The organism is Marinobacter alkaliphilus, from assembly GCF_055394375.1.
Genome location: NZ_AP043751.1, coordinates 2,277,196 through 2,392,538 on the forward strand (window position 1 = coordinate 2,277,196; position 115,343 = coordinate 2,392,538).

104 protein-coding genes and 1 pseudogene (2 of these 105 only partly in view) are annotated in these 115,343 nt (G+C 55.0%); 88 read left to right on the forward strand and 17 right to left on the reverse strand.

The genetic code is table 11. The features are described from left to right. The 5 genes from ACZ5Q2_RS10450 to ACZ5Q2_RS10470 all read left to right on the forward strand — a co-directional run. Positions 1 to 461: the end of a GGDEF domain-containing protein gene (locus tag ACZ5Q2_RS10450; RefSeq protein ID WP_432210157.1), read on the forward strand. The gene continues 811 nt to the left of window position 1, outside the view; the window shows 461 of its 1,272 coding nt (coding positions 812-1,272); the start codon falls outside the window, past its left edge; the stop codon is at positions 459 to 461. A gap of 240 nt (positions 462 to 701) precedes the next feature. Beyond that, the gene (locus tag ACZ5Q2_RS10455) at positions 702 to 3,824 is read left to right on the forward strand and encodes a hypothetical protein (RefSeq protein ID WP_432210156.1); all 3,123 of its coding nucleotides are present in this window, start codon (positions 702 to 704) and stop codon (positions 3,822 to 3,824) included. A 99-nt stretch (positions 3,825 to 3,923) separates the two neighbouring features. Continuing rightward, complete coding sequence (locus ACZ5Q2_RS10460) at positions 3,924 to 5,831, forward strand: DUF1302 domain-containing protein (protein WP_432210155.1); 1,908 nt, start codon at positions 3,924 to 3,926, stop codon at positions 5,829 to 5,831. A 26-nt stretch (positions 5,832 to 5,857) separates the two neighbouring features. After that, on the forward strand, positions 5,858 to 7,222 hold the full coding sequence (locus ACZ5Q2_RS10465) for a DUF1329 domain-containing protein (RefSeq protein ID WP_230714439.1): 1,365 nt from the start codon (positions 5,858 to 5,860) through the stop codon (positions 7,220 to 7,222). A 209-nt stretch (positions 7,223 to 7,431) separates the two neighbouring features. Then, positions 7,432 to 8,184 (forward strand): hypothetical protein, encoded by a 753-nt coding sequence (locus ACZ5Q2_RS10470; protein ID WP_432210154.1) that lies wholly within the window; start codon positions 7,432 to 7,434, stop codon positions 8,182 to 8,184. A gap of 62 nt (positions 8,185 to 8,246) precedes the next feature. On the opposite strand, the gene ACZ5Q2_RS10475 is transcribed toward ACZ5Q2_RS10470, so the two are convergent. Next, positions 8,247 to 9,803: a methyl-accepting chemotaxis protein gene (locus ACZ5Q2_RS10475; RefSeq protein WP_432210153.1), complete on the reverse strand. Its 1,557-nt coding sequence runs from the start codon at positions 9,801 to 9,803 to the stop codon at positions 8,247 to 8,249. 200 nt (positions 9,804 to 10,003) lie between these two features. Then, positions 10,004 to 10,627 (reverse strand): hypothetical protein, encoded by a 624-nt coding sequence (locus ACZ5Q2_RS10480; RefSeq protein WP_432210152.1) that lies wholly within the window; start codon positions 10,625 to 10,627, stop codon positions 10,004 to 10,006. Between the two features lie 221 nt (positions 10,628 to 10,848). Here ACZ5Q2_RS10480 and ACZ5Q2_RS10485 point away from each other — a divergent pair, with 221 nt between their 5' ends. The 16 genes from ACZ5Q2_RS10485 (at position 10,849) to ACZ5Q2_RS10560 (ending at position 26,202) form a co-directional block, all read left to right on the forward strand. Continuing rightward, the gene (locus ACZ5Q2_RS10485) at positions 10,849 to 12,216 is read left to right on the forward strand and encodes a hypothetical protein (protein WP_058089929.1); all 1,368 of its coding nucleotides are present in this window, start codon (positions 10,849 to 10,851) and stop codon (positions 12,214 to 12,216) included. 204 nt (positions 12,217 to 12,420) lie between these two features. After that, a complete protein-coding gene (locus ACZ5Q2_RS10490; RefSeq protein WP_058089930.1) occupies positions 12,421 to 12,642 on the forward strand; it encodes a hypothetical protein in 222 nt (73 codons plus the stop codon). A 47-nt stretch (positions 12,643 to 12,689) separates the two neighbouring features. Next, positions 12,690 to 13,130, forward strand: a complete 441-nt coding sequence (locus ACZ5Q2_RS10495) for a TadE/TadG family type IV pilus assembly protein (protein WP_058089931.1) — start codon at positions 12,690 to 12,692, stop codon at positions 13,128 to 13,130. 58 nt (positions 13,131 to 13,188) lie between these two features. After that, the gene (gene cpaB / locus ACZ5Q2_RS10500) at positions 13,189 to 14,085 is read left to right on the forward strand and encodes a Flp pilus assembly protein CpaB (RefSeq protein ID WP_432210151.1); all 897 of its coding nucleotides are present in this window, start codon (positions 13,189 to 13,191) and stop codon (positions 14,083 to 14,085) included. Further along, positions 14,075 to 15,271, forward strand: coding sequence for a type II and III secretion system protein family protein (locus tag ACZ5Q2_RS10505; protein ID WP_432210150.1), 1,197 nt, complete (start codon positions 14,075 to 14,077; stop codon positions 15,269 to 15,271). The genes cpaB and ACZ5Q2_RS10505 overlap by 11 nt, the downstream gene beginning before the upstream one ends. Positions 15,272 to 15,284: 13 nt before the next feature. Next, positions 15,285 to 16,460 carry a response regulator receiver-like protein gene (locus ACZ5Q2_RS10510; protein ID WP_432210149.1) on the forward strand — a complete coding sequence of 392 codons (1,176 nt, stop codon included), beginning with the start codon at positions 15,285 to 15,287 and terminating at the stop codon, positions 16,458 to 16,460. Between the two features lie 11 nt (positions 16,461 to 16,471). Beyond that, on the forward strand, positions 16,472 to 17,671 hold the full coding sequence (locus ACZ5Q2_RS10515) for a CpaF family protein (protein ID WP_432210148.1): 1,200 nt from the start codon (positions 16,472 to 16,474) through the stop codon (positions 17,669 to 17,671). Next, entirely contained in the window at positions 17,668 to 18,582 is a 915-nt protein-coding gene (locus ACZ5Q2_RS10520) for a type II secretion system F family protein (RefSeq protein ID WP_432210147.1), read from the forward strand. Before ACZ5Q2_RS10515 ends, ACZ5Q2_RS10520 begins: the two co-directional genes overlap by 4 nt. Beyond that, positions 18,575 to 19,447, forward strand: coding sequence for a type II secretion system F family protein (locus tag ACZ5Q2_RS10525; RefSeq protein ID WP_432210146.1), 873 nt, complete (start codon positions 18,575 to 18,577; stop codon positions 19,445 to 19,447). Before ACZ5Q2_RS10520 ends, ACZ5Q2_RS10525 begins: the two co-directional genes overlap by 8 nt. Before the next feature lie 71 nt (positions 19,448 to 19,518). Continuing rightward, positions 19,519 to 20,391 (forward strand): tetratricopeptide repeat protein, encoded by an 873-nt coding sequence (locus ACZ5Q2_RS10530; protein WP_432210145.1) that lies wholly within the window; start codon positions 19,519 to 19,521, stop codon positions 20,389 to 20,391. After that, entirely contained in the window at positions 20,384 to 22,249 is a 1,866-nt protein-coding gene (locus ACZ5Q2_RS10535; RefSeq protein WP_432210144.1) for a pilus assembly protein TadG-related protein, read from the forward strand. Before ACZ5Q2_RS10530 ends, ACZ5Q2_RS10535 begins: the two co-directional genes overlap by 8 nt. A 26-nt stretch (positions 22,250 to 22,275) precedes the next feature. After that, positions 22,276 to 24,687 carry a GAF domain-containing SpoIIE family protein phosphatase gene (locus ACZ5Q2_RS10540; protein ID WP_432210143.1) on the forward strand — a complete coding sequence of 804 codons (2,412 nt, stop codon included), beginning with the start codon at positions 22,276 to 22,278 and terminating at the stop codon, positions 24,685 to 24,687. Then, positions 24,629 to 25,054: an ATP-binding protein gene (locus ACZ5Q2_RS10545; protein WP_432210142.1), complete on the forward strand. Its 426-nt coding sequence runs from the start codon at positions 24,629 to 24,631 to the stop codon at positions 25,052 to 25,054. The genes ACZ5Q2_RS10540 and ACZ5Q2_RS10545 overlap by 59 nt, the downstream gene beginning before the upstream one ends. Next, a complete protein-coding gene (locus ACZ5Q2_RS10550; RefSeq protein WP_432210141.1) occupies positions 25,045 to 25,413 on the forward strand; it encodes an STAS domain-containing protein in 369 nt (122 codons plus the stop codon). The genes ACZ5Q2_RS10545 and ACZ5Q2_RS10550 overlap by 10 nt, the downstream gene beginning before the upstream one ends. Before the next feature lie 14 nt (positions 25,414 to 25,427). After that, complete coding sequence (locus tag ACZ5Q2_RS10555; RefSeq protein WP_432210140.1) at positions 25,428 to 25,826, forward strand: hypothetical protein; 399 nt, start codon at positions 25,428 to 25,430, stop codon at positions 25,824 to 25,826. Between the two features lie 91 nt (positions 25,827 to 25,917). Next, on the forward strand, positions 25,918 to 26,202 hold the full coding sequence (locus ACZ5Q2_RS10560) for a hypothetical protein (protein WP_152438606.1): 285 nt from the start codon (positions 25,918 to 25,920) through the stop codon (positions 26,200 to 26,202). A gap of 67 nt (positions 26,203 to 26,269) precedes the next feature. Here ACZ5Q2_RS10560 and ACZ5Q2_RS10565 read toward each other — a convergent pair whose 3' ends face one another. The 3 genes from ACZ5Q2_RS10565 to ACZ5Q2_RS10575 all read right to left on the reverse strand — a co-directional run bounded on the left by ACZ5Q2_RS10565 (position 26,270) and on the right by ACZ5Q2_RS10575 (position 29,390). Further along, positions 26,270 to 27,277: a putative solute-binding protein gene (locus ACZ5Q2_RS10565; RefSeq protein WP_432210139.1), complete on the reverse strand. Its 1,008-nt coding sequence runs from the start codon at positions 27,275 to 27,277 to the stop codon at positions 26,270 to 26,272. Between the two features lie 49 nt (positions 27,278 to 27,326). Continuing rightward, positions 27,327 to 28,412 carry a hypothetical protein gene (locus ACZ5Q2_RS10570; RefSeq protein WP_227513260.1) on the reverse strand — a complete coding sequence of 362 codons (1,086 nt, stop codon included), beginning with the start codon at positions 28,410 to 28,412 and terminating at the stop codon, positions 27,327 to 27,329. Positions 28,413 to 28,502: 90 nt separating this feature from the next. Continuing rightward, positions 28,503 to 29,390, reverse strand: coding sequence for an EAL domain-containing protein (locus ACZ5Q2_RS10575; RefSeq protein WP_230714474.1), 888 nt, complete (start codon positions 29,388 to 29,390; stop codon positions 28,503 to 28,505). A 477-nt stretch (positions 29,391 to 29,867) separates the two neighbouring features. On the opposite strand from ACZ5Q2_RS10575, the gene ACZ5Q2_RS10580 reads away from it, so the two are divergent. The 54 genes and pseudogenes from ACZ5Q2_RS10580 (at position 29,868) to ACZ5Q2_RS10845 (ending at position 86,148) form a co-directional block, all read left to right on the forward strand. After that, entirely contained in the window at positions 29,868 to 31,088 is a 1,221-nt protein-coding gene (locus tag ACZ5Q2_RS10580) for an AAA family ATPase (RefSeq protein WP_058089946.1), read from the forward strand. Further along, on the forward strand, positions 31,081 to 31,581 hold the full coding sequence (locus tag ACZ5Q2_RS10585; protein WP_197492722.1) for a hypothetical protein: 501 nt from the start codon (positions 31,081 to 31,083) through the stop codon (positions 31,579 to 31,581). Before ACZ5Q2_RS10580 ends, ACZ5Q2_RS10585 begins: the two co-directional genes overlap by 8 nt. A gap of 418 nt (positions 31,582 to 31,999) precedes the next feature. After that, positions 32,000 to 33,028, forward strand: a complete 1,029-nt coding sequence (locus tag ACZ5Q2_RS10590; protein ID WP_054645368.1) for an IS630 family transposase — start codon at positions 32,000 to 32,002, stop codon at positions 33,026 to 33,028. A 56-nt stretch (positions 33,029 to 33,084) separates the two neighbouring features. Continuing rightward, the gene (locus ACZ5Q2_RS10595; RefSeq protein WP_432210137.1) at positions 33,085 to 34,566 is read left to right on the forward strand and encodes a capsule assembly Wzi family protein; all 1,482 of its coding nucleotides are present in this window, start codon (positions 33,085 to 33,087) and stop codon (positions 34,564 to 34,566) included. A gap of 41 nt (positions 34,567 to 34,607) precedes the next feature. Beyond that, positions 34,608 to 37,121 (forward strand): SLBB domain-containing protein, encoded by a 2,514-nt coding sequence (locus ACZ5Q2_RS10600; protein ID WP_230714478.1) that lies wholly within the window; start codon positions 34,608 to 34,610, stop codon positions 37,119 to 37,121. Positions 37,122 to 37,360: 239 nt separating this feature from the next. After that, positions 37,361 to 38,299: a Wzz/FepE/Etk N-terminal domain-containing protein gene (locus ACZ5Q2_RS10605; RefSeq protein WP_432210136.1), complete on the forward strand. Its 939-nt coding sequence runs from the start codon at positions 37,361 to 37,363 to the stop codon at positions 38,297 to 38,299. Positions 38,300 to 38,366: 67 nt separating this feature from the next. Then, on the forward strand, positions 38,367 to 39,440 hold the full coding sequence (gene rfbB, locus ACZ5Q2_RS10610; protein ID WP_230714481.1) for a dTDP-glucose 4,6-dehydratase: 1,074 nt from the start codon (positions 38,367 to 38,369) through the stop codon (positions 39,438 to 39,440). A gap of 72 nt (positions 39,441 to 39,512) precedes the next feature. Beyond that, the gene (rfbD, locus tag ACZ5Q2_RS10615) at positions 39,513 to 40,361 is read left to right on the forward strand and encodes a dTDP-4-dehydrorhamnose reductase (protein ID WP_230714483.1); all 849 of its coding nucleotides are present in this window, start codon (positions 39,513 to 39,515) and stop codon (positions 40,359 to 40,361) included. Positions 40,362 to 40,408: 47 nt separating this feature from the next. After that, entirely contained in the window at positions 40,409 to 41,581 is a 1,173-nt protein-coding gene (locus tag ACZ5Q2_RS10620) for an AAA family ATPase (protein ID WP_230714485.1), read from the forward strand. Then, positions 41,575 to 42,186 carry a DUF4276 family protein gene (locus tag ACZ5Q2_RS10625; RefSeq protein ID WP_230714487.1) on the forward strand — a complete coding sequence of 204 codons (612 nt, stop codon included), beginning with the start codon at positions 41,575 to 41,577 and terminating at the stop codon, positions 42,184 to 42,186. The genes ACZ5Q2_RS10620 and ACZ5Q2_RS10625 overlap by 7 nt, the downstream gene beginning before the upstream one ends. 78 nt (positions 42,187 to 42,264) lie before the next feature. Further along, a complete protein-coding gene (gene rfbA, locus ACZ5Q2_RS10630) occupies positions 42,265 to 43,134 on the forward strand; it encodes a glucose-1-phosphate thymidylyltransferase RfbA (RefSeq protein WP_061331451.1) in 870 nt (289 codons plus the stop codon). A 9-nt stretch (positions 43,135 to 43,143) separates the two neighbouring features. Then, entirely contained in the window at positions 43,144 to 43,710 is a 567-nt protein-coding gene (gene rfbC / locus ACZ5Q2_RS10635) for a dTDP-4-dehydrorhamnose 3,5-epimerase (RefSeq protein ID WP_061331450.1), read from the forward strand. After that, entirely contained in the window at positions 43,707 to 44,114 is a 408-nt protein-coding gene (locus tag ACZ5Q2_RS10640) for a sugar 3,4-ketoisomerase (protein ID WP_061331449.1), read from the forward strand. The genes rfbC and ACZ5Q2_RS10640 overlap by 4 nt, the downstream gene beginning before the upstream one ends. Next, entirely contained in the window at positions 44,111 to 44,707 is a 597-nt protein-coding gene (locus ACZ5Q2_RS10645; RefSeq protein WP_432210135.1) for an acyltransferase, read from the forward strand. Before ACZ5Q2_RS10640 ends, ACZ5Q2_RS10645 begins: the two co-directional genes overlap by 4 nt. Positions 44,708 to 44,734: 27 nt before the next feature. Continuing rightward, positions 44,735 to 45,259: a GNAT family N-acetyltransferase gene (locus ACZ5Q2_RS10650; RefSeq protein WP_061331448.1), complete on the forward strand. Its 525-nt coding sequence runs from the start codon at positions 44,735 to 44,737 to the stop codon at positions 45,257 to 45,259. Continuing rightward, positions 45,256 to 46,355: pseudogene (locus tag ACZ5Q2_RS10655) on the forward strand (DegT/DnrJ/EryC1/StrS family aminotransferase). The gene ACZ5Q2_RS10650 and the pseudogene ACZ5Q2_RS10655 overlap by 4 nt, the downstream one beginning before the upstream one ends. After that, positions 46,355 to 47,866 carry an O-antigen translocase gene (locus tag ACZ5Q2_RS10660; RefSeq protein ID WP_061331446.1) on the forward strand — a complete coding sequence of 504 codons (1,512 nt, stop codon included), beginning with the start codon at positions 46,355 to 46,357 and terminating at the stop codon, positions 47,864 to 47,866. Before ACZ5Q2_RS10655 ends, ACZ5Q2_RS10660 begins: the two are co-directional and overlap by 1 nt. 2 nt (positions 47,867 to 47,868) lie before the next feature. Then, entirely contained in the window at positions 47,869 to 49,698 is a 1,830-nt protein-coding gene (locus ACZ5Q2_RS10665; RefSeq protein WP_061331445.1) for an ATP-dependent nuclease, read from the forward strand. A 36-nt stretch (positions 49,699 to 49,734) separates the two neighbouring features. Beyond that, a complete protein-coding gene (locus ACZ5Q2_RS10670) occupies positions 49,735 to 50,742 on the forward strand; it encodes a glycosyltransferase (RefSeq protein WP_061331444.1) in 1,008 nt (335 codons plus the stop codon). After that, positions 50,739 to 51,821 (forward strand): glycosyltransferase, encoded by a 1,083-nt coding sequence (locus tag ACZ5Q2_RS10675; RefSeq protein WP_061331443.1) that lies wholly within the window; start codon positions 50,739 to 50,741, stop codon positions 51,819 to 51,821. The genes ACZ5Q2_RS10670 and ACZ5Q2_RS10675 overlap by 4 nt, the downstream gene beginning before the upstream one ends. A 40-nt stretch (positions 51,822 to 51,861) precedes the next feature. Further along, a complete protein-coding gene (locus tag ACZ5Q2_RS10680) occupies positions 51,862 to 52,584 on the forward strand; it encodes a sulfotransferase family 2 domain-containing protein (protein WP_464597160.1) in 723 nt (240 codons plus the stop codon). Positions 52,585 to 52,603: 19 nt separating this feature from the next. Next, positions 52,604 to 53,800: a glycosyltransferase gene (locus ACZ5Q2_RS10685; RefSeq protein ID WP_197463890.1), complete on the forward strand. Its 1,197-nt coding sequence runs from the start codon at positions 52,604 to 52,606 to the stop codon at positions 53,798 to 53,800. Beyond that, positions 53,797 to 54,879, forward strand: coding sequence for a glycosyltransferase family 4 protein (locus ACZ5Q2_RS10690; RefSeq protein WP_061333704.1), 1,083 nt, complete (start codon positions 53,797 to 53,799; stop codon positions 54,877 to 54,879). Before ACZ5Q2_RS10685 ends, ACZ5Q2_RS10690 begins: the two co-directional genes overlap by 4 nt. Before the next feature lie 3 nt (positions 54,880 to 54,882). Next, the gene (gene asnB, locus ACZ5Q2_RS10695; protein WP_061333706.1) at positions 54,883 to 56,853 is read left to right on the forward strand and encodes an asparagine synthase (glutamine-hydrolyzing); all 1,971 of its coding nucleotides are present in this window, start codon (positions 54,883 to 54,885) and stop codon (positions 56,851 to 56,853) included. Between the two features lie 413 nt (positions 56,854 to 57,266). After that, positions 57,267 to 58,055, forward strand: a complete 789-nt coding sequence (locus tag ACZ5Q2_RS10700) for a hypothetical protein (protein ID WP_374786764.1) — start codon at positions 57,267 to 57,269, stop codon at positions 58,053 to 58,055. A gap of 9 nt (positions 58,056 to 58,064) precedes the next feature. Beyond that, the gene (locus tag ACZ5Q2_RS10705) at positions 58,065 to 59,177 is read left to right on the forward strand and encodes a glycosyltransferase family 4 protein (RefSeq protein ID WP_061333710.1); all 1,113 of its coding nucleotides are present in this window, start codon (positions 58,065 to 58,067) and stop codon (positions 59,175 to 59,177) included. Positions 59,178 to 59,522: 345 nt separating this feature from the next. After that, positions 59,523 to 60,599, forward strand: coding sequence for a UDP-N-acetylglucosamine--undecaprenyl-phosphate N-acetylglucosaminephosphotransferase (wecA, locus tag ACZ5Q2_RS10710; protein WP_061333712.1), 1,077 nt, complete (start codon positions 59,523 to 59,525; stop codon positions 60,597 to 60,599). Between the two features lie 255 nt (positions 60,600 to 60,854). Beyond that, positions 60,855 to 62,129, forward strand: coding sequence for a lipopolysaccharide biosynthesis protein (locus ACZ5Q2_RS10715; RefSeq protein ID WP_061333714.1), 1,275 nt, complete (start codon positions 60,855 to 60,857; stop codon positions 62,127 to 62,129). Positions 62,130 to 62,152: 23 nt separating this feature from the next. Beyond that, positions 62,153 to 63,151, forward strand: a complete 999-nt coding sequence (pseB, locus tag ACZ5Q2_RS10720) for a UDP-N-acetylglucosamine 4,6-dehydratase (inverting) (protein ID WP_061333716.1) — start codon at positions 62,153 to 62,155, stop codon at positions 63,149 to 63,151. A gap of 2 nt (positions 63,152 to 63,153) precedes the next feature. Next, the gene (pseC, locus tag ACZ5Q2_RS10725; protein WP_230714533.1) at positions 63,154 to 64,317 is read left to right on the forward strand and encodes a UDP-4-amino-4,6-dideoxy-N-acetyl-beta-L-altrosamine transaminase; all 1,164 of its coding nucleotides are present in this window, start codon (positions 63,154 to 63,156) and stop codon (positions 64,315 to 64,317) included. 2 nt (positions 64,318 to 64,319) lie between these two features. Further along, on the forward strand, positions 64,320 to 65,021 hold the full coding sequence (gene pseF, locus ACZ5Q2_RS10730; RefSeq protein WP_061333720.1) for a pseudaminic acid cytidylyltransferase: 702 nt from the start codon (positions 64,320 to 64,322) through the stop codon (positions 65,019 to 65,021). Beyond that, a complete protein-coding gene (gene pseG / locus ACZ5Q2_RS10735) occupies positions 65,021 to 66,676 on the forward strand; it encodes a UDP-2,4-diacetamido-2,4,6-trideoxy-beta-L-altropyranose hydrolase (protein ID WP_330165891.1) in 1,656 nt (551 codons plus the stop codon). The genes pseF and pseG overlap by 1 nt, the downstream gene beginning before the upstream one ends. Beyond that, on the forward strand, positions 66,673 to 67,731 hold the full coding sequence (pseI, locus tag ACZ5Q2_RS10740; RefSeq protein ID WP_432210133.1) for a pseudaminic acid synthase: 1,059 nt from the start codon (positions 66,673 to 66,675) through the stop codon (positions 67,729 to 67,731). Before pseG ends, pseI begins: the two co-directional genes overlap by 4 nt. 165 nt (positions 67,732 to 67,896) lie before the next feature. Next, positions 67,897 to 69,018, forward strand: coding sequence for a GDP-mannose 4,6-dehydratase (gene gmd, locus ACZ5Q2_RS10745; protein ID WP_432210132.1), 1,122 nt, complete (start codon positions 67,897 to 67,899; stop codon positions 69,016 to 69,018). 1 nt (position 69,019) lies between these two features. Beyond that, positions 69,020 to 69,979, forward strand: coding sequence for a GDP-L-fucose synthase (gene fcl / locus ACZ5Q2_RS10750; RefSeq protein ID WP_432210131.1), 960 nt, complete (start codon positions 69,020 to 69,022; stop codon positions 69,977 to 69,979). Further along, positions 69,966 to 70,736: a hypothetical protein gene (locus tag ACZ5Q2_RS10755; protein WP_432210130.1), complete on the forward strand. Its 771-nt coding sequence runs from the start codon at positions 69,966 to 69,968 to the stop codon at positions 70,734 to 70,736. Before fcl ends, ACZ5Q2_RS10755 begins: the two co-directional genes overlap by 14 nt. Next, positions 70,729 to 71,604: a hypothetical protein gene (locus ACZ5Q2_RS10760; protein WP_432210129.1), complete on the forward strand. Its 876-nt coding sequence runs from the start codon at positions 70,729 to 70,731 to the stop codon at positions 71,602 to 71,604. The genes ACZ5Q2_RS10755 and ACZ5Q2_RS10760 overlap by 8 nt, the downstream gene beginning before the upstream one ends. A gap of 1 nt (position 71,605) precedes the next feature. After that, positions 71,606 to 72,730 carry a hypothetical protein gene (locus tag ACZ5Q2_RS10765; RefSeq protein ID WP_464597161.1) on the forward strand — a complete coding sequence of 375 codons (1,125 nt, stop codon included), beginning with the start codon at positions 71,606 to 71,608 and terminating at the stop codon, positions 72,728 to 72,730. Positions 72,731 to 72,739: 9 nt separating this feature from the next. Beyond that, positions 72,740 to 73,501: a glycosyltransferase family 2 protein gene (locus ACZ5Q2_RS10770; RefSeq protein ID WP_432210126.1), complete on the forward strand. Its 762-nt coding sequence runs from the start codon at positions 72,740 to 72,742 to the stop codon at positions 73,499 to 73,501. Continuing rightward, positions 73,498 to 74,484, forward strand: coding sequence for a UDP-glucose 4-epimerase family protein (locus ACZ5Q2_RS10775; RefSeq protein WP_432210125.1), 987 nt, complete (start codon positions 73,498 to 73,500; stop codon positions 74,482 to 74,484). The genes ACZ5Q2_RS10770 and ACZ5Q2_RS10775 overlap by 4 nt, the downstream gene beginning before the upstream one ends. Then, positions 74,481 to 75,038: a sugar transferase gene (locus ACZ5Q2_RS10780; protein WP_432210124.1), complete on the forward strand. Its 558-nt coding sequence runs from the start codon at positions 74,481 to 74,483 to the stop codon at positions 75,036 to 75,038. The genes ACZ5Q2_RS10775 and ACZ5Q2_RS10780 overlap by 4 nt, the downstream gene beginning before the upstream one ends. Positions 75,039 to 75,041: 3 nt before the next feature. After that, entirely contained in the window at positions 75,042 to 76,994 is a 1,953-nt protein-coding gene (locus tag ACZ5Q2_RS10785; protein ID WP_432210123.1) for a polysaccharide biosynthesis protein, read from the forward strand. Between the two features lie 48 nt (positions 76,995 to 77,042). Continuing rightward, positions 77,043 to 78,623: an MBL fold metallo-hydrolase gene (locus tag ACZ5Q2_RS10790; RefSeq protein WP_432210122.1), complete on the forward strand. Its 1,581-nt coding sequence runs from the start codon at positions 77,043 to 77,045 to the stop codon at positions 78,621 to 78,623. A 27-nt stretch (positions 78,624 to 78,650) separates the two neighbouring features. Next, positions 78,651 to 78,908, forward strand: a complete 258-nt coding sequence (locus ACZ5Q2_RS10795; protein ID WP_082780652.1) for a DUF4258 domain-containing protein — start codon at positions 78,651 to 78,653, stop codon at positions 78,906 to 78,908. Positions 78,909 to 78,912: 4 nt separating this feature from the next. Then, positions 78,913 to 79,104 (forward strand): DUF2283 domain-containing protein, encoded by a 192-nt coding sequence (locus tag ACZ5Q2_RS10800; protein ID WP_061333745.1) that lies wholly within the window; start codon positions 78,913 to 78,915, stop codon positions 79,102 to 79,104. Between the two features lie 134 nt (positions 79,105 to 79,238). Next, positions 79,239 to 79,511: a helix-turn-helix domain-containing protein gene (locus ACZ5Q2_RS10805; RefSeq protein ID WP_227510301.1), complete on the forward strand. Its 273-nt coding sequence runs from the start codon at positions 79,239 to 79,241 to the stop codon at positions 79,509 to 79,511. Beyond that, complete coding sequence (locus ACZ5Q2_RS10810) at positions 79,508 to 80,791, forward strand: type II toxin-antitoxin system HipA family toxin (RefSeq protein WP_061333747.1); 1,284 nt, start codon at positions 79,508 to 79,510, stop codon at positions 80,789 to 80,791. Before ACZ5Q2_RS10805 ends, ACZ5Q2_RS10810 begins: the two co-directional genes overlap by 4 nt. 69 nt (positions 80,792 to 80,860) lie before the next feature. Next, the gene (gene tviB, locus ACZ5Q2_RS10815) at positions 80,861 to 82,123 is read left to right on the forward strand and encodes a Vi polysaccharide biosynthesis UDP-N-acetylglucosamine C-6 dehydrogenase TviB (RefSeq protein ID WP_230714538.1); all 1,263 of its coding nucleotides are present in this window, start codon (positions 80,861 to 80,863) and stop codon (positions 82,121 to 82,123) included. A gap of 62 nt (positions 82,124 to 82,185) precedes the next feature. Then, positions 82,186 to 82,410, forward strand: coding sequence for a hypothetical protein (locus ACZ5Q2_RS10820; RefSeq protein WP_230714540.1), 225 nt, complete (start codon positions 82,186 to 82,188; stop codon positions 82,408 to 82,410). Next, on the forward strand, positions 82,400 to 82,783 hold the full coding sequence (locus ACZ5Q2_RS10825) for a type II toxin-antitoxin system VapC family toxin (protein WP_230714542.1): 384 nt from the start codon (positions 82,400 to 82,402) through the stop codon (positions 82,781 to 82,783). The genes ACZ5Q2_RS10820 and ACZ5Q2_RS10825 overlap by 11 nt, the downstream gene beginning before the upstream one ends. 169 nt (positions 82,784 to 82,952) lie before the next feature. Beyond that, positions 82,953 to 83,321 carry a histone-like nucleoid-structuring protein, MvaT/MvaU family gene (locus tag ACZ5Q2_RS10830; protein WP_058089975.1) on the forward strand — a complete coding sequence of 123 codons (369 nt, stop codon included), beginning with the start codon at positions 82,953 to 82,955 and terminating at the stop codon, positions 83,319 to 83,321. Positions 83,322 to 83,439: 118 nt separating this feature from the next. Then, positions 83,440 to 83,697: a helix-turn-helix domain-containing protein gene (locus ACZ5Q2_RS10835; RefSeq protein ID WP_058089976.1), complete on the forward strand. Its 258-nt coding sequence runs from the start codon at positions 83,440 to 83,442 to the stop codon at positions 83,695 to 83,697. Then, entirely contained in the window at positions 83,694 to 84,917 is a 1,224-nt protein-coding gene (locus ACZ5Q2_RS10840) for a type II toxin-antitoxin system HipA family toxin (protein ID WP_058089977.1), read from the forward strand. Before ACZ5Q2_RS10835 ends, ACZ5Q2_RS10840 begins: the two co-directional genes overlap by 4 nt. Before the next feature lie 103 nt (positions 84,918 to 85,020). Continuing rightward, positions 85,021 to 86,148 (forward strand): Fic family protein, encoded by a 1,128-nt coding sequence (locus ACZ5Q2_RS10845; RefSeq protein WP_432210121.1) that lies wholly within the window; start codon positions 85,021 to 85,023, stop codon positions 86,146 to 86,148. A 165-nt stretch (positions 86,149 to 86,313) separates the two neighbouring features. Here ACZ5Q2_RS10845 and ACZ5Q2_RS10850 read toward each other — a convergent pair whose 3' ends face one another. Then, positions 86,314 to 87,270, reverse strand: coding sequence for a GGDEF domain-containing protein (locus ACZ5Q2_RS10850; protein WP_432210120.1), 957 nt, complete (start codon positions 87,268 to 87,270; stop codon positions 86,314 to 86,316). A 2-nt stretch (positions 87,271 to 87,272) separates the two neighbouring features. Further along, positions 87,273 to 88,301: a response regulator gene (locus tag ACZ5Q2_RS10855; protein ID WP_058089980.1), complete on the reverse strand. Its 1,029-nt coding sequence runs from the start codon at positions 88,299 to 88,301 to the stop codon at positions 87,273 to 87,275. Between the two features lie 370 nt (positions 88,302 to 88,671). Between ACZ5Q2_RS10855 and ACZ5Q2_RS10860 the strand changes: the two genes are divergently transcribed. Both ACZ5Q2_RS10860 and sbcB read left to right on the forward strand, forming a co-directional pair. Then, positions 88,672 to 89,565 carry a DUF6160 family protein gene (locus ACZ5Q2_RS10860; protein ID WP_058089981.1) on the forward strand — a complete coding sequence of 298 codons (894 nt, stop codon included), beginning with the start codon at positions 88,672 to 88,674 and terminating at the stop codon, positions 89,563 to 89,565. Positions 89,566 to 89,611: 46 nt separating this feature from the next. Then, on the forward strand, positions 89,612 to 91,060 hold the full coding sequence (gene sbcB, locus ACZ5Q2_RS10865; RefSeq protein ID WP_230714550.1) for an exodeoxyribonuclease I: 1,449 nt from the start codon (positions 89,612 to 89,614) through the stop codon (positions 91,058 to 91,060). 62 nt (positions 91,061 to 91,122) lie between these two features. Here sbcB and ACZ5Q2_RS10870 read toward each other — a convergent pair whose 3' ends face one another. Then, complete coding sequence (locus ACZ5Q2_RS10870) at positions 91,123 to 93,126, reverse strand: tetratricopeptide repeat protein (protein ID WP_230714552.1); 2,004 nt, start codon at positions 93,124 to 93,126, stop codon at positions 91,123 to 91,125. 208 nt (positions 93,127 to 93,334) lie between these two features. Between ACZ5Q2_RS10870 and ACZ5Q2_RS10875 the strand changes: the two genes are divergently transcribed. Next, positions 93,335 to 94,735, forward strand: coding sequence for a plasmid pRiA4b ORF-3 family protein (locus ACZ5Q2_RS10875; protein ID WP_230714555.1), 1,401 nt, complete (start codon positions 93,335 to 93,337; stop codon positions 94,733 to 94,735). Between the two features lie 59 nt (positions 94,736 to 94,794). Here the strand turns inward: ACZ5Q2_RS10875 and ACZ5Q2_RS10880 are convergent, their stop codons facing one another. From ACZ5Q2_RS10880 to ACZ5Q2_RS10905, 6 genes are all read right to left on the reverse strand, one after another. Continuing rightward, positions 94,795 to 95,181 (reverse strand): type II toxin-antitoxin system VapC family toxin, encoded by a 387-nt coding sequence (locus tag ACZ5Q2_RS10880; protein WP_230714557.1) that lies wholly within the window; start codon positions 95,179 to 95,181, stop codon positions 94,795 to 94,797. A gap of 1 nt (position 95,182) precedes the next feature. Beyond that, positions 95,183 to 95,422, reverse strand: coding sequence for a type II toxin-antitoxin system Phd/YefM family antitoxin (locus ACZ5Q2_RS10885; protein WP_230714559.1), 240 nt, complete (start codon positions 95,420 to 95,422; stop codon positions 95,183 to 95,185). A 433-nt stretch (positions 95,423 to 95,855) separates the two neighbouring features. Continuing rightward, positions 95,856 to 96,611 (reverse strand): IS21-like element ISSpu5 family helper ATPase IstB, encoded by a 756-nt coding sequence (gene istB, locus ACZ5Q2_RS10890; protein ID WP_432209940.1) that lies wholly within the window; start codon positions 96,609 to 96,611, stop codon positions 95,856 to 95,858. Between the two features lie 12 nt (positions 96,612 to 96,623). Further along, a complete protein-coding gene (istA, locus tag ACZ5Q2_RS10895; RefSeq protein WP_230716000.1) occupies positions 96,624 to 98,165 on the reverse strand; it encodes an IS21 family transposase in 1,542 nt (513 codons plus the stop codon). Positions 98,166 to 98,551: 386 nt separating this feature from the next. Further along, positions 98,552 to 100,612, reverse strand: coding sequence for a motility associated factor glycosyltransferase family protein (locus ACZ5Q2_RS10900; protein ID WP_230715367.1), 2,061 nt, complete (start codon positions 100,610 to 100,612; stop codon positions 98,552 to 98,554). Positions 100,613 to 100,731: 119 nt separating this feature from the next. Then, the gene (locus ACZ5Q2_RS10905) at positions 100,732 to 102,210 is read right to left on the reverse strand and encodes a flagellin N-terminal helical domain-containing protein (RefSeq protein WP_230715369.1); all 1,479 of its coding nucleotides are present in this window, start codon (positions 102,208 to 102,210) and stop codon (positions 100,732 to 100,734) included. A gap of 370 nt (positions 102,211 to 102,580) precedes the next feature. Between ACZ5Q2_RS10905 and ACZ5Q2_RS10910 the strand changes: the two genes are divergently transcribed. From ACZ5Q2_RS10910 to ACZ5Q2_RS10950, 9 genes are all read left to right on the forward strand, one after another. Then, positions 102,581 to 104,053: a flagellin N-terminal helical domain-containing protein gene (locus ACZ5Q2_RS10910; RefSeq protein WP_374828606.1), complete on the forward strand. Its 1,473-nt coding sequence runs from the start codon at positions 102,581 to 102,583 to the stop codon at positions 104,051 to 104,053. A 71-nt stretch (positions 104,054 to 104,124) separates the two neighbouring features. After that, on the forward strand, positions 104,125 to 104,559 hold the full coding sequence (locus ACZ5Q2_RS10915) for a flagellar protein FlaG (protein ID WP_106695127.1): 435 nt from the start codon (positions 104,125 to 104,127) through the stop codon (positions 104,557 to 104,559). 193 nt (positions 104,560 to 104,752) lie between these two features. Beyond that, positions 104,753 to 106,711, forward strand: coding sequence for a flagellar filament capping protein FliD (gene fliD, locus ACZ5Q2_RS10920; RefSeq protein WP_230715373.1), 1,959 nt, complete (start codon positions 104,753 to 104,755; stop codon positions 106,709 to 106,711). A gap of 66 nt (positions 106,712 to 106,777) precedes the next feature. Further along, positions 106,778 to 107,176: a flagellar export chaperone FliS gene (fliS, locus tag ACZ5Q2_RS10925; protein ID WP_061333623.1), complete on the forward strand. Its 399-nt coding sequence runs from the start codon at positions 106,778 to 106,780 to the stop codon at positions 107,174 to 107,176. A 19-nt stretch (positions 107,177 to 107,195) separates the two neighbouring features. Further along, positions 107,196 to 107,963, forward strand: coding sequence for a substrate-binding periplasmic protein (locus tag ACZ5Q2_RS10930; RefSeq protein ID WP_061333621.1), 768 nt, complete (start codon positions 107,196 to 107,198; stop codon positions 107,961 to 107,963). 75 nt (positions 107,964 to 108,038) lie between these two features. Continuing rightward, on the forward strand, positions 108,039 to 109,250 hold the full coding sequence (locus ACZ5Q2_RS10935) for an argininosuccinate synthase (RefSeq protein ID WP_061333619.1): 1,212 nt from the start codon (positions 108,039 to 108,041) through the stop codon (positions 109,248 to 109,250). 211 nt (positions 109,251 to 109,461) lie between these two features. Continuing rightward, positions 109,462 to 109,662 carry a DUF2281 domain-containing protein gene (locus ACZ5Q2_RS10940; RefSeq protein ID WP_061333617.1) on the forward strand — a complete coding sequence of 67 codons (201 nt, stop codon included), beginning with the start codon at positions 109,462 to 109,464 and terminating at the stop codon, positions 109,660 to 109,662. After that, positions 109,640 to 109,999, forward strand: coding sequence for a type II toxin-antitoxin system PemK/MazF family toxin (locus ACZ5Q2_RS10945; RefSeq protein WP_061333615.1), 360 nt, complete (start codon positions 109,640 to 109,642; stop codon positions 109,997 to 109,999). Before ACZ5Q2_RS10940 ends, ACZ5Q2_RS10945 begins: the two co-directional genes overlap by 23 nt. Before the next feature lie 7 nt (positions 110,000 to 110,006). Beyond that, entirely contained in the window at positions 110,007 to 111,053 is a 1,047-nt protein-coding gene (locus tag ACZ5Q2_RS10950) for an AraC family transcriptional regulator (protein WP_061333613.1), read from the forward strand. A gap of 437 nt (positions 111,054 to 111,490) precedes the next feature. Here the strand turns inward: ACZ5Q2_RS10950 and ACZ5Q2_RS10955 are convergent, their stop codons facing one another. Then, positions 111,491 to 112,462: a response regulator gene (locus ACZ5Q2_RS10955; RefSeq protein ID WP_058092390.1), complete on the reverse strand. Its 972-nt coding sequence runs from the start codon at positions 112,460 to 112,462 to the stop codon at positions 111,491 to 111,493. A gap of 137 nt (positions 112,463 to 112,599) precedes the next feature. On the opposite strand from ACZ5Q2_RS10955, the gene ACZ5Q2_RS10960 reads away from it, so the two are divergent. Continuing rightward, on the forward strand, positions 112,600 to 113,082 hold the full coding sequence (locus ACZ5Q2_RS10960) for a YajQ family cyclic di-GMP-binding protein (protein ID WP_058092389.1): 483 nt from the start codon (positions 112,600 to 112,602) through the stop codon (positions 113,080 to 113,082). Positions 113,083 to 113,103: 21 nt separating this feature from the next. Here ACZ5Q2_RS10960 and ACZ5Q2_RS10965 read toward each other — a convergent pair whose 3' ends face one another. After that, a complete protein-coding gene (locus ACZ5Q2_RS10965; protein WP_106695133.1) occupies positions 113,104 to 114,489 on the reverse strand; it encodes an AmpG family muropeptide MFS transporter in 1,386 nt (461 codons plus the stop codon). A gap of 159 nt (positions 114,490 to 114,648) precedes the next feature. Then, positions 114,649 to 115,343: the final stretch of a protein adenylyltransferase SelO gene (locus tag ACZ5Q2_RS10970; protein ID WP_432210119.1), read on the reverse strand. Its footprint extends 760 nt past the window's final position; only the last 695 of its 1,455 coding nucleotides appear in the window; its start codon lies beyond the right edge, outside the window — the gene reads right to left on this strand; it ends in the stop codon at positions 114,649 to 114,651.

Below are 115,343 nucleotides of genomic sequence, written 5' to 3' on the forward strand. Positions count from 1 at the left end.
CCAATCGGGGCTTTGCCGAAGAGTCCCTGGTAAAGGAAATTGAGCGTTCCCAGCGCTACCGCAACCCCTTGTCTGTCGTGCTATTTGATATCGACCATTTCAAGTCCTTCAATGATACCTACGGCCATGACGTGGGCGATCTGGTGCTGCAGGAAGTATCCCGGCTCTCAGCCGGGGCGATACGGGCAACCGATGTGCTGGGCCGTTGGGGTGGAGAAGAGTTTCTGGTGATCCTGTCAGCAACCACCCTGGAAAACGCCATGGTGGTTGCTGAAAACGTTCGAAAAGCAGTGGAAACCGCCCATTTTGAGGTGTGCCGTTCTGTCACCATCAGTCTGGGTGTTGCCGAATTCACCCCCCACGATACCGCCCAAAGCCTGGTTAAGCGTGCCGATGAGGCTTTGTATAAAGCCAAGAAGGCAGGCCGAAACCGGGTGTTGGCGCAGTCTAAAGTCGCCTGACACAAGGGCAAACTCCTTCCGAAAAAAAAACACTGAATGAATGTTCATTTCTTGCTTGCAAGCCTATGATCATAAAGCATAAGTTGTGTTATAGGGTAATGCTCTACAAAAATAGATGCATATCCAATTGAATATGGTTGGAATGCGTTATATTATGCGATAGACTTTTCAGTGAAAAGGCTTGGTAGAAAGGAGTCTGTCTTGCCAGAAATACAAAAATAAGCAGGAGAGATGGTCACAATGGCTAGATTCAAACACAGAGCACTCATCACCGCCCTCGCCGCCAGTACTGCACTCACTGGGTGCCTGGACAGCGGTGGGAAAACCAACAAAAATGCCAATCCAACTTACAACATCAGCAATCCGAACATCATTGCTGAAGGTACTATGCCGATCTTCCGGCCGTTGGAAACCGCATTTCCGCTGCCCAGCGATCCGCTGTTCTTCCTGAACCCGGAGCTGGACGGCACCATGCTGAACGGTACCGATCCCGCCAACCCCGTTACGACAGGCTTGGGGTTTGTGGATGGCAACTCCATTCTCGCCCCGTTTGATATCAAGATCAGCGACAGCCTGGACCCGAACCAGACACTGGATGCCCGCAACTTCGTTGAGATCGATGGCGAGGTGGTGCCCAACCCGGATCAGAACATCTACGTTCTGGAAATCGAGTTCCCCTCTGGCGACAGCGTGTTCCAGCAGTCCCGCGAAGTGGGTGGCATTGTCGCAGCCGATCGCTACCGCCTGGCCAAGCGCCTGGAAGCAGAGGGCGACACTGCGGCCGCAGATGAGATTTATCAGAGCCTGCTGGAAGAAAACTTCCGTGTTGAAATCATTACCGTGGATGCGAACGGGCCAGCCGGTGCCGCTGGCGGCTCCCAGAATAACGCCATTCGCCTGTTGCCTATCAAGCCGCTGAAACCGAAAACCAAGTATGCGGTGGTTTTGGGTAACAAGATTGTGGATAAAGATGGCGATCCGCTGGTTAGAGAAAATCGCTTCGAGACCGCATCCAATCCGGAATTTGTCATTAGTAATCCGGCGCTTCAGCCGTTCCGGGATTCCATGCTGCCGGCCAGGGCATGGGGTAGCGATTTCTTTAATTTCAAGCGTGAGCTCGGAGGTGGCGGCGCAGAAGCTTCCACCTTCAGTGATGTGACCTTTGCCATCAGCTTCACTACAACCGCTGTTGAAGATGTGCTTCTGGCCAATGCCGCACCGACAGCCTGGTTGAGGCAGAACTTGATGACCGAGCGCAAGAAATCTGTTCTCGGGCAGGTCTTTGCCGGCGGCTTCAACTTCTCAGGCCAGGAGCTTGCGGGCGCGGAGGAACAGGATCAGCAGATCAACCAGCGTATGTTCAGCTTGCTGACGGATACCAGTTTCCGTTTGTATGATGAAGAGCTGGCGGAGATCCTGACCATTGCCAATGAAAACGGTATCCAGCTCCGATACACCGATCTGGTCGCCGATGAAGCTGTTGACCGGCAACTGGCCTTTACCCTGCAGGCGGCCGCCACCCAAGCAGTTGAAGAAACGGTCGATTTCTCCCAAAGAGCTGTGGAACTGGCAGAACAGATTGCCGCTATTACTCCCATCCCCAGAGCCCCAGGAGCGGAGGAACCCTCGCCGGTTCGTTTTTTCAGCCAAAAAGATGGTGGTGAGGTCAATCCGGCCCTTGAGCAAACGGCTGCAGACCTGTTCCTTACCGAAATCAACGTGAACCTGCAGGTTTATGAAGGTGAAATCACCTTGCCGTACTACCAGCAGCTTCCTGACGGCGCTGACGGTTCACCTTTGCAGACAGGCTCCTGGTTGCCGGCAGATTTCAGTGAGAATCCGGAGCTGCCTCAGGCTGAATCTAACCGGGTCAGCTACCGATTCCCGTTTGCTCAGAAGCAGGCCGATACCAAGATCCCAATCATTGTAGGAACGCCAGATCCTTCCTTTGGTGGTGGTCCTGCCGCCGGTTATCCGGTCATCATCTATCAGCACGCGGCCACTCAGGATCGCTCTGCCATCCTGCCGATGGCCACAGCGGCGGGCTTGCTGTGCCTTGCTGACAGCGGTGGTGCGCCGAGCAATAACGCAGATTGTTTTGTGACCGTTGGTATCGACATGCCACTAAACGGCGTGTTTGGCGAGGCTGCCACCAGTGCCAGGGATGAAGACAACCCAGAACAAACCCCGGGTATGGTCGAAATTGGCATGCAGCCAAATGCCTCTCCGGATGCCACCGAACGTCACTTCGGCTTCACGGCCAACGAAGCGATGCAGGCCGTACCGGCAGACCAGGTAACGAACCCGGAATCCGGCAGTCTGTTCCTGAACTTTACCAACTACGCCAATACCCGTGACAACATGCGCCAGGGCGCCCTTGACCTGCTGCATGTCAACGCGTTACTGCCCGCGATTGAAGATGCCATCGATGCCTGTGCCGCTGCGGGTGACTGCTCGAATGGTGTGAATATCAACACAGATCGTGTGTACTTCATCAGCCATTCCTTGAGCGGCATGGGTGGCGTGCCGTACCCGGTCATCAACAACCTTGCGGCCAGGGACAACCCGGACCTGAATCCGATTCTGGCGTCAGTGTTCTTCAACACCGGCGGGCAGTTCACCCGGATAGCCGAAAACTCCCGTAACACCATTGCGCCGGCGCTGCTGCCGGGCCTGGATGCTGCATCTGATGGTCTCCTTGCCCAAGGCCGCACCGAGTTGAATATCTACTTCAACGTCTTCCAGGCGTTGCTGGATTCTACCGACCCTACGGCTTTCGCCCCGTTGTTTGAATCCTCAGGTAACAGCGCCACCTTGGTCACCTCCATTGTGGGTATTGATGGTGATGCAGACCGTCCATCCGACGGCACCATTCCAAATGCAGCAGATGCCGAGTTGTACGATCTCGGGCCGCTTGAACTGGTCACCGATTCCGGTTTCCAGATCAACAGCTTGCCCGCGCCGCTGGCAGGTACTGACCCCATGGCCCGGTTCATGGGCGCGGTGAGCATCGACAGCGCGGATGACGACGGCACCCGGCCAATCATCACTCGCTACCTGGAAGGCTCCCACGGCAACCCGATCTCGGCCGGCCAGAAGGGCGCTGATCCATTCAGTTCCAGCGCGGTGTTTGACGAAATGGCGGCGCAACTGGTGGCCCTGTTCCGTTCCAAGACCAATGCTGAGGCAAGCTTTACCGTCAATGTGACCAACGATTGCGTTGTCCAGGACGTGGGTAACGCGCCGGGTGACCCGGAGTGTGACGGCCAGACCGACGGCGGTGCAGAGCCCGATGAATCCGAAGATGTCGGCGAAGAAGGCGGCGGCCTGCTGGATGGTATTGGTGGCCTCTTGGGTGGCTAAAGTACCCCGTTAAATCGCCAGATCAGACGATCAGTATCAACAAAGAGTCAAAGCCCCGGCGGATCGGCGCCGGGGCAGCCCAAACACGGGAGCAGTATCATGAAAACAACAAAACAAAGTAGCCGTTTCAAGAAGAGAAACTCGGGCCTGGCGGCCGCCATTGCCGCCATGCTGGCCTCGCCAGCATCGGCCATCGACTTTAACCTGTACGGCATAGATGCCACATTCAGCACTACCCTGACAGCCGGTATTGGTATTCGCCTGGAAGACCAGGATCCAGACCTGATCTCCCAGGGTAACCTCGGCCCGGAGTTTGCCTTCAGCAACACCGGGGCGTCTTCCAACAACTTCGATGACGGCAACCTGAACTTTAAAAAGGGCGACCCGTACTCCCAGATCCTGCGTGGTCGCTCTGAACTGTTTCTGGATTATCGGCCGAACAGCGATTACCTGACACGTGTCGGTGCGCTGGTGCGTGGCTCCTATTATTACGATTACGAGCTGAAGGATAACAAGCGCGCGGTTGACCCGGTGGGTCAACGCCGAGAGCTGAACCCCGAAGCCAAAGATAATGCGGCCGGGGTCGATCTTCTGGACGCATACATCTTTACAGACTGGTACGCAGGTAACGTGCCCGTCTCGGCCCGGGTAGGGCGGCAGGTTGTTAGTTGGGGTGAAAGTACATTTATTCTCGGCGGTATCAATGCCACCAACCCTATTGATGTTCCAGCGTTCCGCAGCCCAGGTGCCGAGCTGAAGGACGTACTGCTGCCGGTGAACATGATCTACACCTCGGTTGGCATCACACCCGATATCAACATTGAAGCCTATCTGCAGCTGGAGTGGGAACCGTTCAAGATCGACGATTGCGGTACCTTCTTCTCCTCTGCAGACGTGGCCGCAGACGGCTGCGGCCCCGTTCTGCTGGCAGGTCAGGTACCAGACGCACAGGCCTTTGAAGAGGGGTTTATCTCCCCAAGGGAGGGCGATGTTGAGCCGGGCGATAAAGACCAGTTTGGTGTCGCCGTGCGCTGGTTCGTGCCCGCGCTGGATTCCGAACTCGGCTTCTACTACATCCGTTATCACAGCCGTCTGCCCTACATCAGCGGTATTGTGAATAACCCGGAATCGCCAGAGGCGGGGCAGATCAACGATCCGGACTTGCCGTTCTCCCGATTCCCTAGCTACTACATCGACTACCCCAAAGGCATCGACCTGTTCGGTGTGAGCATCAATACCACGCTGCCGACCGGCACCTCGTTGGGGGCTGAATACAGCTTCCGGCCGAACATGCCGATTCAGTGGAATACCTTCGAGCTGATCTACGGCGGAGTTCAGCAGAGAGGTCCGGATGGTCAGGTGATTAGCAAACTGGAGCAACGTGTTCAGGCCAGCGATCCGGGCTTTAACTACGCGGGTAAGCCGGTGGATGGATTTGACCGTTATGATGTGTCACAGGCTCAGGCTACGTTCATCCACTTCGTGGACCGGGTGCTTGGAGCAGGGCGTTTCATCACTGTTGCCGAGATTGGTGCCACCTACGTGCACGACCTGCCCGATAAGAGCGAGGCCCGCTACGGACGGTCCGGTATTTTTGGGGTAGGCCCTGTCCCTCTCGACGGCGAATCCTTCACCGGCGATTTCTGTAGCCAGGGCCCGGGCGATGAAACCACTCGCCTGAACATTAACCCCACCAACTGTGGTGGCGACGGCTTCACCACATCCTTCTCCTGGGGGTACCGGGCACTGTTTGCGCTGGACTACTCCAACGCCTTTGCCGGCATTAACCTGCTGCCGAAGCTGGTTCTGTCGCACGACGTAAAGGGCTACGCGCCAGATCCCGGCGGCAACTTCAAGGAAGGTAACAAGTCCGTGAGTATCGGAGTGGATGCCAACTACCAGAACCGCTACTCCGGCTCGATCAGCTACACCAACTTCTTTGGTGGCAAATACAACGAAATCTCGGACCGCGACTTCATCGCGGCCAGCATCTCCTACTCATTCTGATGGCTAAAATAACAGGAGTATCAACCATGAAAACCCAAAAGAGACACCTCATTGCCGGCGCCATTGCGCTGTCCCTGTTCGGAGCATCCTCAGCGATGGCTACGGTATCTGAATCCGAAGCGGCCAAGCTGGGTAACGAGCTGACGCCAATTGGCGCTGAAAAGGCCGGTAATGGCGGCGCCATCCCAGCCTGGGATGGTGGTTTGACCGACCCTGGCGTCAATCAACCTCAGGAGGGTATTTACCCAGACCCGTTCCCGAATGACGAAGTGAAGTTCGTGATCGATCAGAGCAACGTGGACCAATACGCGGATAACCTGTCCCCCGGCCAGGTGGCGATGATCAAAACCTACAGCACCTTCTCGATTCCGGTGTATGAAACCCGCCGCACGTCCACCTACCCGCAGGAACTGATGGACCTGGCGAAGGAGAACGCCACCACCGTATCCCTGACACCGGATGGCAATGGCCTGCAGAATTATGAGCGAGGCGTACCGTTCCCGATCCCCCAGAAGGGCCAGGAGGTGATCTTCAACCACATCACCCGTTACCGCGGTGGGTCCATCATCCGTAACGTGGCCCAGGTAACACCCCAGGCCAACGGCGATTTCAGCCCGGTGAAATTCACCGAGCACCTGACGGATCGGGTCGAGCTGGCCGACTACAAGCCGGGCATGGACGACAACGTCCTGTTTTACTTCAAACAGGTGATCACCGCACCGTCACGCCTGGCGGGTAACGTACTGCTGGTTCACGAAACCCTGGATCAGGTAAAAGAAGGTCGCCGTGCGTGGTTGTACAACTCCGGGCAGCGCCGGGTCCGCCGGGCACCGCAGGTGGCCTATGACGGCCCGGGTACCGCAGCAGACGGCCAGCGTACCTCCGATAACCTGGACCTGTTTAACGGCGCGCCGGATCGCTACAACTGGGAGCTGGTGGGTAAAAAGGAAATGTACATCCCGTACAACTCCTACCGCCTTGCGTCCCGTGACCTGAGCTACAACGACATCATCCAGCCGGGTCACATCAATCCGTCGGTCACTCGCTACGAGCTGCATCGGGTATGGCACGTGCGCGCAACTCTGAAAGATGGAGAGCGGCACATTTATGCTCGTCGAGACTTCTTCGTGGATGAAGATTCCTGGCAGATTGCCGTGGTAGATCACTATGACGGCCGTGGTGACCTGTGGCGCGTTGCAGAGTCCCACCACGTTCAGGGGTACGACATCAACGTACCGGCCTACGCTGCCGAAACCCTCTACGATCTGATGTCTGGTCGCTATCTGGTGATGGGCCTGACCAACGAAGAAAGTGACCCGTACACCTATGGCGTTACCGCGCGCTCCAACGATTACACTCCGGCTGCCCTGCGCCGGGCGGGTGTTCGTTAAAAGACTCGCTTTGTTATAGCCTCTGCCCGCCCCAGTCGGGGCGGGCTCTACCCCTTCTGTTTATTAGTCTTTCCTGTGGTTAAAAGATTGGCCCGCAATGCCTCTTTGTAAGACGTGACTCCTTGTTGTTTTTGTTCAATAATTAAGCATAGATTGTGTAGTGCGATATTAAAACAAAAAGGGCTTAAAGCCCGTAAAGGAGACATAACGTGGCCATTTCAGCGCGCCAGCGCCTGCTGGTTTCTGCGGTTTGTGCAAGTTCATTATTCCTGCTGTCTGCTTGTGGTGGCGATGAATCTTCTTCGGATGCCGCGCAAAACAGTGAACAGCGACCAAGCCCCGGTAACCCGGCCACGCCGCCGGGAAAAACCACAAAACCTTACGCCTATGAAAACACCCGCTTTGCCTTTGCCAACGGCTGTTACAAGTTGCAGGCCGATGGCCGGTTTATTTCTGAGAGCTCGGGGCAAGCTTACGGCGTAACCAGCGACTCCAGCCAGGCCGCCCGTTTCTACCTGATCGCCGCTCAGGGAGGCATCACCGCCTCGTTCGGTGGCACTCGTGAAAACTGGGTAGACAAGCTGGTACGGGATGGCAACCGCCCCCGCCCGGACGACCAGAAAGTAGGGCCCTTCGGCGGCGCCGGCTTCGCCTCCGACGTCAACGGCATCGCCCAGCTTGCCAACAACCCCGGCAGCGCCGAAGACGAAGCCAGGCTGTACCCGTTCACCTCAGTCGATGGCCGCGTCATCTTCCACAAACAGAAAACCGGCGACCGTGAATTCGGCCTCTACGACGGCCGCGGCGTGGCCCACTACGGCCTCTACCCAGACCAGATCGCCGACATGATGCTCCACTCCGACCGCCCGCAAGAGCTGATCGACGACGCCGTCAACCAGCTCTTCACCTCGGCCGAAGCCTACCTGCGCATGTGGGAACGCATCGAAAACGCCCCGCTATGAAATTGGGGTCAGACCCCCGGACATTTCGCACCACCAAATGTCCTGGGGTCTGACCCCAACTTTTATTTAAAGCGGACGACCAGCTCGTGGAGGTCTTTGGCGATGTCGCCCATTTCCCGCACGCTTTGGGTGGATTCCTCGCCCTTGACCAGGTTCTGTTCCGCCATATTTGAGATGCGTTCGACCTGTTCGTTGATCTGATCAGACACCTGCGCTTGCTCTTCAACGGCGGTGGCCATTTGAAGGGCCATTTCAGCGATGGTGACCACATACTCGGCTATGTCTGACAGGCTCGCCTGGGCTTCGAGCATCTTTTCCAGGCCATTATCAGCGGCTGTCACGCCGGTTTCGGCGACCTGTACTGATTGCTCGGATTTGCCAATGAGTTCGGACACCACACCATGAATCTCCTTCGTCGATTCCCGGGTTCTGCGCGCCAGGTTGCGAACTTCATCGGCCACCACCGCAAAGCCCCGGCCGTGTTCACCGGCCCGTGCGGCTTCAATGGCGGCATTCAGGGCAAGCAGGTTGGTTTGCTCGGCAATGTCTTCAATCATTTTCGCGGCAGAGGCAATCCGGTGCGTTTGCTGGGCGAGATCGTTAACCGATTGGCCGATGTTGTGAACGGTCTGCTTCAAATCCTCGATGGCAGCCCGTGTAGAGTTGATGGTAGCAACGCCCTGGTCACACGCCTGGCGGGCGTTGTCCGCCTTGTCGGCGGTTAGTTGCACATTCTGTGACACCTCACCGATGGTCACCGACATCTCATGAATGGCCGCTGCCACCTGTTCGGTTTCCTGCTGCTGTTTCTGCATGGTTTGCTGGGTGTCGTAGGCTATTTCGAGGTCTCGGGTGGTGTGCGATCTCATCGCCGCAGATGAATCTTCCAGCCGGGTTAGCACCGCGTCCAGGTGCGCCTTTTGCGCCATCACCGCCACTTTCAGCCGGCCCAGGCCAAGCTTTTCATCGGTGTAACTCCGGGCCGCCAGATCGCTGGTGAAGGTCTTGCCCATTTGTTCCATGACAGAGGTGACCAGATTCGATTGCGACACCGTTGCCCAGACATGCCGCCCAACAAAGAGGAATGCCAGCAAGCCCGCCGCCCCGGCAACCTGCCCGGCACCATAAAGAAGAGCTGCCGCGACCAACGCAATGCCGACAAGGATATGCGGAATAGCGGATGCATAGCCCCGAAGCTTCAGCGCCTGCTTACCCGCACGAATGCTGGCGTACAGTTTCTCGGCGCGGGCCACATCTTCCCGGGCGGGGCAAGAGCGAACCGACTCGTACCCGATGATCTCCCCGTTCTCAGTTACCGGTGTTACGTAGGCGCTCACCCAGTAAAAATCACCGTTCTTGCACCGGTTCTTGACCAATCCCATCCAGGGCTTACCCGCCTTTAGGCACCCCCACATCTCCGCGTAGGCCTCCGGCGGCATATCCGGATGGCGAACAATATTGTGGGGCTGGCCAATCAGCTCTTCCCGGTTGAAGCCACTGATTTCCACGAATGCTTTATTACAGTGCCGGATCTTGCCTTTCAGGTCGGTGGAAGAAATCAACTTCTGGTTGGGCGAGAAGGTGCGCTCGGTATTGGTAACAGGAAGGTTCTTTCGCATGTGCACCCCTTAAGCACAAGTTATTATGCTGTAATTCCATTTGGCAATACATGGCCCTTGGCCAGCACCTTCAACAGCAAATCGTAAGAAGGTATTCATGTGCAGTTATAGTAAGGATTTCGGCGTTCTGCTCAGAAATCGATAGCGGGTCTGACCGGAAAAAGTATTTGCTAAGAGGTAGAGAGGGGCTTAATGGCCTTTTATGCAGTGGTGCGGCAGAGAAGGGGGCAGGCGTTGTCGGGCAGGGCGAAGCGAAGCCTTGTTTGCGGAGGGATTACGGTAATCTGGTCGTCCAGAATGGCGTCCAGGTTATAGATGGTGACGAACTTGGCGGTACCGAAGCGGGTGACGGCGTCATAGGCAATGGCCGTTAACTCCCGATATGGGTCCAGCTCCACCAGTTTGTCCAGCAGGTCCATCCGGTTGGAAGGCTTGCGAGGAAAATCCTCCCGGGGAGCGCATTCTGCGTCCAGCCACTGGTTCCACAACCGGTTAACGTCGTCCAGCACTTCCCGGTTGGCCCGCAGGGGCAGGTTGAGAAAGCGGCAAGCGTTGAAGGTGGACAGCTTCTGTTTATTGCTGTCCCAATCGCCGATATCCACCTTAATGTCGGCAAAGCAGACGCCGAGGCCTGTCGATGCGCTTTCGCGAACGGCAGCGCCGATCAGGCTGCCAGGGCCCTTGTTGCCATAGAGGAGGGTAATGCCTTTACGGGGGAGCTGAAAATCCGACCCCTGAAAATAGTCGGGTTGGCAGATCGTGTATTCTGCAGGTTGCTGTTCGCCCTCGTAGAAGAAGAACGTTTTGGTACCAATGGCAGACACGGTGGCTTTACACTCCGGAAATCAGGTTGATAGCAGTCTGGTTGCCGGCGGCGAGGGCGGGAGATGCCCGCTATCGGGAACCATCGCTCAATACGCTGTCGCGACCCCAGACTGTTCAGCTTCGTATGGTAACATTGAAAATTATTATACAAAAATGAAAGCATGCCGTTTGTGATTCAGTGTGGATATTATCAATGTGTATGAAAGGATAAATACAAAGCATGGCAAGAAGCGAACTCACTCACCCATCAAAACCGATCAACGGCCAATCCCTGATGAGCCTCAAAGCGGTGCTGGAGAGCTACCTTGGGGGCGGCGAAGTCCGTGACCTTGATCTGGCCATGCTGATGAACGTGCCGTTGAACAGGTTGAGCCAGCTTAAACGAGCGAAAAGCTCTATCGAAACGGTCGGGCGCGACGTAACGCCCGATGAAACCCTGGGCCTTGCCGATGACGACGAAACGGTGGCCGAGCTTCCCGGATTACGGCCAAGCCAGGCCATTTTGGTGCGATTGCTGCTGAAACACCCGGAGTGGGTGCCCATTCCGTTGCGTCCCTCCCACCCGGAAGTGTTTTCCCTGTTGCAGCCGTTCATGCCAGGGGCGGATGGCCGAACACCCAACAAAGCAGGCTTTGCGCCCTTGTTTGGCCGTTCGTATATTTCTTCCTACAAGCTGCTGTCAGAGAGCGCTGACGGCTCGCAGGGGGCCGGTTTGCCCATTATTCGCCTGCAGCGACTGGTGGTGGCAAAGTATGCCGGTGCATTCGCAGACGCGCTCGCATCCTTGGCCAGCAAAACCCCTGAAGTGCCCCCGGATGTCCTTGCCACCGCCAGGAATCTGAGCGGCTGGGCCCTGCTCCGCGAGCGGGATTCACTAACGGACTGGATGAATGACGAACTGCTGCTGAACTTCGAAAACGACGTGAATCAGCGCTTTCAGGCTTGGTTCAATGATCATTACCTTGGCATTCTGAAAGACGAGGCAGCCTCACGGGATACCAGTCCGGGGCAGGCCATCGAGAAAGGTAAATGGACCAATACCGAAGAGGTGTCTGATACGAAACTGGCCTCCTACAGCCGCGCTCAGCGCCCGATTCTGGGCCGCAGTGACAGCCCTTTCTCACTGTTCCGGGAAAGCTTTGGCCTCACCAGTGCCGAGGCATACTGGGTATTTGGTATTCAGGTAAAAGCCTTCTATCGGTTTCGCCAACGGGCGAATCAGCGTATCGATGCTCCCACGGCCATTCTCCTGCGTTACCTGTTCCGCTACCCGGACGATATCGACCTGTTCATGCCGGTACCGGCCTCTGGCCGAGACATCTTCGATGCCATCCAGCAGGAAGATCCGGGCTTCAAGCTGAGCCAGCTGGCGCCCTTATTCGGGGCATCCCGGGTTATGAGCTATGAATTTGCGGAGCCAGAGGCCGCTTGCCCATTCTTCGCCCGCCGCCTTGCCACGGTTTTCTGGCAGCAGAAACAGAAAGCGGAACCAATCTACCGGGCCCTGCGTGAGTGTGTAGAAGAGGAAGTTATCGCCCGTGGTTTGGACCTCGGGCAGTTCTGGCGGGATGGTCGTTGGCACAAATAGCCTCGAAACTTGGCATTTCGGGCAAATAACTTTACAAACCTTTTCAGTTATAAAGGTGTCAAGTGCGAATAATGCAGTTATTATGAAAGTGTGTTCATGGAATGAAGGATCGGATGCGCCCAGTTATTCTGTACGCATAAAACAAGAACTGGATTCATTCGTGCGAAGAATAATGATTATTCTGTTATATAAAGAGGTCTTACCATGAATAAATACAATATTAGAAACGCACTCTCCAAATCATTCGCAGGCTCCCAACAGAAGGGCGCCTCATCCCTCGAATACCTGATGCTTGGGGCGGTCATCGTGATTATTTTGGGCGTGGTCATTGCCACCGCCGGTGACGAAGGTGGCATTGGCAGCAAGATCGTGGATACCTTCAATTCACTGCTTGGTAACGCTCAGGATCAAGTAGACACCAACTGATCAAGGCTTGTTTTTGTTTTACAGGTATTGATTTGCACGGGTGCCTTATGATCATAAAAAAAGAAAAAGGCGTTATTGCTCTGGAGTTTCTGCTGGTCTTCCCGATGATTCTTGCAATCATCTATGGGGCGGCGGGATACGGGGTGCTCTTCTATAACAAGTACCAGATGCAGGTAGCCGTCGATCGCGCCGCATCGGCCGTATTCTCGCTCGACCGGCGGGAGCACAGCACCTTTGCAGACAACGCCGTAGCCTATAGCAGCGAGGTGCTTACAGCGCTCAGTGGCCGGTTGCCGGCGGCCGCCGCAGACCACCTTGCTACCCGCGAATGTGGTGTCGTTAATCACGGTGGTGTGCAGCTGCTGGAATGTGTGTTGGTGGCAGATGCGGGCGATTCTTCCTTTATGCCCCAGGTGCGGTTTGCCGGCATTGGTGCGTTCCCGCCCATGCCGAGCCAGCTCACCGCCCGCTCAGCCATCGCGTTTTGAAGTGAAAAACTTTGCCCCTGCGGCGCAACTCTCATTGCGAACAATAAGGACAGGCTGAATGAGGTCAAAGTTCGTATACGCAGCGCCTTCCCTGGTACTGGCACTGGCGGCCATTGGTCTTGCCCTCTACGGGCTGATGCAGAAACCCGAGCCACCCATCGTCGTTTCCGGATCAGAACGTGACGCAGCCCCGGTGGTTGAGGAGAAAGAGGCCGCGCCGGTGTACCGCTACCTGGTCGTTATTGAAGACCTGGAAGCCGGCACGGTGCTTGCGCGGGAGCAATTCCAGGAGTTTGAGCTGTCAGCAGCCCTGGAAAACGCACTCCCGCCAGATCAGGCCCCGTTTGGAACATCTCTTAACAGGCCGCTCAAAGCCGGCATGGTGCTGTCGCAGGCCAGTATTGACGCGGGCACGCCGTTGCAATTGTCCCTGGCCGACGGCGCCCGCGCCATGGCGTTTGAACTGAACGCGCTGTCAAGCATCGGCGGGTTGATCCAGCCGGGCGACCAGGTGGACATATACGGCACGTTTAAAGGCACTGGTGGAATCGATACCGGTACCACCCGCCTGATGCGCAATGTCGAGGTGCTGGCAGTGCGCGGTGCCCTGGAGCCCGGCACTGACGCCAGTGATGACGCCCAACGCCGAAACCAGACCATGGTGCTGTCGGTACCGCAGGCAGATGTAGCCCGGCTGGTCCTCGCCGCTTCGGAATCGCGACTGAGTTTTGTCGCCTCCCGGCCAAAACTGACCGCCACTGGCGAAGAAGCGCCGGATGAGCTCGCCGGCAAAGCGGCGGAGGAACAGCAAGTCAGCCTGCTGACAGACATCCGCCCCAGTGTCAAACCCAAGCCTGTGCCTGCACAGCAACCCCGGCAAGCCCCGGCCAGAAACCCGGGCCAAGAGGTCAAGATCTACGAAGGTTCCGGCACAAGGAGTGTCTATGTACGATAATGCCTCGTCACCCCTGAAACTGCTACGCCGGGCCCTCGTCACCACCCTGGTAGTGCTGTGCGCCCTGTCAGCCGCCTCGGTAGCGGCTGAGGCCGAGCGGGTATCGGTCGCCCCAGGCGAACAACACGTGCTCACCTTTATGAAGCCGCTGGAGAAACTCTCCGTGTCTAATCCGGATGTGGTGTCGGTCACCGCCACCGGCAAGCAGGAAGTGCTGGTGACCGCAGAAGGCCAGGGGGCAGCCATTGTCCGCGCCTGGCTGAAAGGTGAAACCACCCCGCGCCAGACCAATTTTCAGGTGTCTGACCTTCTGGGTGCGAAAAACCCGCTGCCAATGCAGGTGCAAACCGACATACGTGTAGTGGAAGTGAACCGGTCTGAACTCAATACCCTGGGGGTTTATTACTCGCGACTGTTCAACGGTGGTAACAACAGCGTCACCATCGCCCCGCCGGGTAGTGGTGCCACACGGGGTTTTCCCGGCGCTTCGGCAGCCGGTGTTCCGGGCGTGGGCGCGGAGGGCTTTAACCTGTTCAGCTTTGGTTCCAGCTCACTCAGCATTATCAACGCCCTGGAATCCGGCGGTTTCGCTTACACCCTGGCGGAGCCCTCGCTGGTCAGCCTCAGTGGCCAGACCGCCACTTTCCTCTCCGGCGGCGAGTTTCCCATCCCCGTGTCCTCCCGGGATGGCGATATCCAGATCGAATTCAAGGAGTTCGGTGTCAGCCTGGCGCTCACACCCACCGTGGTCAGTGAAGACCAGATCATCCTGAAAGTGGCACCGGAAGTCAGTGAGCTGGATTTCTCATCCGGCGTTGCCACCGGCGGTGTTGCCGTGCCCGGTTTGCGCATTCGCCGCACCGAAACCATGGTCTCCATGGCCTCCGGCGAGAGCTTCATCATCAGTGGTCTGGTCAGCCGCTCCACCACCAATACCAGCGACCGCCTGCCGGGCTTGGGCAACATTCCGATTCTTGGCGCGTTCTTCCGGTCAGACCGCATCGCCTCCGAGGACAAGGAGCTGATCATGGTGGTCACCCCCAGGCTGGTCAGCCCGCAGCGAAAGCTGCCGGCGGATGTTCGCAACTTCGGTAAAGAGTATGAGTACAGCAGCACCGGCTGGCTGGACATGGTGATTAATAGTCGCAGTGCAGGCGAGCCGATCGAAAGCGGCCTGAGCTGGTAAGGGAAGGGTACCCATGAGCGAATCCATAATCTGCGTAGCCGATGATGTAGGTGCCCGCGTCTGGCTTGAGCGAGTGCTGGAATCCGAGTGGAACCTGGAATGCCTCAGTTCTACGGATCTGTCTCGGGTCAGTCGTCTGGTTCAGGCAACCGGCGCGCCCGTGGTGCTGGTGGCCATCGATGAGAACGATGCCAACCGCGCCCTGAAGGTGTTTGCCGCCATCCAGAAAGCCTGCCCGAACTCTCAGCTGATTGGGGTTGCCCACCGGCTGTCCCAGGACCTGCTGCTCAGCATCATGCGTGCCGGGGCCCGGGATTGCCTGGTGACAGGAGTGGATGCCGATACCGCCCGCGATCGCGTTCGGCGCATCGCCGATTCTGCCGCCCAGGCGCCAACGGCTACGCCCAGTGCCGGCCGGGGCGATATCACTCTGGTGGTCTCAGCGTCCGGCATTGTAGATACACGCTTCTTCAGCCAGAACTTCGTGGCGGAACTGAACGAATACCAGGCCGGGAAAAGCATCCTGGCCATAGACTCCAATTCCGAGGCCAACCGCACCTTCTACTTTGACAACCTCAGCCGCCTGACCCTGGACGAACTGATCAGCCGTGGCGACAGCATCGACCGTTCGCTGGTGGAAACCGCCCTGGAGGAATACCGGGACGGATTGCGGCTTTTGTCTGGCAATATCAGCAGCGACCTGCTCAAAGGCGACGCTGCCGCAGACCTGTACATCACCATCAGCCAACTGGCTACCTTGTTCGATCATATGGTGATCCGGGTGGACCCGGCCCATACAGGGGAGTGGCTCCGAGCCATCGGCGCCAACGTTAACCGCATCATCGTGGTTACCCACCCAGTGGTGGATCAGGTACAGGCGACAGAAACATTGCTGCAGGAGATCAAGGAGTGGGTTGCCCCGGAATGTTCCCGGTGTATTGCAGTCGACGGATACCACAGAAGAGCCAGCCTATCGCTTTCCGACATTGAGAAAACACTCGATCAGAAATGCGACCTAGTGTTGCCGATGGAATGGCGCTTCCGCCTGGACGCCATGAATGCCGGGCTGCCAATGGCCAACATGCTGCACAAGAGTACCTACCACAGGAACATGGGGGGCTTCATACGCACCTGCTGTGCAACAGGGGAAACCCGCCGCAAATTCACCTTTAAACGCGCAGCGGTTTAAGGGGGCGGATTATGGCAACCCGTATTGACGACGATTACCAGAACCTGAAAAAGAACGTCCACACCCATGTGGTGGAGCGCCTGGACGAAGAGGGCATCGAAGTTGAACGGGTAGACGCTCAGCAGCTGCACCGGTTCATCCAGTCCACGGTGGACCAGTATGTTTCCGTTAACCGCATCCCCCTGGCCATGGCCGACCAGACCATGCTGGTGCGGGAAATGGTGGATGAAGTCGTCGGCTTTGGCCCGCTGGAGCCCTTGCTGGCGGATGACCAGGTGAACGACATCCTGATCAACGGCGCCCGCAGCGTATTCGTGGAAATCGCCGGCGTGCTCCAGAAAGTGCAGGTGCGGTTTATCGACGACGACCACGTGTTGCGCATCATTCGCCGCATCCTGGCCCCCCTCGGGCGCCGGCTGGACGAAAGCAGCCCCATGGTGGATGCCCGCCTGCCGGACGGCTCCCGGGTGAATGCCATCATCCCGCCCATCGCGCTGGATGGGCCGTCCATGTCCATCCGTAAATTCTCCAGCAAGCACCTGACCGCCAACCAGCTGGTTAATATGGGCTCCATGACCCGGGAATGTCTGGACCTGCTGGCTACTATCGTGGAATCCCGGCGCAACCTGCTGGTCAGCGGCGGTACCGGCACCGGTAAAACCACCATCCTGAACCTGCTCAGTGAGTTTATTCCCCAAGACGAGCGCATCGTCACCATCGAAGATTCCGCCGAGCTGCAGCTGAACCACCCGCACATCGTGCGCCTGGAAACCCGCCCAGCCAACACCGAAGGCACCGGCCGGGTCACCGCCCGGGATTTGATTGTCAATGCCCTGCGGATGCGGCCAGACCGGGTAATTGTGGGCGAGGTACGCTCCGGTGAAATCATCGAGCTGTTACAGGCCATGAACACCGGCCACGAAGGCTCCATGAGCACCATCCACTCCAACTCAGCGAAAGATGCGCTGATTCGTATTGAAACCCTGCTGGCGGTGAACGGCTACGACGCCGGCGAACGGGCCATCGCCCGGTTGATTGGCTCATCCCTGGATGTGGTGGTTCAGCTCACCCGCCTGCCCAATGGCCGCCGTCTGGTGAGCGAAGTGGTGGCCCTGCGTCCCACCAAAGACGACCCCTACCGCATGGAAACCCTGTACCGCTCCAGCGAACTGGACTGGCTGGCGCCGGAAGATACCGGGGTTGCCCCGTGAATACCCAGCTGATCTGGCTGCTGTGCCTGCTGGCCGGTGTGGCCGCGGTGCTGGTGATCATGCTGCAGCTCACCCTGAGCCGCCTGCTGGCCGCCGATGACATCAAAAAACGCACGGCCCGGCGCCTGGCACCGGAGGTGCCGGTGGAGCAAAAACCATCGGTGATTGATCTCGGGCCACTGCAAAGCGTGCTGCTACGGGCGGGTTTCCGCGTATCCAGTGCCAGAATCCTGCTGCAGGCGATCCTTTTACTGGCAACACTGGTGGCCGTATTTATCTTGCAGGGGCTTGTTGAAGTGCTGGTATCCCTGTTTTTTGTGATCACTGCCCTGGTGACCACCTGGCGGGTAAAATTCGAGCGCCAACGCCGGCAGATTTTTGAAGAACTGCCCGGCATTCTCGATGGCATGCTGCGCTCCATTTCCGTTGGCCGCTCCGTGGAACAGAGTATCGTCAACGCCTTCAGCGATGCCTCCCCGGTGTTCGACCCCATGGTGTTCCGGCTTAAAAACGCCGTCAGCCAGGGCCGGGATTACACACTGGTACTGGATGCCTTCGCCAGCTTCTACCAGATTCCTGCCTTTACCCAGATCGCCATTGCCCTGAGAACCTCTTCCCGGTTTGGTTCTTCGGTTAAACCCGTGCTGTTTGAAGTGGCCAAGGCCATTCGTTCCCAGCAGGAGCTGCGCCGGGAGTTCATGGCTGCCACGGCGGAAACCCGGTTTACCGCCATTGTCTTCGCCATCATGCCGCCGGGCCTGGCGGTGTACATGGTGGTGCTGAACGAACAGTTCTCCGAGAAACTGCTGCACTCGGAGGTGGGGCATACCCTGTTAATGGTGTCTGGCGGTCTGCAACTGTTGGGCATAGTGATGATCTGGAACCTGATCAGGGGGGTAGGCCGTGGCTGATCTTGCCCTGATTCTGGCCGCCGTGCTGGCGGTATTAGCGGTGATTGCCGGTGTTTACGGGGCACCGCGCTGGGCTCTCAAAGCCCGGGTGAGCGCCCGTTTGCGCCGTGAGCGAATTGCCATGGACACCGGGCAGGCGGAATCCCCCTACAGCGAATTTCTGATGTGGCTGGTCGACAGAAAACTCTTCGCGTCGGATTTCCGGGAGCTGGAACCGGCCCTGGACGCCACCGGCAAAACACCCCACCAGGCCCGTCAACATTACCTGCTCTGGTGCTGGTTGGTGCCATTCGGTGTTGCCTTTGCCGCCTTCTGGTGGCTGGAGTTCGTCATGGCCGCCCTGGTATTGCTGGCGGCCTTTTATCTGCCCAGGCGTTTTGCCCGCAGTGCCGGTGAAGACGCCGAAAAACTGCAGAACCGCGAAGCCATCGAGCTCTGCCACATGACCCGAATGCTCCTGGAAGCTGGCCTTAGCCCCGAGCGCTCCCTCAAACTAATCTCCCATCAGGCCCGGGATCTCATGCCCCGACTGATTCACCGCATTGACCGGTTCAACCGCGTTATGGAAAGCGGGGCAGACCGCACCGCCGCCCTGGACGAACTGGGCCGAAACCGAAATCTCACCGTGTTGCGCCATTACGTGGCCCTGATGAAACAGTCCGGCACCCTGGGCTCCAAGGTAGCCGGCGGGCTGGACCAGATAGTGGAAGAAGCCCAGCACGAAGAACGCAGCAAACTGAAAGAAGAAACCAACAAGATTGGCGCCCGAATGACCATCATCATGATGATCTTCATGCTGCCGTCTCTGTTCATGTTAATCGGCGGGCCGGCGGTACTGTCGATACTTGATGCATTCCAGCGATAGCGCATAACCGTGACAACAAAGGGTGAACTCTGACCATGCGGGTAGCAAACACATCAGGCAAATGGCAAGGAATGGCAGCAAAGCTGGGGGGGATTGGCTTGGGCCTGGCGCTGGCGGGTTGTTCCTCCCTGGCCACCACAGGTACTGGCAGCACCGGGCCGGCCAAAACGAGCGGTTCGCTGGATAACGGGGTGTACCTGATCAACTGCTCCGAGGTGGCCCAGCCCGAGCACCGGGTAGAGCTGGACGCCATCGACGCCGCCATGGATGACCGCCAGTACTACGCCGCACTGGCCCGGCTGGAAGGGCTGTCGTTCGACACCCAGGCCCATTGGCTACGCTGGGCCCAGTTACTGGGGCAGGTAGACCAACTGGAGTATTCCGAGGAAGTGTTCCGGGCCATCGTGGACGAATGCAATTCCTTCCAGGCCTTGCATGGGCTGGGCGTGGTGCAGGTGAAAAAAGACAACAATCTGGAAGCCATTGACCTGCTGACTCAAGCCAAATCCAAGGCACCGGCCAATGCTGACATCCGCAACGACCTGGGCTACGCCCTGATGCGAGCCGGCCGCTACGACCGCGCCGCGTTTGAACTGCGCACCGCCTACGAGTTATCGCGGGGCAGGGCGTCTACCCGGCAGAACCTGATTGCCGCCTATTACCTGAACGGTGGCGATGCGGCGATTAAACAGTTGCAGCGGCAAATCGGCCTGACCGAAGAACACATTGCCGCAGGCAAACGTCAGGCGAGCCAATTGGCTGGTTTGCATTTTGAGCAACAATCGGACGCAACGGTTTCCCGGATTCTGGAAGCCCAATCTGAACAGCCTGCCAGGGGCGGTGAGCTGAGTGAACCGGTCGTTATTCAGACCCTGGAAAGACTCAAGGAGTCCTTCCAGCAACCGATACCGCAGCGCATAGGCGAGTCTACCCGCGATGAATAAGAGCAGGCAGCAGGGCGTACTGATCTTTGCAACACCGTTGCTACTGGCATTGGTGTTCATCTTTGTGACCCTGCTGATCGACGGCTCCCGACTGCTGATGATGCAGTCTGAAATGCAGACTATCGTGAATTCCGCCGCCACCGCAGCAGCCGACGAAGCCCAGGCCTGTGGCGGTACAGACGCCACCTGGGCGTCCATGCAACAGCGAGCGTTTCTGGCAGCAGAGGCGGCAGGCTTTGACGGCGAAGCGAGCGATCTGAACATTGTGCCCGGTGTACTGCGCCCTGGTGAATCCGCCACCAGCCCCATGCGCTTTGCCAGCCGCAACCCGGGTACGGAAATGGCCCAGACCAACGCCACCCTGGTGCGTTATACCCGCACCGAGCCCGTTTCTTTCCTGCTGCCACAGAAACTGTTCCCGCCCATCACCATTTCCGCCGATGCCGTTGCCCGCAAAGAGGTCTACGCCACCTTGAGTGCTGCCGGTTCAACCGCCACGGTGGAGGATGGTCTGCTGGGGGCATTGATTGGCAGCGTGCTGGGTATCCCCGGTTACAGCTTGGATGCCACCGCCCTCAACAGCCTTGAGAATACCTTGATCGGCCTCGGAGACCTGCTGGCAGCTCTTGGTATCGACGAACTGACCGATCTGGTCGACGAGCCGCTTCTGGATGTGCTGGATGCCGTGGTTACGCTTGCCGGTGGCACAGTTACTCCGGCTGGCCGGGTGATTGATGATCTCACGGCGGCTGTTGGCCTTGGCGGCCTGGATGCTTCCGCTGTCTTTGAAGTTTTGGCAGATCCCCCACCTCCGCGGCAGACCACCGTTCCGGCCTACGATTTCGTGGTCAGCCTGGTGATGAACAGCGTTCGCGCTTCAAATCAGGCGGGAAATGGTTTGCTGTCACTGGACCTGGATACCTCCGACTCAGCGTTGCTGAACAGCCTTGTTGGTTCCGAAAGCCTGCTGGCTGATCTGGACGTATCGCTGGGTTTATGGGTGGATGAACCGCCGAAAATTGTCATCGGGCCGGCGCGGCAAGATAGTAATGGTCAGTACATGACCAAGGTGCGTGCCTCCGACGTCAGTCTCGAGGCCGTTCTTGAGCTCAGTCTTGGTTCGGGGCTTGTTAGCGACGCAACCAACACATTGCAACGCTTGCCAGAGTTATTAGGGCTGCCGACCATTAAAGTGCTTGATGGCCCGGTCCGAGTGCCACTCACGCTTCTGGTAGGAGGCGGCAACGCCGTCTTCGAGAGTGCTGACTGTGCCAAAGGGAGTAGCAACACCACCAGTTTCGATTTTCGTGTGCAGGGAAATGCGGCAAGTGTACAAACCGGAACTCTAGACCCAGCAACGCAGCAGATTGTGCCAGAATCCATTTATGCGCCGATTTTGGACGTCGAGGCAAGTTTAGATTTAGGTTTGGTAAATATAACTCTGGTCGATTTGGAGGTGTGTCTGAGCGCAGACGCGGAGGTAGATATAAGCTCCAATGACACGTATGAAACCCTGGAAAGTTACAATCTTCATTGTCCCGGTGGCGTATGTGAAACCGGAGAGATTTCATCCACGGGTGGCCTCGACAGTGTGAATGCAGAGGTAACCAACATATCCCTCCTGAACTGCAGCGGTTCAACCTCCACCAACAAGCAAAACATCATCAATGAGTTAACCAGTGGCTTGGTCAGCCCGCTTACCGGCTTGCTATCAGTTGTACTGGAGGAAGTCGTCACCAGCCTGGTCTCCCCACTCCTCTCCGCCCTGGGCGCAGATCTCGGCGGCATTCACCTGCGGGTACTGGGAGCAGACCAAACTGGTTCGCAACTGGTAGAGAATGTAGTCTTTGACGAATAAACCTGTGCAATCAAAGAGCTGTAAAGATGTTTGACGGGACAGCGCTGCCGGAACGACTACTGCAACCAGAGCTATTGCTGGTTGTTGTACTGGCCGTTGCACTCGGTGCCGTCGCGTTATGGCACCAACGCACCCGTAAGCAAAGCAGGCAGCGGGAGCAGGCACTGGCCCGGGCGAACGATGATGCCCAGCGCCGCCTGCGGTCTTCGATGTCTGACACCCGAGCCATGCTCGACCAGGGCTCGGCCGCCATCCTGGTGTTCGATCGCAACACACTTACCCTGTTGTTTGCCAACCGCCAGGCCCTCGAACTGTTTGGCTGTGATTCGGTAGAGGAGCTTTCAGACACCGTGCTCATGCGCCCGGATGCCTGGCAGCCCAGCCCTTACTCGCTGCTCGATTTTGAGAGCTGGATCAGTCAGCTCAAGGCCTCCGGTTTTCTGCGCCGGGAATGGCTGTTCAGTACCGCTGCCCGTCAGAATATCTGGATGGACTGTTACATCAGCAATACCGTCTTCGAAGGCCGCCCGGCACGCACCCTCAGCGCCAACAACATTCACGCCTACAAAATGAATCAGGCAGCGGACAAACTCCGCAATAGCATTCTCACCGGCATCAACAGCAGTGCGCCCATGGAAAACCTGGCCGACAGCCTGTGCAAACTGGCGGAGATTCGCCTGCAAGACACCCGCTGCCTGATCACCCGGTACGACCAGCAACGGGACTCTCTCACACCGCTCGGGAAGGGGGGGTTGGCCAAAGACTTCCGGGAGCAGTTACCCGTGATACCCGCACGTTACGGTGGCACCTCCATCGGTACCGCTGCATACACACGTCACCGAACCCTGTGTGAGTCGGTTCTTGGTGACCACCGCTGGCAGGGCTACACCCGAGTGGTGGCAGACCTCGGCCTTCTGGCGTCCTGGTCTGAGCCCATTGTCAGCCAGCGGGACGAATTGCTGGGCGTTGTCACCGTATTCAGCCATCACCCCCGCAATCCGGATGAACAGCAACTGGAAGACCTGGCCTCCATTGTCTCGCTCACCGGCCTGGCCATTGAGCGAAAACAGTGGCAGAAAGCAATGGAAGCGGCCGCCGCCAGTGAACGGTTTATCCGGCAACTGGGGGTTGATCTGGTCAACCTGCCCAGTGGCGACGAGTTTGAACCAAAGCTTCGGTACCTGATGCACCGCATTGTCAGCCACTACGAACTCGGTGCCCTGGCCTTGTGGGAGCGCTCCGGGGATGACGAAACCTTCGCCTGCCTGGCCACTATTCATCACAACACCCCAGACACCAGCCGCGCTGATAACACCGGCGCCAACATTCAGCCTATCGCTGGAGGTGTGGTTGCCAACATGCTGGCAGACACCGCGGCAGAATACATCACCCCCCAGGATGCCATTTACGATCGCATCCGGTTAGGCGTGGAACCCAAACCCATACTGCTCACAGCGCTGAATGATGAACAGGGTGAGGACAGCTTTATCGGCTTCCTGACGGTTCAGTCCCGCTACATGTACATCGCCCAGGCCACCATCGACCACCTGCAGGTGATTGGCTCCATGGTGCGCACGGTGTTATTGAACCGTCGGCTGGTGCATTCCCTGGCCAGCGACATGGAAAACGAACAGCGGGAGCGCAAGAAGCTGGAAGTGGAGCTGTCGGTGGCCCGCTCCATCCAGATGTCCATGGTGCCCGGCGGCGGGCATTTCCGGGAAACCTACCGCAACTGGACCATCGAAGCCTGGCTGCAACCGGCCCGCGCCGTTGGCGGCGACCTGTACGAATTGATTCGCCTGCCCAGCGGCAAGCTGCTGATTGCCGTGGGTGATGTCTCAGACAAAGGCGCGCCGGCGGCGTTGTTCATGGCCAGAACCGTCAGCCTGCTCAACTACCTGGCCCGCTCGCTGGATGGCGATCTGGCTGCCATCGCCCGGGCCCTGAACAACGAACTGTGCCGCTCCAACGAAGCCTGCATGTTCGTGACCATGATCATGGGCGTGCTGGAGCTTGGCTCTGGTGAAATCCAATGGCTCAATGCCGGCCACAACGAGCCCATGTTTGTGGATGGCAAAACCAGCCCGAAACTGTGGCAAGGGAACCCTGCCGCGCCTTTCGGCGTCTATGAGGATGTGGACTACGACGTAGAGAGTGCCAGCATCCGGCCAGACCAGAGCATTACCCTGTACAGCGACGGCGTCACCGAAGCCTTTGACAGGGAAGGGCAGGAATTCGGCGAAGAACGTTTGCTGAACCTGGGTTACCGGGCTATAAACCAAAGTGAAGGGCTGCTGGGCTACATGCGTGAGCAGCTGTTGTCTTTCGCTGGTGGCGCGCCCCAATCCGATGACATCACCTTACTGACAATCCAACATCATGGCACTATCCATCCAGTCCACAGAGACGATAGCAAGCATCCTGCAAAAAGTTCGTGATCACTACGGCGAGCATTGCCTGGATAACGACAGGGTGAGTGACTGCTACACCATCATTGATGAATTTCATGCCAATATTAAAGAGCATGTCGCTACAAAAATTGACAGCTGTCAGTGGTTTCTTGAGGTAGTGTGTGATGATGGCAAGGTAAAACTGGAATTTGAATACGCTGGCCCGGGGTTCGACCCAACGCAATCGAACCCTCCTGGCGAACAGCCTGTGGAGGCCCGCCCCATCGGTGGTTTGGGGTTGGCCATCATGTCGCAACTGAGCGACGAGATGAACTATCGCTACGAGAATGGCACCAACAAGCTCACGGTAGCACTCGACACCACATTGCCCAGGGAAGACAACCCATGCCTTTGACCATTATCGAGCAGTACACCTCGGATGAGGCGTTGAGCTTTGAGCTTCAAGGCTCGCTGGACAGCGACACCGCACCGCAGCTGGACGAACGCCTGGCGGAAGCCATTACCCCAACCACCCGGCTGGTGGCCTTCAACATGGCCGGTGTCAGCTTTATCAGCTCCGCCGGTTTGCGGGTCATCTTCAAAACCCTGAAGCTGATGAAAGCCCGGAAAGGCCAGGTGAGTGTCACTCAGATGAGCAAAGGGGTGAAAAAGGTGTTCGAAATCGTCAAAATCATGCCGGACCTCACCGTGTTTGGTGATCAGGCTGAGATGGACGAGTACCTGGAAGCTATTCAACGGCGCGAAGAGTTGTAACACAAGGAGACGCTATGGCTATTGTTCTGGACGGAACAGTCGCAATCCAGAGAGATCAGAGCGGTGATGTCGCCAACGTGATCTGGTTCCTCTACGGCCTGCCGGCTTCCGGCGGTGCGCCCAATAATGCCGTATTCCTGAACGAATCCTTTGGCAAGGCCTCGCCCCAGATGGTCTCGTTCGAGCTGGATGGCGAAGAATACGTGGTCTATGCCGACTGGCAGTCATCTGCGGATGTGCATCAGGGCCATGAAATCAAAGCCTTCTACAAAACCTACGGCTACATCCTGATCTCCTGCCTGCGGGACGACGTGGCCTCAGACGAAGGTCTGATACGACGGGAGTGGATTACTCCTGTAAAGTATTATGAGGATTATGTGACAATGGTCAGCGAATTAGCCAAAGTAGGCTAATATACTAAGCTGATAATACAGAAAGGACGTATGTATTTATTGAAAGAATCAACGCAACTCAAATGGTTAATTTGAGACAGTGGAGAGCATCATGCGCCAGGAATACCAGAACGCCTACCTAAACGCCGTCCGAGCCATGGCAGAGAACGGAATGACCGTACAGCTACTCAGTGGTCGTGAGCTCAGGGCACGCTCTGGTGAAGCCGAGGCGCAAACGTCTGAACGTTACATGACCCAGGAATTCAGCCGCCAGGTGGCAGCGGTATGCCACGGCTCCCTGGCCTTGTCAGACATCAGCGCAGAGCAGTTGATCAAACGCGATCAGGGCGAAACCAAAACCGCCACCACCACCCAGCGCGCCAAAACCACCTCCTAAACCAAATTGGGGTCAGACCCCCGGACATTTCACCTCATCAAATGTCCTGGGGTCTGACCCCAAAAGTTTATTCCCGATTATCCGCCGTACACTCAGCCGCACCCGGATTGCTTGAGCAGCGAATGTTCGCCATCAGCTTGAGCATGCGCGGGTCGTAGACAGACGGGGCGCGGTTTACGCCATCCCGCATCTCCAGGCGGTTCTCCCGGAACATTTCCTGATAACCCACAATGTCCTGATCGGGGATCTTGATCCATTTTTCATCCGGAATGGCCGCTTCCTGGCTTTTGATCAGGTTCATCACCTGCGGGTACATGTCCCAGGCCGCTTCCCGGGCCTTCTGGGCGGTGTCGCCATCCACCACGCCCTCACGGGCAATCAGTTGTACCGTCAGCTGCGCCAGCGGATAGTCCACCACGCCGCCGTTGGGCTCAATACCTTTGTACAGTTCCAGTGCCTCATAGGCGAAGGCCGGCGCGTAGGCGGTGTCTACGGAGCCGTTGTTGAACTTACCGGCAAAATTGGTGATGTCGGATGGCACCACGGTGGCCTTCACGTAGTTCACCATGTGGATGGCGTCTTTCTGGTAGTCCAGGGTGGCCATCCGCTTGCCCGCCAGGGCGCCAGCGGTGTTGATGGAGCGGTCATTCACAAACAGGTAACCGGCACCCACCGGGAAAATACCCAGCACCTCGTAGCCGTCGCTCTTCATCAAATCTGCTGCCCGGGGCTGAGCCAGGGTAGCCAGCAGGGTTTCCAGGTTGTCGTAGGTGGGCAGGGCACCCACGGCACTGATCGAGCCGGTAAACTTGTTGAACGGCCGGGTTCGCAGGTCTGTGGCGGCCACCGCATCACACTGGCCGGCGTTGAAATCGCCCACCGCCACGCCTTCATCGGTATAGGGCTTCAGTTGCAGGTTAACCCCCAGAGAACGCATCTCCAGGGCATAATCCTTCATCACGTTGAACACATCGCCGTTGGCACCGATGACATCGAACACGCAAACAGACATGGTGTTGGCCGAGGCCAGCGGGGCGGCACAAGTGAGTGCCAGGGCTCCGATAAACTTACGCATGGTTATTACTCCCGTCAGACATTGTCTTTGTTTTCAGTCAGGGGCGACCTTATAGGAGGTCGTCCAGATCCATTGTTTGGGTTGACCGGTTGGACGATACCGGCGATAGGCTACCAAATGAGTTGGACGGTGTTCGGTAGCCATAGTTGGCAGCCCAGTGCTTATCCGAAGAATGCAGCAACACCCGGTGCGCGACGCTGTCCAGCAACTGGTAGGCTGAAGACACCTCCATATCCGATTCCGCATCGGCGGCTGCCCGGATGGCTTCTTCCAGCACATCCGGCCGGCCAAAGGTTTCCGCTGCCACCACTTCCAATGCACTGGCTACCCGGAAGCCGCGATCAAAGCCCAGCTCCCGACTGTGTTCCAGTACCTGCCATGGGTCTGGGGACATCGGTGGGCGGGTATCCGGCAGCAACAGCCAAACGAGGGCCCGCACCGCATTGGGCACGCCGCCCCACTTGTCATTCTCGACACAGCGCACGGCCCGCTCGGCTTGTGGGGCAATGTTGCGCGGAATGCCCGCCATGGCGCCGGAGTTGGCATCGTTCACGATGGCTTGCAGCCCGGTGACCAGGCCCATCAGGAAGGTCAGTTCATCCTGATCATCAAACAGGAACGGGCACTCCAGGGGCTCGGCACCCGGGTCAAACTTATAGGCCGCCATGGCACGTTCAAACGCCAGCAGGCGGCGGTGGGCAATTTCCGCGTTCAGCCGCTTGACCCGCTCCCGGGCATCCCGCGCTTCGTTCACATTGCCCTCGTGGTTAGCGCGAAGGTACGTGATCTCCGCCTCCATGGCGTTGTATTCAGAACAGTTCGCCGCCAGCAGCATCAGCAAAGAGCCGGTGGTGTCGGGTGGGGAAGTCACGCGGGAGAAGGAATACACCAGCGGGTCCAGTGACAACCCCAGTGCACAGGCCATCTCCGGGTCTTTCATTTCCAGCACATAGGGAGTGGCTTCGCCCTCCGCGTAATTGGAGAGCACAATGCCCGTGGTGGTGTATACCGGGTTGGCCGAGCAGCCGGCCAGGGTAAGGGCGGCGCCGGCAAGCAGAACCGTTTTGCCAGCGGAGAATGCACCCAGCGCCTGGGCGCTACGTTCACGTAAGCGATGGATCAAGGCCTTTGTCATGGGCTGCCTCTTGTTGTAATTGTTGGATGTGTTGGTCTGTTATCGGTTTTCTTACATTAAACTAATCGAATGGACTAATTCATGCTTAATTCATTTTGGCAAATTATGGACAAGTCCCGGGGCAAGATCAACGGCCTCGAGGGCGCTGTGTTCCTCGTTGGTGGCCGTCAGCAACCGGCTTGGGGTGTAGCCCTGCACGAACTCCACCGCATCTGAAGCGCTCAGGGGCGGGCACAGCCAGTAGCCCTGGCCGTAATCGCAACCCAGGGTGCGCAAGGTTTTCCACTGGTCCCGGGATTCAATGCCTTCGGCTGTTACCGTCAGCCCGGCGGCCTTGGCCTGCTCAATCATCTGCCCCACATGGCGAATGCCGGCAACCGTGTCGAGTTTGGCGGTATCTTCTCGGTCGATCTTCAGTTCCGCCACCGGCAGCGTGTCCAGGCGTTCGTGGTTGTTGAAGCCGGTGCAGAAATCATCCAGGGATACCTGAATACCGTGGCCCGAGAGCGCTTCCAGCGTTTGCGCCGCTGCCAACGGGTTATGGAAAGGCGCGGTTTCGGTCAGCTCGAACATCAGCTTGGGCCGGGGTGATTCTGCCAGCAGCCAGGTAACCGAGCGCAGGAAGTCTTCATCCTGAACGCTCATGGCGGAGACATTCACCGAAATAGGGAACGGGCTCCAGCAAAGGCGGGTAAGGGCAGACCAGGAACGCCAGGTTCGAAGCGTGCGCTCCAGAACGTGGAGGTCCAGCATCGGGGCCAGCCCGTGCTGTTCCGCCAGGGGCACAAACTGATCCGGTGCCTGCCGGCCAGACACCACCTCTGGCCACCGCACCAGCACCTCAATACCGCCCAGCTTGCCATGGCTGAACGCCACCTTGGGCTGAAACACCAGGTCAAAACCTACGGAGCGGATAACATCCCGAATCCGTGTTGCAGAATCAATCTTACCGAGCTCAGAAACCGCGCATTCCGGCATGACACACCTTCTTGTTATCGAATGAGGTTGCGTATTCTGACTATACAGGTGCAGAACAGGCCAGGGTTATGGCGTAAATGGCACACGACAGTGGGCGGCTTGGCCAATCGCTCGACTGAAATAGAAACCGCTGACGTTATTCCATAAAAATCCACAGAAAAGGATGAAAAACGCAAAAGCATCGTATAGCATAATAAATGCGAACCAAAGCGGGGTTTCCGGCCCCAATCGTAGTCCTCCTCCGAACGCTTTGGTTCGCTCAGTCTCGGAACGCTGCAAAGCTGTACTCCGTAAAGCGTGTTGCCGACCTGACCGAGACTGAAGTCGCTTGTTCTGTTTGCCCGCCACTGCCGCGGGCTTTTTTTTGGTTTAAGGGTCAGTCCCCCTCCTGGAACAAACCCCTTGGCTCCCACACCGCTTGGAAATACACCCCATTTAGTTCAAGATTGCCAATCAACAACCGACATTGCTAACAGTATGAAACTCAAGCACCTGACCTTGGAAAACTTCCGTGCCTGTGATCATCTCGATCTCGAGATAGGCAGTCGCCTCACTGTATTATTGGGCAACAACGGAAGCGGTAAAACCTCGGTGCTGGACGGCATCGCCATCGGCTTGGGGGCGGTCTTAACGCACTTGCCCTCAGTTTCCGGAATCACGTTCAAGGAAAATGGCGACATACGCCAATTCAACAACGTGGCAGCCCCATACGTACGTGTGGCACTAACAACCGCCGAAGGGTTAACCTGGGACCGAATAAAACGTCGAGATAAAAGCAAAGCGACCGCAAAGGCGACGCCTTCCCCCTTAGGGCTAAAGAGTCTCGAAGCGTATCTCGATGAGGCGGTCATAGATAAGATGAACGCAGGTGAGCAATATCAGCTCCCTATGATGGCCTATTACGGTGTTAGCCGCGCCGTCTTGCAGGTACCTCTCAGGCGCAAGGGTTTCCCCAAGTCGCATACCCGTTTAGAGGCACTAAAACAGGCGCTTGAAGCTCAAAGCAGCTTCAAGTCAGCTTTCATCTGGTTCTACAACAAAGAAAACGAAGAGAACCGGCTGCAGCGGGAGAAGCGCAGTTTTGATGTAACCCTGAAAGAACTCGATGCGGTCAGAACCGCAATAGGCTCTGTTTTTCCGGACATTAGTCACCCTCACATCCAAGTAAACCCGCTTAGGCTGGCAGTGACCATCAACGGTGAAACGCTGGATCTGATGCAGCTCAGCGATGGTTACAAAACCCTGCTGGGACTGGTGATTGATCTCAGTATGCGAATGGGGCTGGCCAATCCGCATCTGGATAACCCGCTAACCGCGGAAGCCATCGTGATGATCGATGAAGTAGATCTTCACCTTCATCCGTCCTGGCAGCAAAGGGTCTTGGCCGACTTGTTGAGAACTTTCCCCAATACTCAGTTCATCATGACCACTCACAGCCCGTTCGTAGTGGAAACCCTGAACAACCATCTAAAGCGGCATAAACTTGGGCCAGACTCCACCGGCGATAAAGACATTGACGGCCTGCTTCCGCTCTCATTGAGCGATGTGCGGGCCTACCGCATGGAAAATAGTGAAAAATACCCGCTGATTGATGACGAAACAGGGTTGGTGGATAACACTCTGTTGCCACATTTCAACCAGATAAATAGGTTGTATGACAGAATGCGAGACTTGGAGTGGAATCAAAAGGATGATTGATACCAGCCCCTACCAGCATTGCGAATGCATGCGCATGGGCAACCAGTTTGCGGTTTGCAAATCAGAGCTCAGTCTTGAAGAAAAGGGCAAGAAAGTGACGCTAACCCCCAGGCGCGGCGAAGAGGCCAAAGCCATCGTGCTTGATGGGTGTGTGCTCACCGACAACAACATGAAATGTGATGCACTGTACCTGTTCAGTGGCAGCGGAAAGAAAGTCGCTGCGCTGGTGGAGCTCAAAGGTGCCGGCGACATCCGCCATGCTTTTGAGCAACTCGCATATACCCGAAAACGTCGACCAGAATATCAGTTGTTGAAGGCAGCTTTGGAAAAATCCGCGCCAGGCCGTCTCCTCGAGAAAGCATTTATCGTAACCAATGGCATGCTACCAAAGCCGGAAATAGAAAAACTAGAAAACGCCCACGGCATCAGAGTAAGCGCAGTATTGCAATCAGAACCCAGCAACAAAATTCCTGACCTGCGCGACTGGTTCTAAGGTGTCTGCCGGGGGTCTGCCAAGGGTCTGTCCCCGAACGGGGACTGACCCCCATTTGCCCGTCCTTGCCCCCCAAACTAGAGCCCATGGCTCCAAAAAGGGTCAGTCCCCATTCGGGGACAGACCCCTAGGGCAAACACTTGTCCAAAATGTGACCAAGTTACTTGCATTCCGGAATATTTCACAAACTTTAACTCCCAAATCTGTCCACAAAATACTCAGTCAGCCTTTTTGTCACTTGCGTGTAACCCAGCATCCCGTAGAATCATCAAACTTCTGAAACACACCATAAACAACCTGACAAGGATCGCGTTAGGAACTTTCCTCCCGCTTTTACCGTTACTAATGAGTTCGAAAGTAAGCGAACATCATTTATAATGTAGGCTCCGTTCGCCAAGCTTATCGGATATTTACACACATGCGCCACGATGACGGTCGTAAACTTGATCACAAAACATTAGAAGCCATTCGCGTTCGCGCCGTTCAACGGGTCATGGATGGCGAGAGTCCAGAAGTCGTCATCAAAGCGCTGGGGATGAGCCGAGCACGAATCTATGAATGGCTGGCTGCCTACCGCGAGGGTGGCTTTGACGCGCTCAAGGCCAAGCAGATTTCCGGTCGTCCCAAGAAACTGAGCGGTGCTCAGATCCGGGAGCTGTATATCTGGATAACGACCTTTACGCCGGACCAGTTGAAGTTTGATTTTGCCCTGTGGACTCGGGGCCGAGTGCGTGAGCTCATCCGGCAAAAGTTCAACGTCCGGTTAAGCGATGTCTCGGTCGGTCGTCTGCTTCGAAACCTGGGGCTGACGCCTCAGAAACCCCTGCATCGGGCCTACCAGCAAAAGCCAGAGGCCGTGAAACAATGGAAAGAAGAGACCTACCCGGAAATTCGCAAGGAAGCAAAAAAAGTCGGCGCCACCATCTATTTCGGCGATGAAGCCAGCATTCGGTCTGATTATCACAGTGGCACCACCTGGGCACCCAGGGGTGAAACTCCGATCATCCGTAATACGGGCAGTCGCTTCAGCATCAATCTGATCTCGGCCATCTCGCCTCGCGGCGAGCTTCGCTTTAAGACCATTCAGGGCAACATGAACACCGATGCGTTTCTTGGTTTCCTCAAGGCTCTGGTGCAAGACGTTGACAAGCCGGTTTTCCTGATCCTCGATAACCACCCGGTTCATCATGCTCGTCGGGTTCGAGACTATGTTGAGAGTCTCGACGGCAAGCTCAGGTTGTTCTTCCTGCCGCCGTACTCGCCGGAGCTGAATCCTGACGAGTCTGTTTGGGGCTATATCAAATACCATCACGTCGGTAAAAAGATCATTAACAGCAAAGAACAACTTCGGAGCACTGTTTACCGGCAGCTTCGACGTTTGCAAAAATTGCCACGACTATTGAAATCGTTTTTTGGCCATCCGGATTTGGCTTATATCTCCGGGTAATGTTCGCTTACTTTATTTCGAATTAGTATATCCTTGTCTCAAGAAAACAAAATTCTATGACCTTAAAACACTGGGCCCTGGTCGGTGGGGCGGTAGCGTGCCTGAGCAGCTTTTCCCTTGCAGCGGCCCCCTGGCTGGAACCTGGCGACCCTCGGGCCCGTTTTGCCGTACAGAAACTCGCAGACCGTGGCCACCTGGACCGCTCCGTAACCACCTGGCCCATCAACTGGGCAGCACTGGAAAACGGCACCCAAACCAGCGCCAACGCCGACCTGCCATCCGTCGGCATGGCCAGCGCCTATTTGAGGTTTGAGCAGGAACAACAAGCTCAGCCGGGGTTCCGGGCAGAACTCAATGTAAACGCCCAGTCAGATATCCCGGCTTTCACCGGATTTCAGAGCAACGCCCTGGCCAAAGCCGGCACCTCTTTCAATCTGCAGTGGCAAGGCAACGCCTGGGCTGCAGGCCTAAAGCCCGCTTACGCCCATGATCCGGATGACGACGAAGAATTCCGCCTGGACGGCAGCTATCTCGCTGCCACCGCAAGCAACTGGGTGTTCGGCGCCGGTGCCATCGACCGCTGGTGGGGCCCGGGTTGGCAATCCAGCCTGATACTCTCCAACAACGCCCGGCCGGTGCCCTCGGTTTGGGTTACCAGGAACGACCCCGCCGCCTTCGAAACACCCTGGCTAAGCTGGCTCGGCCCCTGGAACGCCACCCTGCTAACCGGCCAGTTTGAAAAAGACCGCGCCGTGCCAGACGCCAAACTCATCGGCATGCGCTTCAGCTTCCGCCCCGTGGATGGCCTGGACATCGGCTTATCCCGCGCCATTATCTTCGGTGGGGAAGGGCGGCCAGAGGGCGCTTCCACCATCTGGAACGCACTGATTGGCAAAGACAACGGCCAGCTGGAAGAAGACGACCCCGGCGATCAGTTGGGTAGTATCGATATCCGCTACGGCTTCAGCATCGGCCAGCAAAGCATGGGCCTTTACATGGAGATGATGGGCGAAGACGAAGCAGGCGCCTTCCCCGGAAAGAAATCCTGGTTAATGGGTGCAGACTGGACCAGCCAGTTGTTCAATGCCGATCAACAATGGTTTCTGGAATACGTAAACACCCTGGCCGACGACTTCATGGGTAGCGCCGTGCCAAACGTAGCCTTCGAACACAGCCGCTACCGCACCGGCTACCGCCACTACGGCCGTAACATGGCCACCAGCTTCGAAGGCGACGCCGTAGCCGTCACCCTGGGCGCCTACCACTTCCTGCCCAGCGGCAGCAACATCACCGCCAAAGCCAGCTACGCCGAACTCAACAAAGACGGCAGCACCAGAGTAGTCGCCCCTAACGACAAAGTGTTCTACACCACCCCGGCAAACAGCCAGAATATTGCATTACTACAGCTAGGCTACGGCACCCAGGTACTCAACGGCTGGCTAGACCTGAATCTCCAGGCCACCGACAAAAAAGTCGAATACATCAGCGGCAAAAAAGACCAATTCGCCGCCTCAGCCAGCTGGACATATCGGTTCTAGCCCTGCGCACCAAAATAAAGCAAACCCCAAAAGGCACCAAAGTGATCCGCCCCTACTTAAAAACCTTGCTAGTTACCCTGGCACTGATCGCCGCTCAGCACGCCAGCGCTCTCACCTTAACCCCCGAGCAACAGCGCCAGCTGGATGCCCTGCCAGAAAGCCAGCGCCAGCAGTTAATGCAGCAATATCAGCAGGCGCAGCGCAGTCAGAGCAGAGCAAATGAAACGTCCAGCCAGGCGCAGCAGCAAGCTCCTCGAGAAGGTCGTCAGCCTGGTGTGTCTGCTCTTGGCACCTCGCAGCAAGAGCAGGCGCACCAGAATCAGGATCAAGCCAAAAGCACTCAGGAAATTCTACGGGAAGAGTACAAGAAATGGCGGCAAGCCTCGTCTCTTGAAATCGATGACTTGCTGCCCTTTGGCTATGAAATGTTCGCCGGTGAGCCTGAATCATTCGTTGCCTCCGGAGATGCCCCCGTTCCCGCAGGATATCGCGTTGGCCCGGGAGATGAAGTCCGCATTTTGCTGACTGGTCGGGAAAATCAGGACCTTACCCTTACAGTGGATCGCTCTGGGGTTATCCAGCTGCCGCAAATTGGGCCGGTTAACGTGCATGGAAAATCCGTTCAGGAACTGCGCACGCACATCCAAGGTATTATCAAGGAAAAGTTCATAGGGGTAGAGAGCTTTGTAGCCCTTGGAGAGCTGCGCAGCATCAGTGTTTTTCTAACAGGAGAGTCTCGTAACCCTGGTGTATACGCTGTTAGTGCTTTTTCCACCTTAACCCATGCCCTCAGTGTGAGCGGCGGCATTAAAGTCAGTGGCAGCCTGCGTGGTGTCCGGCTTATTCGTGATGGAAAGGTTGTCAGCGAACTCGATTTATATGACCTGATGCTCGCGGGTAATCGGAACGCCGACATTCAGCTTGAATCCGGTGACGTCATTTTTATTCCGACGGCTGAACGAAGAATTGCCCTCTCAGGTGCCGTCAATCGGCCTGCCGTGTACGAATTGAAGAACAGCAACACGCTGAAAGATCTGGTTAAACTGGGTGGAGGCTTGCGAGCGGAGGCGGATCCGGCAAAGGTGCAGGTAACTCGGGTAGGCCCGGGAAGTAACCGCAGGCTTATTGATCTTGACCTTGAAAAAAATGGTAATTTTGCGCTTCTTCAGGGAGATACCATTAACATCGGTCAAATTGCAGATCGCTTAAAGGGAACATTCGAAATTCTTGGAGACAGCCCGATTGCAGGTCAATATGAATGGCGCCCGGGGATCAGGCTATCGCGGTTTTTGTCTGATAGGGATCAACATCTCGATGAAAGTGCGGATCTTGATTTCGGCCTGATTGCGAGCCGCACCGGTGAGAACTACCTGACATCGTTCCGCCAGTTTGAACCCAGAGCGGTTTTGAGCAGGCCTGGCACCGAGGCAGACCCGGTTCTCCAGGAGCGAGATCGCGTTCTTCTGTTTCAGCGAGACAGCGATCGCTCGAATCTGCTTGAGCCAATCGTTGAAGAATTAAAGGAACATTTAATTCCGGGCCAGTTGGCGCCTGTTCTTACGATTACAGGCGCAGTCAAGCACCCTGGCCAGTATCCGTTACTGCCCGGCATGACAGTGAAGCAGTTAATACACCACGCAGGAGGCCTGACAAACGCCGCGTATGAGCTAGAAGCAGAGCTTATCCGGCAAACACTGACGGACAAGAAGGCGGAAAGCCAGCTTATCAGCCTGAGCCTTAAAACCCGCGCCGATCAGGATCTGGAACTTGCACCCTCAGACACTGTGCATATCAAGAATCTTCCAGATCTCAATCTTCAGCAAACGATAGTGCTGGAAGGCGAAGTCACCTTCCCGGGTACCTACACCATCCGCCGCGGTGAAACACTTGCCCAAGTTATCGAAAGGGCAGGGGGGCTAACGGAATTTGCCTACCCCAAAGGGGCAGTATTCACCCGTGAACGATTGCGGCAACAAGAGCAGCAGCGCCTGGACGAAGCCCAGCGCCGCCTCCGCCGCGATCTCGCCATCAGAGCGCCCGAAGCGCCCGGAGAAGTGAGTACCGTTGAGGGCGACACCGATACCGTATCCCGAGTACTCGACGAGGTTTCAGACGCCCAAGCCGTAGGCCGCTTGGTGATTGATCTGCCCGAGCTGCTCGCCGGCAACACCGCCCGCGATGTACGCCTGCAAGATGGTGATACTCTCACTATCCCCGAGATCTCCCAGGCAGTCAGCGTAATGGGTGAAGTGCAATTCGCCACCAGCCACCTGCACGATGCCACCCTCAGCATCCGAGACTACATCAACCGCAGTGGTGGTCTGGCCTTCCAGGCAGACGAACAGCGCATCTACGTGATCAAAGCCGACGGCTCCGTCACCGTGCCCAACCAAAGCCGCTGGTTCGGCAGAACCAACCCCGTTGAACCCGGCGATACCATCGTAGTGCCCCTCAACCTGTCGCAGCTCAGCAGCATAGAACTGGCCAAAGACGTAAGCCAGATCATCTACCAGGTAGCCCTGGGCGCCGCCGCCGTAAGAAGCTTCCGAGACTGATAGGCTCGATTGGCCAGGGTCTGACCCCAAACGGGGTCTGACCCACCAGGCACCCAAGCCAAACCAAGGAACATAATCCGTGGCCGAAACAGGCCAGGGTCTGACCCCAAACGGGGTCTGACCCACCAGGCACCCAAGCTAAACCAAGGCAAAAAACCAGTGGCCGAAACGGGCCAGGGTCTGACCCCGAACGGGGTCTGACCCACCAGGCACCCAAACTAAACAAAGGCACAAGATCCGTGGCCGAACAGAACCAAACCCAGAACTACCCAGACGACGAAATAGACCTACGCGCCATCTTCGCAGACCTCTGGCAAGGCAAATGGCTCATCCTAGCCCTAACCGTCATCTGCGCCGCAGCCGGCATCGTCTACGCCAAACTCCAGCCAGACATCTACGAAGCCCAGGCCACCCTGGCCCCGAAAGACGGCGGCGGCGCCAAAACCGGCGGAGGCCTCCAGGGCCTGGCCAGCCTTGCCGGTGTCAATCTTGGCGGCGAAGGCTCTAACCAATCAGTCATCGCCCAGGAAATCCTCAGAAGCCGCGCTTTCCTTAGCGATTTTATAGAACGGCACAGCTACGCTCCCCAACTCGCCGCCGTTAAACGCTGGAACGCCGCCACCGGAGAGCTGGAATACGATCCCGAGCGTTACAACCCGCAAACCGCTCAATGGCAAGGGGCAGAACCGTCCAGCTGGAACCTGGTCAACCGAACCCGCAGCATGATGGCCGTTGGCGCTAACAAAAATACCGGCATGGTTTCAGTCTCCTTCCAGCATGAATCCCCCAAATTTGCCCGGGAAATCGTGCAAAACCTAGTGCAAGACATCAACGAACACATGCGCAGGCTAGACGTACAAGAAGCCGAAAACAGCATTCGCTACCTGGAAAACAAAATCCAGGAAACCAGCATCGCCGGCATGCAGCAAGTCTTCTTCCAGCTTATCGAATCCGAAACCCGAAAAGTCATGCTGGCGCACTCAAGCCCGGAATATGTTTTCAAAACCATAGACCCGGCTGTCGTTCCGGAAGTGCCAAGCCAACCCAAGCGCCGCTTGATCGCCATGGTAGCCACCATGGCTGGCGGCCTGCTGGGCATACTCATCGTGCTGCTAAGATCGTTCTTCTTCGCCCCAAGGCCAGAACAACCAAACCAAGCAGTCTACAAAGGGGTCTGACCCCGAACGGGGTCAGACCCCACCCCTCTGCCAGCGACAATCACCAAGCTCAGAGTACAGCACCAAAATGAAACTACTAATAACAGGCGGCGCCGGCTTCATAGGCTCCGCCGTCATCCGTCACATCATCACCCACACCAACGATGAAGTGGTCAACCTCGACAAACTCACCTACGCCGGCAACCTCGAAAGCCTAGCCGAGGTCAGCAATAACGAGCGCTACACCTTCGAACAAGTAGACATCTGCAACCGCGCCGAAGTAGACCGCGTACTGGCCCAACACCAGCCAGACGCCATCATGCACCTGGCCGCTGAAAGCCACGTAGACCGCTCTATAGACGGTCCTGCAGACTTTATCGAAACCAACATAGTAGGTACCTACACCCTGCTGGAAGCCACCCGCCAATACTGGCAGGCGCTGGAAGCCGAAAAGAAAGCCAACTTCCGCTTCCACCACATCAGCACAGACGAAGTCTACGGCGATCTCCCGCACCCAAGTGAAACACCCAACGCGGAAGAGCACCTGTTCACCGAACAAACCGCCTACGCCCCAAGCAGCCCCTATAGCGCCAGCAAAGCCAGCTCAGACCACCTGGTACGCGCCTGGCAACGCACCTACGGCCTGCCGGTACTGGTCACCAACTGCAGTAACAACTACGGCCCCTACCACTTCCCGGAAAAGCTCATCCCGCTGATGATCCTCAACGCCCTGGAAGGCAAGCCGCTTCCGGTATACGGAAAAGGCGACCAAATTCGCGACTGGCTCTACGTTGAAGACCACGCAAGAGCCCTCTACAAAGTCGTCACCGAAGGCCAGCCCGGGGAAACCTACAACATCGGTGGCCACAACGAAAAACAGAACATCGACGTAGTGCACACCATCTGCGACATCCTCCAGCAACTCCGCCCGCAGGAACGCAGCTACCGGGAATTGATCACCTACGTAAAAGATCGCCCCGGCCACGACATGCGCTACGCCATAGACGCCAGAAAAATCCAGAAAGAACTCGGCTGGGTGCCACAAGAAACCTTCGAAACCGGCATCCGCAAAACCGTCCAGTGGTACCTCGACAACCTCGACTGGTGCCAACGCGTGCAAGACGGCAGCTACCAGCGCGAGCGGCTAGGCGTAGCGAGTTAAAATTTTCAGACCGATGAACCAAGGCCTCGGCGGGGTCTGTCCCAACGTGGACTGACCCCAAACACCAAGACTATGAGCATACTTCTCTTAGGCAAAACCGGCCAAGTAGGCTTCGAACTCCACCGCACCCTCTCCCCCCTGGGCCCCATAACCGCCCCGGGCAGAGAAGAACTCGACCTAACCAACGAACAAGCCGTCAATAACTACCTGGCCCAAACCAGACCAGAGCTGATCGTAAACGCCGCCGCCTGGACCGCCGTAGACGCCGCCGAAAACCAGCAAGCCGAAGCCCAACGCCTCAACGCCGGCTTACCCAAACAGCTTGCAGAATACGCAAAGGCCAACAAAGCACGCCTGGTTCACTACAGTAGTGATTACGTCTACCCCGGCACCGGCACAACCCCATGGCAGGAAACCAGCGCCACAGGCCCACTGAGCGTATACGGCCAAACCAAACTGCAGGGCGATGAAGCCATCCAGAAAAGCGGGGCAGACCACCTTGTCTTCCGTACCAGCTGGGTATACAGCGCCCGCGGCAACAACTTCATGAAAACCATGCTGCGCCTGGCCGAAAGCAAAACCGAACTCAACATAGTGGCCGACCAGATCGGCGCACCCACCCCGGCAAGGCTCATCGCCCAGGTAACCGCACTGGCCATCCACAGCAAACTGCAAGCAGGCCTTTACCACCTGGCCCCCACCGGCGAAACCAGCTGGCAGGGCTTCGCCAAAGAAATCTTCCGCCTGGCCGGCAAAAACACAAAAGCCAACCCCATCCCAACCAGCGACTACCCAACACCGGCAACACGCCCGCTGAACTCAAGGATGGACGTAACCAAACTGCAACAAGCCCTGAACATCCAGCTCCCAGACTGGCAAAGCCAACTGGCGCTGACTCTCGGCGAATATCTTGAGAACTGAGTAAAGTGGTATCCTCCGTACAGACTAATAGAAATGAGAGCAACCACATGTTCCTAAAAGCCCTTCGCCTGAAGGGGCTGCTTAGCTTTGGCTCGGCAACAGAAACCGTGCCGCTCAGCAACCTCAACATACTGATAGGTCCTAATGGCTCGGGGAAATCCAACTTTATCGAAGCCATTGATCTTCTTCGTTCCGCACCGTCGGATTTCAGAACCGTTCTTAGCGATGGCGGCGGTGTACGTGACTGGTTGTGGAAAGGCGACCATCAAAACAAGTACCGCACGGCATTGCTGGATGCCGTTCTGGCTAACCCTAACGGCCCGCAGCCGCTGCGATACTGTTTGGAGTTTCGGGAAGAGTACCAACGCTTCACCATTGAGGACGAACGGGTAGAAAACGAAAATCCCGTAGATGGGCATGAAAAACCCTACTTTTTTTATCACTTCAACGGTGGCAGGCCAACTCTGAACGTAAAAGGTGATAACCGGGAGTTGCGCCAGGAAGATATAGAATTCAATCGTTCAATTCTTGCCCAGCGAAAAGACCCAGACCAATACCCGGAAATCACCTATTTAGGCAAAGCGCTGGAAAAAATAGGGCTCTACCGTGAGTGGAGTTTTGGGCGTTTCACCAAACCCCGCATTCCACAAAAGGCAGACTTGCCAAACGAGCATCTGTTACCCGATGCCAGCAACCTCGGATTGGTTTTAAGCCGTCTGCGGAGAGAACCTGAAGCGAAGCAAAAGCTACTTGAAGCCCTTGGCAACCTCTACGAGGGCATAGACGACTTCGACGTGCAAATTGAAGGCGGAACCGTGCAGGTCTTCTTCCAGGAAGGCCGCAACATGATCCCGGCTACGCGCCTGTCTGATGGCACTCTGCGGTACTTATGCCTGTTGGCCATACTATGCCATCCGCAGCCACAACCACTGATCTGCCTGGAAGAGCCAGAGCTGGGATTGCACCCAGACATACTCCCAGTGATTGCAGACCTGCTGATTGAAGCCTCCGAAAGAACACAACTGATCGTAACAACCCACTCAGATGTGCTGGTTGATGCCATGACCAATCAGCCGGAAAGTATCCTGGTTTGTGAACGAGATATAGAGCAAGGCACCCGAATTAAACGGCTAAACAAGGACGAACTGCAGCCCTGGCTCGAAAACTATCGCCTGGGGCAATTATGGACAAGCGGTGAGCTGGGAGGAACGCGTTGGTAACCATTTACATCGAAGGTGGCGGAGATGCGCCGCAACTGAAAGCTCGCTGCCGTAAAGCGTTTAACAAATTCATACAGAACCTGGGCTTCAAAGGTTCAATGCCGAAGCTGGTAGCGTGCGGAAGCCGCAGAAACGCCTACGAACAGTTCTGTACCGCCGTAAAACAAGGTAAGAAAGCCATGCTGTTGGTTGACAGCGAAGCGCCGGTTAAAAAGGAACATGAGTTTGACCCATGGCCACATTTACAACAGCGTGAAGGCGATGGTTGGACAGCACCCCCGAGTGCAACGGCTGCCGACTGCCACCTGATGGTCGAATGTATGGAAAACTGGTTTCTGGCCGATATTCCCGCTTTGAAGGGCTATTACGGCTCAGGATTCAAAGAAAACAAGTTGCCCAGCACCAACAGAGGGATAGAAAAAGTCGCCAAAAGCGAGGTTTACAAAGGCCTCAAAGAAGCCACAAAAAGTACGCGCAAAGGTAGCTACAGCAAAGGCGACCACTCATTCTCCATACTCGAAGAGATCGGCCCGAGTAAAGTCACGGCAGCCAGCAAGTGGGCAAAACACTTCAAAGATTGCCTGAAAGTGGAAATGCACCTGTAAATTTTATGTGTCCAGGGACACTAGGGGTCTGTCCCTACGTTGACAGACCCCTCTGCACCAAAATCAAAGGAAGCAAAAGTGAAAGGAATAATCCTGGCCGGCGGCTCCGGCACCCGCCTCTACCCAATCACCAGAGGCATCTCCAAACAGCTCCTCCCGGTGTACGACAAACCCATGATCTACTACCCGCTCTCCGTACTCATGCTGGCGGGCATCCGGGATATCCTTATCATCACCACCCCCGAAGACCAACAAGGCTTCCAGCGCCTGCTGGGCGACGGTAGCCAATGGGGCATCAACCTCAACTACGCCGAACAACCCAGCCCGGACGGCCTCGCCCAGGCCTTTATCATCGGCGAAGACTTCATCGGCGATGACAGCGTATGCCTGGTACTGGGCGATAACATCTACTACGGCCAGGGCCTCAGTAACATGCTGCAAGCCGCTGCCAAGCGAGAGAAGGGCGCCACCGTATTCGGCTACCAGGTAACCGACCCGGAACGCTTCGGCGTAGTCGAGTTTGACGACAACCATCGCGCCATCTCCATCGAAGAAAAACCGGCCAACCCGAAATCCGATTACGCCGTAACCGGCCTCTACTTCTACGACAACGACGTAGTCAACATCGCCAAACAGGTAGAACCCAGCCACCGGGGCGAACTGGAAATCACCAGCGTCAACCAGGCCTACCTGGAACGGGGCGATCTGAACGTCGAATTGCTGGGCCGCGGCTTCGCCTGGCTGGACACCGGCACCTTTGACTCCCTGCACGAAGCCAGCGGCTTTATCGAAACCCTGGAGAAACGCCAGGGCCTGAAAATCGCCTGCCTGGAAGAAGTCGCCTACCGCATGGGCTTCATCGGCGAGGAGCAACTGCTGGCCGAGGCCGAAAACCTCAAAAAGAACAGCTACGGCGTCTACCTGAAAAAACTGGTCAAATCCAAGTAAGCCAACTCTATGAAAATCACCGAAACCAAGATTCCCGCCGTAAAACTCATCGAACCCAAAGTGTTCGGAGACGAACGCGGCTTCTTCATGGAAACCTGGAACGAAAAAGCCTTCCGCGAAGCGGGCATCAACGCCACTTTCGTACAGGACAACCACAGCCGCTCGGTGAAAAACACCCTGCGCGGCCTGCACTACCAGATCAAACAGCCCCAGGGCAAACTGGTGCGCGTAACCCGTGGTGAAGTGTTTGATGTAGCCGTAGACCTGCGCACCAACTCACCCACCTTTGGCCAGTGGGTAGGGGAATACCTCTCGGAAGAGAACAACCGAATATTGTGGGTGCCACCGGGGTTTGCCCATGGATTTCTGGTGACGAGCGACACGGCGGATTTTCAGTACAAGTGCACAGACCTATACGCACCGGAGCATGAACGCTCAATCCATTGGGCAGACCAAGAACTCGCGATAAAATGGCCACTGGATAACGGTGCAGAACCCCTTGTATCCCAGAAAGACAAGCAGGCCGTTTCCTTTGACCAGGCTGAAAAGTACCCGCAGCAAGGTGAAAGCGCATGAGCTTGGTGAAATGGATCGACTTCCAGAGCCTTGGAGACGAGCGCGGTAGCCTGGTGGCCGTCGAAATCGGCATGGACAAAGCCGTCCCTTTCGATATCAAGCGCGTGTACTACATCTACCACACCGAACAGGGCGTGAGCCGCGGTTACCACGCCCACAAGAATCTCAAACAGGTTGCCATCTGCGTAGCCGGAAAATGCCGAATGGTGCTGGACGATGGCGCAAACCGGGAAGAAGTCTGGCTGGATTGCCCCACCAAGGGCCTCGTGATTGAGGATCTGGTCTGGCGGGAAATGCACGATTTCAGCAAAGACTGTGTGCTGCTTGTGCTCGCGAGTGAGCATTATGATGAATCCGACTACATCCGGGATTATGACGATTTCCTGAAGCAGGTGAGCCAATGAGCTTCATACATCCCCTTGCTGACGTTGCCGAATGCTCCATAGGTGAGGGCACAAAGGTCTGGCAATTTGTGGTCATTCTCAAAGGTGCAAAAATTGGCCGGGACTGCAACATATGCGCCCAAACCCTGATTGAAGGGGATGTGATTGTTGGCGACCGGGTGACTGTAAAGTCTGGCGTTCAATTGTGGGATGGTACACGCATAGAAGACGATGTGTTTATTGGCCCGAATGTCACGCTGACCAATGACCCGTACCCGCGATCCAAGGCTTATCCAGAAAAATTCTCCGGCGTAACTATAGAGCGCAACGCAAGTATCGGTGCAAACGCCACGCTATTGCCAGGGATCACGATTGGGAAATCGTCAATGATTGGTGCGGGAGCCGTTGTCACGAAGAACGTGCCGGCAGGTGCCGTGGTAGCGGGTAATCCTGCAAAAATTCTGCGTTACGTCGAGACATATTCAGGTGATACAAAGGCTCAAAGAATGACGAACACTTCACACGACACGACACGACACGACACGACACGACACGACACGACACGACACGACACGACACGACACGACACGACACGACACGACACGACTGATTGAGCCGATGCATGCTGCGAGGCTCGCGGCATGAACACGCTCGAAAGCAAAACACTCAGATTGCGTTTAGTTGAAGAAAACGATGCAGATTTCATCCTGAGTTTGCGCCTGGATGAGCGTTACAACGCTTTCCTATCCGCTGTTCCACCGGATGTCGAGGCGCAAAAGCAGTGGATCAGAAAATACAAGCACGACGAGCAAGCTGGAAATCAGTACTACTTCATCATTGAACGTATCGATGGTACCCCTTGTGGCACCGTTCGGGTCTACGACCTGCGGGAAGACTCTTTTTGCTGGGGAAGCTGGATTTTAAACCAGAACAAAACCCGCTATGCCGCCCTTGAAAGCGCCTTTCTGGTTTATGAATTTGGTTTTGAACACCTTGGCTTTGAAAAATCGCATTTCGATGTGATGAAAGGCAACAAAGGCGTAATCAAATTCCATCAACGGATGGGCGCAGTGCAAATTGATGAAGACGAGCAGAACCTGTACTTCGAAATCACCAAAGCGGCTGTCGAAAATGCCAAACAGAAACTAGCAGATAAAATTAAATGACCGTTCCTTTCCTAGACCTAAAAGCCATCAACGCCCAATACCGAGACGAACTCGTAGCCGCCGCCACCCGAGTCATCGACTCCGGCTGGTACATCCAGGGCAACGAAGTAAAAGTCTTTGAAGAAGAGTTCGCGGACTATTGCGGCATTAAGCATTGCATCGGTGTAGCCAACGGCCTGGACGCTCTCACCCTCACACTTAGAGCCTGGAAAGAAATGGGCAAGCTGAAAGAGGGCGACGAAGTCATCGTGCCAGCCAATACCTACATCGCCAGCATACTGGCCATCACCGAAAACCGCTTAAAGCCCGTACTGGTTGAGCCCGACGAGGCTACTTTCAACCTGTGCCCTGAAAAAACCGCTGCGGCCATCACCCCCAACACCAAAGCTATCGTTGCGGTTCACCTCTACGGCCAGATATCCCCAATGCCAGAGCTGATGCAATTGGCGGATGAACACGGCCTGTTGGTTCTGGAAGATGCCGCCCAGGCACACGGGGCCAGTATGAAGGCCGCAAAGCCGGCAGTTGGGGCCACGCTGCTGGATTTAGCTTTTACCCCGGCAAGAACCTCGGCGCATTGGGCGATGCGGGAGCCGTTACCACTGATGACGAGGAACTGAGCAAAATCATCCGGGCATTGGGTAACTACGGTAGCCACAAGAAATACGAGAACCTTTATCAGGGCGTAAACAGCCGGCTGGATGAGATCCAGGCCGCCATGCTCAGGGTCAAACTGCTCCATCTGGACGACGAAATCGAAAGCCGGCGGAATGTGGCGGAATATTACCTCGCTCATATTGATAATCCGAAAATTCAGTTGCCAGCAGTAGGCAACCGAGAAAGCCACGTTTGGCACTTGTTTGTGGTGCGTTCGACCATGCGGGACAAGTTGCAGCAGCATTTGGCGGAGCAGGGTGTGCAGACATTGATTCATTACCCGCTGCCGCCGCACCAACAACAAGCATACAAGCCATTCTCGGAAATTTCGTTGCCGTTGACCGAAGAGATTCACCGCTCGGTATTAAGCCTCCCAATGGGGCCTCACCTGACTCCCGAGCAGGTGAGCCAGGTGATAGAGGCGGTCAATCGCGTCTAATGACCAACTCCAACTCCTCTAACTCTCGCGGGCTGATCCGGTCCATGCTGGTGATCGGCTCCGCCCAAGTGGTCAATATTGCCCTCTCCATAATCCGCATGAAAGTTATCGCCGTGCTATTGGGGCCGGCTGGGATCGGGTTGTTGGGAATTTACAACAACCTCAAGCAGATGGTGGGTAATGCCGCCGGGCTGGGTATGGGGTCCAGTGGAGTCAGGCAAATCGCAGGTGCGAAGGGGGATGCGGAAACTTTGAACCGGGTCAGCCGCGTTCTTCTGGCGGCCCACCTGATACAAGGTACCTTGGCCATGGTCGCAGTATGGCTGTTTCGTGTGCCCTTGGCGGTTTGGTTAACTGGTGATGCCACACTCTCCACTGAGATTGGTTTGGTGGGCATCGCGATCCTGTTATCGCTGTTGGCAACAGCTCACACGGCGCTACTTCAGGGCCTGCGCCGCATTGGCGATTTGGGCCGGGTGACCGTTATCGGTGCATTTGTGGCCACTGTGTTCGGTTTATTGGCTGTTTGGTGGTTTGGTAAAGCCGGACTGATCTGGTTTTTAATTGTGCAGCCGTTAACAAACCTATTGGCGGCTTTGTTTTTTATACGAAGGTTGCCAAGAGAAGCCGCCATCTCGTCGATGGGCCTGAAAGAAATCTGGGCAACCTGGAAACCAATGGCGCGACTTGGTGCAGCTTTCATGGCGGGTGGTCTTGCAACAACGGGAACGTTATTGCTAGTGCGAGCCTTCGTAACCCGGGAGCTAGGATTGGATGCTGCCGGCTATTTCGCCGCAGCTTGGGGTATTACTATGACCTACGTCGGTTTCCTTCTGGGTGCTATGGGGGCCGATTATTATCCACGGTTGACCGAAGTAATTCACGATCGAGATGTAGCCAATCGTTTGATGAATGATCAGGCACAATTGGGGCTCGCCATTGGCGGCCCCGTACTATTGCTGCTGATTGGTTGGGCTCCTTGGCTCATCACCCTGCTATATGCTGGTGACTTTGGGCCAGCTGCAACACTCTTGCAGTGGCAGACAGTTGGTAATGTATTCAAGTTGGCCAGTTGGGCGATGAGCTTTGCGATTGTTGCGGGCGCCCATGCTCGAATTTATTTCTTCATGGAACTCAGTTTCAATGTGGTGTTCCTGGCGCTGATCTGGCTGCTATTGCCGACGGTGGGGCTGGAAATTACTGGCGTTGCATTTCTACTGGGTTACGTAGCTTATTTTGCTACCGTCTATCTACTTGTAAGGCATCTCCGGGGCTTTCGCTGGCAAACGCTTTCACTAAAATTATTTGGGTTTCAGGTGATTTTGTCGTTAAGCATCCTCGTTATTGCTATGAATAGCCCAAGTTTAGGCCTCTTCATCTCACCATTAGTCGCGGTTGTGACCGGGGTTGTGGGGGTGCGTATAGTGCTGCAAAAAACTGGGCCTGAAGGGCGGTTGGCCACCAAAGGTTATGCTCTGTATAACAAATTAGGTTGGCCAATCAGGAGCTGATAATGCACCATCTCTCCCACATTCACATCAAGAACTACCGATCGTGTAGAAACATCGAGCTGGCATTAGGCAATTGCACGCCCATCGTTGGTTACAACAATGCCGGTAAATCCAATATTATGTCAGCCATTGCATGGCTGATATCACCGACGGCTCTGGCAGTTGGGGATTTCTATGACGCCAGTAAACCGGCCTCAGTAGAAGCAACCATCGAAGGGCTTGATGATGTACTTCTGGATAAATTAGAAGCGCAGCATAGAAACAAGTTACAACCGTTTATTGAAAACAGCACCTTGAGAATCCGCAGAGAGCAAAAAGAGCCCGGCGGCAGTGTTAGCAAAGCTGTGAAACTTGAGATCCGGGAACCTGGGCTAGCTGAGGGCGATCCGGCTGCCTGGAAGCAAAACCCGACGGGTATTTCTCAAGCGTTACAGGTGTTGTTTCCTGAACCGATATTCATTGGAGCAATGCAAGACGCTGCAGAAGATGCAACCAAATCGAAAAACGGTACAACTCTGGGCAAGCTGCTTGCTGAATTCACTAGTTCCCTTGAAAAGGAACACGGTGTCAGGTTACAAGGATTGCTGGATGATGTGCGCCAATACCTTGCGCCAGAAAGCCCTTCCAGAATTACGCAATTGAATGACTTTGACTCTCAAGCAACCTCCGTGCTCCAGGATTTTTTTCCGGGAATAAACATACATCTTGACATTCCCGTTCCTGAAATTGCATCGGTATTTCGGCAAGGCACGGTGCGGGTGAGTGAAGATGGGCGCGGCACTATCCGCGATTTTTCCAGTCTCGGTCACGGTGCGCAGCGAAGCATCCAGATGGCGTTGATACGCTACCTCGCAGATATAAAGTCGAACGGAAGTGACGAGGGCCAAAGGCGCCTTCTTTTGATTGAAGAGCCTGAGCTGTTTCTACACCCGCAGGCCGTGGAGCAGTTGCGAGCAGCGCTGACCAAGCTTTCTGAGGGGGCCTATCAAGTAGTGTTCGTCACCCATTCACCGATGATGATTGATAGAAAATCCATTGTCGAAACGAGAATAGCTAGAAAGTGCCCCTCCACGGGCCAGACAGTAGTGATGCCCAGCATGGCCGAAGCGCTGCGTAAACGTATCACCGATAATGATACTCAGCTACACACGGCATTTGATCTTGCCAACGCCAGCGCCTGGTTGTTTAGCGACAGAGTGGTCATTGTTGAAGGGAAAACCGAAAAGCGAATCCTGCCTGCACTTTACGAATCCATAAAGGGGTGCACTTTGGCTGCTGACAGAATAGCGACGGTTACCCTTGATGGCGTTGGTGGTATGAAAGGTATGTTGGGCGTGTTTAAAGAATTGGGGATAGAAGCCTTCGGTATCGCAGATTTTGACTATGCCCCAAGCCAAGCTATAAAACATGGCTTGTTATCCCGAGGGGACGAAGACTTGCGTGAATGCCTAAGCCAGATTGCTGCTATGGCAGAGAGCGATTCTGGCATCAAAATCGGCGGTGATGGCAGGCCAACGAACAAAAATGCAACCAAGAAGGCTGCGCAGGTATATGCGGAATGGGCCGCAACTGACGAAGGGAAGCCTGTCGCTGAGAAACTGCATGAAAAGCTGAAAGCTCACAATGTTTGGATCTGGCCGCAGGGTGATATAGAAGCTGTTCTTGGCTTGTCGGGTGCGAAGGACGAGCGTGAGTGGGAGGAGTTTTGTAAAAGGTTGGATGACGGTGAGTTGGGCGATGTGGCTGAGAGTTTGCCGACTGTTTGTGAGTTTTTGGAGTGGTTTTCTGACGCTCCACAACTACACGCATCTTCCCCCACTATAGTTTCGTAGTTTCGCCAGTGATGCTGGCTTATCAGGATTTTTCAAATGATGCAGGAAAGTACACAAGAACGTCCGCTAGTAACATTTGCTTTGTTTGCCTATAACCAGGAGAAGTATATTCGGGAGGCAATCGAGGGGGCGTTTGCTCAGACTTATGAGCCTTTGGAGATTATTCTTTCTGATGATTGTTCGACGGATCGAACGTTTGAAATTATGAGAGAAATGGCCTCTGAGTATAAAGGGCCCCATCGAGTAGTTGCGCGAAAGACGAAGCAGAATCGAGGGACGTTTAACCATGTTCTAGAAGTTTATGGTGAAATGTCTGGAAAGTTGATGATCCTGAGTGCCGGTGATGACATTTCTTACGAAAATAGATGCTCAGTAATTGTCGATGATTGGAAAAAGTCAGGCGTAAAAGTTCTTTTTTCAAATTTTGAGAAAATTAGTGACTCGGGCGAATCTCTTGGGGTTGATGAATCTTCCGGAGACAAGGAAATAATGGGATGGTTTTCTGCCGAGAAAAGGCAAGAATTTAACCATGGTGCGACGACAGCTTATGATCGTTGCATGTTTGATGGCTTGCCATATTCGGAGACCCCTGTTTTCTCTGAAGATGCAGTTTTTTATTTTATAGCATCTATTCGGAAGTATGAAATAAGGAAAGTTAGAGAGCCGTTGGTTAAATATCGGCAATCAATTAACTCAATATCAAACGCCAGTCATCCTAAAATAGGAAAATCTGATATTGAGGACTTTGAGCGTAAAATTTCATGGATGGCAGATTCTTATATATCCCTGTGCGACTACATATTAAGATTTTTGTCAAATGATTTTGAGCATGTTGAGATAAAAAAGAGAGTTATGAAAACTCGGAGATTTGCTGTTATTAGAAAAGAGTGGCTACGCAGAGATATTTTAGGTAGATTGGGCTTAATTTTAATGTGCCGAGATAGTAGAGAATTTCGTTTCCTCGCCCCCCGTCTTTTGGGGCTTAACTACTTTTCTACAGTTAAGTCGAGGAGCGTTCGTATGGAAAAGACCTATAGGTCATGATTGTATCGATCATACTTCCAGATCTCCGCCCTGGTGGTGCCGAGCGCCTCCACGTAAACTTAGCTGAAGAGTGGGGGCGTTCCGGTGTTTCGACAGAGTTCGTCTTGCGGAATGCAGTTGGCGAGTTATTGAACCACCTCCCTGCATCGGCAAAAGTCGTTGACCTAAAGGCGGCTAGAGTCAGAAATGTTCTCGGCCCTTTGATTCAGTACCTAAAAGAGAGCAAACCAGACGCAATTATTGCTGCAATGTGGCCGCTAACTGTATTTGCGCCTTTGGCCGCTCGGCTCGCGGGATACCAAGGTCGCGTCATCATCAGCGAACACTCGCCTTTATCCATCGCCTATCGCCGCCATGGGCGATTACACCAGCTGGTTATGCGGGCTTCCCAGCGCGTGTGTTATCCGTTGGCAGATGTGAGAGTTGCCGTTTCCTCTGGCATTGCAGATGATCTGGCATCGTTGTCCGGCCTTTCCCTAAAACAGTTCACCGTGATCCACAACCCGGCCGCATTAGGTAAAGTCAACGCCAATGCCGCGTGTCCAGAACAACTCAGTGGGCGCCCGGGGCCGATCATCCTCACTGTTGGTACTTTGAAGCCGGTCAAGCGGCATGATCTCCTGATTGAAGCCTTTGCGCGCCTGCCAGCTTCGCTTGGTGCAACTTTATGCATTCTTGGCGAGGGGCCGATGCGTGAGGAGTTAGAGCAGCAGATTGATCGTCTTGGGCTTCAGGGCAGGGTTTTACTTCCAGGGTTTGCGGTAGACCCAGGGCCTTGGTATGGGCATTCTGATTTGTTTGTATTGTCCTCGGATTATGAGGGTTTTGGGAATGTGATTGTTGAGGCCATGGAGTATGGGGTGCCGATTGTGAGTACGGATTGCCCCGTTGGGCCAACGGAGATTTTGGCTGCCGGGCAATACGGAGCCTTGGTGCCAGTTGGTGATGCCCATGCACTTTCTCAGGCAATTCTTGCTGCCCTAACTGAAAAGGGCGACCAGGCCGCGCTTAAGCTTCGGGCTAAAGATTTCGCCATTGAAATTATTGCTCAAAAATATCTTGAGTTACTCGCTTCATAAAACCTCATTCGAAACCAGAGATCGAGCATAAGGTGCCAGTATGACATTGTCAGCAAAGCAGCAGCTCCGGCTTCGCGCGAAGTCGGTCGAGTTTCGATTGCCGTTAAGGCTTGAAAAAGCGGCTGTCAAAGTGGTACCCGGGCTCCGTTCTGACCCGTGGCTCCCCGGTGAGCGTGAACTGGGTGTTATCTTCACGCACGTCCCCAAGTCAGCAGGCACTTCGATTGTCGACAGTCTATTTGGCCAAAAAAGCCGTCACGTCCCTATCCTGCGTTATGCAGCACATGATGAACAGAGGTTCGCTGAGTCATTCAAATTCACGTTTGTTCGCAATCCCTGGTCTCGAATTCATTCTGCTTATCATTATCTTCACCGTGTCGTTGGCAAGGGCGATAAATTCGTAGACTGGACTTGGGCTACGCATTACCTGTCGGATGTACCTACGTTCGAGGAATTTATATTGCGTTTGCGTGACCCCCGTTACCTCCGTGAGGTAAAGAGATATGCGCATTTCCGGGATCAGATGGACTGGATCTCGATCCCTGGACGGGGGGGGGGGGTGATGGATTTTATTGGCCGTTTCGAATCGCTGGATGCAGATTTTCAGAATGTTTGCGATCGATTGGGGCTAAGGGATCTATCGCTCCCTCAGTTGCGGGCAGGCACGGGCCAGGATTACCGCAAAGCCTTTACGGCTGAAATGGTCGATATCGTTGGCGATATATATCAGCGGGATATTCGTGCGTTAGGTTACGACTTTTAATATTTTGACTGAGGTTTACTTGAAGAAAAGTACGGTGCTTTATATCACCCGCAATGGAATGCTGGAGCCCCTCGGCCAAAGCCAGGTTCTCTCCTACCTAAAAGGTTTATCAAAAAACCACCAAGTCTCTCTGATTAGTTTCGAGAAGCCAGAGGATCGCGCAGACCAGCAAGCTTTCGGCAGCGTGCAGAACGATTGCGAAAGGCATGGAATCCGTTGGCTCCCGCAGAAATTCCGCTATCGCCCCAAGGTGATTGCTCCTGCCTGGAGTATGATTGTTTTTCTGTTCTTGTGCCTTCGGGAAGTTCGTAAGGGCAACGCCGAACTGATTCACGCGCGCTCCTACATTCCCGCTGCTGTTGCCTTGCTTGTTAATAAGCTGACCGGTACACCCTTCATCTTCGATATGAGGGCGCTGTGGCCAGAGGAATTGATCACTGCTGGTCGCTTGAAGCGAGGCTCGCTCATGCACAAAGCGATTGCTTGGGTTGAGCGTTCCTGTTTGAAGAACGCAGCGGCGGTGGTTTCGCTAACGCATGCAGCTGTTGGCTATCTTCAGGAAACCTACCCTGACGAGCTGAAAGGCCAGGTTATAAGGGTGATTCCTACCTGTGCTGATTTAGATCGTTTCGTTCCCGCCAGCACAGATGGAGGTGGCGCAGCTACTTACAGCTGTGTTGGAACCGTGTTGAGCGGCTGGTTCCACTTGGATTGGCTGGCTGAGTTTTTTCAGCAGGTTGCCGCCCAGGACCCCGAAGCCTGCTTTGAAGTTATTACCCGTGATGCATCCGACGAAGTGCGGTTGCGCTTGGGGGGCAATGAAGACTTCCAGCAGCGCCTTCGTGTGTTCGGCCTTCCTCCACAGCAGGTGCATTCAGCCGTTCAGGGCCATACGGTTTCAGCAATGTTTTTTAGCCAGGGATTGAGCAAGCTTGGGAGCTCGCCTACCCGTATGGGCGAGATTCTGGGTTGTGGATTGCCGGTCGTTGCGAACTCCGGAGTAGGTGACGTGGCGCGCACTATTGAGCACTACAACGTGGGTGTATTGGTTGAGGATGGCTCTTCTGAATCCATGAAGTTGGGACTTCAGCGGTTGAATGAGCTTAGGAAAGACCCTGAGCTTGCGCAGCGGTGCCGCATGGCTGCTGAGGAAGTGTTCTCTCTTGAGGCGGGTATTGAGGCCTACCGAGAGCTTTACCGGGATATTCTAAAATGAAGGTACTTCTGTTATCGAAGTACCCACGCATGGGGGCCAGTTCCCGGTTGCGCTCTCTGCAATACCTTCCTGCTTTGGGAGGCGAGGGTATTGAGGTTACGGTCAGTAGTTTGTTTGATGACGAATACCTCACAGAACTCTACGCGAGAGGGCGACGCTCGAAGTCGCGCTCTCTAATGTCGTACTTGAAGCGGTTTTTCGTTTTGCTGACGGTCTTTCGGTATGACGTGTTGTGGGTTGAGTATGAAGTATTTCCTTATCTCCCAGCCTTTGCTGAGCGACTGCTGAGATTGCTAGGCAAGCCCTACGTTGTTGATTACGATGATGCGGTTTTCCATAACTATGACCGTTCTGGGAGCTGGCTAATTAGGGCATTTCTGGGAAAGAAAATTGATGCGGTGATGCGCAATGCTGCCTGTGTCGTTGCGGGTAACGAATATCTTGCTTTACGCGCACGAAAGGCCGGTGCGCGTCGTATTGAACGAATTCCCACCGTGGTAGATCGCGAGCGTTATCAGAGTGTGAAGCCTGACCAAAGAAAGAAGCCGGTAATTGGCTGGATTGGTTCACCCTCCACCCAGCGTTATATCGTCGATATTCGAGATGCTCTGAAGAGGGTCTGTGATGAAACGGGGGCTTGTTTGCTTCTGGTTGGAGCTACAGACAGTGTGCGGGAGCAATTGCCAGGGATTCCGGTAGATGTTGTGCGGTGGACTGAAGAATCCGAAGCAGCCCTCGTTGCCCAGATGAATGTCGGCATGATGCCACTTGAAGATGGCCCGTGGGAAAAGGGTAAATGTGGTTACAAGTTGATTCAGTATATGGCCTGTGGTGTTCCCGTGGTGGCTTCGCCGGTTGGGGTAAATGTCGAGATTGTGAATGAAAACCATTGTGGCCAACTGGCTGAATCGGTAACTGAATGGGCTGAGGCTTTGACAGGAATTCTGAGGTCCAGGCCGCGGCAGTCCGAGCTTGGTATGGCTGGCCGGAAAGCCGTGGAGCAGAAATATTCTCTGCAGGTACAGGCTCCGGTGTTGGCCGGTATTCTCCGCAGAGCCGCGCAGCGGGGTAATTCCTGAATTATGTGCGGGATTACTGGGATTTTCAGGGGCGTTCCTGGCAGCCAACCTCTCAAGCCGGCGCTGGAACAGATGGCCGATGCTATTACCCATCGCGGTCCGGACGATTCGGGAGCTTGGGAAGAGCCTTCGGTTGGTCTTGGGTTGGGGCATCGGCGCCTTTCGATTGTGGATTTATCGCCCGCAGGTCATCAGCCCATGCTTTCGGATTGTGGGCGCTTTGTGGTGGTGTTTAACGGAGAGATCTACAACCACAATGCGCTTCGCCGGGAACTGAAATCTTCCGGCAAGGCATCCACAGGCTGGAAAGGACACTCAGACACCGAAACGTTGCTTTGTGCGTTCACTGTATGGGGTGTTGAGAAAACCCTTGAAATGGCAACCGGTATGTTTGCCATTGCCTTGTGGGATCGCGAAGAGCAAGCGCTTACCTTGGCTCGGGATCGATTCGGGGAAAAGCCTCTCTATTATGGCTTGGTGGCGGGTGACCTGGTATTTGGTTCTGAGCTTAAAGCGCTTCAGCGGGCACCAGGATGGAGGGGAGAGGTCGAGCCCAGTGTGTTAGAGAACTACCTCCGCTATGGTTGCGTTAGCGGGCAGGAGAGCATCTTCAAGGATGTGTTCAAGCTTCCGGCAGGCTGTTTACTGAAAGTTTCGGTTTCGGATGCCCGTAACGGGGTGCTGCCTGGGGTAGTGCAGTGGTGGCCTCCCGTTGAGGCGGCGCGCACTGCGCTGGAGGGCCGCAACAATAATCCTGAATTGGCACTGGCCAACGTCGAGCAGGCGCTGGTTGCCTCGGTTCGCCAGCAGATGGCGGCGGATGTGCCACTTGGTGCCTTTCTTTCCGGTGGTGTAGACAGCTCGCTCATTGTGGCGCTGATGCAAAGCCAGAGCAGCCAAAAGATCCGAACCTTTTCAGTTGGATTTGATGACCCTCGGTATGATGAGTCTGAGCATGCGGCTGCGGTTGCGGCCCATCTTGGAACGGAGCATACAACTCTCCGGGCTACTTCGGAGATGGCATTGGACCTCGTTCCAAAGTTGCCTGAGTTATACGATGAACCGTTTGCTGATTCATCCCAGTTACCCACCTGCCTGATATCCTCGCTTACCCGGCAGCATGTGACGGTTGCCTTGAGTGGCGATGCCGGCGATGAGCTGTTTGGTGGCTATAACCGTTATGTCTGGGTTCCCAGAGTTTGGGGCAAACTGAGCCGAATGCCTCTGCCAATGCGGCAAGCGCTGGGGCGCATGCTTAAACTTGTGCCTTCGGCTGGATACGATCGTTTGATGTACCTAGGTAGCAAGGTTTTACCCTCCAGGTATCAGATTCGTACCTTTGGCGAAAAGCTCTATAAGTTGGCAGATGTGCTAGCTTGCAGCTCGGACCGGGCTCTTTATGGTGGCCTGGCCTCGATGAATCGCCACCCTGAACAGTTACTACGGCCTGACTATCGATCTGGAAATCCCGTCGAGGATTTGTATCCTGCCCTCGCAGGATTTGATCAGGTGGAATGGATGATGTTGATGGATACGCTCAACTTCATGGTGGACGACGTGCTGTTGAAAGTGGATCGTGCCAGCATGGCCAGCAGCCTTGAGGTCAGAGCGCCATTCCTTGATCCGGCCGTTTTTGCAGCGGCCTGGCAGTTGCCACTGGATATGCGGGTACGTAATGGTGAGGGCAAGTGGGCTTTGCGCCAGATACTCTATCGCCATGTGCCGCGGGAGCTGATTGAGCGGCCCAAGATGGGGTTTGCGATTCCGCTGGATGACTGGTTGCGCGGGCCCTTGAGGGAATGGGCGGAGGATTTACTGGCCGAAAGTAATATAAATCAGGTGCCGCAACTCGACGCTGGCGCTGTTAAAAAAATGTGGTCCGCTCATGTGGCTAACGAAGGTCACTTTGCACAGCAGTTATGGATTGTTCTCCAGCTTTTAGCGTGGTTCCGGCACTGGGGGCTTGGCAATTGACAGACCTGAATTGGGTAATGTCATCTGGGTTTGCGGGAATGCGTTTTTACGACCTCCCCAACTTTTTTATCTGTGTGCTCTTCGTTTTGTTTGGCTGTAAAGCCTTTCGTATTAAACCTGCTGTGCAGCTGGTTTTGCTATTGCATTGTCTGGTGCCCTTTTTCTTGAACGAGTTTTTGTTTCCTACGGGTTATCTGGGGGATCAGTTCCGGTACTGGCGGCAGTTCAATGCAATTCGTGCAGGCGAATTGCCGCTGCTGGAGTCTCTATTATATGGAGGTAACGTAGAGCAGGCAGCGGCGCTGTTTGCGTTAATGCCTATGCCTCTGGCGGTATCGCCTATCAGTCTGGGTTTTTTTAACACACTGTTTTGGACGGCTCTGTTTTTCTGGCTGTATAACAAGCGGGTGTTCATGCCCGTTTCTATGTGGTTTTTCCTTCTTTACCCTAGTATGGCGCTGTATACGGGCCTTTCGCTGCGAGACACCTTCATTTTCGTGTTTATGGTGATGGCGGTGCAGTTCGCTCGGGAGGGGCGGTGGTTGCCGATGTTGGCGGTGTTCGTGCCCTTGTACGCGATCAAGTTCCAGAACTTTTTTATTCTGGCGCCCATCCTGGTGGTTTATCTGCTGTTTGGTATTCGCCACACCGGTGTGTCGGTTGGGCGGGGCATTTTGACCATGGTGGTGGGGTTGGTTGCCCTTGTGGCGGTTTCGCCCGTGGCGCTGCCACTAATAAATCTGTTCCGGTCTGCAATGTATAGGGAAGATGGCGGCGATCGAGATCAGCTAAAGCTGATTGAGGGCCCCGGGGAGTTTGTGGCTGAGGGGCTGACCAGTGGGGTGTATTTCCTGCTGAAGCCATTCCCCTGGGAGGCGGCCGGCTTGCTGCAGCTTATTCAGGCGGCAGAGAACCTGGTGGTGTTCGGCCTATTGGTGTTGATTGTTCGCGCCGCCTGGCGCCGGGTACCAAAGAAACTGATTTTCTGGCTGTTGTTTATGGCCTTTGCCTTGTCCATTTATGGCCTGGTGGTGTTCAACTACGGCACGGCAGCCCGTTATCGTTATCCGTTCATTGTTATTTTCGTGCTGTTTGTGTGTGCAGACTGCCACGTTCGCTCTGTGTTCAAACCTTTCGCTCCGGCCCATTGGCGGGTTGGCCGCAGGCGTGTGCCTTCGGGTGGTGATTCCTCCTTATCTTGAGTTCTTGATTTGTCCTCTACCGTTGTTCTTACCTCTAATACGTCCTGGTATTTGTACAATTTCCGTCGCAGCACCATTACTGCCCTGGTTCAGCAAGGGTGGCGAGTGCTGTGTATCTCGCCGCTGGATGATTACAGCGCGCGCCTGGTGAACGAGTTGGGGGCGCAGCATATTGCGTTGCCGCTGGAAGGTAAAAGCATTGGGCCATTGCGGGAGTTGCGCAGCCTGGTGTTTATTCACCGCTCTTTGCGCCGGCTGGCACCGGCTTATGTATTCAACTTTACCGTGAAGATGAACATATACGGGGGGCTGGTGTGCGCCCTGCGGGGTATTCCGTTCGCGAACAATATCTCGGGCCTGGGTACGGCGTTTATCCATGACTCCTGGTTATTCCGCCGGGTACGGCAGGTGTATGGCCTGGTGAACCGTCGGGCCCAGCGGTTGTTTTTCCAGAATGAGGAAGATCTGGCCGTGTTCCGCAACGCGGGCTTGTTGGGGGATACGCCCGTAACCTTGCTGCCGGGCTCGGGCGTGGACCTTCAGCGCTTCGCATTTTCACCCTTGCCTGAGGCCCCTCCGGTCACGTTTTTAATGATTGCCCGCTTGCTGGGGGATAAAGGCGTGCGGGAATACGCCGAAGCCGCTGGGTTGCTTAAAGCCCGCGGCATGCCCGCCCGCTGTTGGTTGCTGGGCCAGTTGGGGGCGAGTAACCGAACGGCCATTACCCGGGAAGAAGTTGAACAGTGGCAGAAGGCCGGTGTGCTGGACTATCTGGGTGAAACGGATGATGTGCGGCCCTTTATAGCGCAGGCCCATGTGTTAGTGTTGCCCTCTTATCGCGAAGGCATGCCCCGCACCGTTCTGGAAGCCGCCGCCATGGGCCGCCCGGCCATCGTGACAGATGTGCCAGGTTGCCGCCATGCCATAGAGCCGGAAGTGACCGGTTGGTTGTGTGAGGTACGCAGTGCTCAGTCTCTGGCGCAGCAGATGATACGGGTGGTAGCTATGGATGTAGAGGAACGCCAGAAAGCCGGCAATGCAGCCCGGCAGAGGATGGAAGCGCAGTTTAGTGAGGATGTGGTGGTTAAGGCTTACCTGGATTGCTTGCCCCGTCAGTCCTGACCGCTACAAAGAGGGCTTGCCCCTTGGGATGGTAATCCCCCCGGAAATCGCTGTTATTGGACTCGGGTACCCGGGCCCGCCTCTCTCCGTTGCTTTTTTGGGGGGTGCGCTGAGCCGGAGCAGGGCAAATAGGTTCGGTGGTGTTGGCGGCGCCTCATAACGAAAGTGTGGCGATTTCAGCGGCTGTGATTGACGCTGGCACTATGCCGCCCGTAAAACCTCGTTAAATGATTTAAAGTTGGATTTGTATACCGGCAAATTTTATATAGACTCTTTATCGTATAGTCACAGGTGTTTTTTTCTTTACTATCACTGTGTTTTCATCATCCCCAATTCGGATTTTTAATGGGTATTCACATGGAAGCGGCAAGCTCCACGGGCCTGATGGCAGGTCTTTTCGCTCTGATCTCCCTCTGGTTTCTCCGCCCTGTGGCCTATTGGGTGCAGTTGCTGGATGCCCCTGATCACCGCAAGCACCATAAGGGCGTTGTGCCGCTGATTGGCGGATTGAGTGCGTTTATTGGTTTGTGCGTGGCCTGGTTGATTGGCATGCCGCTGGTCAGCGAGCATGGGCTGTTTTTGCTGTGCGCAACGGTGCTTGTGGTGGTGGGTGCGGTAGACGATGCTCGTGACTTGCCCGCCAAGTTCCGTCTGGCGGTGCAGGTTGGGCTGGGAGCCCTCCTGGTGTATGGCTCCGGGGTGTCGCTTACGGCATTTGGTGACTTGTTTAATCTGGGCGTTATTGACCTGGGTTTTTTGGGGCCTCTGGTAACCATTGCTGCAGTGATTGGGGCCACCAATGCATTCAATATGGTGGACGGCATTGATGGCTTGGCGGGCAGTCTGTCTCTGGTGACGCTGCTTTCTTTGATTGTGTTGTTCGCTTTTGCGCCAGAGGCAGGTCCAGCACTGGCTCTGGCGGTTGGAATTGCGTGCGCGCTGCTTCCTTACTTGATGGCGAACCTGCGCATTCCACCGTTCCGCTACAGGGTTTTCATGGGCGACGCGGGCTCTATGTTCATCGGTTTTTCAGTGGTATGGTTGCTGGTGAACGCAACGCAGCCAGAGCAGGCAGGTATGCGCCCGGTTACAGCCTTGTGGATCATCGCCATTCCGCTGATCGATATGGTGGCGATTATGGTGCGCCGTGCTCGCAAAGGGCAGTCTTTGATGAAGCCAGACAGAGAGCACCTGCACCACATTTTCATGCGCGCCGGTTTTTCTGACCGCGAAGCCTTACTGATGATTACGTTGATAGCTCTGGTTTGCGCAGGGATTGGCTTGGCGGGGGAGTTTTTCAATGTGCCCGAGTGGGTAATGTTTACGACATTTTTGGGTGTGTTTGCGCTTTATGATTGGTCTTTGAGCCATGTTTGGCGGTTGTTGGTTTTGTTCAGGAAGAAGGTTACTCATCAGCACTAGGTTTTTTGGTTGCTCCAGTCCGGATCGATCAACTCTACTCTTCAAATCCCTGACACAGTCTTTACTCCCGGTAACTGAATTCCCCTCCCAATTGGCGCAAAATTTTTCCGGTTTATCAACAGCATTCTGTATGAAAGGGTTGGTCTTGCCAGTCTCCCGACTGTGGTGGTCTGAATGCCGATTGCCGGATTACTCCGATTCACCTGGTTTTTATGTGAGTCATCACGCATGCGAAATCAGGTTGCCAGATTCACTATGCCGCTGCAGGTAATGAGTTTGTTGAACAACCCCAATCTATTGAATGTTGGAATTCGAGCGTTAACTTTGGCCATTCGGTTCGTGCTGATTTTCATTCTGGCCGTTTATCTTCCCCCCTCAGAAGTGGGGCTGTATGGGCTGATTGTGGTTACGGTCAGCTATGCGTTGTATTTCGTGGGGTTTGACTTTTATACCTTTAGCACCAGAGATCTGCTCGGTCGGCCAAAAGCTGAGTGGGGTCGTTTATTGGTGTCGCAGGGGGTGTTTTTCGGGGCCCTCTATGCGCTGGTTTTGCCTGTCTCCCTGTTGCTGTTTGTGTTTGGCCTGCTTCCCTGGTGGGTTGCTGGTTGGGTTCTATTGCTGATTGTCTCAGAACACCTGGCCCAGGAAATATCACGCCTTGCCATTGCGATGGGGCGCCCGCTTTTTGCTTCTGTGATGGTGTTTTTCAGGCAGGGCATATGGTCTCTGGCCTTTGTTCTCTGCATGATTTTTTTCGAGTCTTACCGGTCGCTTGAGTTGTTGTTGCTGTTTTGGGCCACTGGTTCGGCGCTCAGTGTTTTGATGGGCGGATTTCTTCTGCGATCAATAGAATGGCGTAAAAGTAACCTCTCGATAGATCTTGCCTGGGTGAAGCGCGGTGTGCTGGTTGCTTTTCCCTTGCTGATGGCAACCCTTGCTCTGCGCGGGATTATGACAATAGACCGCTACGCGTTTGAGGCGCTGAATGGCCCCGACTTGTTGGGGGTGTACAGTCTTTTTATGGGCATGGCCGGCACGGTTCTGACGTTTATGGACGCCGGGGTGTTCGCCTTTCTCTACCCCAGAATGATTGCTGCGCACAATAGCGGCGATCAAGCCGGTTTTTTGGTTGCAAGAGCGACCCTCAGGAAGCATACGCTGATCTGGTCTTTGGTATTGGTGGCGGGCGGTGCGCTGGTGGGGCCCTTTCTGTTTATGCTTTTACCTAACCCGATCTACTTTGATCATTGGCCTTTGTTTGTCGGGATACTGATTGCAATGGGGATTTTCGTAGTGGGGATGGTTCCACATTACAACCTTTATGCGGTGTCTCGCGATAAGCCAATCATTGTGGCTCATTTTACCGGCCTTTTGGTGTTTTTGATGCTGGTGTTTCTATTCGGTGCGTTCAGTCCCGTGTGGGCTGTGATACTGGCTTTCGGAGGCGCGTCGTTGGCAATCGGAATAATTAAACAGGTTTCATGCGCGCGGGTGTTCCGGGCCATTGGAATCACTCATACTCTACGTTGAACTACTGAGGATATTGAGGGCTTATGTTGCAAGGTAAAACCATCCTGGTCACTGGTGGCACTGGGTCTTTTGGCCACAAATTCATTCCAATGACCCTGGAAAAGTACAACCCCAAGAAAATCATTGTCTTTTCCCGGGATGAAATGAAACAGTGGGAGATGGCCAAGCTGTTTCAGGGCGATGACCGCCTGCGCTTCTTCATTGGCGATGTGCGCGACAGAGACCGCCTATACCGGGCGTTGGATGGTGTGGATTACGTGGTGCACGCTGCGGCCACCAAAATTGTACCCACGGCCGAGTACAACCCGTTCGAATGCGTAAAAACCAACATCCACGGTGCCATGAACCTGATCGATGCCGCCATCGATAAAGGCATTAAAGGCGTGGTTGCCCTTTCTACCGATAAAGCCAGCAGCCCCATCAACCTTTACGGTGCCACCAAGCTGGCGTCCGACAAGCTGTTTGTGGCTGGCAACTCCTACGCCGGTGGCCACCAAACCAAGTTCTCAGTCGTTCGGTACGGCAACGTGATGGGCTCCCGGGGCTCGGTTATCCCGTTCTTTATGTCTATCAAAGAGAATGGCGTGCTGCCGATCACAGACCCGCGCATGACTCGGTTCATGATCAGCCTGGAGCAAGGTGTGGAGCTGGTATGGCATGCTTTTGAGGACATGGTGGGTGGCGAGATCTATGTGAAGAAGATTCCTTCGATGAAGGTGACCGATCTGGCTCGCGTTGTGGCACCAGAAGCCAAGCAGGAAGTGGTGGGGATCCGCCCGGGTGAAAAACTGCATGAGCAGATGATTGGCGCCGAGGATTCATACTTCACCTACGAGTACCCCGAGCACTTCAAGATTCTGCCCAACATCAATGACTGGGGAACCTGTAAAGATCGCATCAAAGATGGCAAGCCGGTGCCCGAGGGCTTTGTGTACGCCAGCGATAACAACACCGAATGGATGAAGGACGAAGAACTGCAAGCCTGGATCGACCGCCACAACAGCGAAATTGGCAAGATCTGACCATGATTCCCTACGGTAAGCAGGACATTAACCAGGCAGATATCGATGCGGTACTGGATGTGCTGAAGTCAGACTTCCTGACTCAGGGCCCGATGGTGCCTAAATTTGAACAGGCCGTGGCAAACCATGTGGGAGCTAACCATGCCTTGGCAGGGAACAGCGCCACCTCTGCTTTGCACATTGCCTGCCTGGCATTGGGCCTGGGGGAGGGCGACTGGTTATGGACCACGCCTGTTACCTTTGTGGCCTCCGCAAACTGCGGGTTGTATTGCGGTGCCAGGGTAGATTTTGTGGATATCGACCCACAAACTTACAACCTGTGCCCGGTTGCGTTGAAGAAAAAGCTTGAGCTGGCAAAGCAGAATGACCGTTTGCCAAAAGTGGTGGTAGCGGTTCACTTGTGTGGCCAGCCGTGCAATATGGAAGCGATTGGCGCCCTTGCAAAGGAGTATGGCTTCAGATTGATTGAAGACGCATCCCATGCGATTGGCGGCAAATATCAGGACGAGTTCATCGGCAACTGCCGTTACAGCGATATCACTGTGTTCAGCTTCCACCCGGTCAAGATTGTGACGACGGCCGAGGGCGGTATGGCGGTAACCAACGATGCTAAGTTAGCGGAAAAGATGAACCTGTTGCGCAGCCACGGCATTACCCGAGACCCAGCCTTGATGACCCATGAACCTGACGGGCCCTGGTATTATCAGCAAGTGGATCTGGGCTTCAATTACCGGATGACCGAATTGCAGGCGGCGCTGGGTGTAAGCCAGATGCAACGGCTGGATGCCTTTGTGGCCCGCAGGCACGAGTTGGCAGAACGGTATAACCAGCTGCTGGCGGATTTTCCTATCGTGCTGCCCTGGCAGCACCCGGACAGCTATTCCGGCCTGCACCTTTACGTTATTCGCCTGAAGCTGGACAGTATTTCCAGAACTCATAGAGAGGTGTTTGAATCTTTACGGGCACAGGGCATAGGCGTAAACCTGCATTACATTCCGGTGCACACGCAGCCTTTCTATACAGCGATGGGGTTTCAGGCTGACGACTTCCCCCAATCCATGGCCTACTACCGGGAGGCTATCAGCCTGCCGATGTTCCAGGGCCTGACCGATGACCAGCAGAGTGAAGTGGTTGCGGCGCTCCGCAAGGCACTGGCAGAGGTGTGAGGATGAGCACGGTTGCCATTATCCCCGCCCGTGGGGGCAGTAAGCGCATTCCACGTAAAAACATCAAAGAGTTCTGCGGTAAGCCGATGATTGCTTGGCCCATTGAGGCCGCGCTGGAAAGCGAGTGTTTTGACCGGGTTATCGTTTCTACGGATGACGAAGAAATTGCTGCGGTTGCACGGCAATGGGGGGCTGAAACCCCCTTCATGCGCCCGGCCCAACTCTCGGACGACTACACCGGAACCATACCCGTTATCCGGCATGCGGTTGAATGGTTGGACGATAATGGTACTCCGGTATCAGCGGCATGTTGCCTGTACGCTACGGCTCCTTTCGTCTCTCCTGAAGATTTGATACGTGGCCGCGACTTACTCTATGGCGAAGGGTGTAATTATGCTTTTTCGGTAACAAGTTACGCGTTCCCGATTCAGCGGGCGCTGCGGATAACCGCGGCTGGACGTGTGGCTATGTTCAACCCGGAACACTTCCAGACCCGGTCTCAGGATCTGGAGGAGGCTTGGCATGATGCCGGTCAGTTTTATTGGGGTACTGCGCAGGCCTGGCAAGGTGAACTGGGGATATTCTCGGAACACGCAGTTCCGGTAAGGCTACCGAGGCATCGGGTACAGGATATAGATACCCTTGAGGATTGGGCGCGTGCAGAGTGGCTGTTTAGGGCGATGCAGGCGCAGGGAGCAGAATAATGCGTGTTGCTTTCCGGGCTGATGCCTCAATTCAGATAGGCACTGGCCATGTGATGAGATGCCTCACGCTGGCCGATGCACTGAGGCTTAGGGGCCACACCTGTACTTTTGTTTGCCGGGACCACCCCGGCAACCTCGTAGAATTGATCGCGCAAAAGGGATTTGAGGTGCGATCGCTGAGCCTGCCAGTGCCTGTTGTGCCGGACCTGAAAGATGATGCTCCGCTGGCACATGCTGACTGGTTGGGCGTTTCCTGGCAGCAAGATGCCGAGCAGACTATGGGGGTTCTGGCTGGCGAACACTTTGAGTGGTTGGTGGTTGATCACTACGCATTGGATGTTCGCTGGGAACGATGGGTTGCATCTATTGCCAACCAGGTGATGGCTATTGATGACCTGGCAGACAGGCCGCATGGCTGTCATCTACTTCTCGACCAGAATCTTGGCCGGCAATCCGGGGACTACGCTCATTGGGTGCCGGAGGGATGTCTCAGCCTGATCGGTCCTCGCTATGCGTTATTGAGGCCTGAATTCGCTGAACTCCGGGCACAAAGTCTGGAACGCCGGCAGGGATTCTCGCTGAAGCGTATTCTGGTCACCTTAGGTGGTGTTGACCGCGATAATATTACTGGTCAAGTGTTGGAAGCGTTAGCTCAAAGCCGGCTGCCGAATGAAGCGGTGCTGGACGTTGTCATGGGGGCGTCTGCTCCCGCCTTGGATGCTGTTCGCAAACAGGTGGAAACGTTGCCATTCAGGGTTTCTGTGAGCGTGAATGTGACGGATATGGCTGAGCGAATGTGTCTGGCAGATCTTTGCATCGGCGCGGCGGGAAGCACCTCTTGGGAACGTTGTTGCCTGGGGTTGCCTACGATATTGGTGGTTCTGGCAGGCAATCAGGAGAGTGGTGCCCGCGCCCTTGATGAAGCGGGAGCTGCGCGAGTTATTGGTTGTGCGGATGGGCTTGGAGAATCACTGCCGGACCTGGTGGATAAGCTGTCTCTTTCCGGTGAACTCGTCGATATGGCTGATAAGGCTGCCGCCGTGACGGACGGCACAGGTACAAGCCTGGTTGTTGACGCAATGTTAAGGTTATCCGGAGGTGTTCAGTATGTTAAGGTTATCCGGAGGTGTTCAGTGACCACAGCCAAACTCCGGCAGATGGAAGCGAATGACCTGGAGATGGTTCTTGGGTGGCGCAACCATCCTGAAGTACGCCGCTATATGTATACGAGGCACGAGATAAGTTTTGACGAGCATATGGCTTGGTTTGATAGAGCGGCCAATAACCCTGCCTTGAACCTGATGATTTATGAGGTTAATGGGCGGGGATTGGGTTTCGTTAATATTGCGCGGGGGCGTTGCGATTCGGTTGCTGACTGGGGGTTCTATCTCGCCCCTGATGCCGCAAAAGGTACGGGCCGGTCTCTGGGCAGGGCTGCTTTAAACTTTGCCTTTGAGGAATTGCATTTGCACAAAGTATGCGGTCAGGCGTTAGGTTTTAACGACAGGTCGATCGCTTTCCATCGCCGGCTGGGTTTTGCGCAGGAAGGTATTCTTAGAGAACAACATTTTGATGGTGCCCATTATCATGACGTGGTGTGTTTTGGGCTATTGAGTCATGAGTGGCGGCAAAAAGTTAAGGAGTGCGCAGAATGAATGACCCTGTAATTTCGATCGCAGGAAGAGAGATTTCCCGTAATCATCCCCCTTATATCATCGCGGAACTTTCAGCTAACCATAATGGCCGATTGGAAACGGCCATGAAGATTATTGAGGAGGCGGCACGGGCTGGTGCAGACGCGGTCAAGCTCCAGACGTATCGTCCCGACACGATCACACTGGATTCGGATGCTGATGATTTTCGCATTAAGGGTGGGCTGTGGGATGGGCGCACCCTTTACGAATTATACGAGGAAGCCCACATGCCTTGGGAGTGGCATAAACCGCTTTTTGATCACGCCAAAAAGCTGGGTATTCCAATTTTCAGTTCGCCATTTGATACGACGGCGGTGGACCTGCTTGAGGATCTTAATGCGCCTGCATACAAAATCGCCTCTTTCGAAGCGGTAGATTTGCCGTTGATTCGATATGTCGCCAACACAGGCAAGCCAATGATTATCTCCACCGGTATGGCTGATGCTGAAGAAATTGAAGAGGCAATCGCCGCAGCACGTGAAGGTGGCTGTAAAGAGCTGGCGATCTTGCATTGTGTGAGCGGTTATCCCGCGCCTGCGGAAGATTACAACTTGCGGACCATTCCAGACATGATCGAAAGATTTGGCTTGGTTACTGGGTTGTCGGACCACACGCTGGATAATACTACAGCTATCGCGAGCGTGGTGCTTGGGGCTTCTTTGATTGAGAAGCATTTTACTCTTGACCGAAATGGCGGCGGGCCGGATGACAGTTTCTCGCTTGAGCCTGAAGATCTCTCTGACTTGTGTCGGGATAGCAAGACGGCATGGAAAGCGCTGGGGCAGGTGGATTATGGACGGAAATCCAGCGAACAGGGTAACGCTCAGTTTCGGCGGTCTTTGTATTTTGTGAAGGATTTGAAAGCAGGAGACGTGATCGATGAGGCCAGCGTTCGCAGCGTGAGGCCGGGTTACGGTGTTGCTCCAAAACATCTTGGACAAATTGTTGGAAAACGACTGAGAGTGGATGTGGCTTGCAACTCTCCGGTGTCGTTCGATTTCCTTTCAAATGATTGAGCGTTCCCTCGGATAGTATGAAGCTGAGTTTGAGAACCCCCAGGATACTTGGGGGTTCTTACATTATCGTTACTGAAAAGTGGGTATGTTTCGCGTAGACTTCGCCGGCTCTATTATTGCTGACAAAAAGCGCGAAATTGCACGAAATAACAGGTTGTTCTCTAAATGAAAAAGAAGGCTTTGATTACCGGTGTTACCGGCCAGGATGGTTCCTACCTCGCAGAGTTTTTGCTGGAAAAGGGCTACGAGGTTCACGGTATCAAGCGCAGGGCCTCGTTGTTTAATACCCAGCGTGTAGACCATATCTATCAAGATCCCCATACTGATAATCAACGATTTGTGTTGCATTACGGTGACCTGACGGATTCTTCCAACCTCACGAGGATTTTGCAGGAAGTCCAGCCAGACGAGGTGTATAACCTGGGGGCGCAGTCCCACGTGGCGGTAAGTTTTGAGTCGCCGGAATACACCGCAGATGTGGATGCCATGGGTACCTTGCGCCTGTTAGAGGCAATTCGTTTGCTGGGGTTGGAGAAGAAAACTCGCTTTTATCAGGCTTCCACCTCTGAGCTTTACGGCCTGGTGCAGGAAATTCCCCAAAAAGAAACCACACCGTTCTATCCCCGCTCCCCCTATGCCGTTGCCAAACTCTACGCCTACTGGATTACCGTGAATTATCGGGAAGCCTACGGTATGTACGCCTGTAATGGCGTGCTGTTTAACCATGAATCACCGCGGCGCGGTGAAACCTTTGTTACCCGGAAGATCACCCGCGGCCTGGCCAATATTGCCCAGGGGCTGGAGAGCTGCTTGTACATGGGTAATCTGGATGCGCTTCGGGATTGGGGGCATGCAAAGGATTACGTGCGCATGCAGTGGATGATGCTGCAGCAGGATCAGCCGGAAGATTTTGTTATCGCGACCGGCGTTCAGTATTCGGTTCGGGAGTTTATCCAGTGGTCTGCGGCTGAGTTGGGTATTGAGCTTCGTTTTGACGGTGAAGGCGTAGAGGAAACAGCAACGGTTGTGTCTGTCTCCGGTGATTCTGCGCCGGCGGTTAAGCCTGGGGACGTAGTGGTTCGGGTAGACCCCCGTTATTTCCGCCCCGCTGAGGTGGAAACCTTGCTTGGGGATCCAACCAAGGCGAAGGAAACGCTTGGCTGGGTACCAGAGATCACGGTTCAGGAGATGTGTGCCGAGATGGTTCAGGAGGACCTGCAAGCGGCTAGGCGCCACGCACTGCTCAAGGCCCATGGCCATGACGTGCCGGTATCGGTGGAGAACTGAGATGTCTGAACTGCGCAATCAGAGGGTATTTGTAGCTGGGCATCGGGGTATGGTGGGTTCTGCCGTTGTGCGTCGCCTTGAGTCGTTGGGCTATACGGATATTCTTACCGCCAGCCGTGATCAACTGAACCTGCTTGATCAGGCGGCCGTGCAGGCTTGGTTTGCCGAGCATCAGCCAGAGCAGGTATACATTGCCGCTGCCAAGGTTGGGGGTATTCACGCAAACAACAGTTACCCGGCGGAATTCATCTATGAAAACCTGATGATTGAAGCCAATCTTATTAACGCAGCTCACCAGGCGGGAGTGCAGAAGGTGTTGTTTCTGGGCTCATCCTGCATCTACCCAAAGTTTGCGGAGCAACCGATGCGTGAGGACGCGCTGCTGACGGGCGTTCTTGAGCCCACCAACGAGCCCTACGCGATTGCTAAAATTGCCGGCATCAAGCTGTGCGAGAGTTACAACCGGCAATATGGCCGGGACTACCGCAGCGTAATGCCCACCAACTTGTATGGCCCGAATGATAACTTTCACCCGGAGAACAGCCATGTGATCCCGGCTTTGTTGCGGCGCTTTCATGAAGCAGTGAAAGCGGGCGATGAGGAAGTTGTTATCTGGGGCAGCGGCAAACCTATGCGTGAGTTCTTGCACGTGGATGACATGGCCGCGGCCAGTGTGCACGTGATGGAGCTGGACTACGAAACCTACACCAGCAACACCGAGCCAATGCTTTCACACATCAATGTGGGCACCGGTGTGGATTGCACCATCCGGGAACTGGCAGAGACGGTTGCCAGGGTAACAGGATTCTCGGGAAGGCTTGTGTTTGATAGCAGCAAGCCGGATGGTACGCCGAGGAAGTTGATGGATGTGAGCCGGTTGAAGGCGTTGGGGTGGCATGCAAGCATCGAGCTGGAAGAGGGATTGCGAAGCGCTTACAAGTGGTACCGTGAAAATGTCTAGAGCGGATCAGGGTTTTAAGTCGGGTGACATAGAGGCAATCAGTCTGGTTGCGATTTTTCAGGCGTTCTTTCTTTGGAAGTATTTGTTTCTGTCTAGCTTTCTGTTGCCATTGGTGGCAGGAGGTTTACTGGTAGGTTTGAGCGAGGAAAAATTCAGTTACCTAACACTGATAAAGCCTGCAATGGTGTCGCAGGCTAGACCGGTTGAGCCGCTTCAGGCATCGATAATGCGCCTGGAGCGAGATCATATTCCTGATGCGATTGCTGCGCTCGAGGGTTCGCGCGGAGAGAAACTGAAAGTGTCGGTGTACGGCGTTGGCTCGGATGATCTGATTGCGCTCTCAACTACTGTTCCCAGGTCGGGTGAAGTTCTTGTTCGTGAAGTTCATGAGACGGCTGTTTCCGGCTTGATCAGCGATCACTTGAAGGCACTGCAACGGGTTGAGGAAAGGTTAAATCTCCAAATTGAAGCGGTGGAGCAGGGCATAAAGGAGACTCCAGGTGGCTCCGGAGGTGATGCGGTGTTGGCCTCCCTCATCGAGCGGCGTTCGATGCTTCTTGAGCGGGTGCAATCGCTGGACGAAGCAACGGTACTGACGTTGGCGAGGCCTGGAATGGAGCCGGAGGGCCTACCTAAAATTATAAAATTTGCAGTGATTGTTCTGGCCTCCCTACTGGCTGCGATGATCTTGACGTTGTTTGTGGATTTTCTGGCGCGGGTCAGGCGCGAAATGGATGCGGTAGATTGCAATGAGTAAACTGAGACGCCATCTGAGTTACTGGCCTGTCTATTTTTGGAGTTTTATTGCCAGAAATAATCTGTTTTATAGTCGGCGTAGTCGTTTCTCTCGCCATAAAAAAGCGCTGATACTGGGAAATGGGCCCTCACTGCAAGATTTTGTTGCATCTGCCGACTGGGCATCTATCGGCAGCACTCATGATGTTTATTGTGTGAATAATTTCGCCTTTCAAGATGCCTTTATTTTATGTAAGCCATCACAGTATGTGATATTCGATCCGAATTATTTTAATTCACTTGATACCGATCTGAAGTCGGGGAATAGCTTATTCCTAAAGATGGTGGAGACGGTTGATTGGGAAATGAATCTGTATATCCCCATTAGATTTTATTCGATGGGTCAGGTTTTGATTGAGTTATTCCGGAATACTTCCATAAGAGTTGTCTTTTTTAGAGATGTTGGTTTGAAATCGTATTTTAGGTTTCCTTTTTTGGGCTTAATGAAGCGCCAGATATTAATGCCACGTGCGAATAATGTTTTGATTGCTGCCATTTATTTGTCAATTATGAATGGTCACAATCATGTGGTGATCGATGGCGCCGATCACTCCTGGCATCAGAATCTTCACGTTGCTGATGATAATTTGTTATACATAAAAGATAGTCATTTCTATGATAAGGATCCAAGCCTGTCACCATTATACAAAGACCGGCTTACTGGTCAGCATTTTTCCATGGAGGAAATCTTTGAGAGTTACCGCCTGGTACATAAAAGTTACCGAGTAATCGGCGAGTTGTCGGCGTCTCTGGGTGTGAAGGTTTTTAACCAGACTCCGGGCTCTTTCATAGACGCATTCCCGAGAATGGGTAGAAGTGACTCTGTTTAGCATGTCTGCGATGGATTGGCCTGAGGTGTCGAGCGCCTCATCATCTACTACGTTAGTTCGACAAATCTTAATGGTAGGGGTGCTTGTTTATACGCTACTGCTGTTCCTGGCACTGTTCTCGGGTTTTTTCTATATTCGGCTCGTTCTTGCTTCACTTTCCTTTTCGTTTTTGCTTTTTTTTGTTTGCTTCTCGAGCAATCTTAAATTTTTTCACGTTATTTATGTCCTGTTCATTTTTCTGATGGGGCTTGTCGCCCTCGATCGCTCGGGGGGGAGTTCGCTGATCGCCGGATTTTTTCTGACAGGTGGGCTGGCGATGGCTGTGGTTATAAGGGATTTTAACCTCGGCGGCGTCGCCTATAAATTTCCGTTGTTGATTTACTTGTTGTATTTGTATTTTTGTTGGCTTGTTCTCGGTTTTGGTCCCAGCGAATTTAACCATATTTTTTCCGGTTACAGTAGAAATATAGTAGGTGCAGTGGTTTTAGCTTTGCTAGGTGGCTATCTATGGATATGTTATGAGGAGGATGTTCGCCCTAGTATTCTGCTTGTGATTTTGTCTGCCCTGATTACGATCCCGCTTTATGGACGGTCAAATATTGTGGCATTGATGCTGGTGGTTGTTTTTGTCCTGTTTTTCTGTTGGAAGTACAAGTTCTCTTTATTTTACTTCTGTGCTTCCGTTATGGCTGTAATAGTGTTAGGGCCCGTTGTGGCTGATTACTTTTCGTCAGAAACCAATTTTTCATCGGGGATTGAAAGTCCACGGTATGAGATGCTTCTTGGTTATTTGAGTGAGCTGAATCTGTTCTCATTACTTTTGGGGGGCGACGAAAGGCTGGTGTTGGCAATTCAGGAATATGGTGGAAATCCTCACAATGCCTTCATTCGTTTTCATTCTAACTTTGGATTTATGTTGTTTGTAAGTCTGGTGGCTATCCTGGCTGTTTTTATACGCTTGCTTTCATCGGGTTCAGGGTTCCTCCTTGTGCTGCTATGTGTAATGCTTTTACGAGGTTTCTTTGATGTTATATTTTTTGGGAATCTGATTGACTATGCTCTTCTAGGGCCATTGGCCTATTTTTTTAGGCCAGAGTATAAGCCGCTGATTTTTGCCAAGACCTGAGGTTCGTTTTTGAAAGTTTCTGTCATTACTGTTTGTTTTAATAGCGCTGAAACCATTGAGGGGACTTTGGCTGCGGTTTCGTCGCAAACTTATCCTGATACCGAACACGTGATTATCGATGGAGGCTCATCTGACGGTACGGTTGACAGGGTGCGTACCCGAGTGCGGGAATCCGATGTGCTGGTATCAGAGCCCGATGAAGGGTTATACGATGCCATGAACAAAGGTGTAGCCCTGGCTAAGGGTGATATCGTCGGCATTCTCAACTCTGATGATTTCTATGAATCAGAAGATGTTATTTCGTCAGTTGTTCGCGTCTTTGCTGAAAACCCGGATGTTGATGTCGTATTTGGCGATGTTGTTTTTGTGGCCCCGGAGGATCTCTTAAGGGTTACTCGCTATTACGGTGCAGAACATTTTCGACCCTGGAAGCTTAGATTCGGCTGGATGCCACCACATCCCGCCACGTTTGTCAGGAAAAGCGCCTATGAGCGGGTGGGCAAATACCGCCTCGACATGCGTATTGCTGCCGACTATGACATGTTCGTTCGCTGGCTGCTGGTGGCTGGATTGAAGTGGAAGTATCTGGATAAGGTTCTGGTTCGAATGCGTGCGGGCGGAGTCAGCACGAGTGGATTCAGAAGTAGCATACGTCTGAATCGCGAGATTGTCCGCGCCTGCCGAGATAACGGCGTCTACACCAATCTCCTTTTCGTTTTGAGCAAAATTCCCTTCAAGTTATTGGAACTGATCAGGCGGCCCGGGCAATGAGTAAGCAACGGGTTTTGGTAACGGGTGCTTCGGGCTTTGTTGGCAGCGCTGTTGTAAAACGCCTGCTTGCACAGTCAGACAGTTATGAGGTGGTTGCAGTAGCGCGCACTGCGCGAGCAGACGAGGGTCCCGGGTTTCGTTCGGTTTCTGGTCTTGAGCTGCTTAATTGCGAAGGCTGGGCTGCCGCGCTTCATGGAGTTGACGTGGTGGTCCACTGTGCTGCTCGCGCTCATGTAATGAAAGACCAATTCTTGGATCCCTTGGCGGAGTATCGGCGTGTTAACGTGGATGGCGCACTTAATTTGGCCAGCGAGGCTAGCAAGGCGGGCGTTAAACGCTTTGTGTTTATAAGTACCGTTAAGGTGCACGGAGAAGATACCAATCGCAGGGCTCCCTTTTGCGAGGCTGATAAGCCGGTTCCTGAGGACGCGTACGCACGTTCAAAGCACGAGGCAGAGCTAAAGTTGAAAGCGTTCTGTGAACAAGCAGGCATGGAGTTGGTCGTGGTGCGGCCACCGTTGGTCTATGGCCCGGGCGTTAAGGGAAATTTTGCGAGTTTGTTGAAACTGTGTAACTTGCCGATACCGTTGCCATTTGGTTTTATGAAGAACAAACGTAGCATGGTTTATGTCGGCAATCTTGCAGATTTCCTGGTTCAATGTGTCAGCTTGCCAGCGGCCGCAAGAGAAGTTTTTTTGGTTAGTGACGATGAAACACTTTCGTTGACGGAGCTTTTGGCGGAGCTCAGGCGTGCTCAGGGGCGTTCCCCATGGCTGGTGATAGTGCCGGTGTTTCTTTTTCGATTTGCAGCGGTGCTGTTGGGTAAGAGCTCTTCGATTGAGCGTTTGACAGGTGAATTGAGGATAGATTCAACTAAGGCTCGTCACGTTCTGGGTTGGTCTGCACCATACTCGGTAAAAGAAGGATTGAAATTGACGGTGGATGATTATAACTGCCCAGGGGAATCTGGAGATCAACCGTGATCAGGATTCTTGATATTGTTTTTGCCACTGTTGGCTTGGTATTTGGCCTGCCTTTTCTTGTGGTTATCTTTATTGTCGGGTTGTTTGATACTGGCTCTCCATTGTTCCGTCAGGAGCGGGTAGGGCGGTACAAGAAGCCGTTTATCTTGGTAAAGTTTCGCACCATGGCGCCGGAGACTAAATCTGTTGCCAGCCATCTGGCAGATTCATCGTCCATTACGCCGGTTGGCCGGTTTCTCAGGCGGACAAAGCTTGATGAATTGCCTCAACTCTGGAATGTGCTGAAAGGTGAGATGAGTCTGGTTGGTCCAAGGCCCTGTTTGTTTAATCAGGTCGAGCTTATTGAGGAGCGGGAGAGCCGTGGAGTGCTGAAGGCCCGCCCTGGCATTACGGGACTGGCACAGGTGAACGGTATTGATATGTCGACTCCACAATTGCTGGCTGAAACCGATGCAGCGATGTTGCGCTCTTTGGATTTAAAGCACTATTTCCGCTATATCGTTCAAACGGTCACTGGCAAAGGGTCGGGTGATCGCGTGAAATCGGGGGAGTAGCTGGTGAAATCGAATGCTATCGAAACAGTACTGGGGTGGTCTCGACCTGCCAAGCGTTTGGTTTCGGTTGCTGTCGACTTCATCTTGCTGGCTGTCGCGATTTGGGGCGCTTTTGCGCTGCGGTTCGAGACATTCACGTGGATGCCCAATGAGAAACAGCTTCTTGTGTCGCTTGCCACGGTGCTGGTTACGATTGGTGCTTTTATTAAGCTCGGGTTGTATCGGGCCGTTATTCGATACCTCAGTGAGCACGCCTTCCTGGCGATCATTCTGGGTGTCGCCATTTCCAGTGTTGCTCTGATTGTTTTTGGATTTCTGTTCCAGGCGTTGGTCCCTCGCTCAGTGCCGGTTATATATGGTGCGTTTGCTTTCTTATTGGTAGCGGGTACGCGCTTTACGGTACGTGCGATTGTTCGCCGGCCCAGAGAGAAGGCCAAGAACACAGTTTTAATCGTGGGCGCCGGGCCCAAAGGGATGCAGTTGGCATCCGCCTTGGCTCAAGGCGTTGAATACCGCCCTGTGGGGTTTATCTCATTGGTTAGCAGCAATCACCGGTCTTTAATTAGTGGGTTGCCGGTCTATTCCGTAGAGCATTTGGAGAAAGCAGTACGAGAGTTGGATGCCTCACGGGCGCTGCTCGCATTAGAGGACGCGGTGCCTGTTAATCGAAAAGAATTGCTCGCCGCGCTTGAGAGGCTGTCTATCCCTGTCCAGACCGTTCCTTCGATGTCGGAGCTGGTAGCTGGGCAGGCACGGATCAACGACATACGCGATTTGGAGATTGAGGACCTGCTGGGGCGTGACCCAGTGCGCCCGGATGCGGCGATCGTTTCCGAGAGCCTTTACGGAAAGTCTGTAATGGTAACTGGGGCGGGTGGATCAATAGGCTCTGAGTTGTGTCGCCAGATTGTGCGCCACAAGCCACGAGTGCTGGTGTTGTTCGAGCAATCCGAGTTTTCTCTGTATGCCATCGAGAGGGAATTGCGCACGATCAGTGATGTTGAGAGCCTGGATGTTTCGGTGCATGCGGTTCTGGGCAGTGTGACGCATCTCAGGCGGTGTGAAGCTGTCATGAAGGCCTTTGGCGTTCAGGCTGTCTATCATGCGGCGGCGTATAAACATGTGCCTCTGGTTGAACACAATATTATTGAAGGTATCCAGAATAATGTATTCGGTACCTGGCATACGGCAGAGGCTGCCATCTCTGCCGGTGTTGAGCGTTTCGTTCTGATCTCCACCGATAAGGCTGTGCGGCCTACTAACGTGATGGGTGCCAGCAAACGAATGGCGGAGTTGGTGCTGCAAGGCTTGTCTCAACGCCAGAGCAAAACTGTGTTTTCGATGGTGCGTTTTGGTAATGTGCTTGGATCATCAGGATCGGTCGTTCCTCTGTTTAGAGACCAGATTCGGGACGGCGGGCCAGTAACGGTGACGCATCCGGATATCATTCGCTATTTCATGACCATCCCGGAAGCGAGCCAGTTGGTGTTGCAGGCCGGAAGCATGGGGCGCGGTGGTGAGGTATTTGTGTTGGATATGGGGGAGCCGGTCAAGATTGCCGATCTCGCAAGAAAGATGATTCATCTGATGGGGTTGGAAGAAAAATCGGATGATAACCCCGCAGGGGATATAGAAATTGTTTTCACGGGATTGCGCCCGGGTGAGAAACTCTATGAGGAGCTTCTTATTGGTGATAATCCACAAGGTACTTCACATCCCCGTATTATGATGGCCCGGGAGGTTTCTTTGCCTTGGGCCAATGTCGAAGACCTTTTGAACAAGTTTACTCGAGCGAGCCAGGCGTTTGACTGCCGGGCTGTAGTGGAACTGTTGAAAGAAGGCCGAACTGCATACCAACCGAATGGTGATGTTGCCGATCTTGTTTGGTGCAACAACACTGACCTGCCCATCTCGCCGGCACCGGATACCGGTGGAAAAGTGCTTCATTTAAAATGACTTGGATTCAACCTCCCAAGTAATTGATAGGACGACAAGGATGTTGCCATGATTCAAATCCTTCACCACGGCGCCGTGAATGGCGTAACTGGTTCGTGCCACGAGCTTCGATTGTTGCAGGCTACAAAGGGGGCTGCCCCCTCGGCGTCAGCCCCCACCCTTCTGCCAGCGTCAAACTTACATCCAGGCATCCTCATAGACTGCGGCCTGTTCCAGGGCCAAGAAGAATCCCGAGGCTCCTCCGCCGAAGATCTCGCCATCGATTTCCCCATCGACCACATCCGTGCACTGGTGGTCACCCACGTGCACATCGACCACGTGGGCCGCATTCCCTACCTGCTTGCCGCCGGCTTTGACGGCCCCATCATCTGCTCTGAACCTTCCGCTATCATGCTCCCGGAAATCCTGGAAGACGCCCTGAAGATTGGCTTTACCCGGGATCGCGCTTTGATTAATCGGGTTTTGGAGCTGATACGGGCGAGGGTGGTGCCGCTGCCGTATGGCCGCTGGCATTCGGTGTTTGAGGAGGAAGTCGGGAGTTTGAAGGTGCGCCTGCAGAGGGCCGGGCACATTCTGGGTTCGGCTTATGTGGAGTGTGATGTAGTGTCTGGCATTGCGGCGGAGCGTATTGTGTTCAGCGGTGATCTCGGCGCGCCCCATTCCCCGTTGCTGCCGGAGCCTGCGCCCCCGGAGCGTGCTGATCGCCTGGTGATTGAGAGTACTTACGGCGATAAGAACCACGAAGACCGGGAAACGCGGCGTTATCGGCTGAAGGCGGTTCTGGAGCATGCGTTGGAAGACGGCGGTACGGTGTTGATACCGGCGTTCAGTATTGGCCGTACTCAGGAGCTTTTGTATGAGATCGAAGGGCTGATTGCGGAGTTTGGAGATAAAGAAATTCCGCAGGCTACAAAGGGGTCTGACCCCTTGGGGTCGGACCCCACCCTTCTGCCAGCGCCGAACGCCAAAGCTGGTGCCATTGGGGTCAGTCCCCAAGGGGACAGACCCCGTAGCGGGCCCCGTAGCGAGTCTCTGACCTGGAGCAATCTGGAAATCGTCGTCGATTCCCCCCTGGCCGCCGAGTTCACCAAAATCTACCGAGACCTCAAACCCTTCTGGGATGAAGAAGCCCGTGCCCTGGTGGCGGCGGGCCGACACCCGCTTTCTTTCGAACAGCTTACCGTCATCAATTCCCACGAAGACCACCTCAATGCTGTGGAATACCTGGCCAAATCTCATCGCCCCTGCGTGGTGATCGCAGGTTCCGGTATGTGCGCCGGCGGCAGGGTGGTAAATTATCTGAAAGCGATGCTGGGCGATGCCCGCAACGATGTGTTGTTTGTGGGTTACCAGGCTGCAGGCACTCCGGGCCGCAATATTCTGACCTACGGCCCCCGCGGCGGTTGGGTAGAGCTGGATGGCCAACGCTACGACATCCGCGCCCAGGTGCACACCGTAGGCGGCTATTCCGCCCACGCCGGGCAGGAGGATTTGCTGCGCTTTGTGGAGGGCATTCCACAACCGCCCAGCGAGATTCGGATTGTGCATGGGGATGAGGCGGCGAAGCGGGCTTTACAGGGGAAGTTGCGTGATAGCCTGCCTGAGGTTGCGGTGTTGATTCCTGGGTAAATGTTGGTTCAAGGATGAAAACTCGATATGTATTCGAAACGATTCGCCAAGGAAGTGCAGATTACTCGGCATGCTGCTCAGCGCATGCAGTCACGTGCTATCAGTGAGAGGGAGTTGTCTTTATTGATAGAAGAAGGGCAAACTCGATTCAAAGATAGTAAGCGGTTCTGGATAGCTCATTTTTTTGAGGAACGCTGTGACAATCTGTTATGTGTACCAGTGGTTCATGAAAAAGATTTGCTGGTAGTAAAAACTGTAATGCACCATTTTTCCTGGGAGGGTTAATGATATGCGTACCGTTTATGATGAATCGGAAGATATTCTGACAATCCATCTCAGCGATAAGGCGATTGCGAAAGAGGTTTCCCAGGACTGGAACACTCATATCAGCTATGCGGAAGATGGATCGATTGTAGAGATTGTGGTTCTTGATGCCAAAGAGAGTGGTGCTTGGCCGCTCATAACCACCCGCGCGGCGTGAAATTGTAAATTTGGGGTCAGACCACAGAACATTTGACCGATCAAAATGTCTTGGGGTCTGACCCCAATTTAAAATAGATACCACTGTATCCAATTTGATATAATTAACTGGCTTTTGGATATGGAGGTATCTCTGTGAATCTGATTTCAGGGCGGGATGTACAGGTTGCCTTGGCGGCGTACGTGCAGGAGCGGCGGAAGGCCTTGAAGTGGTCGCGGGCGGTGCTTGCGGAGCGCAGTACTGTGCCGGCACCGACCATCAAGAAATTTGAAACCACGGGGCAGATTTCATTACGGCAGTTTTTACTGTTGTGGCAGTGCGTGGATGATCTTCATCGGTTTCAGGATTTGACGAGCGCGGAGCAAAAGCCTATGCCGCGTTCACTGGATGAGGTGCTTGCCCAGTGAGCTTTGCCCCGGTTCGCCAGTTAGCGGTTTGGCGCACGTTCAGCGATGGGCAGCGGGCCCTGGTTGGTGGCCTGGCGCAGAACCGGCAAGGCGTATTCTTTCAGTACGATGCAGATTACCTGGCCAGGTTCAGCCCGTTGTCGCCCTTTGCATTGAAGTGGGATGCGACGGTGCAGCTGGCTCCCCGCGATCCCCATGGCGGGCTGCCGGGGGTGTTCGCGGATTCTCTGCCTGATGGCTGGGGGTTACTGTTGATGGACCGGGTGTTTCGTCAGCAGGGTATTCTGCCAGCTCAGGTAACGCCGATGGACAGGCTGGCTTTTGTGGGCGCTACGGGCACCGGTGCACTGAGTTATACGCCGGTGGCGGAATTTGCGCCGGTAGCGGATGACAAGCTGATTGAAACAGCAGAGCTTGGGCTTCAGGCGCAGGCCGTATTCGACGGGCAAACGACGGATGTGTTGGCCGAACTGGTTGCCGCCGGAAGCTCCGCAGGTGCGCGGCCCAAGGCGCAACTGTATTTTGCTGAAGGGGAGTACGGCGTGTGTCGCACCCGGCCCATCGCTGGTGATGAAGCCTGGCTGGTTAAGTTTACCTCTGCCAATCTGCCACTAGGCCATGAAGAAGGGTTGTGTGAGGCGGTTTATCTATCATTGGCAGAACGCGCGGGATTGCAGCCTCCCCGCTGGCAGTTGCTGCCGGCTCCCGAGGCATCGGGCGCCAGGGCCTGGTTAGCGGTTGAGCGATTTGACCGGGTGTGGCGCCCAGAGGATGTGCCCGGTTGCGTTCATCTGCACAGTGCCTGCGGTTTGCTGGATGCGGATTTCCGGGCGCCCAGTCTGGATTACGAGGATTTGATCAAGGCCAGTGGCCAGTTATGTCGTGGCGTTAACGCGGCGCAGCTGCAGTTCTTGCGCGCAGTGTTTAATTTGTTCGCGGTGAACCAGGACGATCACAGCAAGAACTGGGCGTTTCTGCAAAGTGATGATGGCGATTGGCAGCCTGCACCGTTCTATGACGTGACCTTCAGCCCCGGCCGGTTTGGCGAACACAGCACGGCTTATGCCGGGTTTGGCAAGAAACCACCGTTGAAGGCCATGCAAAAGCTGGCCGCTGAGGCAGGCTTTGCCAGCTGGGAACAGGCGAGGCAGGGAATAGAGCGGGTACTGGATGCCTTGGCCGGTTTCTCTGCCACGGCTAAGGCGCTGGGCGTGAGCGCCGAAACTACCCGGCTTATTCAGCAGCAGCTTGATCAAGCCTATCAGCAGAACATCAAATAATGGGGTCAGACCCCAGAACATTTGACCGATCAAAATGTCTTGGGGTCTGACCCCAAAATTGGAGGATTCATGAAGAAGATCGCAGTGGTAGGTCTTGGCTATGTGGGTTTGCCGTTGGCAGCGGCTTTTGGTGAGAAGCGCGAGGTGGTTGGTTTTGATATCAACAGCAAGCGCATTGCCGAGCTGAAAGATGGGGTGGATTTTACCCGTGAGGTGTCTGCGGATGAGTTGGCGGCCGCGAAGCACTTGTCGTTTACGGATTCGCTGGAGGGCATTGCCGATTGCCAGATCTATATTGTGACGGTGCCTACGCCCATTGATGAATACAAAAGCCCAGACCTGACGCCGCTGGTGAAGGCCAGTGAGAGTGTGGGCAAGGTGTTGAAGAAGGGCGACATCGTAGTTTACGAATCCACGGTGTTCCCGGGTGCCACCGAAGAGGTGTGCGTGCCGGTGCTGGAGGAGCTGTCTGGCCTGGTGTTCAACCAGGATTTCTTCGCCGGTTACAGCCCTGAGCGGATCAACCCGGGTGACAAAGAGCACCGGATAACAACGATCATGAAAGTGACGTCCGGCTCTACGCCGGAAATTGCCGAGGAAGTGGATGCCTTATACGCGGATATCATCACCGCCGGCACCCACAAGGCCAGTTCCATTAAGGTCGCGGAAGCCGCCAAGGTGATTGAAAACACCCAGCGGGATTTGAACATTGCCTTGATGAATGAGTTGTCGATGATCTTTGCTCGTTTGAAGATTGACACCAATGAAGTATTGGCCGCCGCCGGAACTAAATGGAACTTCCTGCCGTTTAAACCCGGCCTGGTGGGAGGGCATTGTATTGGGGTGGACCCGTATTATCTGACCCATAAAGCCCAGGCCATCGGCTATAACCCGGAGATTATTCTGGCCGGCCGTCGGGTAAATGACAATATGGGGCCTTATGCTGCTTCGGTCCTGGTGAAGGCAATGATTAAAAAAGGCCACACCATTGCGGGTTCCCGGGTGTTGATTATGGGCTTTACCTTTAAAGAAAATTGCCCGGATCTGCGCAATACCCGTGTGATTGATGTGGTGCGCGAACTTCAGGATTATGGCTGCCAGGTGGATGTTACCGATTGCTGGGCAGATAATGCCGAAGCAGAGCATGAATATGGTATTTCATTGGTACCAGAGCCGGCGAAAGGAAACTATGACGCTGTCTTGCTGGCCGTTCCGCACAGGGAATACGCGGCTTTGAATGCGGATGAATTACGTGGTTATACCAATGGCAACGGTGTGCTGTTTGATTTGAAAGGTATATTGCCGTTGGGGCATGCAGACTTGCGGCTGTAATCGGTGTTCGGATCGGATACCTGATATAGTTGTCTGACGGCTATTTGTTGAGGAGTGTAGCGATGTACGCTATCGAATTTGAAGCAGACATCAAGAATGGCATGGTTAAAATTCCATCAGAGTACACGCAACTGGAAGACAGTCACGCTCGGATTCTTGTAATGGTTAGTGACCAGGCATCGTTGGCTATTGAGAAGTCCTCGCTGGATTTCAGTAATGTTGATATTCAGGCATTCAAGGAAAAGGATGCCGTGGTCATGCAGAGGGAAATGAGGGATGAGTGGTAGATACCTGCTGGATACCAACGCCATTATTTATGCACTTGGTCGCAATTTAAAATTGCCCCCAGCGCACTATGCAGTTTCAGTAATAACTAAAATGGAGCTGTTGTCTTGGCCGGCACTGACGGCTAATGATGAGGTGAAGTTGCGTGAGGTCATAGAGCGGATCACAGTTGTGCAATTGCTTCCTGCGATTCAGGAAACGGCAATTAAGATTCGCAGGAACACATTGCTCAAACTCCCGGATGCAATAATTTCGTCAACCGCCATAAAAGGAGACTTTGTTCTGGTGACTGATGATGAGAAGCTTTCGAGCCGTCATGTCGGAACTGCAATTTCATTGAACGAGCTCATCGCAGTTGCGCCCGACCAAGTTTGAGTGTTGGTGAACTCGAAAAGATAAAAGCCTGGCATTGTTGCTGGGCTTTTTTATTAATGGGTTGTAAGCGTTTTATTTTGCCAATTTGTGAATTGTTTATTATGATTGGTCGCGACTTCTCGTCATATTCAATATTTTATTAAAACCCATCGAATAAGGTTTTATTTCCATGGCAAAGATTAACGATTACTACCAGAAGAAACAGCTGATGGAAAAGCTGGCCGCTGAGCTGGAACAGCTCGAGAAGGACCAGGCACTGAAAGGCGAACTGGAATTTGAAAACAAGGTTCGTGCTTTGATGAAGGAATATGACAAATCTCCCAAGGATGTTCTGCAGATTCTGGCGGCGATTGACCCCTCGATTGCAGGCGCCAAAGCGGATGCTTCAACCGGTACCCGCGCCAAGCGCCCGATGAAAACCTACAAGAACCCGCACACCGGTGAAGTGGTTAAAACCCGTGGCGGTAACCACAAAACTCTGAACGAGTGGCGTGAAAAGCACGGTAAGGAAGCTGTTCAAAGCTGGCAGCAGGATTGATTGAATCGGGCCGCGGAATCAGCGGCCCGATTTCGTTTACGCCGCCTATTCTTTTCGCCAAGTTGTGAATATACGCTACAATCTAGAAGATATTCGTCGGAATGTAGAGTATATCCACATGACCCTTCTCGAACTTGGTCCGTTTATCAGAAAAGAGCGCAAACGCGCAGGCTTGTCCATGCAGGCTTTGTCTGACCTGGCGGGCGTTGACCGGACAACCCTATCGAAACTGGAGAATCAGCACCTTCCGGAAATGGGCTATGCCAAACTGGAACGGTTACTTGCTGTTCTGGGGTTGGAGTTTTCGGTGCGTGCTATGGGGGGATTGCCGACGTTAAAAGACCTTCAGAGAGATAATGAACGGGGGCTGGAATGACTTCTGTTCGCCGGGCAAGGGTAGAGGTATCTGGCAGTGTTGTGGGTGACTTGTCTTCACCAGAGCGGCCGGAACCATCGGTGTTTGTGTATCGCGAACGTGTGCCCGAGCAGTCTGCAGTGTCGGTGACCATGCCGGTGAGTGAGGCGTCTTATGCTTTCGATGGCGTGCATCCGATCTTTGCCCAGAATCTGCCTGAGGGCTATTTGGGCGACATCATCAGAAAGCATGTTGCCAAGCTTTATGGCTCCGGGGATCTGACGGTGCTGGCAACACTGGGTCGGCATCAGGTTGGTCGAGTGGTCGTGACGGCTGATGATTTTGCAGGGATGGGTGATGAGCACCAAGGCGAATCGTTGGGCAGGTTGCTGGCTGCCAAGGACGACTCGTTGTTTGAGGAACTCGTTGAAAAGTACGCCCTTCGTTCAGGCGTTTCCGGCGTGCAACCGAAGGTTTTGGTGCCGGCCTCTATTTCTGAAAAATCGACGCTTCGCACCGAAGGCTACATTGTAAAGACCTGGGGCGATGACTATCCGCAATTGGCAGCCAATGAGTACTTTTGCATGACTGTGGCTCGGGAGTTCGGGTTGCCGGTACCGGATTTCTATCTTTCTGATAATGGCCGGTTGTTCATCATGTCTCGTTTTGACCGTCGGCCGGATGGCTCTTGGTTGGGTTTTGAAGATGCCTGTGTTCTGCAAGGATTGCTGCCTGAGGATAAGTATTCTGGTAGTTATGAGAAGCTGGCTAAAACATTATCGCTATTTCTCTCCCCGCAACACCGCCGTGAAGGCTTGCGCTGGTTATTCAGGTCTGTACTGCTCTCATGGGCCGTACGCAATGGAGATGCCCATCTGAAGAACTTTGGCTTGTTGTATTGCGAGCCGTTTGGTGAACGCTGGTTGGCACCCACCTACGACATTGTTTCTACCACTCCCTACCTGAAGCGTGATGTACCTGCGCTGACCCTGTCTGGCCGGAAGGTATGGTGGCCTTTGAGTTACTTGAAAAACTTCGCCCGCCAATCCTGTGGCCTGACAACGGCTGAGGTAAGCACAGATCTTGAGTTATTGGCGCAAAAACTCACTGAGATTGCTGATCAGATAGACTCGTACACAACCAAGACACCCGCCTTCACTCAGGTAGGCACCACCATGTCCCAAACCTTCCGCGCAAGCAGCCACGAAATCACTTTTGGGGTCAGACCCCAAGACATTTGACCACCCGAAATGTTCTGGGGTCTGACCCCAAGCGCTGTTGAGCCGATAGAGCGCTTCCTTCGGCTCAGAAAATCTCATAATATGAGCCGATAAACTTATTTCAATGGCTCACGCAATGTATACCTGGGAACTGAAAGACTGGCCGCACTTTCGCTTTGATCATGCAGAAGCGGAATTTTGGACGCAGAAAGCGCTGGCGGCCTCCCAGAGAATTCTGGGGGCGATGTCGGTTGTTCCGGAGGATCTCGGAAGCGAGGCAAGGCTGGATCTTCTTGTGAGTGCTGCCATTGAGACCAGTGCCATTGAGGGTGAGGCGCTCAATCGCGAAGATGTGCGCAGTTCCATCAAGAATCATTTCTTGAAACCGGATGAGAAGGTTGCGGTGCATGACCCGGTCGCAGCGGGTATCTCGGCTGTCATTCTCGAGGTGATGGACCTTTATGGTGAAGCTCTAACGGAGCAGCGATTGCACCATTGGAACAAGTTGGTTCTCCCTGAGGCCGGTTCAAGCCCGTTTTCGGGGGTGCGAACAGCACCTGGGCAGTGGCGCACGCACTCTGATGCTATGCAGATTGTTTCTGGCCCCGTGCACAATCCTGCCGTTCACTTCGAGGCGCCACCATCGGCACGAGTGCCGGCGGAAATGAGGGTGTTTCTGGACTGGTTCAACAACGATTCGCTGGAGTTGCCTGGTGTGGCCCGTGCGGCGATTGCTCATCTCTGGTTTGAAACTATCCATCCGTATGAAGACGGTAATGGCAGGGTAGGCCGGGCGATTGCCGATGTGGCAGTTTCACAGATGTTAAAGCAGCCGTTGATGATGAGTCTGGCGACGGTGCTAAGTAAGCATCGGAAAGCCTATTACCAGCAATTGAATGCAGCCTCAAAAGAGACGCTGGATATAACGCCCTGGGTGAACTGGTTTGGTGAGCGGGTTGTTGAGGCTTTGGAAGGCAGCATCCAGGTTATCCAGTATGTGGTAAAAAAGGCACGCTTCTGGGATTCGCTGAACAACCGTGATCTGAATGACAGGCAGCTGAAGCTGATTCGCAAAATGCTCGGGCACGATGCTCCAGGTTTTGAAAACGGAATTAATGCAAAGAAGTACCAGAACCTGACCCGTTGCTCAAAAGCCACCGCTACCCGCGACCTTCAGAACCTGGTCGCCCAAGGTGTGCTCGCTCCCATCCAAAGCAAAGGGCGCTACGCCCGCTATCAACTGACTCTATAATTTGGGGTCTGACCCCAGTTTAGTTGGTGCGTTTGGGGTCAGTCCCGTGGGGACAGACCCCGTAGCTTAGTTGGGTGATGCACCAAAATTCGCAGGCTACAAAGGGGTCTGACCCCTTGGGGTCGGACCCCACCCTTCTGCCAGCGCCAATCGCCAACGTCGCGGTTATTCAGCAACTACCACTCTGTTTCTGCCGCTCTCCTTGGCCGCATACAGCGCCTCATCCGCCTTCTGCATCCACTGCATATAGTTCTCAGGCTCGTCGGTGAGTTGGGCGATGCCCATGCTGATGGTGTAGGTGATGTTGCCCGCGCTGGTCTCTACGGTGCTTTTTTCGATGCCTTCGCGAATGCGCTCGCAGATGAGGCGGGCGTTCTCCGCATCGGTTTCCGGGAGGATGATGCCGAACTCTTCGCCACCGTAGCGGCCGGCGCTGTCGGATTGGCGGATGTTATTGCGGGTGGTCTGGGCGGTGTGGCGGATGACCTCGTCGCCGGCCAGGTGGCCGTAGTTATCGTTGACCGGTTTGAAGTGGTCGATGTCGAACATCACCAGGCTGGTGGCCTGGCCGTAGCGGCGATAGCGTTCGTATTCCGCGTCTACCAGGTTTTCCCAGGTGCCACGGTTGAGCAGGCCGGTCAGGCGGTCTGTCATGCTCAGTTTGGCAAGCTGTTCGTTGGCCCGCTCCAGGGCCCGCTTGCTACTGGCGAATTCGGTCACGTCGTAAATCAGCAGGCAGATCTTGTCGACCTCACCGTTGGTGCCGGTTAGCGGGCTGATGGTGAGGTTCTGGAACATGTACTCTTCGGTGCCGGTGATGGGCCGGGTGTTCCGGAATTTGAACAGGTAGGGGCGCTGCTCCCAGGAGGTGAACGCCCGGGTGTTGAGCATGGCGACGGCATCGACTTTGCGGGTAAGCCATGCTTGCGGGATGTCCGGAAACACGTCGAACAGGACTTTGTTCTGGATCTGGCTGCCGGTAATGCCGCTGTGATGCTCCATAAAGCCATTCCAGGCCTGCACGCGGAAATCGAGGTCCAGCACCACGAGGCCTACCTCGACCGATTCGAGCATGTCTACCAGCCAGTGAAAGGCGCCTGCTTCGGGGTTCTGAAAGGCCATGGTCAATCCACCAGGTATTCGAGGCGTTTTTCGAGGAAGGGCACCGAGTCTTCGGTGAACAGAATCAGCATATCGCAATGGATGTCGCGGTTTTCGATGGCGTAGCTGATTTCAATACAAAGAAGTTGTTCTTCCCGATTGCTGTGGTGTTCCAGCAGTTCGTTGATGGGGCGATGTTGGCCCAGAACGCTGGGATGGCCCAGGCCAAGTTTCAGATCCAGCTGATCGCCAATGCCGTTCAGGAAGGCGCCGAAGAGGATGCTGGACATGTCCATCAACACTTCCACGTTAACGGATTCGCCCTCGACCACATCGTAATGCAGCAGTTCCGCCATTTCCTGAAAGCTGGCGTCTTCGAACAACAGCAGTGCCTCGCCCGCAAGACCGGCGCCGGTAAATCCCTGGCACACGGCGGAGTAAGCTTCGCCTTGCTGGGCAGCGGAGATGGCCATATGCAGTTCGGAATTGGCGATAAACGCCACTTTCGGGATCGGCTGCTTTACGAACACCCTGAGTAGCCGGGCCAGGAGGTCAGACGAGCGGCCCATGGCCACGTTGGCAATCTCCTGCAGGTAGTCGTTCAGGCTGACGGAGATTTCCCGGGCTTTGCTGACGGTGCTGCGCAGTGAGGAATCCTTCAGCGCTGCGGTTTCCAATTTGCCGGGGCGGTAGAAGCCGTACTCTTCGAGCAACCTGGTAACAAGGCCGGTGTCTGTGGGCTTTTTGATGAAGTCGATGACACCCAGTTTACGAACGCGTTCCCGGGCCTCCGGCTGAATGTCGCCGGAGACCACAATGGTGAGGACCGGGAGGTCTTCCTTGCGGATATGCTCAAGTACCTGATAGCCGTCCATCTCTGGCATGTTGAGATCCAGAAACAGAAGCTCGGCTTTGTGGCCGCGAAGAATTTGCAGGGCCTCTTCGCCGTTGGTGGCGAACCGGATGTCATCCGCCAGGCCAGCAGGCAGTGCCCGGGCCATTTGCTTGCGGGCGAGGGCGGAGTCATCGCAAATCAGGATCTGGGTAGACATCGGTGGTTGATCAGTGCCATGGGTAGAGGGATTCAGTATAGCAGTGCCGGATGATGTGTATCTATAGGCTACATCATTGATGTCCGGTGCGCTGGTTATTGTTTCTTCCGTGCTTTGGGCAGGTGAGGATAAGTGTAATCCTGTGATGGCGATCATGCTTAACGAGGAAATGACATCTACGTAATGGGTGAATGTGATTTTGGTCACTCTATGTACGCGCGGGCCTCCGTTATAGTCTGGTGACGGTCAAAAAGACACAAAACGTTACATAGAATAACATGACCGTATGCCAGCACCGAAATAACAAAATAAGCGGGCGGCATGAGTCGGCGTCGGAAACTGACTCACAAAAACAATCAGAGACACTAATATGAAGACGCAAGCGTATGGATACGCTGCCCTTGCCACGTTCTGCCTGGGTATTTCGCCCGTTGCCCAGGCCGATCTTAAGCCCATTTCAGATGATGCAATGGGCGAGGTGACCGGGCAGGCCTTTATGCAAATAGAAAACATTGCCGGCGAAAACCATGACTTCACTCGGATGACCCTGGGTATGGACGTGGAAACGCGAGTCAATGTGGATGATATTCAGGTGGGCCAGATTGATGGCGGCACCGATTTTTCAGCAAGCCACCTGGCGCTAGGGCATATCGCCCGTGCCGACGGCGAAGTATTCAATGGCCGAACCTATAATGAAGGTGAGGTTATTCCCTTTGAGGCCCAGCGGCCTTATATCGAACTGGCTGAAGATGCTCAGGGCCTGGCGGGCTTCCGTTTGGGATTCCAGCAGGCGCGGGGTTCGGTGTCTTCTCATACCACCAGCTTTAGTGGCGCCATGCCCGGCCTGAAGGTACGGGAAGAAGAGTCTGGCACCATTTACGATACTGCATTGTTTGCCGGTGACGGTGAAACAGCCACGAATTACCGCGCATCCCACATTGGTATTGTGCCCAATGGCGATGAGCCCTTGTCTTGTGTTTCTGGCGTGAACTGCGCGCCGCTCACCAACCTGCGTTCCATCATTGTGGGTGACGAAGGTGCGGCAGAGGGCGAGGTAGCCTTCACCGATGGCTTTTTCATCGGGTTCCAGCGTGATGAGAATGTTGACTGGCAAAGCCTGGATGGCGCCAATACCATCAGCGTGGGTAAGGGGGTGTTTATCAACCTGCCGACGAATATGACAGTGGACTTGAGCCAGTTAACGGGTGAGGGTGTAGACCGGTTGCGGACCCATCAGGTGGATATGGGGACGAAGTTGTTTTGAATTTTGGTAGACTCCTGCCATTGATCCGTTTGGCAGGAGTGCTCCCTTGATCCGTTCTTTCTACTGGCACGATTACGAAACCTTCGGTGTGGACCCGGTTCATGACCGCCCCTCTCAGTTCGCCGGCGTTCGCACCGATGCCGATCTGAACGTGATCGAAGATCCGTTGGTGATCTTCTGCAAGCCGACAGACGATTACCTGCCTTCCCCGGAAGCCTGTTTGATTACTGGTATTACTCCGCAGAAAGCGCTGGAAGACGGCTTTCCGGAAGCGGAATTCATCGCCCAGATCAACGAAGCCTTCAGCCAGCCCGGCACCTGCGCCGTGGGCTACAACAGCCTGCGTTTTGATGACGAAGTCACCCGCCACACCCTGTACCGAAACCTGCGTGATCCTTACGCCCGGGAATGGCAGAACGGCAACTCCCGTTGGGACATCATCGACATGGTGCGCCTGACCTACGCCCTGCGCCCGGAAGGCATCAATTGGCCGAAGAAAGAAGACGGCAGCCCCAGCTTCAAGCTGGAAGAATTGACGGTGGCTAACGGCATTGCCCACGAGGCAGCCCACGATGCTATGTCTGACGTGCTGGCCACCATCGCCGTGGCCAAGCTGATCAAAGAGAAGCAGCCCAAGCTGTTTGAGTTTGTGCTGAACAACAAAGACAAGCACTCCGCCCGGCAAATGCTGGACACCGCCGCCATGAAACCGGTGTTCCATATTTCTGCCAAGTACCCGGCCACCCGTGGGTGCTGCGCCCTGGTGGCGCCGGTGGCGGAAAGTCTGAGCAACAAGAACCAGGTGATTGTGTACGACCTGCGGGAAGACCCCACTGAACTGATCAACGCCACCGTGGAGCAGATTCGTGAGCGGGTATTTACGTCACAGGCAGAGCTGGGTGAGGGCGTTAGCCGCTTCCCCTTGAAAGGTGTGCAATTGAACAAGTGCCCGGTGCTGGCCCCGGCCAACATGCTGTCAACCCTGTCGCCGGAACGGCTGGCGGAACTGGAGCTGGATGGCGACGTGCTGCGCGCCAACCTGGCCAAACTGCGGCAAGCGCCAGACCTGCCAGGCCGCATCGCTCAAGCCTTCGAGCAGGATTTCGCCGGCAGCGACCTGACCGACCCGGACGAACAACTCTACGCCGGTGGCTTCATCAGCAAAACCGATCGGGAGAAACTGAACTGGCTGTTAACCCAGCCGGCAGATACCCTGGGCGAGCAAGACGTGAGCTTCGAAGACGCACGCCTGCCAGACATGCTATTCCGCTACCGCGCCCGCAATTACCCGGGCACCCTGAGCGGCGAAGACATGGAACGCTGGGAAGAATTTCGCAGCCAACGCCTGATGCACCCCAAGAAAGGCTGGCGCTCACTGGAAGAGTACGGCCGTATCCTGCAAAAACTCGCCGCCGACCCGGAGCTCACGCCCAGGAACCAGCAAATCCTCGAAGACCTCCACCTCTACGGCGAATCCCTCATCCCCTACATGTGAAATTGGGGTCAGACCCCAAGACATTTGATGCTGCCAAATGTCCGGGGGTCTGACCCCAAATTTTATCTGCGGCGTTGGAAGTAGACGCTGAGGTTCTGGCCCATGAGGCTTTGCACTTCGCTGCCCAGGGCTTCGGCCTGGATTTGGCGTTGTACCGGGGCGGTGGCGAGGCTGTGGCCGTCTTCGTCCCGGGCTTTGACCAGTTTCCATTCCACTTCGTTACTGACCAGCGCCAGCAGTTCTTTGAGCTGGGCGGCGTCTTGTGGGCGGAACCAGCGGTCGCGACAGCCGCCGAGGCTGTAGAAGTCGTCGTCTTTCAGCAGGTTGGCCCATACCGCGTCTTGTTTGTTGGCCAGTACCATACGGCGGAGCTGGCGCAGGCTGGTGCGGGTGGGTTGAAGCTGGTGTTCGGCAATCAATCGGCGGATCTGTTTGTCGCCGGTGGTTTGCTCGGCCATGCTGGTGTGCATGTGAACGACGGCACCACTGATGGAGGCGCTGTTGATGAGCGCTGCCAGGGAAAGTTCCGTCATGGCCGGTGAAGGCAGGCGGCCCACTTCCACCCAATGGACCTGATGGCCATCGGCCACGAAGCGCTGGGCGATGGACCAGGGCCAGAACACGATGTTATCCATGTTCAGGGTTTGCGCCATGCGGGTGGCCTTGGCGATGTTGGCCAGGGATTCGTCTACCGCGATCACTTCGACATCGTTAAGGTATTGCGCCAGTTCCATGGCACGTTGGCCGGACTGGGCGCCGCACACCAGAATGCGCAGGGTGGCGGGCAGGTTGTCTGTATTCAGGCCAAGTTCCTGGGCCATTACGGCTTTCAGGCTGGTTTCGGTGCGGTAGGCCAGCTGGCTCCAGGCGGGCCAGGCCTGTGGCACGTCGGTTTTGGCCAGGCAGAGCTCTTCCGCTTTTTCGTCAAAATTCTGTTTGATGGCTTCTTCTTCGGCGCGGCTGGAATAGCTGGCGGCCATCATCGGCTGCATGGCCAGGGGCCAGTCCATCAGGTTCCATTGCCCCAGCTGCATAGCAAAGCTTTGATGGAACAGGGCACCGTACATGGCGCTGATCATCAGCGAGCCAATCAGAGCCTCTTGTGGTTCGCGCACGGCGAATTGCGCCACAATGCTGTCGTTGATCGTGGCTGCCAGGCGCTCTTCATCGTCTTCCGCGGCCAATGCGTAACCGGTGCGGTCTGCGTATTCGGCAATGGCCAGGCACAGGGGCTGCAGTTCATCCCGCAGGCTGGCGGTTTGCGCCACTTCCGCCATGATCGCCCGGCGCAGCATCACCACCAGTTCTTCCACAGCGGCGTTGGGCATCAGGGTTTTCTGCAAGGCCAGTATCAGCAGGTCGTCTTCAGCGGCAGCATCCAGGAAGACCTCGGCATTCGGGTTATCCAGATCGTACTGCTGCTGAATGATGGCGCCGACAAACCGGCCGATTTCCTGGTGCGGCAGGCCGTCTTTGCGTAGCAGGGCGATGGCATCCTGCGCCAGGTCGGTGTCCGCCTTGTGAATCTGCAGGTGCTGCGCGCAGGTTAGCATGCCGGAATACACCGAATCCCAGTGGGAACCGGTTTGCAAAAGCTTGCGATAATGGAGGTAGGCCACATCGAATTGCCCTTGCAGGCGCTTGGCGTGAGCGATACCGCAGAAAGCGGCGGCGGATTGCCGGTCGCATTCCAGCGCCCGCAGGAAGTACTCCTCCGCCAGAGCCGGGCGCTCGCTCTTCAGCGCCCAGTAACCCAGGTTGCAGTACTGCTGCGCCTGCCCCGGCTGGCTGTTCAGGCTGGCATTGAACAGCGCATGGGCTTTCTCCAGCTGGCCATCATCCATCTCCACCCGGCCCAGCAGGCCAAGGGCGGCCGCGTTTTCCGGCTCCAGCGCCAGCGCCTGGTCCAGGTACTCCCGGCATTCAAACCGCGCCTTCAGCCGCTGCACATAGGAAAGCCCGTTACTGTTGGACTCCCCATACGCCAGATTCGCCTGCAAAACCAACCGCGCCGCCTGCGCCTGAACCGAGCGGGGAAGATGAGCATTGTGATGTTGTACGTGCATGGAACACCTCGTTACCAGCCATGATTCGATGCGGCAAAGGTCTGCAGTTTTTTGACGGTTTGCCGTGCTTTGAGGGAGGTGTTGCGAAAGGTGTGCCAGTTTGGTGTTTGAATTTGGGGTCAGACCCCAATACATTTGCAGCCTCGAAATGTCTTGGGGTCTGACCCCAGAAATGTCTTGGGGTCTGACCCCAAAAATAGGAGCGGTTATGGGTGCGCAGGGTAAAGGTGTTTATCAGGTTAAGGTCACGCTTTCTGGCATCAGGCCGCCTATTTGGCGGAGGTTGCTGATCTCGCCGGAGGCGACGTTTCAGGATTTGCACCGGGTTATCCAGATCGCCATGGGGTGGCGGGCGTCGCATCTGCATTTGTTTCAGGCGGCCGATGGCAGGCTGATTGGCGACCCGGCGGAGGATGAAGATGACATGATGGGGTTTCTGGATGAAACCCGCTTGCGGGTGGGCAGTGTTCTGAAGCGCGAAGGCCAGGCCATCAAATATGAGTATGATTTTGGCGATAGTTGGGAGCACCAGGTGAAGCTGGAGAAGATTCTGCCTGCAGGCGATGAAGGGCAATTGCCCCATTGTATAAAAGCCGCCCGCCAGTGCCCGCCGGAGGATGTGGGTGGGGTGCATGGCTACTATGAGTTTCTGGATGCAATGCATGACCCCGCGCACCCGGAACACGAGGGTGTGAAGGAGTGGTGGGGTGGGGAGTTTGATCCGGAGTTTGTGAACCTGGAGGAGATCAATCAGCTGCTCCCAGAGCGGGATGCCCTGTTTGCGGAGAGCGAGGTTGATGCGCTGCCGCCTGCTGATTTCTGTGGCCTGAGCCCCAGCCAGATGCATGAGCTGCTGCAGAGCCCGCTGCATTGCCCGTCTGTGTTCAAGCCGCTGATCAATGCAAAAGCGGTTGACCAGGAACTGGATACGGCACCCATCCTGGAAATGGCAAAGGTACTGGTTAACGAGCTGGGCGAGAAGGGCATTCGCCTGACCGGCAAAGGTAACCTGCCGCTCAAGCAGGTGAAGGCCATGATTGAGGCCGCCGGCGAGGAGGTTGTGGTGCCGTTTGCCGGCTACGGTTCCGTGCGTTCCGAGGAGGACATTCTTGGCGTTCAGCTTACCCGTGTGCTCCTGGAGTTGGCCGGCTACACCCGAAAGGAAAAGGGCCGCCTGCTGCTGAAGAAAGCCGCCGCCAAACGCATCCACACAAAAGGCTGGTTAACCCTATACCAGGACATGCTGGCCGCCACGTTCTCCGAATTTAACTGGGCCTGGATGGACCACTACGACGGGCTGGACGATATACAAACCGTCGGCCCCTTCTTCTTGTGGTTGCTGGCAGAGAAAGGGGGCGACTGGTTGCCGGTTGATGGCTACATAAACGACATGCTGGCGGCCTTCCCGCAACTGCCTCTTTCGGCGCATCCACGCCCATATGCCAGCGAAGAACAACAAACCCGCTGGGCGCTGAATTCCAGGGTAATCCGCCTGTTCCGGCTGTTGGGGTTGATTGAGTTGAACCCGGAGCGAGTGCTGTTCCGCGAGGAGGCTGAGCAACGGCTTCGGAGAACGGCTTTGTTTGAGGGGTTGTTTGCTAAGGCTTAGGGTGGGGTCAGACCCCCGGACATTTGATGGGGTGAAATGTCTTGGGGTCTGACCCCAAATTAGATTCGGCGAACGGGGCCGGGATAACGCGCGACCAGATCATCGGCCGTCAGCAACAGGAAACCTTCAGTCTCTGCCTGGGCAACCAGGATTCTGTCGAATGGGTCTTTGTGGATTTCCGGCAGGTGGCTAACGGCCAAGGTGTGCAGTGACGAAATTGCCAATTCTGTATAGCCATTATCAACCAGTCCGCGCCGGAGCAGATGTGGGTCAACATGAAAGTCTGGCCGCCCCAGGCCATTTTTGATGACGACTTCCCAGATACTGGCGGCGCTGAAGTACAGCCTGTTATTTTCGTTACTGATCATGCCTGCCGCTTCGGGGGATAACTTATTTGGCTCCGCTGCGGCCCAGAGCAGTAGGTGAGTGTCCAGAAGAAGGTTCATGTCACCCTCCGAACAACTCGGTTATCTCGTCTTGCCCCATCCGATCAAAGTCGTCCGGTACTTTGAATTCGCCCGCCAAGAAACCCAATCGTCTCTGTTGGCTCTCTTCAGGAGAATCGTAGGCGGTTACCCTGGCAACAGGCTTGCCCGCCTTTGCAATTATGAAAGCTTCGCCTTTGGCGGCGCGGGCGACCAGTTGTGACAGCCGGGTTTTTGCCTCGTGCATGTTGATGGATTCCATGTAGCCCTCCTTCGGTGCTGCTTAGTTCAATTGACTTAGTTTAGCGCGTGGGGTCGTTATTGGCTAATGGTAGCTAGGATGAGGGGTCAGGCTCCGGTACATTTGATGGGGTGAAATGTCTTGGGGTCTGACCCCAAAAGTACATGGGCTTTCTCCAGTTGGCCCAGCAGGCCAAGGGCCTGCCGCGTTTTCCGGCTCCAGCGCCAGCGCCTGGTCCAGGTACTCCCGACATTCAAACCGCGCCTTTAGCCGCTGCACATAGGAAAGCCCGTTACTGTTGGACTCCCCAAACGCCAGATTCGCCTGCAAAATCAACCGCGCCGCCTGCGTGCGTAAACCGCTGAAGGTTGCCACCCATTCCATGTGAAGCCTGCCACCCGGACCGGAGCAAGGCTGCCACCCATCGGAGCGTAGCGACGCGGGGTTTCTCTTCTTACTCCGAAGTCTCGGTGGCCGTCAACTTTGCCTGTTGTTTTCGCATGGATTCGCCCCGCAGGTTGATCTTGTAGGCGTTGTGTACGAGCCGATCCAGAATGGCGTCTGCCAGAGTGGCGTCACCGATTACGCCATGCCATTCCTCGATGGGTAATTGGCTAGTGGCAATGGTGGAGCGCCTGCCATGCCGGTCTTCCAGCACCTCCAGCAAGTCTCGCCGATTCTCGGCGCTCAGTTTCATCAGCCCCCAGTCATCCAGGATCAGCACGTCGACCTTGGCCAGATTCGTCAGGAGTTTTGAGTATTGGCCATCGCCTTTGGCAATGGTCAGCTCCCGTAGCAGTCGGGTCAGGCGGACGTACTGGGCGGTGTAACCCTCCCGGCAGGCCTTATGTACCAGAGCACAGGCCAGCCAGGTTTTCCCGACCCCGGTGGGACCGGTGATGAGCACATTCAGGTGTTCCTTCACCCATTGGCAACCGGCCAGCGACTGGACCAGTCCTTTATCTAGGCCGCGTGAATAGCGGTAATCCAGGTCTTCGAGGATGGCATTGTGCCGCAGCTTAGCCCGGCGCAACCGGCTGGTCATGCGCCGGTTATCTCGCTCGGTCATTTCCCGGTCGACCAGCAGCCCGAGGCGTTCCTCGAAGCTCAGATCGGTGATGTCGGGGGTGGCCGACTGATCCGCCAGGGCGGCGGCCATGCCGGTCAGTTTGAGGGCGTGGAGCTTGTCCAGTGTGGGATGTTTCAGCATGTCAGAGATCCTTCAGTGGTAGTAGGCGGGGCCACGGATGTTGTCGTGGGTATCGGGCAAGGCCAGTTCCTGTTGCTCTTCCAGAGGCTGCTGATCCAGACGGTGTTTGAGGATGGATTCAATGCTCTTGTAGCGGCAGCTTCCCAGCATCAGGGCTCGCTGGCAGGCGGCCTCCAGCCGCGACTCGCCGTAGCTCTGCCCCAACCGGAGAATGCCCAGACAGGAGCGGTACGCCTGCTGAGGGTGTTTGCGGGCACCCAGAGCGGTGCGGATAAGCTTCTCCGTCGCCGGTCCGGTCTTGGCCGCCCAGGCGATGAGCCGTTCCGGCGACCACTCGCCAGCCTGGCGATGGGATTCGGGCATGTGCGCGGCGATGGTGGTGTGCCGTCCCTTCTGGTCTGAGCGCCGGTGGCTGGCGATCCGGTTGCCCCGGTAAAAGCATTCGATGGTGTTGTTGGTGATGCGAACCTCCACCTCTTTCTTGATCAGGGTGTAGGGCACTGAGTAATAGTGACCGTCGATGGCTACGTGGTAGTCGATATGCACCCGAGCCTTCTTCCACTCTGCGTAGACATACGGTTCTGCCGGCAACGGCTGTAGAACCGGTTTATCCAGCTGTTCGAAGTGGTCGCGCCGGCAGCCGGGCAACTTGCGGAAGGGGCGGCTGTTGAGCCGCTCCAGCAGTTCACGGATGGTGGCGTTGAGTTGCCCCAGGGAGAAGTGCTGGCGATGGCGCAACGCCGCCAGGATCCAGCGCTCGACGATCAATACACCGCCTTCTACCTTAGCCTTATCACGGGGCTTGCGAACTCTTGTCGGGACAACGGCCACGCCATAATGGGTGGCCATGTCCTGATAGGTTGGGTTGAGATCCGGCTCGTAGCGATGGGCCTTGCTGACGCCGGAGCGGAGGTTGTCCGGAACCACCAGTTCCGGCACTCCGCCCAGGAACTCGAAGGTCCGGATGTGGGAGCCGACCCAGTCCGGCAATGTCTGGCTCCAGGTGGCTTCGGCGTAGGTGTAATTGGATGCACCCATCACCGCGACAAAGACTTGTGCCTCGTGGATCTCTCCGGTGGTGCGGTCAATGACGGGCACGGTCTGGCCGGCATAGTCCACGAATAGCTTCTCACCGGCCCGATGGTCCTGGCGCATCACCAGGTCCAGCTTGCCCCGCCAGGCCCGGTAGTGCTCGCAGAACCAGCTGTACTGATAACCGTCCGGGTTGGCTTGCCGGTACTCCTGCCAGAGCAGGAACAGGGTGACGTTCTTGCCCGTGAGTTCGTCACGGATGTGTTGCCAGTCGGGTATACCTCTGGCCTGTGCTGGCAGGTCCGGTGGCGGCGGGAACAGCAACCGCTCCAGGTGGGCCTCATCCAGATCCGCTGGCAACGGCCAGCTCAGACCGGCCTCAACCGTGCGGCGCAGGTAGTCGCTTACGGTGGGGCGGCTAACGCCACAGGACGCCGCAATCTGGCGGTTGCTCAGCCCTCGCTCCCACTTGAGGCGAAGGACTTCTTTGATTTTACGCATGGATAACCTCTTCGCTGGCATCTGGCCCATCTCCGGATGAAAAGGGTCAGAGTACCGTTAAGTTATCCCGCGCCGGACGATTTTGATGGAGCTTCAGGCAGTCTGCTGGGGTGGCAGCTTTGCCGTGGAATTAGTGGCAGCTTTCGCGTGGAATGGGTGGCAGACTTCGTCTGGAATCAGTGGCAACCTTGGTCTGGAATACGCAACCTGCGCCTGAACCGAGCGGGGAAGATGAGCATTGTATTGTGATGTTGTACGCGCATGGAACACCTCGTTACCAGCCATGATTCGATGCGGCAAAGGTCTGCAGTTTTTTGACGGTTTGCCGTGCTTTAAGGAAGGTGTGCCAGTTTTGGGGCTAGGGGATCCAGTTATGGAATCCCCTTTGGATTTAGCAAACTTTTTCGCTATTCTGGGTCGTTAATGGATTGCCGAACCCATGGATCATCAACCAGTGAGTAGCGTTTACTGGTGACAGATTTGAAGTGGCCGGGCAAAGCGGCCATTGAATCTGTAAAGCTCTTCTTCCAGCGATCGAGATAAGCTGCAACATCGCCGTCGTCGTTCATGGCAAGGGCGTGTGCGAACCCAGCATAGAGATGGTGCCTGACTGCGCCTCGTATCATGTAATAGAACCCTGGATCGCTTTTAATTAACTCCCCTTCTAAGTAGCGACTGATTTCAGAGGACAGCCTCGTAATGTCTTTCTTCCCTCTTACGCGTTGGCTCTTTATCATTCCCTCAATTTTTCTTGCGAGTTGACTCAGCTTTTCACAAGTTACGTTGAGGGTGTCCTCTAAGTTTTCTAGTGAGATTGCTTGTGAGTCTTTGCTGAACAGTTTTTTCAGAACGCGAGCCTTCTCGTTTTTATCACCCAACTCTATTATCGTGTCGTTGAATTGAGCTTCGGTTATCCAGGTTGAGCCTTCAATCGCTGCGCCGTCTGCACAGTTAAAAAACTTATAGGCCGAGGATGCGGCTGTCGTTGCCCCAATTAAACCTTCGACAGCTCTCTTTGCAGTGAAATAGATGGGAGTGGTAAAAACCACGCTATCATTTACGCCTTGTACTTTGAAGGTATTGGATTGTTGGAAGACTTTACTCGCTCCCTTTTTAAGCTCTGTACCAATGGTATCGTCTTCACTTTCCATATACACCGATCGCATGGAATGGTGCTTTCCATGGTCGCGAAATCCGAAATCTGTTCCGAAAAGGAAGATGTTCCGAAGTCCAAGCTGGGTGCATAATGCAATCGCAGTATTAGTGCAGGTTGGAGCTCCGCCAGCGATACTGGTTTCTGGTGACCCGAACAGCGTTCCGATAGGGTTTTCTTTCTTGAAGAATAGGCGCTGATCTCCAAATAGGTCCCAAATCAATGGGCAGATCTGAGATGCGGCAATAATTCGGATAGACTTAAGCTTCTTTTGATCATAAGAACTGATCACACGGTAGTTCAGGTAATCCGATTCCAGCTCGACGTGAAAATCAGGATAAATATCGTTCTCGATGAGGACCCTCAGCCCCGTCCCGGCACTGACAATGATTATATTTTCGCGGTTGGCTTTTAATCCATCTATACGGTCATCAAGCGATGGCCCACTCCCAACAATAATCGTTGGAATAGTCGACGAAATGGAGTTTATTTCGGGTATGACTTTGACGCCCATATGGAAAGCATGAAGTGCGTTATTTAATTGGCGCACCTCGTCATCGTAATGGCCCCAGGTTGTGAGAGTTGCAATTGCTTCACGGTTGATGCGTTTTGCAACGGCATCCATTGTTTTGTCCCCCCGCTCGTTTAGGAACAGGTTCATTACCGGAAACATTGGTGTGAAGTGCATCAAATGCTTTACCAGAGCCGGCCAGATTGCATCTTCCGTTTTGTCGACACCAATCAAAAAACGGATGGATCGGCCTGCGCGCTGGAATGTTGAGCACACTTTTGCCCAATCCACCGTTAAAAGGCTGGCGCCAAAGATTTCTAAATTGGGTTCAATTACTATTGCATTTTCAACGTCTGTTCTTGTGACAAGCTCCTCAATTTGGAGGCCAAGTCCCACGCCTTGGAAAACAACCAAGGGGTAGAAGTTAGGAATTGGGTATCCCTTGAAGTCTTTTTTGTTTAATGGTGATTTTCTGATGATCTGGTCGATTGCGAGGTGAGCAAAGCGAGGATGGTGGTAATCGCCAGGCCATGGAGGGGGTAGCGATGGGAGCATTTTGTTGTGCGCGAATGTTGACTTGAATAGCTCTACACCTTGGTGCGCTCGTTTTTTGCCTTGTCCTTGATATAGAGATACTCCTCCCAGATTAAGGTCGAGTTCGTCTTCTACGTTGCTAATAACGACTTCAGCTTCCGTCAGCTTATAGTTTGCGTAGTAACGGTAGATGTCAGGGTAGAATTTCTTGAAGAATAGGAGATTAGTTTCGCGACGACGAACAAATTCCAAGGCTTTGTTTTTAACCACTGCGGCGAACTCCGGGATGCTGCTGAGTTTTAAGTCATCTTAGCATATGGTCATAAGGCAGGCGTAAGAGATAGCTCCGTACCGAAGGACTCGGTACGGAGCTATCCTTTTTCTAAAGCTTATCCTTGCAGGAGCTGGAGTACCTGCTGAGGTCTAGCATTAGCTTGTGCTAGAACTGATAGGCCTGCCTGCTGGAGAACCTGAGTTCGAGCAAGCTCGGCAGTCTCTGCAGCGAAATCTGCGTCACGAATTCGGCTGTTCGCTGCACTTAGATTCTCTGACGTGGTGCTTAGATTCGCGATTGTTGATTCGAACCTGTTCTGGACAGCACCAAGCTCGCTTCGGATAGCATTGATTGTCGTGAGCGCTGAATCAACGCGTTTTATTGCATCGTTGGCGCCGGCCACAGTTCGAATGTCGACACCCTCAAGGCTTCCCGAGGCAGTAATGGTTTCTCCACCTGCGAGAAAACCAGCATTTTCCGGCGAATTGCCGCCGATAGTAATATCTTCGAGCGCCTCGATCGTCACTTGTCCGCGGAGTACAGCACCTGCGGCAGTACCGATTGTCAATGCGAGCCCGGACGTGCTTGTAGTCGCCATAGCTGCAGCAGTTCCAACAGCCGTTGTCTCAGCCGTGATGGTAATGTTCTTGCCATCCGCATTAGTCAGAATAACGCCAGTGGAGTTGCTACTCGCAGTCAATCCCTCAATACCCTGCGCATTGATCGCGGCAGCGAGGTCTGCACTATCCAGCGAATTGGTGGAGCCGGCCGCAATGGTCTCAGTCACGGTGACAGCAGAGGCTGTGCCCACGCTGATCGACAATGAGTAGACAGTGTCGTTACCAGAAGTGGCCGCAGCTCCATCAATCGCGGCAAACGTCACATCCTGTACGTTGGTTGCCGAAACAGTAGGTAATCCTGGTATGTTCGCCTGTTTAATAGCATTTACTGTGGCTTCGGCAGAAGCGTCTGTTCCAGTTCCAGGTATCGGATAGGCTTCGCTTTGTCCTACAGAAATCGTCAAATCACCATCAGCTAACGGAACATCTGATATCTGGCGCGGGCCCGAAGATGCGAGAGAGCCAATTTGATCGGCTCTAGACCCACGGGACAAATCGACGCTGATGGTATCGCCCGAATTCGCACCGACCTGGAATGTTTTCTCCCCGAAGGACCCATCCAGTACCTTCAGGCCGTTAAAGTTTGTTTGTTCAGCTATGCGCTGTATTTCTTCGATCCGCTGCTGAACCTCTTGATCAAGCGCGATTCTGTCGGACGCACTGTTGGTCGCGTTGGCAGATTGAACTGCCAGATCTCTAACGCGCTGCAGGTTATTAATGACTTCGTTTAATGCTCCTTCGGTAGTTTGTGCAAGGGATATACCGTCACTAGCATTTCTTTGGGCGACATTGAGACCAGAAATTTGTGACTGAAACCGCGTGGATATGGCAAGGCCGGCAGCATCGTCTTTGGCCGAATTAATTCGGAGGCCGGAGGATAGTCGCTGCAGTGCCACGTTGGCATCACCTTGTGAGGCATTGAGGTTTCGTTGGGCATTCAATGAAGCAATGTTGGTATTAATCACCTGAGGCATATCAATTCTCCTTGCTCAGAGTTGCCGGTCGCTAGAGCTCTATGTTGAATAGTGCGCTTCGGCAGAAATTCGTTGAGTTACAGTCTTGGTTGTCACTAAGCGAAGGGTGTGCCAGTTTTTTTAAAATAGCTTTATCGTTTTGTTTTTAAAAACTTTATCTGATGGTATGAGTCTGAAACCTGATGGGTGTTGTGGGAGGTGAAGGGAAAGAAATTGCCGGTTTTACATTCCTTTACAAAATCTTGAATTTTTTTCTAAAGCAATTTGGCTCAGTGCCGTTAATCAGGATAACAGGGTGGCGCTCTAAACATGTAAGTCGAGCGCTAGGCCTCATCCATGAAATCACGACATCAGTCGAAGGAGAAGCATTATGGCTCTCGGTATCAACACCAATGTAGCGTCACTAAACGCACAGAACCAACTGAGTAAGTCTCAGGGGATGAACGACCAAGCATTGCAGCGTCTGTCCTCAGGTCTTCGTATTAACTCCGCGAAGGATGACGCTGCGGGTCTGGCGATTTCGACGCGGTTTCAGTCCCAGATTTCTGGCTTGAACGTTGCCACCCGAAACGCCAATGACGGGATCTCTTTGGCGCAGACTGCTGAAGGTGCTCTTAATGAGATCACTAACAACCTCCAGCGGATTCGCGAGCTCGCAGTTCAGTCGGCCAACGCTACCAACAGCTCTTCTGATCGAGCTGCACTTAACGACGAGGTGCAGCAGCGTCTGGCTGAAGTCGAGCGTATTTCAACGCAGACCGCGTTCAACGGTTTGAAAGTGCTTGACGGCTCCTTTGGTCAGCAGGACTTCCAAGTCGGCGCTAACGCCGGAGAAGTTATTGGTGTTGACTTTACTCAGGGCACTCGTCTCCAGCAGATTGGGTCTCTCGCCACGATGACTGGTACTGCTGACGTGAGTGATGCTGCGCTCGCCGCTGGAGATTTGCAGATTAAGGTGGGGGATGGAGACTTTGTTACAATTGGTGCCTCATCATCGGATTCGGCGGAAGATAAGGCTCAGGCAATAACAGATGCCAATGTTCAGGGTCTCACCTCTGTTTCGGCAACCAATGTACAGGATGTGACGTTTGCCGCGATTGATGGAGCTGCGGCCACTTCTGGTAACGACACTGTCTACTCATTGTCGATCAGCGTGGGCACAGCCTCTGCTGTCACCGTGACTGAGACCATTGCGGCCGGCTCCACCAATTCGCTGGATAGTGCAGACCTCGCTGCCGCGATCAATGCGCAGGGTATTGAGGGATTGACTGCGAGTAGCAACTCCACTGGCGTTATTCTGACTAATGCGGATGGCAAGAACATTACCATCACGGCTGAGACAACGGCTGTTGGAACTGCTGCAGCTACGGCGACTGGAAGCACGTCCGGGCTCGCATTGACAATCGGTACTGCCGCAGGTGCTGTACTCCGCGGACAAGTGACGATCGAGGCGCTCGAAGATATTACTATCGGCGGTGACGATCCAACTGTAGCGGGTTTCGATGATGGCCAGATTGCAGCAGCCACTGGTAACCTCTCTAGCTTGAGTGTTACAGATGTTGCCAATGCCAACGATGCCATCAAAAGGATCGACTCAGCGTTACAGACCGTGAACAGTTTCCGAAGCGAGCTCGGTGCGGTTCAAAACCGCTTCGAGTCCACCATCGCCAACCTGAGCACCTCGGTCGAGAACCTCAGCGCATCCAACAGCCGTATCCTGGACGCTGACTTCGCGGCAGAAACTGCCAACCTGGCTAAATCCCAGGTACTGCAGCAGGCCGGTATCTCCGTCCTGGCTCAGGCGAACGCCCGTCCGCAGCAGGTTCTGTCCCTCCTGCAGTAAGGGGCATAGCGGTAACGGCCGGAACCCTCGGGTTCCGGCCTTCCGCCGTTGAAGGATAGCGAGGTACAGCTATGAATGACGTTAACCTGAACAGCCCGGACCTGAAACTGGTGCGCTCTGGCGCCCAGGCTCCGGCCAAGGCAATGTCGTCATCTCAGGCCGAGGGCCGGAACGCCCCTGACCTTGCTGCTTCGGCTGCCGGTACCCGCCAGGTGCAGGCTCCTCAGGTTGCTCAACAGGCTTCGCAGGCTGAAAAGCTGCAGGCCCGTAATGAAGAGCAGCGCAAGGAGCTGAATGAGGCGGTTAGCCAGTTGAACGACTTTGTTCAAACCGTGCAGCGGGATCTTCAGTTTGAAGTGGATAACGAAATGGGCCAGACCATCGTAAGGGTGGTTGATCAGCAAACCCAGGAAGTGATCCGCCAGATCCCGGACGAAGTGGCAATGAGGTTGGCAGAAAAATTGCAGCAGGACGAACCGCTGACGTTGTTTAACATCAAGGTGTAAAAGCTTGCCGCTTTTGCGCGGGTGAAAACGACGGTATTTCAGCACCGCCGCCTCTGAGAAGAGCCGGCGGTGTTCTGCGTTTACGCACTGTTACAAATCGGCATAGGAATTTTCCGAAAAAAGGCAAAGTTTTGCCGCCTGCTGCCGATAAACTGATCAGTACAGAGAATCGCCCCCCTGAGGAGGCACGGTTATGGCCAGTATTTCATCATTAGGTATCGGCTCCGGCGTTTTGACGTCGGATCTTGTCGACCAGTTGGTGGCTGCGGAGCGCAGGCCCACGGAAGTTCGGCTGGATCAGAAAACAGAGCGTACAGAAGCGCTTATTTCTGCCTATGGCATGTTGCGGAGCGCCGTAACGGAGCTGCGCCTGCCTATGCGACAGCTCGGTTCTGCGGATGCGATGAAGTCGTTTTCGGCCACTTCCTCGGGTAGCAATATTGATGTGTCGGTGGATGCCAGCAAGGCCAGCCGCGGCTCTTACAGCCTCGATGTGAAAAGTCTGGCGCAGTCCCAGGCCCTGGCCAGCCGGGATGTGTTCGCCGACCGGGATGCCACCAGCGTTGGCCGTGGCACCATGACGCTTCAGGTGGGTGACAAGACCACCAACATCACCATCGATTCTTCCAACGACACCCTGCAAGGCCTGGCGAATGCCATCAACGAGGCCAATGCGGGCGTCTCTGCCGGTGTGATTGATACCGGCAACGGTTTCCAGCTGGTGTTGTCTGCGGATGAGACCGGTGAAGCCAATGCCGTGAATATTTCCGTTACTGAAGATGGTGCCGCTCCGGGTTTGAGCCGGTTTGCTTTTGACACAGCAGATCCCGATAACGTGGATGGCATGCGCCAAACCATTGCGGCGAGCGATGCGGTGATGGAAATCAACGGCGTGGAAATTCGCCGGGCCACCAACACCATTGAAAACGTGGTGGATGGACTGACCTTCAACATTACTGGTGAGGGTAAGTCCACTATCAAAGTGAAGCAGGACACGGCGGCGGTTGCCGAGCGTGTTCAGGCGTTCGTAGACAAGTTCAACGAGCTGCAGGGTACTATTCGTGAGCTGTCTTCGTTCGATAGCGAAACCGGCCGGGGCAGTATTCTGACCGGGGATTCCACGGTTCGGAACATTCAGAACCAGTTGAAGCGGGTTTTAACAGATATTATTCCCGGGCTGGAAAACGCCAGTGTGCGGAGCCTGGCAGATGTGGGTATCAGCACCGATTTTCGTACTGGTGAGCTGCAGTTTGATAGTCAGAAGTTTCAGCAGCAGCTTCGGGAAAACCCGGATGATGTAACCGCTCTGTTTGCAGAGCAGGGCAGAACTAGCGATTCCCAGGTGGAGTTTGTTCGTAGCGGCTCTAATACTCGCCCGGGTGATTACAGTATTAATGTTACCCAGATGGCGACTCGGGGCAGTTTGAATTACGCGAGCGCCGATACCGTTAATGTTGGCGCTGACAACAGTTTCACTTTCCGGGTAGATGGTGAAACCACAGCGACTGTTTCGATTGCTGCAGATAACTATTCCGGTGAAGATTTTGCCGCTGCCATTCAGGCAGCCTTGCGCGAGAACTCGGCATTGAACGCGGCAGGCCGTTCGGTTCAGGTGGCTTATGATGCCACAGAGGGGTTGACGTTTACCTCTAACCGCTTTGGTAGCGATTCTAACGTAAGCCTGACCGGGCTGAGCAACGTTACAGGGCTTAACACCGCCACCGGCACCGCCGGCCAGGATGTCCAAGGCACCATTAACGGCCAGACTGCCCAGGGCGACGGCCAGGTGCTGTTCCTGGCAAACAGTGCCGGTGGCGATGCCGCTGGCCTGCAGGTGCGCATTACCGGTGGTGACGTAGGCAACCGTGGCTCGGTGAAGTTCATCGAGGGCGTGAGTGAACGCGCGGTAGATGCCATTACCAGCATTCTGGGTGCAGACGGTGCGTTGAGCTCCCGAACCGATGCCCTGAACCGGGACCTGGAGCGCATCCAGGAAGACCGGATCAAGCTGGACTTGCGGATTGAAAGCTATCAGGAACGCCTGGTGAAGCAATTCAGCGCCGCCGATTCCCTGATCTCCCAGCTTAACAGCACACGAGATTACGTGAGCCAGCAGTTGGCGGCCCTGGCGCCGAACAGGCAAAACGATTAAGTCAGCTATACTGATGGTTGGCCAGCCAACCATGGCATACCGGACAACGGTGAAACGAGGTTATATATGAACGGTTTACAGGCGTATCAGCGCGTTAATACCCAAACCAGCATCACCGATGCAGACCCGCACAAGTTGATTCAGCTGCTGTATAACGGGGCGATCGAGCGGATTAACATGGCCAAGTCAAAAATTCAGGCCAAGGATTACGCAGCTAAGGCTCAGTTACTCAATAAAGCCATTGAGATTATCGGTGGCCTGCGGGCGTTCCTGGATTTCGAAAAAGGCGGTGAACTGGCCACCCGGCTGGAGGCTCTATACGACTATATGGAGCGCACTTTGCTGGAAGCCAGTGCCAAGAATGACGTTGCCAAGCTGGATGAAGTGCTGACCCTGCTGCGTTCCGTGAAAGACGGCTGGGATGGCATTCGCGACGAGGTGGTGAACCAGCAGCAGGCGGTTTGAATTAGCGTTGGTCGAGCACATGGCGTTTTTTCGCGGGCTGTTGGTGGCCTTTCTGCTTGCAGCTGCCCCGGTTAGCGCGAGTGATCAAGTCGTCGGCTCAAACGAAGGCCTTCCTGCCAACTCGCCGGCGATGTTTGCGATTCCTGATGTCTGGCCCTGGGGCTTTCAGGATAATCAGGGTGAACTGCAAGGCAGTCTGATTACGCTGATGGACCGTTTATCAGAACTCTCGGGTGTTCACGTAAGTGCGCAGTTGCTTCCTTTGCGGCGCGTCATACTTGACCTGCACACGGGACGGGCAGAATTTGCTTTTCTGTTTCAAAGTCCAGACCTGGACGAGAACACCATTCCCGTCGATACCGTACTTCAGATCAATCTGATGCTGATGGCGATGCGTGACACCGATTTCCCCCTGACCCTGGATGGCCTGGCCGGCAAGCGTGTCGGCTATGTGCGGGGTACCTATCTTGGTGAGTCGTTCAAAGCGGATGAGGCTGTGATGAAAGTGCCGGTTTATAACATTCGGCAAGCCATTGAAATGCTGATGCTGGGGCGTATTTCAGCGGTGCTTGCCAGCGATCACAACATCGCGATGACGATTGACGCTTACGGCTTTCCCGCAGAAGAGTTCCGTCTGCAGGAGCATGTAAAGGGCCAAAAGGCCCGGCTGTATATGTCACCAGACAGCGGCAACCCGGAACACGCTCGTCTTTTCAAAGAAGCACTGCAACACATGCGTGACAACGGCGAGTTACAGCGCATTTTCCAGACTTCTTCCGCCCAATAGCCATTCCCCCCGCACTCCCGTACAATACGCACCTTCTTTTCAATACATCCATTCTGTTCAGTCTGGAGCAAGGGCATGTCTGATATCAAAAAGGTGGTGCTGGCTTATTCCGGTGGCCTGGATACTTCCGTGATCGTTCGGTGGTTACAGGACACCTATAACTGTGAGGTGGTGACCTTCACCGCCGACATCGGCCAGGGCGAGGAAGTTGAGCCGGCGCGCGCCAAGGCGGAAGCGTTGGGCGTTAAGGAAATCTACATTGAGGACCTGCGCGAAGAATTTGTGCGCGACTACGTGTTCCCGATGTTCCGCGCCAATACCATCTATGAGGGCGAATACCTGCTGGGTACTTCCATCGCCCGCCCGCTGATTGCCAAACGTTTGATCGACATTGCCAACGAAACCGGCGCGGATGCGATTTCCCATGGCGCTACCGGTAAGGGTAACGACCAGGTGCGTTTCGAGCTGGGTGCCTACGCACTGAAGCCGGGCGTGAAGGTTATTGCTCCCTGGCGTGAGTGGGATCTGAACTCCCGCGAAAAACTGCTGAAGTACTGCGAAGAGCGCAACATTCCGGTGGAAATGAAGAAGGGCAAGAGCCCGTACTCCATGGATGCCAACCTGCTGCACATTTCCTACGAAGGCATGAACCTGGAAGACCCCTGGGCGGAAGCCGAGGAAGACATGTGGCGTTGGAGCGTATCTCCGGAAGCCGCGCCGGACAAGCCGACTTACGTGGAACTGACCTACAAGAAGGGCGACATTGTTGCCGTTGATGGCCAGGAAATGAAGCCCCACGAAGTGTTGGAGACGCTGAATAAGGTTGCCGGCGCCAACGGTATTGGCCGTCTGGACATCGTAGAGAACCGTTACGTGGGCATGAAGTCCCGCGGCTGCTACGAAACCCCGGGCGGCACCATCATGCTGCGTGCTCACCGCGCCATTGAGTCCATCACCCTGGACCGCGAAGTGGCCCACCTGAAAGACAGCCTGATGCCCCGCTACGCCGAGGTCATCTACAACGGCTACTGGTGGTCCCCGGAGCGCGAAGCCCTGCAGGCACTGATCGACCAGACCCAAACCTACGTGAACGGCACCGTTCGCCTGAAACTCTACAAAGGCAACGTGGACGTAGTTGGCCGGAAGTCTGACGACTCCCTGTTCGACGAAAAGATTGCCACCTTTGAGGAAGACCAGGGTGCGTATGATCAGAAAGACGCCGAAGGCTTCATCAAGCTGAACGCGCTGCGGCTGCGGATTGCGGCTGGGAAAGGGCGGAAGCTGTAGGGTCTGACCTCAGGGTCTGTCCCAAGGGTCTGTCCCCGAACGGGGACTGACCCACCTTTGCCCGTCCTTGCCGCCAAACTATAACCCATTGGTTCCAAGATGGGGCAGTCCCCGTTCGGGGACAGACCCTTGCGCCCAGCATAACGCTGGGCGTTTTTGTCTCTATCGTGCGATACTTGGCCGAGTTAGTATGAGCTAACAGGAGCTAGTCATGGACAACAGAGTTCAGCAAGTGATTAAGAAGCTTGAACACTTGCCAGCAGACCGTTTATCCGAGGTTGAGGATTTCATTGATTTTCTGAGCCAGAGAGATCGTGAACATCATACGCGCAAGGATTTCGCGCGGGGAGCGGAACCTTCTTTCCAAAAGGTATGGGATAACGACGACGATGCGGCCTACGACAAACTTTGAATTTGGTGATGTGGTTCTGGTTGGTTTTCCATTTACCAATCTGAAGACCACAAAAAAGCGCCCTGCAGTGGTTATAAGTTCTTCAGCTTATCAGGCTTACCGTCCTGATCTTGTGATAATGGCGATTACCAGTCAGATTAGAGATCCTCTCAGTTTTGGTGAGGCGTTAATAAAGGATTGGGAGCAGGCGGGTTTGCTGAAACCTTCGGTGATGAAGCCGCTGATCGCAACCGTTGAGCAGTCAATCATTTTGAAACGAATGGGTTCCCTGAACACAAACGACCAAGCCCAGTTGAAAAGCGCACTGCATGGAATTCTAGAACTTAATAATAAATAGAAAAAATATGCCAGCATTCGGAACCGCCTCTGTCGCCGCCCTGCGCCAATACGTTCGCTACGCCGATGCCAAGGGCATCAGTACCTCAGAGCTGTTCAGCAAAGCCGGCCTTGAGCCGAATATCCTTGATACCGATGACGGCCGCCTGACGGGCGAGCAGTTGCAGACGTTTATTCGCCTGCTGGCCGAAGCATCCGGCAATCCCATCCTTGGCCTGGAAACCGGTGATTTCGTTCAGCCCGGTTCCTACAGTGTGCTTGGCTATATCACCATGAGCTGTGCCACGCTGGGGGAGGCCGTCACCCGAATTGCGCCCTATGAAAAACTGGTAGGGGACATGGGCACCACGGGCCTACGAATGAAGGGGAATGAAGTGTCGTTGGTGTGGACCTGCAACTTTACCGACCCGGTGGTGTGGCCCCAGGTGGTGGATAATGTGTTCGCCTCCTGGATTAACTATGCTCGCTGGCTGGCGGATAACGATAACGCCTCTCCAATCCGGGTTGCCCTGAAACGTTCCTCGCCCGGGCCTGACTGTGAGAGCGCTTATCAGGAGCGCTGGGGCTGCCCGGTTGAGTTCGAAGCGCCGGAGAATGTGGTGACCATGCCCCAGGATCTACTGGCCACCCGCCTTCGCCAGCCAGACCCGCTGCTGCGCAAGACCCTTGAAGCCCATGCGCTGTCGCAGTTGGCGCTGCTGGATACCGATACCGACCTGACCTCCAGAGTGAAGCAAGGCATTCAGAAACAACTGGCCAGCGGCGTGACCCGGCAAGACATGATCGCCGAAGACCTGGGCATGACCAGCCGCACCCTGCAACGCAAACTGAGCCAGGAAGGTGTTTCCTACCAAAAGCTACTGGATGACGTGCGCCAGCAGATGGCAGAGGATTATTTGCGGAATACCGAGATGAGCATTCCCGATATCGCGCTGAGGTTGGGGTACAGCGAGACCACGTCGTTTCATCGGAAGTTTAAGGCGGCTGCCGGGAAGACGCCTGGGGATTATCGAAAGGGTCTGACTCCCCAGGGTCTGTCCCCGAACGGGGACTGACCCATTTTGGACCCATGGGTTCGAGTTTTGGTGCAGGGACGGGCAAAGGTGGGTCAGACCCCTTTTGGGTCAGACCCTGATAACCCAGGGTCTGTCCCCGCATGGGGACTGACCCATCTTGGCCCCATGGGTTCGAGTTAAGTGGCAAGGACGGGCAAAAGTGGGTCAGTCCCCATTCGGGGACAGACCCCTGAGACAGACCCGGAAAACTAATAAAAAAGCCAGCTCACAAGAGCTGGCTCGAAATTACTTCGGAAAGAACGAAAGTGCCTGAAAAATTCGTTAATCCTGTGGAGTCAGGGCCCATAATACGGCGGAGTTACTACTCGGCTCCTCCGCCATGGGCGGATACTGCTTGATTCCACGGTTTCAGAATAAGCCCTCGTGCCCTTCCTGTCTGTTTGTGATCTGTGTCCCGTTGTTACCGTTTGTGAGGGCTACACACCTTCCCGTATCTCGGGTTTGGTTTCGGTAAAGCGGCGGGTTTCGTAGGCGTCAACCAGGCCTTGCACCGCCGCCCGTTCCATATCCTGCACCGAGGGCGTGCCGTCCTGGGCGTCGGCGCGGCACAGGACCATGCCGGCTTCCACGGAGATAAAGCCAGCGGTGGTTTTCAGGGCCTTGTGGTTGATACCATCAAAAATTCGCCGGAACGCGGTGGTGGAGCAATGGTCGCTGTTCGGGAAGTAGGAGACGATGGCAAACTGGTTGTCGCCAACACGGCACAGGGCGTCGATGGGGCGAATCAGGGTGCTCAGGCGGCGGGCGATGCCGGTGGCCAATTCGCTCATCACGCTGGGTGGGTGCTTGCGTTTCAGGTCTTGCCAGTTACGAATGCCGCACATCACATAGGAGGTGGAACCGCCTCGGGATTCCGCATGGCGCAGGGTTTTCTGCAGGCGCTGGCGGGCATACTTGCTGTTACACAGGCCGGTTTCCAGGTCGATAATGTTGGTGGATTCCAGCTCCCGGTTGTTTTCGACCAGCAGTGCGTTGGCCCGCAGCAGGGTATTCTGGCGATCGGCCATTCGGTCGGCGGCAAAGATGCGGGGGATCAGCTGTTTGGTCATGTCGGATTTGTAGATGAAGTCATCCACGCCCCGGTCGAAGGCTTCCGACAGTGCTTCCACGCTTTCGCGGGCGGTGAGCAGGATCACGTAGGTGTAGTGGTTGTCCTGCTCATCCTGCTGGCGCACGTGGTCGGTCAGTTGCAGCCCGTCCATTTCAGGCATCAGCCAATCGGCAATCAACACGCTGACCTGCCGCTGTTCCATCAGCTTCAGGGCGTCTGGCGCGTTGTTGGCAATGCGTATATCGCGGTAACCGGCATTTCGCAGGGTGCGGCCGACCACCATACTGCTGAATTTGGCGTCGTCTACTACGAGTATGGGTAGGTCCAGGTTTGGCATCGTTTGTCTACTTCTTACCAGTCCATTGTCAGATGCGGTTCGCCGCGGCTCTTGGTATGCTTTGGCGGTTTCGGAACATCCGGTATTTTTAATGTCGCCACAGTATACCCCCGTGTGGCCTTTGGAGAATAACGACCATGCCTTCTTTTGACATTGTTTCAGAAATTGAAATGCACGAAGTCACCAACGCGGTGGATCAGGCCAAGCGTGATCTGGGTAACCGCTGGGATTTTAAAAATGTGCAGGCGGATATCGAACTGGAAGACAAGCGCATTACGGTGAGCGCCGAGCAGGAGTTCCAGCTGGAGCAACTGATTGATCTGCTGCGTATGGCCTTCGCCAAACGCAACATTGACGCCCGGGCTCTGGCGGAAGACGGCGAGAGCAAGGCCGGCAAACTGGTGAAACAGCATTTTTCCCTGAAGCAGGGTATCGAAACCGACATGGCCAAGAAGATCGTGAAAATGATCAAAGACCAGAAGATGAAGGTGCAGGCCAGCATTCAGGGCGACAAGGTGCGGGTAACCGGCAAGAAGCGGGACGACCTGCAGGAAGCCATTGCCATGCTGCGCGAGGCGGAGCTGGATATTCCGCTGCAGTTTAACAACTTCCGCGATTGAGTTCTGGCCTGCCCTGCATGGCTAGGGAGCTGTCTGCCCCTGCGCAGTATCCTCTTCTATTCGTGCCGGCTTGTCCGGGTGAGCAATGCGGAAGAGCAGGGCCGCCAGGATAATGGCCGGCGCGCCGGTTCCTGCGGTGATCAGGAAGAATCCCACCCAGCCCACGTGTTCTGCAAGCAACCCGGTAAAGCCCGCCGCAAACTGCCCGGGCAGCGTCATCAATGAGCTGAACAACGCGTACTGGGTGGCGGTGTAGGCGGTGTTGGTGAGGCTGGACAGGTAGGCAATAAACACCGAAATGGCCATGCCGCCTGTGACGTTATCGGCAATGATGGCGGCCACAAGGCCCGGTTGTTGGGGGCCAATGATGGCCAGGCCGGCGAAGGTGAGGTTGGTGGCCGGGGCCATAAACGCGGTGAACAACAGCATTCGGGCAATGCCAAACCGTGCTACCAGTGCGCCGCCGACCGCGGCCCCGCTCAGGGTCATGATCAAGCCAAACGCGGCGGCAATGTTGGCAATCTGTGACTTGGTAAAGCCCAGGTCCAGATAGAACGGGTTGGCCATCACCCCCATAAAGATGTCACTGATGCGGAAGGTGGCAATAAACAGCAGGATCACCAGCGCCGCTTTGCCGTACCGTTGAAAGAAATCCGCGAACGGGCAGACAAACGCGCCGATCAGCCAGGCGGTGATGTTCTTGCGGGCACCACTGTGTTTGGTGCGGTCCAGGTACCCGATAACCCGCGCCTCCATGGCAAACACTGCCGCAGACTGGCGGTTCTTCGGTTCGGAACTGATCAGCGTGGTGACCATGCCAACGCCCATCAGCAGGGCCATGGTGCCATAAGCCAGGGACCAGCTGCCGACGGCGGCAATATGCAGGGCGCCAGCACTGGCCATCAGCATGGCAACCCTGTAGCCGGTCACATAGCTGGCGGCCATGCCGCCTTGTTCATGGGGCTCCGCGGCTTCCACCCGGTAGGCATCCACCGAGATGTCCTGGGTGGCGGAACCGAACGCGGCGACCACGGCCCAGAGCGCCACCAGCCACTGTTGCTGGGTTGGGTCCGTCAACGCCATGCCCAGTAACGCGCCGGCGATACTCATCTGGGAAACCAGCATCCAGCTGCGCCGCCACCCGAGCCACCGGGTGAGAAACGGAATACTGGTGCGATCAACAATCGGTGCCCACAGTACCTTGATGGAATGGGCCATGCCCACCCAACTGAGAAAGCCAATGGTGGCAAGCTCAACGCCCAGATCCCGCAGCCACGCCGTAAACGTACCCCCCACCAACAGCAACGGAAGCCCAGCGGAGAAGCCAAGGAACAGCATGCCGATAACCCGGGGGTTTCGATAAACTTGAAAGCCTTGAAGGAACTTCAGGATAAAACTCTGAGGCATGAATGGCCGTCCGGAGCTGAGTGGAATACAAGAACCGGGATTATGCGGAATTAAACCCCAATGGCCAAGTGAGCGAGCTTTAATGACCTACCGAGCCAATTTGGGGTCAGACCCCAAGACATTTCACCCCATCAAATGTTCTGGGGTCTGACCCCAACTTCAGGAGGAGCAGCTGATGTTGAGGTGTTTGCCCCAGTCTGGCGGTAGGGCAGCGTAGTGTTCGTGCTCGGGTTGGTCGTCGAATGGGTGCTCCAGCACCTTTAATAGCTCTTTCAGGGGCGCGTAGTCGCCATTCTGGGCTTCCATGATGACTTGCTGGGCCAGGTAGTTGCGCAGGATGTATTTTGGGTTCACCTGGCGCATGGCGTATTCCCGTTCGTCGTGGGCGCGGGTTTCGGTCTTGAGGCGGGCCTCGTAACGTTCGAGCCATTCGTCGGCTACGCTTTGGTCTGCAAACAGATCCCGCACCGGGGCGTTGCCGTGGCGGTGCAGGTTGGAGATGCCCCGGAAAAAGCGTGTGTAGTCCACCCGGTGTTCGTGCAGCATGCTGAAGGTGTCCATGATCAGGCTCATGTCTGAGTCGTCGGTTTCCTCCAGCCCCAGTTTCGCCCTCATGTTGTTTTTGAAATGTTCGTTGTAGGTGGTTTCGTACCGGCGCAGTCCACGGCGCACGTGGTCCTCATCCAGGATTGGCAGCAGGGCGTTGGCCAGGTACTGGCAGTTCACAAAGCCAGTCTGTGGCTGCCGGTTGTAGGCGTAACGGCCGCCCTCGTCGGTGTGGTTGCAGATGAAGCCGGCGTCGAAATCGTCCAGGAAGGCGTAGGGGCCGTAGTCGAAGGTGTCGCCGATGATGG

Excerpts from the sequence above, each read along its gene's own strand:
- ACZ5Q2_RS10455 (WP_432210156.1), top strand. The coding sequence starts at position 702 with ATGGCTAGATTCAAACACAGAGCACTCATCACCGCCCTCGCCGCCAGT.
- ACZ5Q2_RS10460 (WP_432210155.1), top strand. The coding sequence starts at position 3,924 with ATGAAAACAACAAAACAAAGTAGCCGTTTCAAGAAGAGAAACTCGGGC.
- ACZ5Q2_RS10465 (WP_230714439.1), top strand. The coding sequence starts at position 5,858 with ATGAAAACCCAAAAGAGACACCTCATTGCCGGCGCCATTGCGCTGTCC.
- ACZ5Q2_RS10475 (WP_432210153.1), bottom strand. The coding sequence starts at position 9,803 with ATGCGAAAGAACCTTCCTGTTACCAATACCGAGCGCACCTTCTCGCCC.
- ACZ5Q2_RS10485 (WP_058089929.1), top strand. The coding sequence starts at position 10,849 with ATGGCAAGAAGCGAACTCACTCACCCATCAAAACCGATCAACGGCCAA.
- ACZ5Q2_RS10490 (WP_058089930.1), top strand. The coding sequence starts at position 12,421 with ATGAATAAATACAATATTAGAAACGCACTCTCCAAATCATTCGCAGGC.
- ACZ5Q2_RS10495 (WP_058089931.1), top strand. The coding sequence starts at position 12,690 with ATGATCATAAAAAAAGAAAAAGGCGTTATTGCTCTGGAGTTTCTGCTG.
- cpaB (WP_432210151.1), top strand. The coding sequence starts at position 13,189 with ATGAGGTCAAAGTTCGTATACGCAGCGCCTTCCCTGGTACTGGCACTG.
- ACZ5Q2_RS10505 (WP_432210150.1), top strand. The coding sequence starts at position 14,075 with ATGTACGATAATGCCTCGTCACCCCTGAAACTGCTACGCCGGGCCCTC.
- ACZ5Q2_RS10510 (WP_432210149.1), top strand. The coding sequence starts at position 15,285 with ATGAGCGAATCCATAATCTGCGTAGCCGATGATGTAGGTGCCCGCGTC.
- ACZ5Q2_RS10515 (WP_432210148.1), top strand. The coding sequence starts at position 16,472 with ATGGCAACCCGTATTGACGACGATTACCAGAACCTGAAAAAGAACGTC.
- ACZ5Q2_RS10530 (WP_432210145.1), top strand. The coding sequence starts at position 19,519 with ATGGCAGCAAAGCTGGGGGGGATTGGCTTGGGCCTGGCGCTGGCGGGT.
- ACZ5Q2_RS10535 (WP_432210144.1), top strand. The coding sequence starts at position 20,384 with ATGAATAAGAGCAGGCAGCAGGGCGTACTGATCTTTGCAACACCGTTG.
- ACZ5Q2_RS10540 (WP_432210143.1), top strand. The coding sequence starts at position 22,276 with ATGTTTGACGGGACAGCGCTGCCGGAACGACTACTGCAACCAGAGCTA.
- ACZ5Q2_RS10545 (WP_432210142.1), top strand. The coding sequence starts at position 24,629 with ATGGCACTATCCATCCAGTCCACAGAGACGATAGCAAGCATCCTGCAA.
- ACZ5Q2_RS10550 (WP_432210141.1), top strand. The coding sequence starts at position 25,045 with ATGCCTTTGACCATTATCGAGCAGTACACCTCGGATGAGGCGTTGAGC.
- ACZ5Q2_RS10555 (WP_432210140.1), top strand. The coding sequence starts at position 25,428 with ATGGCTATTGTTCTGGACGGAACAGTCGCAATCCAGAGAGATCAGAGC.
- ACZ5Q2_RS10560 (WP_152438606.1), top strand. The coding sequence starts at position 25,918 with ATGCGCCAGGAATACCAGAACGCCTACCTAAACGCCGTCCGAGCCATG.
- ACZ5Q2_RS10565 (WP_432210139.1), bottom strand. The coding sequence starts at position 27,277 with ATGCGTAAGTTTATCGGAGCCCTGGCACTCACTTGTGCCGCCCCGCTG.
- ACZ5Q2_RS10570 (WP_227513260.1), bottom strand. The coding sequence starts at position 28,412 with ATGACAAAGGCCTTGATCCATCGCTTACGTGAACGTAGCGCCCAGGCG.
- ACZ5Q2_RS10575 (WP_230714474.1), bottom strand. The coding sequence starts at position 29,390 with ATGCCGGAATGCGCGGTTTCTGAGCTCGGTAAGATTGATTCTGCAACA.
- ACZ5Q2_RS10580 (WP_058089946.1), top strand. The coding sequence starts at position 29,868 with ATGAAACTCAAGCACCTGACCTTGGAAAACTTCCGTGCCTGTGATCAT.
- ACZ5Q2_RS10585 (WP_197492722.1), top strand. The coding sequence starts at position 31,081 with ATGATTGATACCAGCCCCTACCAGCATTGCGAATGCATGCGCATGGGC.
- ACZ5Q2_RS10590 (WP_054645368.1), top strand. The coding sequence starts at position 32,000 with ATGCGCCACGATGACGGTCGTAAACTTGATCACAAAACATTAGAAGCC.
- ACZ5Q2_RS10595 (WP_432210137.1), top strand. The coding sequence starts at position 33,085 with ATGACCTTAAAACACTGGGCCCTGGTCGGTGGGGCGGTAGCGTGCCTG.
- rfbB (WP_230714481.1), top strand. The coding sequence starts at position 38,367 with ATGAAACTACTAATAACAGGCGGCGCCGGCTTCATAGGCTCCGCCGTC.
- rfbD (WP_230714483.1), top strand. The coding sequence starts at position 39,513 with ATGAGCATACTTCTCTTAGGCAAAACCGGCCAAGTAGGCTTCGAACTC.
- ACZ5Q2_RS10620 (WP_230714485.1), top strand. The coding sequence starts at position 40,409 with ATGTTCCTAAAAGCCCTTCGCCTGAAGGGGCTGCTTAGCTTTGGCTCG.
- rfbC (WP_061331450.1), top strand. The coding sequence starts at position 43,144 with ATGAAAATCACCGAAACCAAGATTCCCGCCGTAAAACTCATCGAACCC.
- ACZ5Q2_RS10640 (WP_061331449.1), top strand. The coding sequence starts at position 43,707 with ATGAGCTTGGTGAAATGGATCGACTTCCAGAGCCTTGGAGACGAGCGC.
- ACZ5Q2_RS10645 (WP_432210135.1), top strand. The coding sequence starts at position 44,111 with ATGAGCTTCATACATCCCCTTGCTGACGTTGCCGAATGCTCCATAGGT.
- ACZ5Q2_RS10650 (WP_061331448.1), top strand. The coding sequence starts at position 44,735 with ATGAACACGCTCGAAAGCAAAACACTCAGATTGCGTTTAGTTGAAGAA.
- ACZ5Q2_RS10660 (WP_061331446.1), top strand. The coding sequence starts at position 46,355 with ATGACCAACTCCAACTCCTCTAACTCTCGCGGGCTGATCCGGTCCATG.
- ACZ5Q2_RS10665 (WP_061331445.1), top strand. The coding sequence starts at position 47,869 with ATGCACCATCTCTCCCACATTCACATCAAGAACTACCGATCGTGTAGA.
- ACZ5Q2_RS10670 (WP_061331444.1), top strand. The coding sequence starts at position 49,735 with ATGATGCAGGAAAGTACACAAGAACGTCCGCTAGTAACATTTGCTTTG.
- ACZ5Q2_RS10675 (WP_061331443.1), top strand. The coding sequence starts at position 50,739 with ATGATTGTATCGATCATACTTCCAGATCTCCGCCCTGGTGGTGCCGAG.
- ACZ5Q2_RS10680 (WP_464597160.1), top strand. The coding sequence starts at position 51,862 with ATGACATTGTCAGCAAAGCAGCAGCTCCGGCTTCGCGCGAAGTCGGTC.
- ACZ5Q2_RS10690 (WP_061333704.1), top strand. The coding sequence starts at position 53,797 with ATGAAGGTACTTCTGTTATCGAAGTACCCACGCATGGGGGCCAGTTCC.
- asnB (WP_061333706.1), top strand. The coding sequence starts at position 54,883 with ATGTGCGGGATTACTGGGATTTTCAGGGGCGTTCCTGGCAGCCAACCT.
- ACZ5Q2_RS10700 (WP_374786764.1), top strand. The coding sequence starts at position 57,267 with ATGCCCGTTTCTATGTGGTTTTTCCTTCTTTACCCTAGTATGGCGCTG.
- wecA (WP_061333712.1), top strand. The coding sequence starts at position 59,523 with ATGGGTATTCACATGGAAGCGGCAAGCTCCACGGGCCTGATGGCAGGT.
- ACZ5Q2_RS10715 (WP_061333714.1), top strand. The coding sequence starts at position 60,855 with ATGCCGCTGCAGGTAATGAGTTTGTTGAACAACCCCAATCTATTGAAT.
- pseB (WP_061333716.1), top strand. The coding sequence starts at position 62,153 with ATGTTGCAAGGTAAAACCATCCTGGTCACTGGTGGCACTGGGTCTTTT.
- pseC (WP_230714533.1), top strand. The coding sequence starts at position 63,154 with ATGATTCCCTACGGTAAGCAGGACATTAACCAGGCAGATATCGATGCG.
- pseF (WP_061333720.1), top strand. The coding sequence starts at position 64,320 with ATGAGCACGGTTGCCATTATCCCCGCCCGTGGGGGCAGTAAGCGCATT.
- pseG (WP_330165891.1), top strand. The coding sequence starts at position 65,021 with ATGCGTGTTGCTTTCCGGGCTGATGCCTCAATTCAGATAGGCACTGGC.
- pseI (WP_432210133.1), top strand. The coding sequence starts at position 66,673 with ATGAATGACCCTGTAATTTCGATCGCAGGAAGAGAGATTTCCCGTAAT.
- gmd (WP_432210132.1), top strand. The coding sequence starts at position 67,897 with ATGAAAAAGAAGGCTTTGATTACCGGTGTTACCGGCCAGGATGGTTCC.
- fcl (WP_432210131.1), top strand. The coding sequence starts at position 69,020 with ATGTCTGAACTGCGCAATCAGAGGGTATTTGTAGCTGGGCATCGGGGT.
- ACZ5Q2_RS10760 (WP_432210129.1), top strand. The coding sequence starts at position 70,729 with ATGAGTAAACTGAGACGCCATCTGAGTTACTGGCCTGTCTATTTTTGG.
- ACZ5Q2_RS10765 (WP_464597161.1), top strand. The coding sequence starts at position 71,606 with ATGTCTGCGATGGATTGGCCTGAGGTGTCGAGCGCCTCATCATCTACT.
- ACZ5Q2_RS10775 (WP_432210125.1), top strand. The coding sequence starts at position 73,498 with ATGAGTAAGCAACGGGTTTTGGTAACGGGTGCTTCGGGCTTTGTTGGC.
- ACZ5Q2_RS10790 (WP_432210122.1), top strand. The coding sequence starts at position 77,043 with ATGATTCAAATCCTTCACCACGGCGCCGTGAATGGCGTAACTGGTTCG.
- ACZ5Q2_RS10795 (WP_082780652.1), top strand. The coding sequence starts at position 78,651 with ATGTATTCGAAACGATTCGCCAAGGAAGTGCAGATTACTCGGCATGCT.
- ACZ5Q2_RS10800 (WP_061333745.1), top strand. The coding sequence starts at position 78,913 with ATGCGTACCGTTTATGATGAATCGGAAGATATTCTGACAATCCATCTC.
- tviB (WP_230714538.1), top strand. The coding sequence starts at position 80,861 with ATGAAGAAGATCGCAGTGGTAGGTCTTGGCTATGTGGGTTTGCCGTTG.
- ACZ5Q2_RS10820 (WP_230714540.1), top strand. The coding sequence starts at position 82,186 with ATGTACGCTATCGAATTTGAAGCAGACATCAAGAATGGCATGGTTAAA.
- ACZ5Q2_RS10825 (WP_230714542.1), top strand. The coding sequence starts at position 82,400 with ATGAGTGGTAGATACCTGCTGGATACCAACGCCATTATTTATGCACTT.
- ACZ5Q2_RS10830 (WP_058089975.1), top strand. The coding sequence starts at position 82,953 with ATGGCAAAGATTAACGATTACTACCAGAAGAAACAGCTGATGGAAAAG.
- ACZ5Q2_RS10835 (WP_058089976.1), top strand. The coding sequence starts at position 83,440 with ATGACCCTTCTCGAACTTGGTCCGTTTATCAGAAAAGAGCGCAAACGC.
- ACZ5Q2_RS10840 (WP_058089977.1), top strand. The coding sequence starts at position 83,694 with ATGACTTCTGTTCGCCGGGCAAGGGTAGAGGTATCTGGCAGTGTTGTG.
- ACZ5Q2_RS10845 (WP_432210121.1), top strand. The coding sequence starts at position 85,021 with ATGGCTCACGCAATGTATACCTGGGAACTGAAAGACTGGCCGCACTTT.
- ACZ5Q2_RS10850 (WP_432210120.1), bottom strand. The coding sequence starts at position 87,270 with ATGGCCTTTCAGAACCCCGAAGCAGGCGCCTTTCACTGGCTGGTAGAC.
- ACZ5Q2_RS10855 (WP_058089980.1), bottom strand. The coding sequence starts at position 88,301 with ATGTCTACCCAGATCCTGATTTGCGATGACTCCGCCCTCGCCCGCAAG.
- ACZ5Q2_RS10860 (WP_058089981.1), top strand. The coding sequence starts at position 88,672 with ATGAAGACGCAAGCGTATGGATACGCTGCCCTTGCCACGTTCTGCCTG.
- ACZ5Q2_RS10870 (WP_230714552.1), bottom strand. The coding sequence starts at position 93,126 with ATGCACGTACAACATCACAATGCTCATCTTCCCCGCTCGGTTCAGGCG.
- ACZ5Q2_RS10875 (WP_230714555.1), top strand. The coding sequence starts at position 93,335 with ATGGGTGCGCAGGGTAAAGGTGTTTATCAGGTTAAGGTCACGCTTTCT.
- ACZ5Q2_RS10880 (WP_230714557.1), bottom strand. The coding sequence starts at position 95,181 with ATGAACCTTCTTCTGGACACTCACCTACTGCTCTGGGCCGCAGCGGAG.
- ACZ5Q2_RS10885 (WP_230714559.1), bottom strand. The coding sequence starts at position 95,422 with ATGGAATCCATCAACATGCACGAGGCAAAAACCCGGCTGTCACAACTG.
- istB (WP_432209940.1), bottom strand. The coding sequence starts at position 96,611 with ATGCTGAAACATCCCACACTGGACAAGCTCCACGCCCTCAAACTGACC.
- istA (WP_230716000.1), bottom strand. The coding sequence starts at position 98,165 with ATGCCAGCGAAGAGGTTATCCATGCGTAAAATCAAAGAAGTCCTTCGC.
- ACZ5Q2_RS10905 (WP_230715369.1), bottom strand. The coding sequence starts at position 102,210 with ATGCCTCAGGTGATTAATACCAACATTGCTTCATTGAATGCCCAACGA.
- ACZ5Q2_RS10910 (WP_374828606.1), top strand. The coding sequence starts at position 102,581 with ATGGCTCTCGGTATCAACACCAATGTAGCGTCACTAAACGCACAGAAC.
- ACZ5Q2_RS10915 (WP_106695127.1), top strand. The coding sequence starts at position 104,125 with ATGAATGACGTTAACCTGAACAGCCCGGACCTGAAACTGGTGCGCTCT.
- fliD (WP_230715373.1), top strand. The coding sequence starts at position 104,753 with ATGGCCAGTATTTCATCATTAGGTATCGGCTCCGGCGTTTTGACGTCG.
- fliS (WP_061333623.1), top strand. The coding sequence starts at position 106,778 with ATGAACGGTTTACAGGCGTATCAGCGCGTTAATACCCAAACCAGCATC.
- ACZ5Q2_RS10930 (WP_061333621.1), top strand. The coding sequence starts at position 107,196 with ATGGCGTTTTTTCGCGGGCTGTTGGTGGCCTTTCTGCTTGCAGCTGCC.
- ACZ5Q2_RS10935 (WP_061333619.1), top strand. The coding sequence starts at position 108,039 with ATGTCTGATATCAAAAAGGTGGTGCTGGCTTATTCCGGTGGCCTGGAT.
- ACZ5Q2_RS10940 (WP_061333617.1), top strand. The coding sequence starts at position 109,462 with ATGGACAACAGAGTTCAGCAAGTGATTAAGAAGCTTGAACACTTGCCA.
- ACZ5Q2_RS10945 (WP_061333615.1), top strand. The coding sequence starts at position 109,640 with ATGCGGCCTACGACAAACTTTGAATTTGGTGATGTGGTTCTGGTTGGT.
- ACZ5Q2_RS10950 (WP_061333613.1), top strand. The coding sequence starts at position 110,007 with ATGCCAGCATTCGGAACCGCCTCTGTCGCCGCCCTGCGCCAATACGTT.
- ACZ5Q2_RS10955 (WP_058092390.1), bottom strand. The coding sequence starts at position 112,462 with ATGCCAAACCTGGACCTACCCATACTCGTAGTAGACGACGCCAAATTC.
- ACZ5Q2_RS10960 (WP_058092389.1), top strand. The coding sequence starts at position 112,600 with ATGCCTTCTTTTGACATTGTTTCAGAAATTGAAATGCACGAAGTCACC.
- ACZ5Q2_RS10965 (WP_106695133.1), bottom strand. The coding sequence starts at position 114,489 with ATGCCTCAGAGTTTTATCCTGAAGTTCCTTCAAGGCTTTCAAGTTTAT.